101 protein-coding genes and 1 pseudogene are annotated in these 101,034 nt (G+C 25.2%); 8 read left to right on the top strand and 94 right to left on the bottom strand.

Going from position 1 to position 101,034, the window contains the following annotated elements:
* The 4 genes from mgtE to BUE91_RS06055 form a co-directional block, all read left to right on the top strand.
* The coding region (mgtE, locus tag BUE91_RS06070; RefSeq protein WP_073508284.1) for a magnesium transporter at window positions 1-1,036 on the top strand (1,036 nt) is incomplete at its 5' end.
* Window positions 1,037-1,044: 8 nt separating this feature from the next.
* Window positions 1,045-1,476: a hypothetical protein gene (locus tag BUE91_RS06065; RefSeq protein ID WP_066900146.1), complete on the top strand. Its 432-nt coding sequence runs from the start codon at window positions 1,045-1,047 to the stop codon at window positions 1,474-1,476.
* The gene (locus BUE91_RS06060; RefSeq protein WP_172793519.1) at window positions 1,469-2,140 is read left to right on the top strand and encodes a M48 family metallopeptidase; all 672 of its coding nucleotides are present in this window, start codon (window positions 1,469-1,471) and stop codon (window positions 2,138-2,140) included. The genes BUE91_RS06065 and BUE91_RS06060 overlap by 8 nt, the downstream gene beginning before the upstream one ends.
* 16 nt (window positions 2,141-2,156) lie before the next feature.
* On the top strand, window positions 2,157-2,660 hold the full coding sequence (locus tag BUE91_RS06055; RefSeq protein WP_066900144.1) for a peptidylprolyl isomerase: 504 nt from the start codon (window positions 2,157-2,159) through the stop codon (window positions 2,658-2,660).
* Window positions 2,661-2,730: 70 nt separating this feature from the next.
* Here BUE91_RS06055 and BUE91_RS06050 read toward each other — a convergent pair whose 3' ends face one another.
* The 19 genes from BUE91_RS06050 to BUE91_RS05960 form a co-directional block, all read right to left on the bottom strand.
* Window positions 2,731-3,357: a deoxynucleoside kinase gene (locus BUE91_RS06050; RefSeq protein WP_143605242.1), complete on the bottom strand. Its 627-nt coding sequence runs from the start codon at window positions 3,355-3,357 to the stop codon at window positions 2,731-2,733.
* A gap of 118 nt (window positions 3,358-3,475) precedes the next feature.
* The gene (locus BUE91_RS06045; protein ID WP_073508281.1) at window positions 3,476-4,342 is read right to left on the bottom strand and encodes a tRNA 2-thiocytidine biosynthesis TtcA family protein; all 867 of its coding nucleotides are present in this window, start codon (window positions 4,340-4,342) and stop codon (window positions 3,476-3,478) included.
* Window positions 4,343-4,390: 48 nt separating this feature from the next.
* Window positions 4,391-5,575 carry a bifunctional phosphopantothenoylcysteine decarboxylase/phosphopantothenate--cysteine ligase CoaBC gene (gene coaBC / locus BUE91_RS06040; RefSeq protein ID WP_073508280.1) on the bottom strand — a complete coding sequence of 395 codons (1,185 nt, stop codon included), beginning with the start codon at window positions 5,573-5,575 and terminating at the stop codon, window positions 4,391-4,393.
* Between the two features lie 387 nt (window positions 5,576-5,962).
* Window positions 5,963-7,417, bottom strand: coding sequence for a bifunctional ADP-dependent NAD(P)H-hydrate dehydratase/NAD(P)H-hydrate epimerase (locus BUE91_RS06035; RefSeq protein ID WP_073508279.1), 1,455 nt, complete (start codon window positions 7,415-7,417; stop codon window positions 5,963-5,965).
* Window positions 7,414-8,307 (bottom strand): UTP--glucose-1-phosphate uridylyltransferase GalU, encoded by an 894-nt coding sequence (gene galU / locus BUE91_RS06030; RefSeq protein ID WP_073508278.1) that lies wholly within the window; start codon window positions 8,305-8,307, stop codon window positions 7,414-7,416. Before galU ends, BUE91_RS06035 begins: the two co-directional genes overlap by 4 nt.
* 1 nt (window position 8,308) lies before the next feature.
* Complete coding sequence (truB, locus tag BUE91_RS06025) at window positions 8,309-9,166, bottom strand: tRNA pseudouridine(55) synthase TruB (protein WP_073508277.1); 858 nt, start codon at window positions 9,164-9,166, stop codon at window positions 8,309-8,311.
* A gap of 35 nt (window positions 9,167-9,201) precedes the next feature.
* The gene (locus BUE91_RS06020) at window positions 9,202-10,731 is read right to left on the bottom strand and encodes a sensor histidine kinase (RefSeq protein WP_073508276.1); all 1,530 of its coding nucleotides are present in this window, start codon (window positions 10,729-10,731) and stop codon (window positions 9,202-9,204) included.
* A complete protein-coding gene (locus BUE91_RS06015) occupies window positions 10,718-11,392 on the bottom strand; it encodes a response regulator transcription factor (RefSeq protein WP_066900130.1) in 675 nt (224 codons plus the stop codon). The genes BUE91_RS06020 and BUE91_RS06015 overlap by 14 nt, the downstream gene beginning before the upstream one ends.
* An 18-nt stretch (window positions 11,393-11,410) precedes the next feature.
* Window positions 11,411-12,730, bottom strand: a complete 1,320-nt coding sequence (locus BUE91_RS06010) for a peptidase U32 family protein (protein WP_073508275.1) — start codon at window positions 12,728-12,730, stop codon at window positions 11,411-11,413.
* 9 nt (window positions 12,731-12,739) lie between these two features.
* Window positions 12,740-14,131, bottom strand: a complete 1,392-nt coding sequence (dnaB, locus tag BUE91_RS06005) for a replicative DNA helicase (RefSeq protein ID WP_066900126.1) — start codon at window positions 14,129-14,131, stop codon at window positions 12,740-12,742.
* Window positions 14,132-14,141: 10 nt separating this feature from the next.
* Complete coding sequence (rplI, locus tag BUE91_RS06000; RefSeq protein ID WP_073508274.1) at window positions 14,142-14,594, bottom strand: 50S ribosomal protein L9; 453 nt, start codon at window positions 14,592-14,594, stop codon at window positions 14,142-14,144.
* A gap of 11 nt (window positions 14,595-14,605) precedes the next feature.
* Window positions 14,606-15,979 carry a DNA polymerase III subunit gamma/tau gene (gene dnaX / locus BUE91_RS05995; protein WP_073508273.1) on the bottom strand — a complete coding sequence of 458 codons (1,374 nt, stop codon included), beginning with the start codon at window positions 15,977-15,979 and terminating at the stop codon, window positions 14,606-14,608.
* 12 nt (window positions 15,980-15,991) lie between these two features.
* The gene (locus tag BUE91_RS05990; RefSeq protein WP_073508272.1) at window positions 15,992-16,708 is read right to left on the bottom strand and encodes a hypothetical protein; all 717 of its coding nucleotides are present in this window, start codon (window positions 16,706-16,708) and stop codon (window positions 15,992-15,994) included.
* Window positions 16,708-17,535 carry a hypothetical protein gene (locus BUE91_RS05985; RefSeq protein ID WP_066900119.1) on the bottom strand — a complete coding sequence of 276 codons (828 nt, stop codon included), beginning with the start codon at window positions 17,533-17,535 and terminating at the stop codon, window positions 16,708-16,710. The genes BUE91_RS05990 and BUE91_RS05985 overlap by 1 nt, the downstream gene beginning before the upstream one ends.
* On the bottom strand, window positions 17,532-18,224 hold the full coding sequence (locus tag BUE91_RS05980; RefSeq protein WP_066900117.1) for a pseudouridine synthase: 693 nt from the start codon (window positions 18,222-18,224) through the stop codon (window positions 17,532-17,534). Before BUE91_RS05980 ends, BUE91_RS05985 begins: the two co-directional genes overlap by 4 nt.
* A 47-nt stretch (window positions 18,225-18,271) precedes the next feature.
* The gene (locus BUE91_RS05975; protein ID WP_066900115.1) at window positions 18,272-18,640 is read right to left on the bottom strand and encodes a hypothetical protein; all 369 of its coding nucleotides are present in this window, start codon (window positions 18,638-18,640) and stop codon (window positions 18,272-18,274) included.
* Window positions 18,641-18,724: 84 nt separating this feature from the next.
* Window positions 18,725-21,931 (bottom strand): ABC transporter permease, encoded by a 3,207-nt coding sequence (locus BUE91_RS05970; protein ID WP_073508271.1) that lies wholly within the window; start codon window positions 21,929-21,931, stop codon window positions 18,725-18,727.
* Between the two features lie 3 nt (window positions 21,932-21,934).
* Window positions 21,935-22,456, bottom strand: a complete 522-nt coding sequence (locus BUE91_RS05965) for a hypothetical protein (protein WP_073508270.1) — start codon at window positions 22,454-22,456, stop codon at window positions 21,935-21,937.
* 13 nt (window positions 22,457-22,469) lie between these two features.
* Window positions 22,470-23,522, bottom strand: a complete 1,053-nt coding sequence (locus BUE91_RS05960) for a thymidine kinase (protein ID WP_066900111.1) — start codon at window positions 23,520-23,522, stop codon at window positions 22,470-22,472.
* Between the two features lie 146 nt (window positions 23,523-23,668).
* On the opposite strand from BUE91_RS05960, the gene BUE91_RS05955 reads away from it, so the two are divergent.
* Together BUE91_RS05955 and BUE91_RS05950 are read left to right on the top strand one after the other, a co-directional pair.
* Complete coding sequence (locus BUE91_RS05955) at window positions 23,669-24,190, top strand: C40 family peptidase (RefSeq protein ID WP_066900109.1); 522 nt, start codon at window positions 23,669-23,671, stop codon at window positions 24,188-24,190.
* A gap of 69 nt (window positions 24,191-24,259) precedes the next feature.
* Complete coding sequence (locus tag BUE91_RS05950) at window positions 24,260-26,302, top strand: glutamine synthetase III domain-containing protein (protein ID WP_073508269.1); 2,043 nt, start codon at window positions 24,260-24,262, stop codon at window positions 26,300-26,302.
* Window positions 26,303-26,323: 21 nt separating this feature from the next.
* On the opposite strand, the gene BUE91_RS05945 is transcribed toward BUE91_RS05950, so the two are convergent.
* The 3 genes from BUE91_RS05945 to lepA are packed head-to-tail and all read right to left on the bottom strand — an operon-like array spanning window position 26,324 to window position 29,384.
* A complete protein-coding gene (locus BUE91_RS05945) occupies window positions 26,324-26,956 on the bottom strand; it encodes a trimeric intracellular cation channel family protein (RefSeq protein WP_073508268.1) in 633 nt (210 codons plus the stop codon).
* A 1-nt stretch (window position 26,957) separates the two neighbouring features.
* A complete protein-coding gene (locus BUE91_RS05940; RefSeq protein WP_073508267.1) occupies window positions 26,958-27,575 on the bottom strand; it encodes a 3'-5' exonuclease in 618 nt (205 codons plus the stop codon).
* Window positions 27,576-27,584: 9 nt separating this feature from the next.
* A complete protein-coding gene (gene lepA, locus BUE91_RS05935; RefSeq protein ID WP_073508266.1) occupies window positions 27,585-29,384 on the bottom strand; it encodes a translation elongation factor 4 in 1,800 nt (599 codons plus the stop codon).
* A 126-nt stretch (window positions 29,385-29,510) separates the two neighbouring features.
* On the opposite strand from lepA, the gene mscL reads away from it, so the two are divergent.
* Window positions 29,511-29,909, top strand: a complete 399-nt coding sequence (gene mscL / locus BUE91_RS05930) for a large-conductance mechanosensitive channel protein MscL (RefSeq protein ID WP_066900099.1) — start codon at window positions 29,511-29,513, stop codon at window positions 29,907-29,909.
* Between the two features lie 135 nt (window positions 29,910-30,044).
* Here mscL and BUE91_RS05925 read toward each other — a convergent pair whose 3' ends face one another.
* The 17 genes from BUE91_RS05925 to BUE91_RS05845 all read right to left on the bottom strand — a co-directional run bounded on the left by BUE91_RS05925 (window position 30,045) and on the right by BUE91_RS05845 (window position 48,366).
* A complete protein-coding gene (locus tag BUE91_RS05925; RefSeq protein WP_083573811.1) occupies window positions 30,045-30,791 on the bottom strand; it encodes a peptidylprolyl isomerase in 747 nt (248 codons plus the stop codon).
* Between the two features lie 6 nt (window positions 30,792-30,797).
* Entirely contained in the window at window positions 30,798-31,157 is a 360-nt protein-coding gene (locus BUE91_RS05920) for a hypothetical protein (RefSeq protein WP_073508265.1), read from the bottom strand.
* Between the two features lie 95 nt (window positions 31,158-31,252).
* Window positions 31,253-31,831 (bottom strand): Maf family nucleotide pyrophosphatase, encoded by a 579-nt coding sequence (locus BUE91_RS05915; protein WP_073508264.1) that lies wholly within the window; start codon window positions 31,829-31,831, stop codon window positions 31,253-31,255.
* Between the two features lie 52 nt (window positions 31,832-31,883).
* Window positions 31,884-32,702 (bottom strand): purine-nucleoside phosphorylase, encoded by an 819-nt coding sequence (locus tag BUE91_RS05910; RefSeq protein WP_073508263.1) that lies wholly within the window; start codon window positions 32,700-32,702, stop codon window positions 31,884-31,886.
* Window positions 32,703-32,814: 112 nt separating this feature from the next.
* Window positions 32,815-34,302, bottom strand: coding sequence for a murein biosynthesis integral membrane protein MurJ (gene murJ, locus BUE91_RS05905; protein WP_066900162.1), 1,488 nt, complete (start codon window positions 34,300-34,302; stop codon window positions 32,815-32,817).
* On the bottom strand, window positions 34,295-34,999 hold the full coding sequence (locus tag BUE91_RS05900) for a segregation and condensation protein A (RefSeq protein WP_083573809.1): 705 nt from the start codon (window positions 34,997-34,999) through the stop codon (window positions 34,295-34,297). The genes murJ and BUE91_RS05900 overlap by 8 nt, the downstream gene beginning before the upstream one ends.
* Window positions 34,986-36,005, bottom strand: coding sequence for a riboflavin biosynthesis protein RibF (gene ribF, locus BUE91_RS05895; protein WP_073508262.1), 1,020 nt, complete (start codon window positions 36,003-36,005; stop codon window positions 34,986-34,988). Before ribF ends, BUE91_RS05900 begins: the two co-directional genes overlap by 14 nt.
* A gap of 14 nt (window positions 36,006-36,019) precedes the next feature.
* Window positions 36,020-38,344 (bottom strand): endopeptidase La, encoded by a 2,325-nt coding sequence (lon, locus tag BUE91_RS05890; RefSeq protein WP_083573807.1) that lies wholly within the window; start codon window positions 38,342-38,344, stop codon window positions 36,020-36,022.
* Window positions 38,344-39,576, bottom strand: coding sequence for an ATP-dependent Clp protease ATP-binding subunit ClpX (gene clpX / locus BUE91_RS05885; RefSeq protein WP_073508261.1), 1,233 nt, complete (start codon window positions 39,574-39,576; stop codon window positions 38,344-38,346). Before clpX ends, lon begins: the two co-directional genes overlap by 1 nt.
* A 2-nt stretch (window positions 39,577-39,578) precedes the next feature.
* On the bottom strand, window positions 39,579-40,157 hold the full coding sequence (gene clpP / locus BUE91_RS05880) for an ATP-dependent Clp endopeptidase proteolytic subunit ClpP (protein ID WP_073508260.1): 579 nt from the start codon (window positions 40,155-40,157) through the stop codon (window positions 39,579-39,581).
* A gap of 57 nt (window positions 40,158-40,214) precedes the next feature.
* A complete protein-coding gene (tig, locus tag BUE91_RS05875; protein WP_073508259.1) occupies window positions 40,215-41,489 on the bottom strand; it encodes a trigger factor in 1,275 nt (424 codons plus the stop codon).
* Between the two features lie 12 nt (window positions 41,490-41,501).
* Entirely contained in the window at window positions 41,502-43,175 is a 1,674-nt protein-coding gene (gene recJ / locus BUE91_RS05870; RefSeq protein WP_066900080.1) for a single-stranded-DNA-specific exonuclease RecJ, read from the bottom strand.
* Window positions 43,176-43,177: 2 nt separating this feature from the next.
* Window positions 43,178-43,552 (bottom strand): 30S ribosome-binding factor RbfA, encoded by a 375-nt coding sequence (gene rbfA, locus BUE91_RS05865; RefSeq protein WP_066900078.1) that lies wholly within the window; start codon window positions 43,550-43,552, stop codon window positions 43,178-43,180.
* 12 nt (window positions 43,553-43,564) lie between these two features.
* Complete coding sequence (gene infB / locus BUE91_RS05860; RefSeq protein ID WP_073508258.1) at window positions 43,565-46,249, bottom strand: translation initiation factor IF-2; 2,685 nt, start codon at window positions 46,247-46,249, stop codon at window positions 43,565-43,567.
* Window positions 46,250-46,825 (bottom strand): DUF448 domain-containing protein, encoded by a 576-nt coding sequence (locus BUE91_RS05855; RefSeq protein WP_180370665.1) that lies wholly within the window; start codon window positions 46,823-46,825, stop codon window positions 46,250-46,252.
* Complete coding sequence (gene nusA, locus BUE91_RS05850) at window positions 46,794-47,882, bottom strand: transcription termination factor NusA (RefSeq protein WP_073508256.1); 1,089 nt, start codon at window positions 47,880-47,882, stop codon at window positions 46,794-46,796. The genes BUE91_RS05855 and nusA overlap by 32 nt, the downstream gene beginning before the upstream one ends.
* Window positions 47,872-48,366 carry a ribosome maturation factor RimP gene (locus tag BUE91_RS05845; protein WP_073508255.1) on the bottom strand — a complete coding sequence of 165 codons (495 nt, stop codon included), beginning with the start codon at window positions 48,364-48,366 and terminating at the stop codon, window positions 47,872-47,874. Before BUE91_RS05845 ends, nusA begins: the two co-directional genes overlap by 11 nt.
* Window positions 48,367-48,558: 192 nt before the next feature.
* Here BUE91_RS05845 and BUE91_RS05840 point away from each other — a divergent pair, with 192 nt between their 5' ends.
* Window positions 48,559-49,275 (top strand): YebC/PmpR family DNA-binding transcriptional regulator, encoded by a 717-nt coding sequence (locus BUE91_RS05840; RefSeq protein ID WP_073508254.1) that lies wholly within the window; start codon window positions 48,559-48,561, stop codon window positions 49,273-49,275.
* 23 nt (window positions 49,276-49,298) lie between these two features.
* Here BUE91_RS05840 and disA read toward each other — a convergent pair whose 3' ends face one another.
* The 55 genes and pseudogenes from disA to BUE91_RS05570 all read right to left on the bottom strand — a co-directional run bounded on the left by disA (window position 49,299) and on the right by BUE91_RS05570 (window position 100,853).
* Window positions 49,299-50,348: a DNA integrity scanning diadenylate cyclase DisA gene (gene disA, locus BUE91_RS05835; protein ID WP_066900065.1), complete on the bottom strand. Its 1,050-nt coding sequence runs from the start codon at window positions 50,346-50,348 to the stop codon at window positions 49,299-49,301.
* A gap of 7 nt (window positions 50,349-50,355) precedes the next feature.
* Window positions 50,356-51,702: a DNA repair protein RadA gene (gene radA, locus BUE91_RS05830; protein ID WP_073508253.1), complete on the bottom strand. Its 1,347-nt coding sequence runs from the start codon at window positions 51,700-51,702 to the stop codon at window positions 50,356-50,358.
* Window positions 51,692-52,198, bottom strand: a complete 507-nt coding sequence (gene coaD, locus BUE91_RS05825) for a pantetheine-phosphate adenylyltransferase (RefSeq protein WP_066900062.1) — start codon at window positions 52,196-52,198, stop codon at window positions 51,692-51,694. Before coaD ends, radA begins: the two co-directional genes overlap by 11 nt.
* Window positions 52,199-52,900, bottom strand: coding sequence for a ribonuclease III (gene rnc / locus BUE91_RS05820; protein WP_073508252.1), 702 nt, complete (start codon window positions 52,898-52,900; stop codon window positions 52,199-52,201).
* Between the two features lies 1 nt (window position 52,901).
* Window positions 52,902-53,132 (bottom strand): acyl carrier protein, encoded by a 231-nt coding sequence (locus tag BUE91_RS05815; protein WP_066900058.1) that lies wholly within the window; start codon window positions 53,130-53,132, stop codon window positions 52,902-52,904.
* A gap of 46 nt (window positions 53,133-53,178) precedes the next feature.
* A pseudogene (locus BUE91_RS07490) lies at window positions 53,179-53,865 on the bottom strand (YjjG family noncanonical pyrimidine nucleotidase).
* A 51-nt stretch (window positions 53,866-53,916) separates the two neighbouring features.
* The gene (locus BUE91_RS05805) at window positions 53,917-55,308 is read right to left on the bottom strand and encodes a glycogen synthase (RefSeq protein WP_073508251.1); all 1,392 of its coding nucleotides are present in this window, start codon (window positions 55,306-55,308) and stop codon (window positions 53,917-53,919) included.
* A gap of 14 nt (window positions 55,309-55,322) precedes the next feature.
* Complete coding sequence (locus BUE91_RS05800; RefSeq protein ID WP_073508250.1) at window positions 55,323-56,576, bottom strand: glucose-1-phosphate adenylyltransferase; 1,254 nt, start codon at window positions 56,574-56,576, stop codon at window positions 55,323-55,325.
* A gap of 329 nt (window positions 56,577-56,905) precedes the next feature.
* Window positions 56,906-57,589, bottom strand: a complete 684-nt coding sequence (locus tag BUE91_RS05795; RefSeq protein ID WP_073508249.1) for an ATP-binding cassette domain-containing protein — start codon at window positions 57,587-57,589, stop codon at window positions 56,906-56,908.
* 3 nt (window positions 57,590-57,592) lie between these two features.
* Window positions 57,593-58,444, bottom strand: a complete 852-nt coding sequence (locus BUE91_RS05790; protein WP_143605244.1) for a hypothetical protein — start codon at window positions 58,442-58,444, stop codon at window positions 57,593-57,595.
* Window positions 58,445-58,998: 554 nt separating this feature from the next.
* On the bottom strand, window positions 58,999-59,169 hold the full coding sequence (locus tag BUE91_RS07175; protein ID WP_156470600.1) for a hypothetical protein: 171 nt from the start codon (window positions 59,167-59,169) through the stop codon (window positions 58,999-59,001).
* Window positions 59,170-59,425: 256 nt separating this feature from the next.
* Window positions 59,426-60,736 (bottom strand): tRNA (N6-isopentenyl adenosine(37)-C2)-methylthiotransferase MiaB, encoded by a 1,311-nt coding sequence (miaB, locus tag BUE91_RS05785; protein ID WP_073508247.1) that lies wholly within the window; start codon window positions 60,734-60,736, stop codon window positions 59,426-59,428.
* An 11-nt stretch (window positions 60,737-60,747) separates the two neighbouring features.
* Window positions 60,748-61,506, bottom strand: coding sequence for a formate/nitrite transporter family protein (locus tag BUE91_RS05780; protein WP_073508246.1), 759 nt, complete (start codon window positions 61,504-61,506; stop codon window positions 60,748-60,750).
* Window positions 61,507-61,634: 128 nt separating this feature from the next.
* On the bottom strand, window positions 61,635-62,390 hold the full coding sequence (locus BUE91_RS05775; RefSeq protein WP_073508245.1) for an exodeoxyribonuclease III: 756 nt from the start codon (window positions 62,388-62,390) through the stop codon (window positions 61,635-61,637).
* A gap of 81 nt (window positions 62,391-62,471) precedes the next feature.
* Window positions 62,472-62,807, bottom strand: coding sequence for a hypothetical protein (locus tag BUE91_RS05770; RefSeq protein ID WP_066900038.1), 336 nt, complete (start codon window positions 62,805-62,807; stop codon window positions 62,472-62,474).
* A complete protein-coding gene (rsmH, locus tag BUE91_RS05765) occupies window positions 62,807-63,736 on the bottom strand; it encodes a 16S rRNA (cytosine(1402)-N(4))-methyltransferase RsmH (RefSeq protein ID WP_073508244.1) in 930 nt (309 codons plus the stop codon). The genes BUE91_RS05770 and rsmH overlap by 1 nt, the downstream gene beginning before the upstream one ends.
* 17 nt (window positions 63,737-63,753) lie before the next feature.
* Window positions 63,754-64,179: a division/cell wall cluster transcriptional repressor MraZ gene (mraZ, locus tag BUE91_RS05760; RefSeq protein WP_066900034.1), complete on the bottom strand. Its 426-nt coding sequence runs from the start codon at window positions 64,177-64,179 to the stop codon at window positions 63,754-63,756.
* A gap of 188 nt (window positions 64,180-64,367) precedes the next feature.
* Window positions 64,368-66,827: a glycogen/starch/alpha-glucan phosphorylase gene (locus BUE91_RS05755; protein ID WP_180370666.1), complete on the bottom strand. Its 2,460-nt coding sequence runs from the start codon at window positions 66,825-66,827 to the stop codon at window positions 64,368-64,370.
* Window positions 66,828-67,012: 185 nt separating this feature from the next.
* A complete protein-coding gene (locus tag BUE91_RS05750; RefSeq protein ID WP_066900030.1) occupies window positions 67,013-67,294 on the bottom strand; it encodes an HU family DNA-binding protein in 282 nt (93 codons plus the stop codon).
* A 95-nt stretch (window positions 67,295-67,389) separates the two neighbouring features.
* Entirely contained in the window at window positions 67,390-67,590 is a 201-nt protein-coding gene (locus BUE91_RS05745) for a preprotein translocase subunit SecG (protein ID WP_172793516.1), read from the bottom strand.
* A gap of 13 nt (window positions 67,591-67,603) precedes the next feature.
* Window positions 67,604-68,362 (bottom strand): triose-phosphate isomerase, encoded by a 759-nt coding sequence (gene tpiA / locus BUE91_RS05740; protein WP_073508242.1) that lies wholly within the window; start codon window positions 68,360-68,362, stop codon window positions 67,604-67,606.
* Window positions 68,363-68,440: 78 nt separating this feature from the next.
* The gene (locus BUE91_RS05735; protein ID WP_073508241.1) at window positions 68,441-69,250 is read right to left on the bottom strand and encodes a Cof-type HAD-IIB family hydrolase; all 810 of its coding nucleotides are present in this window, start codon (window positions 69,248-69,250) and stop codon (window positions 68,441-68,443) included.
* Between the two features lie 13 nt (window positions 69,251-69,263).
* Window positions 69,264-70,484, bottom strand: a complete 1,221-nt coding sequence (locus tag BUE91_RS05730; RefSeq protein WP_066900023.1) for an acetate/propionate family kinase — start codon at window positions 70,482-70,484, stop codon at window positions 69,264-69,266.
* 11 nt (window positions 70,485-70,495) lie between these two features.
* Window positions 70,496-71,785, bottom strand: coding sequence for a hemolysin family protein (locus BUE91_RS05725; RefSeq protein WP_066900021.1), 1,290 nt, complete (start codon window positions 71,783-71,785; stop codon window positions 70,496-70,498).
* Window positions 71,786-71,798: 13 nt separating this feature from the next.
* Window positions 71,799-72,752, bottom strand: coding sequence for an ROK family protein (locus BUE91_RS05720; RefSeq protein WP_073508240.1), 954 nt, complete (start codon window positions 72,750-72,752; stop codon window positions 71,799-71,801).
* Window positions 72,753-72,763: 11 nt separating this feature from the next.
* Entirely contained in the window at window positions 72,764-74,137 is a 1,374-nt protein-coding gene (locus BUE91_RS05715; RefSeq protein ID WP_073508239.1) for an NADP-dependent glyceraldehyde-3-phosphate dehydrogenase, read from the bottom strand.
* The gene (locus tag BUE91_RS05710; RefSeq protein WP_066900016.1) at window positions 74,127-75,017 is read right to left on the bottom strand and encodes an alpha/beta fold hydrolase; all 891 of its coding nucleotides are present in this window, start codon (window positions 75,015-75,017) and stop codon (window positions 74,127-74,129) included. Before BUE91_RS05710 ends, BUE91_RS05715 begins: the two co-directional genes overlap by 11 nt.
* Window positions 75,014-77,191, bottom strand: a complete 2,178-nt coding sequence (locus BUE91_RS05705) for a heavy metal translocating P-type ATPase (protein WP_073508238.1) — start codon at window positions 77,189-77,191, stop codon at window positions 75,014-75,016. Before BUE91_RS05705 ends, BUE91_RS05710 begins: the two co-directional genes overlap by 4 nt.
* Before the next feature lie 100 nt (window positions 77,192-77,291).
* Entirely contained in the window at window positions 77,292-77,609 is a 318-nt protein-coding gene (gene trxA, locus BUE91_RS05700; protein ID WP_073508237.1) for a thioredoxin, read from the bottom strand.
* Window positions 77,610-77,630: 21 nt separating this feature from the next.
* Window positions 77,631-78,965 (bottom strand): H2O-forming NADH oxidase, encoded by a 1,335-nt coding sequence (nox, locus tag BUE91_RS05695; RefSeq protein ID WP_073508236.1) that lies wholly within the window; start codon window positions 78,963-78,965, stop codon window positions 77,631-77,633.
* 35 nt (window positions 78,966-79,000) lie between these two features.
* Window positions 79,001-79,954 (bottom strand): tRNA dihydrouridine(20/20a) synthase DusA, encoded by a 954-nt coding sequence (gene dusA / locus BUE91_RS05690; protein ID WP_073508235.1) that lies wholly within the window; start codon window positions 79,952-79,954, stop codon window positions 79,001-79,003.
* Between the two features lie 6 nt (window positions 79,955-79,960).
* On the bottom strand, window positions 79,961-80,407 hold the full coding sequence (locus BUE91_RS05685; RefSeq protein ID WP_073508234.1) for a DMT family transporter: 447 nt from the start codon (window positions 80,405-80,407) through the stop codon (window positions 79,961-79,963).
* Window positions 80,408-81,595, bottom strand: a complete 1,188-nt coding sequence (locus BUE91_RS05680; RefSeq protein WP_073508233.1) for a replication-associated recombination protein A — start codon at window positions 81,593-81,595, stop codon at window positions 80,408-80,410. It abuts the gene before it with no gap.
* A gap of 12 nt (window positions 81,596-81,607) precedes the next feature.
* Window positions 81,608-83,074: a 4-alpha-glucanotransferase gene (gene malQ / locus BUE91_RS05675; RefSeq protein WP_066900002.1), complete on the bottom strand. Its 1,467-nt coding sequence runs from the start codon at window positions 83,072-83,074 to the stop codon at window positions 81,608-81,610.
* A gap of 42 nt (window positions 83,075-83,116) precedes the next feature.
* Complete coding sequence (locus BUE91_RS05670; protein ID WP_066900000.1) at window positions 83,117-84,196, bottom strand: DNA recombination protein RmuC; 1,080 nt, start codon at window positions 84,194-84,196, stop codon at window positions 83,117-83,119.
* Window positions 84,193-85,422 (bottom strand): YihY/virulence factor BrkB family protein, encoded by a 1,230-nt coding sequence (locus BUE91_RS05665; protein WP_073508232.1) that lies wholly within the window; start codon window positions 85,420-85,422, stop codon window positions 84,193-84,195. The genes BUE91_RS05670 and BUE91_RS05665 overlap by 4 nt, the downstream gene beginning before the upstream one ends.
* The gene (gene thiI, locus BUE91_RS05660; protein WP_073508231.1) at window positions 85,419-86,603 is read right to left on the bottom strand and encodes a tRNA uracil 4-sulfurtransferase ThiI; all 1,185 of its coding nucleotides are present in this window, start codon (window positions 86,601-86,603) and stop codon (window positions 85,419-85,421) included. The genes BUE91_RS05665 and thiI overlap by 4 nt, the downstream gene beginning before the upstream one ends.
* A complete protein-coding gene (gene tgt / locus BUE91_RS05655) occupies window positions 86,603-87,766 on the bottom strand; it encodes a tRNA guanosine(34) transglycosylase Tgt (RefSeq protein WP_073508230.1) in 1,164 nt (387 codons plus the stop codon). Before tgt ends, thiI begins: the two co-directional genes overlap by 1 nt.
* Before the next feature lie 12 nt (window positions 87,767-87,778).
* Entirely contained in the window at window positions 87,779-89,971 is a 2,193-nt protein-coding gene (locus BUE91_RS05650) for a RelA/SpoT family protein (protein ID WP_073508229.1), read from the bottom strand.
* A 98-nt stretch (window positions 89,972-90,069) separates the two neighbouring features.
* Entirely contained in the window at window positions 90,070-91,374 is a 1,305-nt protein-coding gene (locus tag BUE91_RS05645; protein ID WP_073508228.1) for a glycosyltransferase, read from the bottom strand.
* A 45-nt stretch (window positions 91,375-91,419) separates the two neighbouring features.
* Entirely contained in the window at window positions 91,420-91,671 is a 252-nt protein-coding gene (locus BUE91_RS05640) for a hypothetical protein (protein WP_066899987.1), read from the bottom strand.
* A gap of 8 nt (window positions 91,672-91,679) precedes the next feature.
* Window positions 91,680-92,348 (bottom strand): 5'-methylthioadenosine/adenosylhomocysteine nucleosidase, encoded by a 669-nt coding sequence (locus BUE91_RS05635; RefSeq protein ID WP_073508227.1) that lies wholly within the window; start codon window positions 92,346-92,348, stop codon window positions 91,680-91,682.
* Window positions 92,349-92,452: 104 nt separating this feature from the next.
* On the bottom strand, window positions 92,453-92,890 hold the full coding sequence (locus tag BUE91_RS05630; RefSeq protein ID WP_073508226.1) for a Dps family protein: 438 nt from the start codon (window positions 92,888-92,890) through the stop codon (window positions 92,453-92,455).
* A 125-nt stretch (window positions 92,891-93,015) separates the two neighbouring features.
* On the bottom strand, window positions 93,016-93,321 hold the full coding sequence (gene hpf, locus BUE91_RS05625; RefSeq protein WP_073508225.1) for a ribosome hibernation-promoting factor, HPF/YfiA family: 306 nt from the start codon (window positions 93,319-93,321) through the stop codon (window positions 93,016-93,018).
* 63 nt (window positions 93,322-93,384) lie between these two features.
* Window positions 93,385-94,044: an ABC transporter ATP-binding protein gene (locus BUE91_RS05620; RefSeq protein ID WP_073508224.1), complete on the bottom strand. Its 660-nt coding sequence runs from the start codon at window positions 94,042-94,044 to the stop codon at window positions 93,385-93,387.
* Window positions 94,045-94,053: 9 nt separating this feature from the next.
* Window positions 94,054-95,205, bottom strand: a complete 1,152-nt coding sequence (locus BUE91_RS05615; protein WP_073508223.1) for an ABC transporter permease — start codon at window positions 95,203-95,205, stop codon at window positions 94,054-94,056.
* Between the two features lie 7 nt (window positions 95,206-95,212).
* The gene (locus tag BUE91_RS05610) at window positions 95,213-95,695 is read right to left on the bottom strand and encodes a hypothetical protein (protein ID WP_073508222.1); all 483 of its coding nucleotides are present in this window, start codon (window positions 95,693-95,695) and stop codon (window positions 95,213-95,215) included.
* A gap of 1 nt (window position 95,696) precedes the next feature.
* The gene (locus tag BUE91_RS05605; RefSeq protein WP_066899973.1) at window positions 95,697-96,017 is read right to left on the bottom strand and encodes a septum formation initiator family protein; all 321 of its coding nucleotides are present in this window, start codon (window positions 96,015-96,017) and stop codon (window positions 95,697-95,699) included.
* Window position 96,018: 1 nt separating this feature from the next.
* Entirely contained in the window at window positions 96,019-96,483 is a 465-nt protein-coding gene (gene nrdR / locus BUE91_RS05600) for a transcriptional regulator NrdR (protein ID WP_073508221.1), read from the bottom strand.
* A gap of 9 nt (window positions 96,484-96,492) precedes the next feature.
* Window positions 96,493-96,957, bottom strand: coding sequence for a PTS sugar transporter subunit IIA (locus tag BUE91_RS05595; protein ID WP_073508220.1), 465 nt, complete (start codon window positions 96,955-96,957; stop codon window positions 96,493-96,495).
* 16 nt (window positions 96,958-96,973) lie between these two features.
* On the bottom strand, window positions 96,974-97,621 hold the full coding sequence (recO, locus tag BUE91_RS05590; RefSeq protein ID WP_066899967.1) for a DNA repair protein RecO: 648 nt from the start codon (window positions 97,619-97,621) through the stop codon (window positions 96,974-96,976).
* On the bottom strand, window positions 97,621-98,124 hold the full coding sequence (locus BUE91_RS05585) for a hypothetical protein (RefSeq protein ID WP_066899965.1): 504 nt from the start codon (window positions 98,122-98,124) through the stop codon (window positions 97,621-97,623). The genes recO and BUE91_RS05585 overlap by 1 nt, the downstream gene beginning before the upstream one ends.
* Complete coding sequence (gene mreC / locus BUE91_RS05580; RefSeq protein ID WP_073508219.1) at window positions 98,121-98,975, bottom strand: rod shape-determining protein MreC; 855 nt, start codon at window positions 98,973-98,975, stop codon at window positions 98,121-98,123. The genes BUE91_RS05585 and mreC overlap by 4 nt, the downstream gene beginning before the upstream one ends.
* An 8-nt stretch (window positions 98,976-98,983) precedes the next feature.
* The gene (gene groL, locus BUE91_RS05575) at window positions 98,984-100,585 is read right to left on the bottom strand and encodes a chaperonin GroEL (protein ID WP_073508218.1); all 1,602 of its coding nucleotides are present in this window, start codon (window positions 100,583-100,585) and stop codon (window positions 98,984-98,986) included.
* The gene (locus tag BUE91_RS05570; RefSeq protein ID WP_073508217.1) at window positions 100,578-100,853 is read right to left on the bottom strand and encodes a co-chaperone GroES family protein; all 276 of its coding nucleotides are present in this window, start codon (window positions 100,851-100,853) and stop codon (window positions 100,578-100,580) included. Before BUE91_RS05570 ends, groL begins: the two co-directional genes overlap by 8 nt.
* Between the last annotated feature and the right edge of the window lie 181 nt (window positions 100,854-101,034).

Raw genomic sequence — 101,034 nt, 5'->3', positions numbered from 1 at the left:
AAAAAGTAAAGAAATCTTAGATAACATGAAACGTTCTGATGCAAATAAGATCAGATTACTTTTAGGTTATGCAGATGATACGGCTGGTGGGATAATGACCACACAATATATAGCTTTTAAAAAGAATTTAAAAATTAAAGATATTATGGAGAAAATAAAAATTATCGGTCCTAAAACAGAATACATAGAAACTATATTCGTATTAGACGAGGAGTCTAGATTATTTGGAGAAGCCGATTTAAGGGACATATTAATAGCATCTGATGATACAAAACTTGAAGAAATTACAGATGAAAATATTATTTATGTTGATCCATATTATGATCAGGAAAAAGTTGCACAAATAGTTTCAAGATATGGTTTAAAAGTTGTTCCTGTTGTAAATAGAAAAGGTAATATGCTTGGAATAATTACAATAGATGATGTTATTGATGTAATTAATGAAGAAAATACTGAAGATATCTTGAAAATGCACGGAGCAGGAGATGATGAAACGCTTGAAACAACTTTAAAAGATAGTGTTTTAAAAAGATTGCCATGGCTAGCTATAAACTTAATAACAGCATTTTTAGCATCATTTACAGTAGGACTATTTTCTAAAACAATTGATGCCGTAGTCGCACTTGCAGTTTCAATGCCTATAGTTTCTGGTATGGGTGGTAATGCAGGAACTCAAAGTTTAGCTGTTACAATAAGATCTATAGCTTTAGATGAAAGTGATAGCGAAGAGAGTTGGAAGATTTCAATTAAGTATATTTTACTTGGATTTATAAATGGGATTATTTTAGGAATGATATGTGCTATAGCGATATTTTTCTTTTACAAAAGTCTCTATTTAAGTTTAGTTATATTTTTAGCAATGATCGGAAATTGTGTTATAGCGTGCTTGGTCGGATACCTTATACCGGTCGGTCTAAAATTCGCTAGAATTGATCCAGCAATGGCTTCGGCTGTGGTACTAACAACAATAACAGATATATGTGGTTTCTTTTTATTCTTAGGTCTTGCAACATTATTTTTAGATAAATTAGTGTAGGTGAATAAATGTTTAATTTTATAATAATATTTTTTTTAACTAGTGTAATTTTTAATATTACTAAGAGAATTATTCAAAATTACAATGATAAATTTGAAAAAGTAGTGGGTATTAATAATGAGTTAATAATAACTAAAATAGATTTCTTTACGTTGAAAGATATATATGTTGATTTATTTAAAGTGAATGACATTTTAATTAATTCTCTTTCTTTTAATACCACTATTGAAGGATCTAAAATTAAGAAATTTAAGATAATAATAAATGTAGAAAATAAGATGATATTTGTTAATAAAAAGAACAATGTATTAAAAATAATTAAAGCTATTAAATTATTAGATGAAAATTTATATTACAAAGTTCTTGATAGAACAGTTTTTGCCTTTGATCCTGTTAGGTTTACTCTTGAAAAAGAGATGGAGGAAATTAATATTGATTGAAGAAATTTTAGGCTATGAGGTCGAAAGAAAAAAAGTAAAAAATATAAATCTTAGAATAAGAAGTGACTTATCTATATTTATTTCTGCACCAATTAATATAGATAAATATTATATAGAACAATTTATATTATCTAAAAAAAGTTGGATAGATAAAAATATAGCGAAAATTAAAGAATACAGGAAAAATATTCAAGATGAAACTTTGGAAAATGGAACAAAACTTAAGTTTTTAGGTGAGTATTTTACAATTGATATTATTAAGACTACTTTTGATAAAGTTGTTATTACAGATAATAAAATTATAATCAATACTAAGAGTGATGACTTTAGTTATAAGATGAAATTAATATCACAATTTTATTATAAAGAAGCTGAAAAATTATTTAAAAAGAGACTTTCTATGTATAAGTTAATAATGAACGAAAATATAGAAAGATTGATAATAAAAGAAATAAAAGGAAAATGGGGTTATTGTAAGCCAAGTGAGAAAACTATAGCATTAAATACTAAGTTGATAAAACGTTCTTTATTAGAAATTGATTATGTAATAATACATGAACTAGCACATTTAAAACATCCGAATCATAGTATTAATTTTTATAGACATGTTGAAAAATATATAAAAAACTATAAGGATGCTGAAAAAAAATTAAAATATAAATAATATAGGAGGAAAAAGTATGAAAATAAAAATAATTACAAATAAAGGTGATATAATATTAAATTTATTTGAAGAGTCAGCTCCAGTTACAGTTGCAAGTTTCATTAACTTAGTTAATCGTGGATTCTACAACGGATTAAAGTTTCATAGAGTAATAGAAGACTTTATGGCACAAGGTGGAGATCCTACTGGAACAGGAATGGGTGGTCCAGGATATGCATTTGGAGATGAAGTTTATAACGGATATATTTTTGATAAACCTGGATATTTAGCTATGGCAAATGCAGGACCTAATACTAATGGTTCACAGTTTTTCATTACAACAGTAGTAACAGAATGGTTAAATAATAGACATACTATATTTGGGGAAGTTAGTTCAGAAAATGATTTAAATATAGTTAAGTCTTTAGTGGCTGGAGATATAATGGAAAAAATTGAAATCATAGAAACAAATGAAGATTATCTAGGAAAAGTTGTGGATGTAATTGCAGAATTTAATAAAAAATTGGATAAATTAAAGTAGAGTAGAAGTCGTTTGACCGCTCAGTCTAACATGTATTTAATATAGAAAAAGCTATTCAAATGAATAGCTTTCATTTTACATTATTTTCCAGTTGAGATAATTTTTCGTCTATTAAATTTAATATATATTCTCTATCTTTTTCATTATTTACAAAATCAATTTCATCAACATTTATAGTAATTATTTCAGAAATATTATAATTTTTAAAATATTCTCTATAATGTCTATCTAAACTTTCCCAATAATATCTAGGTACAATTTGTTCATAATCTCTTCCTCTTTTTTTAATCTTAACAAGAGCAGAGTCTACAGAAGTTTCTAAATATATCATTAAAGCGGGTTTTTCAACATGTTCTAGCATGTTAAAAAGTAATTCTTCATACAATTCAAATTCTTCTTGAGTCATGTCACCATCCTCAACTAACATTTTAGAAAATATTACATCCCCATAAATAGATCTATCCATAACACATTTACCAAGTTTTGAAGCATTTTTAATTGCTTGAAATCTTTTATTTAAGAAAAAGATTTGCAATGGAAAAGACCATCTTTTTCTATCATAGTAATATTTATCAAGAATAGGATTATCAATAACAGGTTCTTCATATAGCACAGAATCATATTTCTCTGCTAAAATTTTCCCTAAAGATGATTTACCTACACCTACAACACCATCAACACAAATTATTCCCTTCATTATACACTCCTTAATTTTTAATTTTTTAAAATAACTATTATAATAATCTTCATGCATTATATTTACTCCTACAGATATATTTAAATAAATTATACCACAATAATGTCGTAAAACAAATTTATTTTTTATTTAAATTATATTCATCTAAATAAGAAAAATAATCTTTTTTAAATTTAAATCCAAGTATTTTTTCAATATTTACATTGAAAGTAGATGAGAGTATCTTTTTTTTGATATTTGGATTTAAAATAGATAGTTGTTTAATTAATTCTTTAGTTTCACGCCTTTTACTTGATGTTTTTTCTGCAGCAACGGTACAGCCGCAATTCATGGCTTGAATGCCATTATTTTTTACAAATTTAATAATATTTTTTTCTTCAACATAAAATAGTGGTCTAATTAATTCAATATCAAAATTATCGGACTTTAATTTTGGAAGCATAGTTTCAAATTTTCCCATATAAAACATTGACATTAGAGTAGTTTCAATAACGTCATCTAAATGATGTCCTAAAGCTAATTTATTACAACCAAGTTCTACAGCTTTTGAATATAGCGATCCACGACGCATTTTAGAACACATATAGCAGGGGTAATCTTTAGCAATTTTACCTGCTATATCAAAAATGTTATCATTATATATATGGCAGGGTATATTTAAATGATTTAAATTTGATTTTAAATTATCAAGATTAGGTTGATTAAATCCAGGGTTCATAGCAATAAAAACTATCTCAAATTTAGTTTTAGAAGCTCTTTTTAGCTCTTGAAATAGTTTGGCAAGCAATAATGAATCTTTACCCCCAGATATAGCAACAGCGATCTTATCGTTTTCTTTTACTAGATCAAAATCTTTTAAAGATTTAATAAAAGGCGACCACAATAGCTCCCTATATTTTTTCTGTATGCTTTTTTCAATGACTTCGATAGGTTGTAGTGGAACATCTGAAATTATTAAAGGGCAATTGGTTTGACCTAAAGACATGTTATCTCTCCTCTTTTTTCTAATTATACATAAGATATATTATCGGACTTAATTTATAATATTAAATAAAATTTCTTTAGCTACAAAATCTTTAGTGTTTTCATCAATTTCAATTTCATTTTTATTTCTATCATAAATAAAAACTTTATTATTATCAGAATTAAAACCTATATACTTATTAGATATATCATTTAAAATTATGTAATCTAAATCTTTGTTTACTAATTTTATTTTTGCATTTTCTTTTATATTTTCACTTTCAGCTGCAAATCCAATCAATTTAAACCTTCTTGGCTTAATTTTTGATATTTCCTTTAATATATCAACATTTAATTCTAATTCCAATCTTAAATCTTTTAATTGATTTTTTTTGATTTTGTTATTTGAATAGTTTTTGATTTTAAAATCAGATACTGCTGCAACCATGAAAATATAATCTGCTTCATCTATATTATTTAATAAAACAGTATGCATTTCATTTGCATTTTCTACATAAATTATTTTTGAAACACCGTTTGGGACTTTTAAATCTCGTTTTGTACTTATCAATATAACGTCTGCACCTTGTAATGCCGCCTGTTTAGCTAATGAATATCCCATTTTACCACTTGATTTGTTTGTAATATGTCTAACAGGATCTATATTTTCTGTAGTACCGCCTGCTGTAATAATTATTTTTTTACCCTTAAAATTTTCTGTTTTTTCTATGTTAAATACTATATGGTCAACTATAACATCAACATCAGGCAATTTCCCTATTCCAAAATCTCCACAAGCAAGTAATCCCGTTATCGGTTGGATTATATTATATCCATGTTTTAGAAGATTATTTAAATTGGTTTGTAATATAAGGTTCAAATACATTCTTGTATTCATAGCTGGAAAAATAATTACTTTTTTAGGTTCGCATACAGCTAAAAATGTAGATAAAAAATCATCAGCAATACCATTTGAAAGCTTCCCGATAATATTATATGTTGCTGGAATAATACAAACTAAATCAGCGTTTTTAGCCATTTCAATGTGTGAAACAGAAGTTTCATCTTTATCAAACATATTTATATAGACTTTATTTCCTGTCAATGTCTGAAATAATAATGGTGAAATAAGCTTTGAAGCATTTTTCGACATTATAACACTAACATTATAGTTATTTTTCTTTAATTTAGAACAAACATCTAACGCCTTATAGCACGCTATTCCTGAAGTAACTCCTATTACAATGTTTTTCATACCATCACCTCTTGATAAATTATACAATATTAATTTTTAAAATTCAATTGTAAGTTTATTTTTATGAAGTATCGTTTATCCAATTTAATTCACAAAAACCTTTTATCTTATGTGTAAAAGTGTTTACTCCTAGAAGTAAACAAGTAAATGCAATGTATTTTGAACAAATACAAAAATTATGATATTCACTTTGCTTTACGTTATTCACATTATATAGTTTTGGTTAATTTTATTGTGTTTTATTTTTGAAACTTCATTTAATTCCTGTTATACTTACGTTACAAGTATCCTGAATTGTTGATTTTTAAAGGCGTGCACTATGTTGCGTTTTTAAAACAAATATAGAGCTGTTATTTTGGCATAAAAAAAACACCTTTATTTAAGGTGTTAATCAAATATTTCTTTCATATATTTACTAATATTATTCACAATATCACTAGGATTGATTATATATTGCTCTTTTCTTAATTCATCTGCTATGTATCCATGCAAATAAGTTGCTATTATAGCTGATTTTTTTAAAGTATAGCCTTGAGCATTGATTGATGCAACCATTCCCGTTAATACATCTCCCATACCAGCATTTGCCATATACGGATTTCCTGTATCTATAATATACACATCTTTTCCATCGGAAATATATGTGTTTTTTCCCTTAAGTAATAATGTAGTTTTATTTTTCCTTGTATAATCTAATACAGCATCAACAGGATTTTTTAATATATAATCTAGATCCATGTTACTAATTCTTGAAAATTCTCCAGCATGAGGTGTTAAAAGCGTTTTTTCTACATTATTAAAAGATATACTACTATTTAGTCCTCCTGCATCTATTACCATATATTTATTATCTTTATACTCTTCAATTATATTATATACATACTCATTAAAAATCATTCCTGGACCAATAGCTATAGTAGTTGCCATATCTAATTTATTAACTTCTCTTTCAAATATTACCTCAGGAACATTTTTAATGACATCTTCTATTCCTTTATAGTCCGATAATAAATAAGTGTATCCACTTCCACATTTTACGCATGATTTAACAGCCAATTCTGATGCACCATAATAATTTTCAGAGCCTGAAACTATATATGTTTTTCCATAATTAGTTTTATTATCTTCTTCTTTTCTTTTTATTTCCATATCTTTTATGTCAGATTTCTCTATTAAATATATATTTGAAAATTTTTTTAATTCATCATTAGGCATAACAATATTTGTTATTACTTCTATTTCACCAGTATTAATTCTACTATTATAATTTAAAAATCCCTGTTTATATGTCATAATACTTAATGTTTTGTCAGCCTCTATACAAGCTCCATAAGTGTTTCCATATTTAGAATCAAGTCCAGAAGGTATATCTATGCTATAAACTTTAAATTGAGATAGTATTTTATATTTATTTACTTTATATATTATTTCTTTTATATCTCTAGGCAATTCTTTATTTAACCCTGTACCAAAAATAGCATCAATAACAACTTCTGTTTTTTGTAAATAAAAATCTAATTTATTAATATCTTCAATTATTCTTATTCCTAATAATTTACATCTTCTTATATTTTTTTCACATTCTCTGCTATAATAATTACTTTTTAATTTAAAAACTATTACTTCTTTATTATTAGCATGCAACATTCTTGCTAAAGCATAACCATCTCCACCATTATTACCAAAACCTGCTATAATTAAATATGTTTCATAATTTTTATCTAAACTTTCATATAGCTTATATACTACATTTTCCATCAATAAATCTTTATTAATTTCATATTGAGTTTCTATATAATCATCTATTTTTTGAGTGGTTAAGTAATCTCCGACTATTTTCATAATTCTACCTTTAGTTCTTTTAGATACTCTTTTATTTTATCTTTTAATTCTGGATGTCTTAATCCAAATTCTACATTAGCTTTAAACATTCCAAATTTATCTCCTGTATCGTATCTTAATCCTTCAAATTCATAAGAATAAAGTTTAGAATCACCTTTTTGAGCCATTTTTAATATAGCAGGTGTTAATTGTATCTCAAAATCAACAGGTTTTTCTTCTTTTAAATATTTAAATATTTGTGGTTCTAAAATATATCTACCTAAAGCTGCAAACTCACTTGGAGCGTCTTCAATATTTGGTTTTTCAATAAAATTTTCAATTTCATATGTGTTATTATCTACTTTTTTACCCTGTTTAATTATTCCATATTTATTTAAATCTTTTTTAGGTACCTTTTGTACTCCTATAAAACTTCCCCCAGCATTTTTTTCATATGCTTCTATTAACTGTTTTGATACTGGAATTTCTCCTTTTTTCTTATCTGTATAAATTATATCATCACCTAATAATATTAAAAAAGGTTCATTTGCAACAAAAGATTCTGCACATGATATTGCATGTCCAAGACCTAAAGGTAATTTTTGTCTAACATAATACATATTAATCATTTTAGAAATATTTTGTACCTCATTAAACAATTTTTCCTTACCTTTTTCTTTTAATATAGCTTCTAACTCATAAGAATAATCAAAATGATTTTCTATAGACTGTTTATTTCTTCCAGTAATTATTAAAATTTCTTGTATACCACTTTCTATAAGTTCTTCTACTAAATATTGTAATGCTGGTTTATCTACAATACTTAACATTTCTTTAGGTTGTGCTTTAGTAGCAGGTAAAACTCTCGTACCAAGACCTGCTGCAGGTATAATTGCTTTACGAACTTTCATATTACTTCAACTCCTTAAAATATTTACTTCTTTTTATATAGTAAGTATATCCCATTTTTTGTTTAATTTCTACTATACCTACAAAAATATCATTAAAGTATATCTTTAAATATTTATCATTTTCATCTATATTTTTAAGTTCAATAATCTTTGTCATACCGTTATATAATTGATTATATAAAGTTTCATCTACCTCAATTTTTTTATAATCAAATATTTTATCTACTGAAATTTTTTTATTTACATCATCAAAAGAAAAATTATTTATTTTTTCTCTAACTAATTTAGTCATAGTTGAATAAGTGTTTAAATCTCTACCTATATCTCTAACAAGTGATCTAATATATGTACCACTACTTACATCTGTTCTAAAAGAAATTATATTACTAGAAAAAGATATATCATAAATATTTGTTATTTCTATTTCTCTTCCTTCTAATTCAATTTCAATACCTTTTCTAGCCAAATCATATAGTTTAACGCCATTTTTTTTAATTGCAGAAAACATAGGTGGAATTTGTTTGAATTTACCTATATATTTTTTTATAACATTTTCTATATCATTTAATTTAATATCAATTTTAGAATCAATTTTATTAGTTACTTCACCTTCTAAATCAAATGTATTAGTTTCATAACCAAGTTCCATTTCTACATAATAGGTTTTAGAATGTTTCATTAAATAATTTGAAAATTTTGTAGCATCATTTGCCATAACTATCATTAATCCTTCTGCCATAGGATCAAGTGTTCCAGCATGTCCAATTTTTTTTATATTCATTTCTCTTCTAATTTTTTGTATATATGAAAAAGAAGTTATATTCTTTGGTTTATTTAATATTAATATAAAATCGTCCATTTTCCTCCTTTTAAAAAATAGGCAATATATATTGCCTATTTTTTTGAAATACCTTTTATAATTATTGTAATTTTTGTACCAACATTAACTTTTGATTCAATTCTATAAAGATGATTTTGAATTTCAAGTATTCTTTTAAAAATAGATAATCCTAATCCATAACCACCAGTTTTTTTGTTACGAGATTCATCTACTCTATAAAATCTATCAAATATTTTTTCAATTTCATCTTCTTTAATTCCATATCCTTCATCTCTAACTATAAACATTCCAGTATTATTTTTTTTATCATATATACTTGAAATATATACATTAGAATTTTCTGGAGAATATTTTAAACCATTTTCTATTATTATTCTAAGTGATTGTAATAATAGGTTCTCATCAGAAACAAACTTAAATGATTCATTCTTTTCTATAACGACTTTTTTATTTTGACTAACCAGTCTATAATCTGATTCTATTTGATTTAAAATTTTAGATGAATTAATAGAAACTTTATTTAACATCTTTATATTATTTTCATCTCCACGAGATAAAAACAATAAAGATGTAATTAATCTAGTCATATTTTCACTTTCTTTTACTATAGAATCTGTTGATTCAATTAATAATTCATTTCTAGGATTTTCTTTTTCTTCATCTGTAAATGATTTAATGTATCTTCTATTAATAAGTTCAGCATAACCCTTTATTATTGAAATAGGCGTTCTAAGTTCATGTGAAACATCAGAAATAAATCGTGATTGTTTATCAAATGTAAGATTTATTTTATCCAGCATTTCATTTATTATATTCGTAAGATCAAATAATTCATCTCTAACTTCAGGATATATAATTCTACGTGATAAATCACCGCGTGAAATTTCCTTTGAAGTATTAATAATATTTATTATAGGTTTTAAAATTCTATTACTAATTTCCCTTGAAGTTAAAAATATTAAAATTAATCCTGATAAAGAACTTAATAAAAATAATATTTTTAAAGTGTTAATAGTTTTAATATGTTGATCAATATTTTTTAATACATATACTTCAAATATAGCTCCTTTAATATTTTTAGTAAGTTTAACAACAGAAAAGTTTGAGGTTATTGTAGAATTATTTTTTAATGCTATCATTTTAGGAATAAGCATATTAGAATTAATATTACTGAAAGTCCTATTTAAATTATCATTATTAATAGTAAAATCAAAGGTATTTAATGCTATCACATCTAAATCATTTTTAGCGACTATATGGACTATATATTTAAAGTCTTCCTCTCCTGGATTAAATGGTTTAGGATACACTATACTTTGATCTTTAATAACAGGTTCAAATTTTAATTTTAACTTCTTTTCATTATACTTATTAATATAATCCTCAATTCTAGTAAAATATGAATTTATTTCATTTACTTTAGTACTATATTGTGAAATTAAAATATTGTTATGTTGCCTGTTTAATATAAAAAACAGGATTACTGTTGAAAATATTGTAATAAAAATAAATACAAAACTAAATGTAACTGTAATTCTATTTTTTATTCCAAATAGTTTTTTTAAATCATTATTTGAATACAAATCCTATACCTCTTTTTGTTTGAATGAATTTTCTTGAATAAGGTTTATCTATTTTATCTCTTAAATATTTAATATATAGATCTAAAATATTATTGTTTCCAATTTGATCAAATCCCCATACTTCTTCTAATATATTATCTCTACTTAAAACTACACCTTTATTTAAGACTAAATAGTCTAATAAGTCGAATTCTTTTTTAGAAAGTTGAATTAATTCTCCATCTCTGTATACTTCATGAGCGGTGTATGATATTTTTAAATCTTCAAATATAAAATCTTCTCTCTTTTTATTTTTAATACTTGAACGTCTTAATAGAGCCTTTATTCTAGCTATTAATTCTTCATTTGAAAAAGGTTTTGTAATATAATCATCTGCACCATAATCAAATGATATAACCTTATCTGTTATTTGATCTTTAGCAGTCAAAAATATTATCGGAACATCAGAATCTTCTCTAATTCTTTTACATATTTCAAATCCATTCATTTTTGGTAACATTACATCTAATAATATTAAATCAAAATGATTGTATTTAGCAGCTAGCAAACCTTCCTTACCATCATTTTCAATTTGTACATCAAAACCTTCAAATTTTAATTCTACTTCTATGATTCTAGAAATTTTTACATCATCTTCTATGATTAAAATCTTTTCCTTCACTTTAAAATATCCTTTCTGCTATTTATTTTTACCACAAGAACATTGTTTAGGAACAAATCCACTTTCCGATTGATCGGTATGTGATATATCCATATCTGAATCTGATACTCCCTCTGGTAATTTTACTCTAATTAAATCAAGTTCTCCCATTTCAACATCAGTTTCAATAATTGCAATTGTATTAGGATGAACTATTTCTTCAAATTCTTCTGTTTTTGTATTTAAAAAACCATTAAGTCTAAATTTTATAGGGTCTTGGTTAGGTCTTATTAATTCAAGCTCTACTTCAGATGCTATAATCCTATTTCTAATTTGTACTTTATATTTATTTGAATCAACCTTTTCTAATACATTTGCGACTAGTTGGTAAGTTTGTGAATAAGATGAACTAGTATTATAGTTTTGATCAAATTCATTTGTTGAACCAAAGAAAAATCCTGATGAATATAGTCTATGACTTATTGTTTGTAATTCATATAACCATTTTGGATTATATTTATAATTTCCTGAATAATATAAATCTATTGCTTCTCTATATTGTTTAGTAACTGTTGAATTATAGTAAATAGATTTCATTCTTCCTTCTATTTTTAAAGAATCTACTCCAGCTTCTAAAATCTTATCTATAAATTCTATAGTACATAAATCCTTTGCATTAAATATGAAAGTTCCACCTTCATCTTCTATTATATCATGTGCTCCAGTTTCTTCATGTCCTTCTGCTATTACCTTATAATTCCATCTACAATCTTGAGCACAAATACCTCTGTTTGCATCTCTTGATGTAAAATAATTACTTAGTAAACATCTTCCAGATACAGCCATACACATAGCTCCATGTATAAATACTTCAAGTTCTATATCTGGCACTTTTTCTTTTATTTGTTTGATTTCATGTAATGACATTTCTCTTGCAAGAATAACTCTTGTAGCACCCATATCTCTATAAGCCTTAACTGTCATCCAGTTTGTAGCATTAGCCTGTGTACTTACATGTATTTCTAAATTTGGTGCATGTTCTCTTACTTGTTGTATTATTCCTAAATCTCCAACTATTACTGCATCTACTTTTGCTTTTTCTAAAAATTTAATAAATTTAGGAATGTAGTTAACTTCCTGATTATGTGCAAAAATATTTAATGTTACATAAATCTTCTTGCCTAAAGAATGGGCATATTCCACGGCTTCTATTAATTGTTTATCTGTAAAATTTGCACTCATTCCCCTTAAATTAAATCCTCTTCCACCTATATATACTGTATCTGCTCCAAAATGAAAGGCAGCTTTTAATTTCTCCATGTTACCAGCAGGGGCAAGTAGCTCTACTTTTTTTATCATTATTCCTCCTTATTCTGATTCCGTTTGTTCTGTATAATATTTATGTTCAAATTCAGGAGTAGGGTTTAAAAACGTTTGTTTAGACTTTTCAAATAATAACACCATACTTCCAGTTTGTCCATTTCTGTGTTTTGCAAGCAATAACTCAATAGGAAATAAATTTTTTTGTACTTCAGCTATATTATTTTTTCTTGCTTGATGATATTCTGGATTAAAAATAAATAATACTTGGTCTGCATCTTGCTCAATAGAACCTGATTCTCTTAAATCAGATAAAATAGGTCTTTTATCCTCACGTGAATCAACTTTTCTTGATAATTGAGATAATGCAAGTATAGGTACATTTAATTCTTTAGCCAATAATTTTAATCCTCTTGAAATCTCAGATATTTCTTGTTCTCTACTACCTGTTCTTGAATTTCCTTGTATTAACTGAAGATAATCAATAATTATTAGACCAATATCGTCACCTTCTCTTTGTATATTTCTACATGTATTTTTAATATTAGAAATAGTTGGAGTTGCTCCTGCATCAATTAATATCTTCATTTTTGCTAATTTATCTAATGCTTGGCTATAATTTTGCATAATTTCAGTATTACTAATAAAATTAAGTTCCTTAATTTTTTCTAAATCTATCTTTCCTACAATAGAAATTAATTTTTTTAATAATTCATCTTCACCCATTTCCAAACTAAAAATTAAAACTTTCTTACCACTCTCAGCAACATTTAAACCAATATTTAATGATAAGGTTGTTTTACCAACAGATGGTCTTGCTGCAAGTATAATTAAATTACCCGGATGTAAACCTTTTGTTATTTCATCATACCTTCTATATTTTGTTTTAATTTTTGTTTCTTCCAATGGATTTTCTTTTAAAAATTTTATTCTATCAAATTCTTTGTATACTAATGAATCTATTCTAATAACACCATTATTAGTAGCATCATTATATAATTTACTTATTTCAAGCTGTGAATTTTCTAATATATTTTTTGAATCAATATTATTATATAGCTGTTCATTAATATTTCTAGATAAATCTAATAATTTTCTTTTTTTTGAATACTCAAGTATAGTATCTAAATAAATTAAAGCATTTGCAGAAGAATACGCTGATTCAACTAAATTAAGTAAATAGTCTAAACCACCAATTTTTTCAAGTTTATTCTGTGTTTTAAGTATTTCACTTAAAACATATATATCTAAATCTAAATTATCTTTTTCATCAACATATTTTAACATAGCTTCATAAACTAATCTATTATTTACTGAATAAAAATCACTAGGTTTTAATGATAATGTGATTTCACTTAATAAATTTGGATCAATTAAAATAGAACCTAAAATTGATTGTTCAAAATGTATATTATGTAAGGTATTGTCAAATTTTTCCATTTAATATCACCTATAGACTTATGACATTAACTTTTAAAATTGCTTTTATATCTGCATAAAGTTTAATTTCAACATTGTGAAGACCTATTGATTTTAATCTAGCATCATTACCGATTTTCTTTTTATCTATTTCAACTTTAAGTTGTTCTTTAACAGCCTCTTCTATTTCTTTAGCACCTAAAGAACCGAAAACTTTTCCATCTTTTCCAAGTTTAACCTTTAGTGTTACAGTATTTTTTTCTAAAATTTCTTTTATTTCATTTGCTTTTTTAACTTCTTTTTCTATATTCTTAGAAATTTTATTCTTTTTACTCTCAAGTTTATTTATATTTTCATGTGTTGCAGGAACAGCTTTATTTTGTGCAAATAAAAAGTTATTTGCATATCCATCTTTTACTTCAATTATTTCATCTTTTTTTCCTACACCTTTTATATTTTCTTTTAAAATTACCTTTACTTTCATTTATAATCTCCTTACTTTTCTACAGCATTAAATATAGACATTATTTTATTTTTTATTTCTTCATCAAATTCTTCTTTTTCATCAATTGAACCTTCAATCAACAAATTGTATTTAAACCCGAATTTTTTTTCAAGTTCTTTTTCAAGAAAATCTATACTATTTTCTGAATTTAAATATCTGAAATAATAATTAGAACTGTCATTTATTATTGTAATATTATTACTTTGAACAGAAATTTTTGTATCTTTTATTAAATTATAGTACCTTTGTCTACCTAGTTCATGTAAATGTTTAATAAAAATCTGCCATTTTTCTGTACTAAATTTAGGTTCTGAATTATTATTCATTTGAATTGGGGCAATATTTATAGTCCTATCATTATTTTTTAGAATTTTATTTATTATTATATATGCCAACAATCTTTTATCTTCTTCATGCTTATATTTAACTAATATTTCTAAAATATTTGAAATAATATTAATTTTAATTTCTAAATCAATATTTTGTTGTTTAATATATTTACAAAAATCTCTTAAAAATTGGTCAATTTGAATACCTTCAACCCATAATTTATCTATAAATGATATCAATTCATCTTTTTTGTTATCTAGTATAAGAGTTGTAAAATTATTATAAAATACTTTAGATACAACACCTAATGCTTTTTCAGTTTTATCTATAGTTATTTCATCTTCGTTATAATAATTTGAAGTTACTTGTTCAAATATAGAAAAGGAATCTCTTGCAGATCCCTCTGATTTAGAATAAATTAATTCTAAACTTTCAGTATCAATATTAATATTTTCATTTTCAGCAACTTTTCTTAACATACTAATTATGTCATTTTCACTAATAATTTTAAAATCATATCTTTGACAACGAGAAATAACCGTATCAGGTATCTTCTCAATTTCTGTTGTAGCTAAAATAAAAATAATATGTTTAGGTGGTTCCTCTAATATTTTAAGCAATGCATTAAATGCTTCCTTTGTTAACATATGAACTTCATCTATTATGTATACTTTTTTTCTACATTTAACTGGCAAATATCCTGTACTTTCTTTTAAATCTCTAATTTCATCTATACCTCTATTTGATGCTGCATCTATTTCAATGATATCTCCAGCTATTCCTTTAGTAATTTCTTTACAATTTTCACAAGAATCACAAGGATTAGATGTAATTGCAACATTACAATTTACACCTTTTGCAATCAATCTAGCAATAGTAGTTTTACCAACTCCACGTGGACCATTAAATAAATAGGCATGTGATAATTTATAATTATCTAAACTATTTTTTATTGCTCTTACTATATGTTCTTGTCCGTATAACTCAGAAAAATTTTGAGGTCTGTATTTTCTATATAATGTTATATTATCCATTTTTCCTCTCCTCTATAGAACAACTTTCAATACTTTTTTCTGATCATCAGTTAAATAATTAATGACAATATTTTTTCTAACAGCCTTATCAAAAAGAGTAATATAACTGCCTTTATTTTCTTCTGGTTCCATTATATAATCTCCCTTTTGTAAATATTCTTCTAAAGCTGATATACTTTCTTTAAGTCTATAAATTAGTCCTAATTGTTTTTCTAAAAATTCTAAATCTATTACAGTTAATAATTCTGAACCTATTTTTTTCATTTCATTTATAACATTATTGTCAACTAATAAATAAAAAATATTTTCAAGCCCTATAGAAAATCCAACTATTGATTTTTTTTCACTTCTTAGATTATAGTTAATTTCCGATATTAAAATATTTATCAATACATCTTCATATTCATCTTCTTTTTTTTCAAAATCATCAAAATTAACATCATTTAATTTATAAAGATAATCTCTAACTAATCTTTTCATTCCTTTAGTATAATTTTTAGATTTATAGTTGTGGAAGTATCCATTAGTTAATTCAGCAATTAAGTAATAGAAAAATGTTTCATAATTCCCTATTTCTCCTTCAGTATCCTCAAATCCAATATATTCTAAAACAGCAGCTTTTAAATCTTTATTATATGCATCTACCGCATTTTTATATACTTCATATTCAATGTTAAATAATTTAGCAAAATTATGTAATTTTTCATATTCTATATTTAAATTTTCCATTATTTAATATTTCCTTTCAATAATTTCAAAAATTCTTTAGAAGTCGTTATTTCATCCATATTATCTTTAACTCTTGGATTAATCTTTTTATAAATAAACATATGTAATTGTTTTATAAATTCAAAATAGTAAATGTCTTTTCTATCAAATAATAGTAATAACAACATTATCATTTCAATTATAGTTAAATCAATACCGTTAATTAAAGTAGAACCCTTTAATTTGAATTGTTTTAATAAAGTAGTCTCTATAGGAACTTTAACCAAATCTAAAACAAATTTAGAACTTAAATTCGTAGTCATCTTTAAAGGACTTTCATCAATAGTAAACACACTTCCAATATCAGTTAAATTTATTATTAAATCTATATTATTTAATCTTTCTATATCAAGAAAATTTTTAAAATAATCTCCTTTTTCAAGTTTGATTATATTATTTTGTTTTATAGATGCTAAATGCAACTTACCAATTTCAATTTCTTTCAATGCTTCGTATATAGCATTAAAATATTCATTAGTTTCAAGTATCAATATATTTGAATTTTCAACCTTAAAATTTGAATATTTAAGTAATTCTTTGAATGCTAATTTCTTTAAAAATATTTTTTGAGTCAAATCATCTTTTTTAAAAATAAAATCATATTTATTTTTTAAATTGTCTTCAAAAAATACAGCATCATATTCTTCCAAATATTCCTCACAATTTTTAGATTTATATTCAATATGATATAATTCAGAATTTAAATTCTTAACTTCCTTAATTCTATTATGTAGTAATTTATAAATTTCAAAATTATTTTTATTACCCAAATAAGCTATTTTTTTCATAATAACCCCTTCAATTCTTCTGTTGTAAGTTCTCTATAATCTCCTAATTTTAAATTTTCATCTAATATTAAAGAACCCATAGAAATTCTTTTAAGATATATAACTTCATTTCTTACAGCCTTAAACATACGTTTAACTTGATGAAATTTACCTTCCATTATAATTATATACAATTTATTATCATCAATTTTAATTATTTTAGAAGGCTTTGTAATTATACCTTCTCCTATATCTATTCCATTTTCAATATTTTTTATATCAACACTTGAAATAGCTAAGCTTAATTCAACATAATATTTTTTCTCAACATGTTTTTTAGGCGAGAGTAAGTTATGTGCTAATTCACCATCATTTGTTAAAAGTAATAATCCTTCTGTATCAATATCCAATCTACCGACAGGAAATAATTTATATGTTTTAAAATCTGTAATTAAATCTAAAACTGTTTTTTGTTTATTATCATCAGTTGCACTTATATAACCTTTTGGCTTATTTAACATAATATATCTAAATTTAGTGTAACTAATTATATTATTTTCATATTTAATAACATCTTTTACTTCATCAATTTTAATATCAGCTGACATTGCAATTTTATCATTAACAAATATTTTTTTAGCTTTAATAATATCTCTAACTTCTTTTCTAGTTCCTACTCCACTATTGGCTAAAAATTTATCTAATCTCATATATTTCCCTTTATGTAAAAGGGATGCAACAAATGCATCCCCTAGTTTTAAATTTCAAAATACCCTGGCTTTGATGACTTACATTTTTCAATTAAATATTCTATTAAAGTCTGAAATTCCTTGTTAGAATCCTTATCGTATATATCCGGTAAATTCTCAAAACTTTGATTTTTTACTATATATTTTTTTACTATATCTTTTTTTTCTCTAAATTCACTATTTTTAGTAGATAATTTAACTCCCTTTTCATCAACTTTATCAAAATCAACAGAAAGAATTTTAGAATTTTTCACAATAATTCTCATTGTTAATATATAGCCATCTTTTTTATAAATTGCTTCGTACTTCCCATCATTATAATTTGAAAAAGATGTAATTCCAATAATAGTTAAAACCATTAACAAAAATCTTTTCATGAATATCATCCTCCTATTCGATTACATTTTAACATATTTTTGCCATTTTTTCAAATAAAAATGCCACAAATGTGGCATTAGCAATTATTCCATTTTTAGTGCTTCTATCATATTTATATTTTTAAGTTTCCTATGTATTAATACGAAAGAAATAAAAGAAAAAATTAAAGTTAATATTATAGAAAATATATAAGGTGTATAGCCAATATTTTCAACAAAAACCGTATTTGTTTTCTCCATTGACACTAATACTATTTTATGTAACCATTTTCCAGTAAGTAAGCCTAAGATAATTCCTACAATAGTAAGAATAAATATTTCTTTATAAATATATAGTGAAACCTCTCTTGAAAAAAATCCTATAACCTTTATAGTGGCAAGTTCTCTTTGTCTTTCATTTACATTTATTTCTAATAAATTATATGTAACAACAACAGATAAAAGTGCCGATAATAAAATTATAAATACCACAATAAAATTAAGACTCTCACTAATCTTATCAAAAACCTCTTTATATTCACGATTTAATGATATTGATTGAACTTCATCATAATCTAATAGATAATCAAGAGATTTATTATTCTCTTTAACTATTAAAGTATTCACTTTATATTTTTTTTGTAGATTTTTTTCATAAAATGTTTTTGTAAGAAAAATATAGTTACCTTGGTAATTTTCTATAGTATTTGAAACATTTAAATTGTATTCATTCCCTACAAGATCATTAACTAAAATTTCATCTCCTATATTCTTTCCCATAAGTGTTAATGCTCTTTTTGAAACAAGGACTCCTTTATCATCAATCTTATTTGATAGATAAAAAAAATCATTTAAATTGGCATCATTTACAATATATATCTTGATATTATTTTCCTTACTATTAATAGAAAATTTAGCATTTATACTCTCTAAAGATAATACAGTGAAATCCTTATTAATTAAATCAGTAACCTTATTTATTTCATTTTTATTTAAATGATTTTTCAAATTAATCTCAGCATGAAAATTTCTTATTTTATTATACTGTAATTCAGAAATTTCTGAAAAAGAGTTTTTAATTGCAAATCCAAGGAATATAAGGGCAGTACAACCTGTAATTCCTAAAATATTCATAATCATTTTACCTTTATATCTAAAAATATTTCTTAAACTTATTTTATTAGAAAAAGATAAATTATTCCAAAATATTTTTATTTTTTCAAGTAAAATATTGCTTCCTTGTTTTGGTATTTTAGGTTTAAGTAAATCTGCAATTTCAATATTAAAATCATTTCTTAAAGATAAGTATACTGATAAAATTGTAGATAAAATTGAAGCAAAAATACTTATTAAAACTATTTTCATGTCAAATACAATTAATAAATCATTATACATAGAAATAGAACCTGCTTTAAATGCAGTATAAATAAATTTAGGAATAGAATGTATTCCAAAATAAATACCTAAAGTTATTCCCAAAATAGTAGGTATTAAAGCATAAATATAGTATTTTTTAGATATTTCTTTTTTAGAATATCCTAAAAACATATATGTACCTATAGAGTTTCTTTGCTCATCAACCATTCTTGTCATAGTAGTCGTAGAAACAAGTATTACTATTAAATAAAAAATTATGGGAAATAATTTCGATATAATATTTAAACTTTCTACACTTTCAATAAATGATGAATAATTTGGGTTATCAATTCTTGTATTAATAAAGTATATTAAATTTAATGATTTTAATTTACGTTCATTTATATTTATATCATTTAAAGTTTTTTCTATTGTTTTATTTGCCTTAACCTTTTCTTTTTCAAAAATTTTTTCAGCATTTTTTATTTTATTTTTACTATTTTGAATTTCTTTTTTACCCTTATTTATTTCATCTAAATTTTTATCATATTCAGCATTAAACTTATTTTTTTCTTCTATTAACCTTTTATTACCTTCTTCAAGTTTTTCTATTCCAATTTTAATATGATTTAATCCATCATTAATTTTTTTCTTATTATATTCTAATTCATTTTTTTTATTTTCAATAAAAGTTAAATTTTTAATTAATTCAGATTTTTTATCTTTTAAATTTTCAAATTCAGTTTTAAGTTTATTTTCTCCTAGTTCTATATCTTTTATAGCTTGTTCTATCTTATTTTTACTATTTTCTATTCTTTTTTTTGATACAAAAATACTAGATTTTAAAGAAGCAACATATTCTTTATTCTTAAAAATTTCTTTTTTTGAATCTTCTATTTTTTTCTGATTTTCATTTATAACAAGAAATCCTTTTTCTATTTCACCTAAACCACTATTGATTTTACCTTTATTTATTTCTAATTCTTTTAAGCCTTCTTCAACTTTTGATAAACTTTCTTTTAAATCGTGTTGTCGTTTTATTAATTCAGCCTTTTTATTATTAATTTTAATTTCATTATTATAGAATTTATCGTATGCTCCCTCAAATTCATTAATATTTGAAACAAGTTTTTTCTCTGCTAGTTTTATCTCATTTTTAGCTTTTATAATCTTGTTTTCATTTTCTATTATTTCATTTTTAGCATCTTCTATTTTCTTTTTTCCTGAATTAATATTTTCATATTTCTCGGATAAAAATTCTTCTAACTTCATTTTAGAATTTTTATATATCTTATTTTGAATATCAATTTTCTTTTCAAAAACATATTCATTATACTCTGATTTATATGTACTAAAATCTGTTTTAAGTTTAATATTTGCAAAACTGTATTCTCTATCTTTAAAATACTTTTTTAAAGTGTATCCATTAACACTTGAGACATTATATCCCTTAAATGCTTGAACTTTCGAATTAAGTAACCTATTTTCGACATTTTCATAATATCCAACAATCTTAAATTTTTCATTTATTTTTTCATTAATAGCATATTTATCTTTTAATTGATATTCTATAATTATTTCATTAATTGAATTTGGAAAACGCCCTTTAATTAATTTAAGTTTAGAAATTTTTTCAGGAATATTCTTTAAATTTAATATCTCTTTGCTATTATCTATATATATTTCTTCACTATATCCATATTCTATATCTGACACATATTTTAAATTATTCAAAATTTTTAAATCATCCTGATTTAACGCAATATTTGAGCTTACTGTAACATCAGTAACATTACTAATATTATATAAAGTGTCTATAGTTTTATACATGTCTTTGCTTAAAACATTTAAACCAATAAAAGTTGAAATACCTAATAAATTAATAATAAATATTGCCAAAAATCTTGTTTTAGATTTAAAAATTTCACGAATAATATCTTTATTATTCGTTTTCATATATTATTTCCCTAATTCATGATAATAATCATTTAATCTTTGTACAACATTAAATAATCTTTTTCTAAAATGCTCTACAGTAATTTTTTCAACATCTTTTTTTGATATCTTAGCTAAAATTAAGTATTTATTACTGTTTTTTAATTCTACAGTCTTAGCAATTTCATATTTTTGTTCATCTATTATTTTTTTTGATATTTCTTCAGCCATCATCTTCATAGTAGCATAATCAAAGTTTTTACCTGATAACTTAACTTCCTCAAATAATGATTTTAATTTAGTAAGTGAATAATCATTAATTGAATTTTTTAATCCCGATAACGCATCAGCTTTAACATTATCTAAAGTCACTAATCTATCTGATACAACAGCTAGATCATTATAGTAATCAAAAGAGCCATTCATTATTTCTTTAGTTGCTCTACTTGTAAATATTCCATTTAAATACTCATCTGATGATAGTCTTGTATATGAAAAACTATTTAACGAACTAACCACAAATAATAATGCTATAACTTTTTTCATAATCATTTCCTCCTTAAATTATTAATGCTTTGGCATTTATTATTTTTTCTATATAATCTATATTTTTTTCATTTTCTGGATTTTCAGATGGAGTAAAATATATACCATCTAAATTTAAATCTGCTTTTCTAATAGTTTCATGAGATATTAATACCTCATTTATCATTCCACGCCTATTTCTTGAAATTAAAATTACTGATGATATTTTTCTATATTCTGACATCAAATCAATAATACTATAATCTCCTTCTATTGGCATTAATGGACTTTTAATTATTCTTATAAATAATATATCGCATTCATATGATATTTTTTCAATTCTATTTCTTAAATCAATTACAGTTTCTTCATTTTTAAATATACTAATTGACTTAGTTTTAGCATTAGAATTTTTGCTTGATATGAATTTTTCAACCTCTTCTTTTCCAGCATTTATATCAGTACCAAATAGGAAATATATTTTAGCCCTGTTATCTTTTCTATCTCTTACAATATGATGCCTTCTACATCTTGCTTCATAATTTTCACTTGCTCCAACCATTACTATAGGATCATCTTTAAATGCTGGTTCTCCGTTTATAAGTCTTTGACTTGCATAAGCTTCTTTTCCACAAACCATACATATTGCTTTTAATTTAGTAATAGAATCAGCATAGGTTAACAATTCAGGCATAGGATAAAATGGTTCTGCCTTAAAATCTAAATCAAGTCCAGCAACAATAACTCTTTTACCAATATTAACGTATTTATTACAAAATTCTACAACTTCTTGTCCAAAAAATTGAACCTCATCTATTCCAATAACTTCAACGTCTGGATATTTAGAAATTATATTTTCCATTTCAAGTACATTTGAAACAGGAACTGCTCCTATACTATCTTGGTTATGAGAAAAAATACCATTTTCTCCATATCTTCTATCTATTGAATGTTTAAAAATTAAAACATTTTGTTTTGTAAATGTTTCTCTTCTCAATCTTCTAATTAATTCTTCACTCTTACCAGAAAACATACTTCCACAAATTACTTCAAGTCTTCCTACATTATCACTATTTTTTAAAAACATATATATTTTTGATTGCTAATCAATCTCCTTTCCTTTTTTATTATTATATCATAAAAGTTTACATAAACAATAACAAATTATTTTTATCTGATAATTATTTGACATCTTTATTATAATGATATATAATTTCCCGAAAGGAGGTGGATATGAAAAAATTTATTATATTTTTATCTTTACTTTCACTTCTTTCATTTACTCAAAATGAAGTGGATGAAAGATTAAATACAATATTAGATGAATTAATTACTATGTCTGATAAAAATATTGAAATATCAAATGATAATGAAATAGTTTTAAGAGATAAAATTATTGAATTTGCAAAAACAAATCTAAATAAACCATATTCTTGGGGAGCTATAGGGCCTACTAAATTTGACTGTTCTGGATTTGTAAATTATGTATTTTCAAAAAATAGCTCTATTACTTTACCTCGTGTTTCAAAAGATATGGCTAATTATTCACCAAAAATAAATACTGAAGATCTTAAAATAGGAGATCTGCTATTTTTTAATACATCAAATAAAGGTAAAAACATTAATCATGTTGGTATATATATTGGTAATAATGAATTTATTCATGCATCTTCTGCACAAAAGAAAGTTACAATTTCAACAATTGCTGAAGGATTTTATAAGAAAAAATTCAAATGGGCTATTTCGCCCTTTTAGTCAACTGCTTTGTCGCAGTTTTTTTTAATGTTTAGTGTTGGTTATAAAAAATGAAAGGTTTGATATTAAATGGAAAATATTATGAAAATTTTTGGCGAAAATGCCTTTACTGAAAGTAATTTAAAAAAACGTGTACCTAAAAAGGTTTTTGAAGAATTTAAAAAGGTTCAAAAAGGCGAAATAGAGCTTACTAAAGAAAATGCTGAATTGATTGCCAATGCCATTAAAGATTGGGCTACTAAAAGAAATGCCACTCATTTTTGTCATTGGTTCCAACCATTAACTGAATTAACTGCTGAAAAACATGATTCATTTATTGAACCAAATGGTGATAAAGATTTTATTTATAGATTCTCAGGTTCAAATTTAATTAAAGGTGAATCAGATGCTTCATCATTTCCTAATGGTGGATTAAGATCTACTTTTGAAGCAAGAGGTTATACAGTCTGGGATACAAATTCACCACCTTTTATTAAAGAAAATGAAATTGGAGCCACTTTATATATACCTACATCTTTTATTTCATATAATGGTGAAGCTTTAGATAAAAAACTTCCTCTATTAAGATCAATGAATGCTATTAATAAATCAGCTACTAGAGTGTTAAATTTACTTGGTTATACTGAAATAAAAAATGTTATACCTACTCTTGGTGTTGAACAAGAATACTTTTTGATTAAAAAAGAACATTTCGATAAAAGAAAAGATATTATGTTTACAGGACGTACATTATTTGGTGCTAAAACACCTAAAAATCAAGAAAGTTCATTCCATTATTATGGAAAAATTAAAGATAAAGTTATCAATTTTATGGCTAACCTTGATTATGAATTATGGAAAATAGGGGTTTCAGCTAAAACAAGACATAATGAAGTTGCACCTAATCAATTTGAAATAGCGTCTATATTTGATGTTGCAAACCTTGCTGCAGATCAAAATCATATTGTTATGGAAACTCTTGAAAAATTGGCATTAAAACATGACTTTGTTGCTTTATTACATGAGAAACCTTTCTCTTATGTTAATGGATCAGGTAAGCATAATAATTGGAGTTTAGCTACAGATACAGGTGTTAATCTTTTTGATCCAAAATCACCTACTTTTATGGTATTTCTTTCTGCTGTTATAGAAGCTATAGATAGATATTACCCTGTATTAAGAAGTATGATATCAAGTTGTTCTAATGATTATAGACTAGGCGGTCATGAAGCTCCTCCAAGTATAATATCAGTATTTTTAGGTTCACATTTAACTGAAAAATTCAAAAATGCTAAATTACATATTGTTGATAATAAAATTATTTATTCAAAAAAAGATGAGGAAATTAAAAAGAAAGTTACAATGATAAATATAAATCAAGATTTTGATGATAGAAATAGAACTTCTCCTTTTGCCTTTACTGGTAATAAATTCGAGTTTAGAATGCCAGGTTCTACTTCATCTCCTGCTAATACATCTATGGTTATTAATGCAGTAGTTTCTACTGTATTAAATGAATATGCAGATAAATTAGAAAAATCAAAAGATATAGAAAAAACTATAAACTATATAATTTCTGATACATTTAAAAATCATAGTAGAATAATATTTAATGGTGATGGTTATAGTAAAAAATGGCATGAAGAAGCTCAAAAAAGAGGGCTAAAAAATATTTCAAATACTTTTGAAGCTTTAAAGTATTATTTAAATGAAGAAATCATTTATATGTTTGAATCTAATAATATTTTAAATAAAATTGAATGCCAAGCAAGATACATAGCATTCTTGAATATATATGTAAGTAATAGACTTACTGAATGTAATACTTTAATATATATGATAGATAAATATATTTTAAACTTTGCATATAAATATATTCCTAAAATAATATTTGAAGATGAACAAATAGAATTAAAAACATATACTAACCATTTAATATATTACAAAAAAGAATTAATACAATTAATCAAACAAATTAATGAAATTGAATTAGAAGAAAAAGCTGAATTATTAAGTAAGAATGCTTTAAATTTAGAAAATAAAATAAGAGAAATCATTGATTATTTAGAAGTCAATATTCCTGCAGAATATTGGAATTTACCAACCTATACTGAACTATTATTTACATTATAAAAGTGGGCATCATGCCCACTTTTATTTTGGTAAATTCAAATTCTTTTTAATTACTATTAATCTTACAATTAATACCATAAAAAAGATTATTATTGTTGTTCGTATTTCATTTAATTGTAAATCTACTATCATAATTTTGTAAAAAAATCCAGCAATTACACAAAGAATTGCATATATATCTTCTTTTAAAATAAAAGGAGTCTCATTTGCTAAAATATCTCTTAATATTCCACCGCCAACTGCTGTTATTGTTGCCATAATTATAACACCTATAGTATTTAAACTATTTTGTATAGCTATATTTGCCCCTATAGAAACAAATAAAGATAAACCTACTGCATCAGATATTAATACTAATCTCCTTGCCTTTTTAACTACATTATCATCAAATTTAGGTTTAAATAATAAATAAGGCAGGTATATAACTAAAGTTGTAATTACTGCAACATATATATCTTGTGGATTTATTAATGCATTTGGTATTTTATTTAATAGTACATCTCTCATTACTCCACCACCAACAGATGTGATTATTGCAAGTAATGTAACACCAAATAAATCATGATTATGCTTTATCCCCTTAAAAATTCCTGATAATGCAAAAGAAATTATACCCAATAAATTAGCTAAATAAATAAAAGTCTTAAAATCCATATTATTTCAAATTAGTTGAAATATTATCAACTAAAAATCTCCTTACTTTTTTTATTCCATCATTATCTTTAAGCATTTTAAACATAACTCTTCCCATAATAACAACATCATACATACTATTATGTAATTCTTTTTCATCAATTGGTATATTATAATAATTTGCACATTCCATTAACTTTGGCCATTTAAATGATGAATAATAATTATTACTTGGAATTTTAACAATATCTGTATTTTCTAACATTGTATCAAATTGATATTTAAGTTTAAAAGGGATAAATTGTCTATCAAATCTAATATTATGAGCAACAAAATGTTCTGCATTATCACAAAATTCAAAAAAATTATTTATATCTTCATTAAATGTTTTAGGATATTCAATTGGTGATAAACTTCTTCTTCTTTCTATTTCATCATCAAATAAACCATTAACATTTAAAGCATCAAAATTTGGCTCTTCTCCTTCATTCCTAAAATAAAATCTGTCAAATTTATCAAGTTTTACCATTTTATTTGTAACAGTATCATATGTAACTTTCATTGCTGAAATTGATAAAACAGAATCTCTTGGATTTACGCCATTAGTTTCAACATCAAAAAATATAATTTTTTTTATCATTTTTCCCCCTTAATCATTTAATTTAAGAACTGATAAAAATGCCTCTTGCGGTATTTCAACATTTCCTATAGCCTTCATACGTTTTTTACCTTCTTTTTGTTTTTCTAATAATTTTTTCTTACGAGTAATATCTCCACCGTAACATTTAGCTAATACATTTTTTCTTAAAGCTTTTACTGTTTCTCTGGCAATTACTTTAGTACCTAATGCTGCTTGTAATGGAATTTCAAATTGTTGTCTTGGTATTACTTCTTTTAATTTTTCAACTATAGATCTTCCTCTATAATATGCGTTATCACTATGTGCTATAAATGAAAATGCATCTACCGCTTGTCCACTTACTAAAATATCTATTTTTACTAAATTAGATTCTCTAAATCCTATCATTTCATATTCAAAAGATGCATAACCCTTAGTTCTTGATTTTAATTTATCATAAAAATCTATAACTATTTCAGCTAAAGGTAAATCATATACTATCATAGATCTATTTTCATCTAAAAAGCTCATATTTACAAATGTTCCACGTTTTTCTTGACATAATTCCATAACATTACCAACATAATCTTTAGGTACAATAATAGTTCCTTTAATATATGGTTCTTCAATATGTTTTCTTCCTTCAGGAAATTCAGCTGGATTATCAATAATTAACATATTATTTGTACCTTCTACTGTAACATGGTATTCAACAGAAGGTGCTGTAGAAATTAAATCAATACCAAATTCTCTTCTAAGTCTCTCAACTATAATTTCCATATGTAATAGTCCAAGGAATCCACAACGGAAACCAAATCCTAAAGCTAAAGAAGTTTCAGGCTGATATGTTAATGAAGCATCATTTAATTGTAATTTTTCTAAGGCTTCCCTTAAATCTTCATAATCATCTGTAGAAATTGGATAAACTCCTGCAAAAACCATACTTTGTGCTGGTCTATATCCATCTAATGCAACTTCAGTAGGATCTTTAACAGTAGTTATAGTATCACCAATTTGTGTATCTTTAATAGATTTAATCCCCGTAATTATATATCCAACAGAACCAGCATCTAACAATTCTTTTTCTTTCATTTTAGGAGAAAATACTCCTACCTCTAGTACCTCAAATTCTTTATTAGTTGACATTATCTTTATTTTTTCACCTTTTTTAATAGAACCATCTAGTACTCTAATGTATGTAATTACTCCTCTAAAATCATCATAATGTGAATCAAAAATCAATGCTTTCAACGGTTTATTAATATCTCCTTGTGGTTCAGGGATATATTTAACTATACCTTCTAATAAATCATCTATACCAATTCCAGTTTTACCAGAAACAAGCACAGAATTATCAGTTGGTAAACCAATTACATCTTCAATTTCTAGCATTACTTTATCTGGATCAGCTGATGGTAAATCTATTTTATTTATAACTGGAAGTATCTCTAAATCATTTTCTAATGCCAAATAAACATTGGCAAGTGTTTGAGCTTCTATTCCTTGAGCTGCATCAACTACAAGTAAAGCACCATCACATGCCGCAAGAGATCTTGATACTTCATATATAAAGTCAACATGTCCAGGAGTATCTATTAAATTTAATTCATACTCTTTTCCATCTTTTGCTCTATAATTTAAAGTAACAGCTTGTGCCTTAATTGTAATTCCTTTCTCTCTTTCAAGATCCATACTATCTAATAATTGTTCTTTCATTTCTCTTTGACTTACAGTTCCTGTTATTTCTAATAATCTATCTGCAATTGTAGATTTTCCGTGATCTATATGTGCAATAATTGAAAAATTTCTTTTTAATCTTATATCTGACATCTTACCTCTCCATAATGGTATTTATTTTTATATTCTATCATAAATATATCTAAAAATAAAGTACGGTTGAAATGTATTTGTTTTTACTGTATAATATATTAATAATATGAAAATTAGGAGGAGATTATGTTAAAGGAATTCAAAGAATTTATTGCTAAAGGTAATATAGTAGATTTAGCGATTGGAGTTATTATCGGAGGAGCTTTTGGTAAAATAGTTACTTCATTAGTAAATGATGTAATAATGCCTGTTATTGGATTAATATTAGGACATATTAATTTTAGAACATTACAAATCATATTAAAACCTGCAGAAGGTGAAAGTCCTGCTTTATCAATCAATTATGGAATGTTCATACAAAATGTCGTTGATTTTTTAATTATTGCTTTAGTAATTTTCATTGTATTAAAAGCACTAATGAAATTAAAAAAACAAAAACCAGTTGAAGAACCAGCACCAGCTAAACCTGTATTAACTAAAGATCAAGAATTATTAGCTGAAATAAGAGATTTATTAAAAAAATAAATGACCAAAACCAGAGATCACTCTCTGGTTTTTTAATTTATATATAAACACTTCCTATTTACAAATATGTTATTGTAATTTAGAACTATAAATAAAAAACTGACCTCATTTTTGGGGTCAGTTCAAATATTACCTTTATTTTTCTTCTTTTATTTCTTTCTCATCTTTTACTTCTTTTATTTCTTTATTTTCTTTATTTTCTTTTTCCTCTTTTAATTCATATCCTGTAGCTTTTAATTTTTCAGTCCATTCTTCTACTTCTTTTTCAAAGTTTCCTAAAAATTCATTTACATCATATCCTGAAATTTTAATATCTAATATAGAATCATCTTGTCTAATTAATCTTGCAATTGATAAATCATTTCTATCTTTTAAGTTTCCAATAATAGAATATTCATTATTGTATTCTTCAGCTTTTTGTAGTGTTATAAATATTTGCGAACCATTAGTATTAGGACCTGCATTTGCCATAGCAAGCATTCCAGCTCTATCAAATTTTAAGAAACTAAATTCATCATCTAACAGGTAACCTGGATTACCAGTACCATCCCCAGCTCTATCACCAGATTGTATAATATTATTTACACTAACTCTGTGGAATTTTAAATTGTCATAATAATCATTATTAGCTAAAAATACAAAGTTTGCAACTAATTTTGGTGCAGCTTCAGGATATAGATAAACATTTATATCACCCTTAGTTGTCTTTATTACTGCTTCTAGCTTATATCCTCTCAATTTATTAGCTAATTTTTCTTCTTCTGTTAAATTAAATAATTTTTCTCCTAAAAAACTTGTCAAAAATTTTTCACCAGCACTAGTGCAGCTTATTAAAAAAAGTGAAAAACAAGAAATAAATAATAATTTTAAAATTTTTTTCATTTTTATTTACCTATAAACATTGAATCCTTCTACCATGTTTTCAATATTTACCTTTTCCTTTCTATTAAAATTAAATATATTAAAATTAAATTCATCTACTTTAAGTGAATTCAATAATTTCATCTCTTCATTTTCTGAGACTAATAAATCATAAATAACTAATAAATCCAATACTTCATCGTTTGAACTTACTACCTCTACAATTTGAATTAAACGTCTACTATTAATATTTAAACTTTCTTTTAGTATTTCATTGGCAACCTTTTTATTAGCTATTGCATTATATAAATTAGATTCTAAATTATTCAAAACTAAACCAAACAAAATTTTAGGCTTATGAAGTTTTTTTATTTTTACTATAGCCATTAAATCTCCTTCCTTTACATGTAATTTTATCATATTAAGATTTGTAATTCAATTAATATTAGCTTAGTTTATAATATTAGTAGATTTAATTAGATTTAAAGCATAATTTTACGTAATTCATTAAAAACTTCTCTTATAGGTAATCCCATAACATTATGATATGAACCTTCAATTTTTTCTATTAAAATTGATCCTGCATCTTGTATTCCATATGCTCCTGCTTTATCAAAAGGAGAAAAATTATCAATATAAAATTCAATAATTTCTTTAGAATTATTTGCAAATTTAACTTTAGTTGTACATGTAAATTTTATAATCTCATTGTTATAAATAATACACACAGCTGTAATAACTTCATGTGCATTATTATTTAATTCCTCCAACATTTTTAGAGATCTTTTTCTATCAATTCCCTTTCCATATATTTTTTTATTAAAATATACTATAGTATCAGCCGAAATAATGATTTTATCTTTAATATTATTAAGTTCATTAAAGGCTGCAATTCCTTTAGCCTCTGCGAGTTTTAAAGTCAATTTTATTGGATCATCTATATTTATTTGTTTACTAAATTTTTCTTCGTTAAATTTAGGGATATGTATTTCAAAATCATCAAATATCATTGAAAGTATTTCTTTTCTTCTAGGTGAAGCACTAGCTAAATATATTTTCATATCTTACCCCTTATATAAGAAATACCGATTAATTCATAATCGGCATCTCAATTTATACTAATTCTTTAATAAATTCTTCCATCCAAACACATAATTTTTTGCTTGCTTCTTCTGCGATAACAACAACTTCATCATGTGAATGATTTCCTACACGTAATCCTGTAGCCATATTTGTTATACATGATATTCCTAATGTTTCTATACCTACATAATTTGCAACTATAGTTTCTGGAACTGTTGACATTCCTACAGCATCACTTCCTGCACGTCCAAACATACGAATTTCTGATGCACTTTCATAGTATGGTCCTGAAAAGAAAGTATATACTCCATTTTTAGCTTCTATTCCTAATTTCTCTGCAATTAATTTTGCTTTATTTCTTAATTTTAAACTATATGGTTCAGACATATCAGGGAAACGAACTCCAAATCTTTCATCATTTGATCCCCTTAAAGGATTGTCACCAACAGCATTAATGAAATCATCTATTATCATTAAATCTCCTGGTTTGAAATTAGTGTTAATTCCTCCACATGCGTTTGTAACTATCATTTTCTTTATACCTAATAATTTCATAACATATACTGGATATGCTGTTTCTTTCATAGAATAACCTTCATAATAATGGAATCTTCCTTGTAATGCCATAACTTTTGTATTACCTATTTTACCAAAAACCAAATTTCCAGCATGTCCTACTACTGATATTTGTGGAAAATTAGGTATATCTTTATAAGGTATATATATTTTATCTTCCATAATATCAACAAGTTTACCTAGTCCACTTCCTAAAATTACTGCTACATCTACATTAGCGTCAACTTTTGATGCTATATAATCTGCACTTTCCTTTACCTTGTTATAAAACATTTCTACTCCTTTATTTTCATTATATTTAATTGATAATATTATAACTATATTTTATATTGTATGTCAATACAAATAATGGATTTTAATAAAAAATATACATATTAAATTAATTTTATATATCTAATATTTCATTTCTATCTTTAATATATTTTAAAGATAAAAAAGTAAAGTATAATATTATGAAAGTGAATAATTTTACAATTATTTCTAAACTTTGATTTGATATATTTATAATTTTTTCAATTAAAAATATACAAATTATTGAATTTATCAAAGAAATCATTATAAACTTAAAATATTTCATTAAATTTACATTTGAATATCTAGTTTTTAAAGAAATTAACAAAATGATGTAATTTACAAAGGCTGAAAATGTTGTAGCAAATGTAAGCCCTCTATGAGTAAATTTCTTATATAATAAAAAATCTAAAATAATATTTATACTAATTGAAACAAGAGATGAAATTACAGGTAATTTCCTATCCTTATTTGCATAATGAGCTCTAGTTAATAAATGTATAGTTGAAAAGAATATTAATCCTAATGCATATATTTCCAATATTTCAGAGGTTAAAACTACACTTTCTATACTAAATTTACCTCTTTTAAAAAGTAAAGTAATAATTTCTTTAGAATAATATATTAATCCTATACTAGAAGGAATAATTAAAATTACAAGTAAATTCATTCCTCTTTCTATAGTTAACTTAAATAATTCATTATTTTTCTTTAAAACTGCCTTAGATAAATTAGGAAAAATTACAACTGATAAAGATATTGCAAAAACTCCTATAGGCAATAAATATAGTCTTGAGGCATAATTTATAGCACTTATTGTTCCAAGTTTTAAATTTCCAGCAAATGCTGTATCGACTAATTCATTTATTTGATAACCAAATATTCCAATCAATGTAGGTATCATTAATAAAAAGAACTTTTTAACATATTCATCTTCATAATTAAAAGTAAATCTATATGTTTTCAATATTTTTAAAAATGAAGGCAATTGTATTAGGACCTGAAATAATCCAGATAATAAAAATGAAATACCTAATCCATATATACCTAATTTATTTTTAGTTAATATAGCACCTATTATTATAGTTAAATTAAACACTACTCCTACTAAAGTTGAAATATAGAATTTACCGTAATTATTAAGCAATGAAGAAATTAATCCAGAAACAGAAATAAAGACTAGATAAAATGACATTATTTTCAATAAACCTGAGGCTGTAGCAAGCATCTCTGGATCCTTAAATCTTAATATATATTTAAGAGTAAAGTCTGAAAATAAAGCCATAAATAAAGAAATAGTAAAAGCTAATGAAACTATTAAATTTGTTAAGTTAAATACAAAGTCTTCTGCTCTTTTAGAATTTTTTTCTTCTTTAACTTCGTTATAAATAGGTATAAAAGCTGTACCAAGTGAACCTTCACCTAACAAAGTTGTAAAAAAATTAGCAATTCTTGATGAAGCAAAATAGGCATCAGTATAACCAGTTGCACCAAAAAAAGAGGCAATAACTATCTCTCTTATTAATCCTAAAATCCTACTTAACATATTAATTATCATTACAATTAAACTTGATTTAAACATATGATTCCTTTCTAATAATAAAATCATTATCAGATAAAGTTATATCTATACTACCCTCTTTAAATAAATCTAATACTGCCAAGAAAAAACTAACAATTCTAGCTTTTGAAAAATTTCCTTTCATAAGAGAAGAAAATAATAATTCTTTATTTGTACTAAATTCTTTTTCAATTTCAAATAAAGCATCTGTTGTCGTAAATACATCAACAACATTTATTTTAATATTTTCTTTAGTTTCTACTTTATTAATCAAATTATTAAATATTTCACATAAATTATTTAATGTTAAATCTTCTAAAGAATAATATACGTTATCCTGTTCCTTAATTTTACTTCCTTTAACTATGTATGGAACATTATACTCAATTTCTCTTTTAGAAAATTCTTTAGCAATTTCTTTAATAACCTTATATTCAAGTATTCTTTTTTCTAAATCTTGTTCTTTTTCTATTTTTTTATCCTCATTTAATATAGAATAAGCTTTAATTTCTAGCAATTCTGTTGCCATAGCCAAAAATTCTATTTTAATTTTTAAATTTTGTTCAGTTTCTTTGCTAATAATATTAAGATATTCATCAATAATTTCTGATATATATATCTTTGAAATATCAATTTTTTTATTATCAATCAAGTGTAAAAATAAATCTAATGGACCTTCAAAATCTTCAGTTTTAACTACTAAATCAATATTTACCATATATTTTCTCTTTCCATACTTTTGTATCCATTAAAATTTGTTTTTTCAACTCTTCTAATGAACCCATTTTCTTTTCTAATCTAATGTTTTCAAGTAAATTTACAACTATTATTTTATCATAAATATCTTCATCAAAGTCAAAAATATGAGTTTCAATATGTAATCCCTCATTTTCTATTGTTGGATTTTTGCCAATATTCATAATACCGTAATACATTTTATCATCATCTTCTATATATATCCTAACTCCATAAACAGCGAATAAAGGATAAATCTTATTTTTTGATAATAAATTTGCAGTTGGGAACCCTAGAGTCCTCGCAAGCTTTTTACCATGAACTACTTTACCCATAACAATATATTCATGACCTAATAATTTTTGTACATAAGTCATTTTACCATTTTCAATTAATGTTTTAATAAATGTACTTGAAATTACACAATAATCTTTATCTAAATAATCTTTTAATTCTTTTATATCTACTATTTTTAGTTCATCTGTTTTCAAATTAAATAAAACAGGATTGATAACGTTAACTTTAATCTTATCTTTTAGTAATTCATTTAATTTAGCAACATCACCTTTTCTTCCATTACCAAAACTATAATTAAAACCACAAAAAATCTCTGATGCATTTAATTTATCAATTAATATTTTATTTACAAAATCTTCTGGAGATAATTCATTAACATCAAAAAATTCTTCTAAATATATATAATCTACGTTCATTTTTTCAAAAATATATAGTTTCTCAGATAATGTTGTAATTAAAGTATCCTTTTTTTTAGGATATTCTCTAAAAGTATATATCAATACTTTTTGATTTAATTTTTTCCCTAATTCTAGTGCGTCATTGATAATTTTATGGTGTCCTAAATGGACACCATCAAAATTACCTAAAACCACTATGTTTTTTTCTCTAAAAACAATATCATTAAGAATCTTACTCTTACTAAATTTTGCAAATTCCTCTGCATAACTTATATTTTTTAAGATTACTTTCATTTCTTACCTTTCGACTATTCAGAAAATACTATTTTTTCTACTTCTGAATATTTTTTTACATAATGTATTTTAATTTGTGATAATATTTCTTCTGGAAGTTCTATTGTATCACTCTTATTTTCAAAAGGAAGTATTACTTCCCTAATTCCTATTCTATGGGCACCTAATACTTTTTCTTTTATTCCACCAACTGGAAGTACTTCACCAGTAATAGTAATTTCACCTGTCATAGCAATATTTTGTCTTACTTTTCTTTCAGATAAAATAGAAACTATTGCTGTTGTAATTGTTATACCTGCTGATGGTCCATCTTTTGGTGTAGCACCTTCAGGGAAATGTAAATGTATGTCATATTCTTCATAAAATTTAGGATTAATTACAGATAATTTTTTGTAATTTGCTCTAACATGTGTATAAGATACACTTGCTGATTCTTTCATCGTTAAACCTAACTTACCTGTAAATTGTATCTGACCTTTTCCATCCATCTTAACTGCTTCAACATCTAAAGTAGTTCCACCAACAGAAGTCCAAGCAAGACCTTTAACTACTCCTAATTTTGAATTTTTTTCTGACATTTTATCTTTTTTATACTTTTCTGGTCCTAAATAATCTGATAAATTCTTTAAAGTAATTGTATACTTTTTAGAAGAATCTTCTAGTTTTAACTTAGCCATTTTTCTAAGTATTTTTACTATTTCTCTCTTTAAATTACGAACTCCAGCTTCCATAGTATATTTATTAATAATTTCAAGTAAAATACTATCTGAGAATTTAACATCTTTTATACTTGTTTCAGATTTTGCTTGATTAACTAAATAATTTTTAGCAATCATTAATTTTTCTTGAATTGTATATGAGTCTAAATTAATTACTTCCATTCTATCAAGTAACGGTCTTGGTATACCTGAATAATCATTAGCTGTACAAATAAAGAAAGCATCAGATAAATCATATTCAAAATCAACATAATTATCTTTAAATGTTTTATTTTGTGCAGGATCTAACACTTCTAATAATGCAGAAGCTGGATCTCCTTTAAAATTAGAATCTAATTTATCTATTTCATCTAGTAAAATTACAGGATTATTAACCTTAGCTCTTTTTAATGCTTCTATAATTCTACCTGGCATTGCTCCTATATATGTTCTTCTATGACCCCTAATTTCAGATTCATCATGAACACCACCTAATGAAATTCTTTCAAATTTTCTATTCATTGCATGAGCTATAGATTCACCTAATGAAGTTTTACCAACCCCTGGAGGTCCTATAAGACAAAGAATTGTTCCCATTTTTTTATTATTTTCTTTATTTAATTGATTAACAGCAAGATATTCTAAAACTGTATCTTTAACTAATCTTAAACCAAAATGTTCTTTATCTAATATTTTCTCAGCCGCTTTTATATCTATATTTTCATTTTCACTTTTTTCCCAAGGTATTTCAAGCATTGTATCTATATATGTTCTAATAACTCCAGCTTCTGCTGAAAAATTATTCATCTTCTTATATCTATTAACTTCTTTCATTAATTTTTCTGTTAATTCATATGGTAAATCTCTAGATTCTATTTGTGAAATTAATTCATTTACTTCATCTTCAGTATCTTCTTCATCTAATTCTGAATAAAGTCCTTTAATTTTCTCTCTAATATAGTATTGTCTTTGATTATCTTCTATATTCTTTTTAACTTTATTTTCAACACTTCTATCTATTTCTTCTAATTCTATTCTAATTTTTAATGCTTTTGTTAGATTTTCAAAAATTTCATCTACATTATTTGCTTTTAAAATATTTATTCTATTTTCTTCACTTAATTCCAAAGTTGATGCCAAAGTATACATTAAACTTTCAAAAGGTTTAATTTCAAAAATACTCTTTATTAAATCTTCAGGAATTGTTCTATTATTTACAATATTTAAATTTTGAATTAAAGATTGTAAATACATCTTATATTTCTTATTATTAGTATTTTTTGTTTTTTCTATAGGATAATCTTCATATTTTGCTTTAAACATTCCATCTTCATTAATAACTTCTGTTACATTTATTCTTTCTTCCCCTTCAATTATTAACCTCAAATTACCATCAGGCGTTTTCATTATTTGAATAATTTTACCAATTACACCTATTGTTTCAACATCTTCAATTCCTTGTATTTCTTCACTAAATGAATCTTTTTGAATTGCTAAGACTAACTTTCCTTCTGTATGCTCTACAGAATAATCTATAGCTTTTTTAGTAAAATCTCTTCCTACCATTATAGGCATAACTGCTTGTGGAAAAAATACTATATCTCTAATAGGGATAAAAGGCAGTATTTCCATTTTATTCATTAATTCTTCCCTTTCTCACTTTTTATAAATAATTCATTTTTTTCAATTATCATTTCTTTAGTAACAACCAATTTTTTAATATCTTCTTTTGAAGGTATTTCATACATTAAATCAAGCATACTATTCTCAATAATACTTCTTAATCCTCTAGCACCTATTTTTCTTTTTAATGCAAGTTCTGCAATTTCTTCTATAGCATCTTCTTCAAAAATTAATTCTACATCCTCTATTTCAAAATATTTTTTATACTGTTTAATAATTGCATTTTTAGGTTTTGTCAAAATAGAAACTAAAGCTTCTTTATTTAATTCTGATAAAGATGTTATTACTGGCAATCTTCCAATAAGTTCAGGAATTATACCAAATTTTCTAATATCCTCTGGTAAAACATGTTCAAAAATAGTCATGTCATCTAATTCTTCATTTTTATCTACATCTAACCCAAATCCTATTTGCTTTTTATTTAATCTTCTTTTTATCTTAGATTCAAGCCCTTCAAAAGCTCCTCCAACTATAAATAAGATATTAGTTGTATCAATTTCTATCATTTCTTGGTTAGGGTGTTTTCTTCCACCTTGAGGTGGTACAGAAGATATAGTTCCTTCAACTATTTTTAATAATGCTTGTTGAACTCCTTCACCAGATACATCACGAGTTATAGAAGTATTTTCAGATTTTCTAGCTATTTTATCAATTTCATCAATATATATTATCCCTTTTTGTGCTAACTCTATGTCATAGTCTGCAGCTTTTATTAGCTTTAATAATACATTTTCAACGTCATCTCCAACATAACCTGCTTCAGTAATTGTAGTCGCATCTGCTATTGCTAAAGGAACATTAAGTATTTTTGCTAATGTTTGAGCAAGCAAAGTCTTCCCTGAACCAGTCGGTCCAATCAATAATATATTTGACTTTTGCATTTCTATATCATTGTCATCTCTATCAAGTATTGAAAGTCTTTTAAAGTGATTATATACTGCAACAGATAATACTTTCTTAGCTTGCTCTTGTCCGATAATATATTCGTCAAGTTTCTCTTTTATTTGTTTAGGTTTCAACAAATTAAAATCTTCAAAATCAGTTCTATTTTCATATTCTAATTCAATATCTCTGTTTGAAATACATTCATTACATATAAATGCTGTTGAATCTTCGTTTGAAAATAAGGTAGTTACTTCATCTTCACTTTTGTCACAGAATGAACAAAAATATTCTTTTTCATTTTCCATTTTTATTTCTCCAATACTTTATCCACTAATCCATAAGCAACTGCTTCTTCTGCTGATAAATAATTATCTCTTTCAGTATCTTCAATAATTTTTTCAAAACTTTGTCCAGTATTTTTAGAAAGTATTTCAGCCAACTTATGTTTTGTTTTTAATATATTTTGTGCAACTATTTGTATATCTGTAGCTTGACCTCTTGCTCCACCTAAAGGTTGATGTATCATTACTTCTGAATTAGGTAATGCAAATCTTTTACCTTTAGTTCCTGAAGAAAGAAGAAATGCTCCCATACTTGCTGCCATACCTATGCACACAGTTACAACATCACAAGATATATGATTCATTGTATCATATATTCCAAATCCAGCTGTAACCATTCCTCCTGGTGAATTTATGTACATAACTATATCTTTTTCTTTATCTTGAGCATTCAAAAATAATAATTGTGCTATTATTGCATTTGCCATTTCTGTATTAATTTCACCGCTTAAAAAAATTATTCTATCTTTTAAAAGTCTTGAATAGATATCGTAAGTTCTTTCTCCATTTCCCTCATTTTCAATTACATATGGTACTAAACTCATTTGTTCTCCCCTTTCTATATATTGGAAAACTAGACCTAAGCCTAGTTTCCAAAATTATTAGTTATTTGTTAATAAATAATCATTTACTTTTGCAAAGAATAATTGAGAATTAATTTGACCAAAGAATCTATTAACTCCATCTGTTTTTTGTAATTCAGCAGTCAACTGATCAACTGTCATTCCATACATACTTGCTATTCTTTGTAATTCTGAATCAAATTCAGATTCTGTAACTTCAATTCCTTCTACTTCAGCAATTTTTGATAAAATGAAACTTGATTTAACACCTTTTTCAGCATTTCCTTTTAAATCTTCTCTCATTTTTTCAACTGTTTGCCCTGTCATTTGTAGATATGATTCTAAATTCATACCTTGCATTTGTAATGTTTGTGCAAATCTATCAATTTGTGCATTTATTTCTTGTTCTACAGTTATTGTTGGAACTTCCATAGTTGTTGCATTTGATATATTTTCAACTATTGTTTGTAATCTTTTATTTTTTGCTTGATTTTCTTTATTTGATAATAAGTTTCCTTTGATTGCATTTTTTAAATCTTCAACTGAATCTGAACCTGATGATTTAGCAAATTCATCATTTAATTCTGGAGTTATTGCTTCTTCTAAACTATTTAATTTAACTTTGAATAAAGCTTCTTTACCTTTTAAATTTTCAGCATGGTATTCTTCTGGAAATTTAACATTTACATCAAATTCTTCTCCAAGTTTTTTCCCAACTATTTGTTCTTCAAAAGTATCTATGAAACTTTTAGAACCTAATTCTAATCTATGGTTTTCAGCTTTTCCACCATCAAAAGCTACACCATCTACAAATCCTTCAAAATTAATAACTGCAATGTCACCTAATTTAGCTTCTTCTCTTTCAGTTTTTTCGAATTTTTTAGCTCTTTGAATCATTTTATTTATTTCATTTTCTACTTCTTCATCAGTAACTGATACTTCTTCTTCTTTTATATCTAATCCTTTGTATTGAGGTAATTCAAATTCTGGGAATACAGCAACTTTTAAATTCATTTTTAATTTTTCTTCATCATATTCTAATGAAAGTATTTGTAAATCTGCTACTGGTCTTAATTTTTCTTCTCTAATTAATGCTGTGTATTCTGTTTTTAATATTTCATTTATTAATTCATCTCTTATTTCACTTTTAAATGTTTTTTCAATAACATCTACTGGTACATGTCCTTTTCTAAACCCATCAACTTTAGCATTTTTAAATTTAGATAAGATAGTTTCTCTTAAAATTTTATATTCTTGTCCTTCTTTTAATATTTCAAAAGCTACCTCTGAACCTGCTAATTTTTCTAATTTCATTTTTCCTCCTAATTATTCTATATCTTTTAATTTTAATCTCAATATTTTTTTTCCTATTAATTCAGGTGTATATATTATTTTATACAATTTATTTGAATTTTTCAAGTTTAATTTATGACTCAAATTATATCCTAATATTTGTATTTCTTTACTATTTATATTTACATTAGCTTTAAAATGCTTATCATCAATACCAAATATTAAAATATTTTTAAATTTAACATTCTCATCATAAAAATTTGGTTCATTATTTGAAGGGCCAAATGGTCCTAAACTATTAATTTCAGACATCTTCTTTGTACTTATTTGACTTATTGGTAATTTAACGTCTATAACTATATTAGTTTTTGATTTTTCTGTAAGATTTAAATTATACATCTTTTGTTTAATTTTATCTCTTATTAAATTTAAATTATCATTTGTAATTAAAAATCCTGCTGCGAGATTATGTCCACCAAAGTTAATAAAATAGTTTGAAAATTCTGATATCAATTTATATATATTCTTATTTTCTATACTTCTACATGATCCCTTACAATATCCATCAACCTTAGAAACAATAATTACTGGAACTTTAAATTCTAATGCTAACTTTGATGTAATAGATCCTAAAACTCCTGAATTTACATCATTCATTTCATAATATATATAATTTAAATATTTAATTTCCCTATTTTCAATAAATTTTATTATTTTACCATATATCTTACTTTCATAGTTCTTTCTTTCATTATTATACTCATACATTTCATTTAATATTTGTGTATTAATTTTTTCAGAGTTTGATGTTAAAAATCTTATTATTTTTAATGGATCATCTAACTTACCTATAGCATTAATAAGTGGTGATATTCTATAACTTATATCATTAATTGTAATGTATTCTGGATCAATTTTAAAATTTTCCATTATCATTCTAAATGCTAAAATCTTAGTTTTAGAAAAGTTTTTTAACCCTCTTTTTATTAAAAATCTATTTTCATCAACACATTCCATAACATCTGCAATAGTAGCAAGTGATATTAATTCACAATATTCATATATATCTGAAATTGGTTTATTAGGTAATTTTGAATATATAGCTTGAACTAATTTAAATACTACTCCTGCACCAGATAATTCCTTAAATGGATAATTAACTGATTTTTTAGGGTTAATTTCTAATACAGACTTCATACTTTTATTATTAAAATGATGGTCAGTTATTATCAAATCAACTCCCATAGATTTCAACATATCCATATGTAATATTTCACCAAATGAATTATCAACAGAAATTACAAGTTTAATATTTTTTTCTTCTATATTTTTAAAATATTCTTCATTTAAACTATATTTAAACATTGTTCTTGTAGGAATATATATCTCATTTTTTATATTTAATTTATCAAAGATTTTAGAAAGATATAGTGAACCTGATATCCCATCAATATCATAATCTCCAAAAATCAATATTTTTTTATCTTCATCTATAAATTCTAAAATCTTATCAACTACTTTTTCCATATTAGTTAACAAAAATGGATCATGTAAATGTTTATAACTTAGATTTAAAAAAGAGTCCATTTCTTCCTTAGAATGTATTTTTTTGTTTAATAATAAAGTTGTTATTACTTCATCTTTATTAAAAAGTTTCATTTTATCATCTAAATACTCATTAGCATAAAATGTCCATTTCCAACTCATTATTATTCCTCGCTATCTGTATTAACAGTCGCCATTGCCTCTTTTAATATCTTAGATATTTTCACACTATATTCTACACTATCATCTAAATGTATTCTAACCTCTGGAGTATATCTAATTTCTAAATTTTCACCAATTTTTTTTCTAAAAAACCCTTTTAATTTATTTAATTCTTCTAAAAGTTTTTCCTTATTAATATTTTGTTTATAATCTAAAATAGACATAATTACATCTGAATAACGAGCATCTGGCGATAAATTAACCGATTTAACTGTAACCAAGTTTCTAATTTTGTCATTTTTTACTTCTAATAATATAGCTGTACCAATGATTCTTGAAATTTCTTTTTCTAAACCTCTTTTTCTTCTAATATTCATAAATACCCCTATCTATTGTTTTACTTGTTCTACAACAAATGCCTCTATTATATCTCCTGTTTTTATATCATTAAAGTCTTTAATTCCTATACCACAATCTTGTCCAACTATTGCTTCCTTAACATCATCTTTATATCTCTTAAGTGATGCAATTTCACCTTCATGAATAATGATACCATCACGTAATAGTCTAATCTTAGATTGACGAGTAATCTTACCTTCAATTACTAATGATCCTGCTATGTTACCTAAATTTGAAATCTTAAATACTTCTCTTACTTCCAATCTTCCATTATATATTTCCTTATATTCTGGATCTAACATACCTTTCATAGCTTTTTCAAGATCTTCTGTAACATGATATATTACGTTATAGTTTCTAATTTCTACTCCAGTTTTTTCTGCTTCTGTTCTTGCAGTATTAGTTGGTCTAACACTAAATGCAATAATAATTGCATTTGATGCAGCAGCAAGCATAACATCTCCTTCAGTAACTGCTCCAGCACTTGATTGAATTATATTAATATTTATCTTATCATTTGATAATTTATTAATTGATTCCTTAAGTGCTTCAGCTGATCCTTTAGAATCTGCTCTAATAATACATTTTAATTCTTTTAATTGTTGATCTTCTAATTCCTTAGATAAACTTTCAAGTGAAATATGTTTTTTCTTATTAAGTTCATCTTTTTTCTCATTTTTGAAATCTTCAACTATTTTTTTAGCTTGTTTATCATTGTTTACACAGTATAATAAATCTCCTGCTTCAGGTATTTCATTAAATCCTGTAATTTCAACTGGTTGTGAAACTCCTGCTTTAGTAATTTTATTCCCTCTATCATCTAACATAGATCTTACTCTACCATATGATGTTCCAGAAACAAATATATCTCCTATTTTTAATTCTCCTTCTTGAATTAAAATATCAGCAACTGGTCCCATTTGTATATCTAATCTAGATTCAACAACTATAGCCTTAGCTCTCTTTTTATGATTTGCCTTAAGTTCCATTATTTCTGCACTTAAAAGTATTGTTTCTAGTAATGAATCTAAATTTAACTTTTGTTTTGCTGAAATTTCTACCATTTCAGTATTTCCTCCCCATTCTGGAGAAATTAAACCATGTTCAAGTAATTCTTGTTTAACCTTCATTACATTTGCACCAGGTTTATCTATTTTATTAATAGCAACTATAATAGGTACATTTGCTTCTTTAGCATGTGAAATAGCTTCAATAGTTTGTGGTTTAACACCATCATCTGCTGCAACTATTAATATAGAAATATCAGTTATATTTGCTCCTCTTACTCTCATTTCAGTAAAAGCCTCATGACCTGGAGTATCTATAAATGTAATTTTTTGACCATTCCATTCAACTTGATAAGCACCTATTCTTTGTGTAATACCTCCAGCTTCACCATCTATTACATTTGTATGTCTTAAAGCATCTAATAATGAAGTTTTACCGTGGTCTACATGTCCCATAATTGTTATTACTGGAGCTCTTAATTCTTTTTCTTCTTCTTTATCTTCTATTTCAAGATTATATTTTTCACCATAAGATATTTCCATTATTTCTTCTTTTTCAACTATTACATTATATTCAATAGCTATTTCTTCTGCTTCTTCAATGCTTAATATAGCATTTGCTGTATACATTTTACCTTGCATAAATAATTTTTTAATTATGTCTGATGAATTAATTCCTAATTTTTCAGCTAATTCTTTAATTGATATTTCTTGAGGAAGTATTACTAACCCAACTCCTCCTCCTTCATCTCTTATTACTTCTGATTTTATAACCTTTTCTTTTTTCTTAACTTTTTTCTTTTTATCTTCTTTTCTAAAATCATCACGTAATTCTTTTAACTTTCTTTCTTCATCTTTTGTCTTTTTATCATTTTCATATTTCTTTTTATCAAATTTAGATTTTAACTTAGAGCTTTTAGCTTTAACATCATTTTCAATAGTTGGGATTTCAATTGAAGCATCTTTATCTTCTTTAGCATGTGTTTTAAATGGTTTTTTATTATCATCACTTTTTCTATCTTTATTAAATGATCTTTTTTCTCCAAAGTTTTGATTATTTCTTTTTTCAAAAGGTTTTCTTTCACCATTATTATTGAAGTTTCTATTATCCCTATTATCTCTATTATCCCTATTTACTCTATTCTCATTGTTATTTTTTTCTCTATTATCTTTACCTTCTCTATTATCTCTATCCTTATTAAAAGTTCCTTTATTTTCAGAATTAAATTTAAAATTAGGTTTTCTTTCATTATTATTTTTTTCAGAAAAGTCTCTATTTTCTCTATTAAAAGGTTTTCTTTCTCCGAAATTTTGATTATTTCTTTTTTCAAAAGGTTTTCTTTCACCAAAATTTTGATTATTTCTTTCTTGTCTTTCACCTTTATTTTCATTTTTATCAAATCTATCATTTCTAAATTTGTTATTATTTCTATTAAATTTATTATTGTTACTTTTGTTATTAAATATCATTTTTTCACCAATTACTTCTTCTTTTTTTGAAGTTGTTTTTTCCATTGGTTTTACTGGATTTAATTTATTTTCTATATCTTTAATTTCACTTTCACTCAAAGCTGATAAACTCGATTTATCATATCCCATTGTCTTTAATTTTGTAATAAGATCATTAGTTGATTGTCCAATTTTCTTAGCAAACTCATAAACTCTCACTTATTCCACCTCCATTTTATTTAGTATCCCTCTTACAACCTTTTTAGTTTTTACCCCTATTACCTTAACCTCACTTAAAAAGATTTTTTTTAAAGAATATTGTTTTTCAATAAATATTATATTTACATTATTTAACTTAGCTACTTTTTTTAATTTATTAACATATTTTCCATTAATATCAGATGGTATAATCAGAAGTTTTACTATAGAATTTTTCATTCCATCTAAATTTTCATCTATACCATATACCAAATATTCAGAATTTTTCAATCCTTCTAATATTCTTAAAATATGTTCATCTACATTTTCTTTGTTTTCTTTTTTTTCAAAATATTTAAGAACTTTTTCAGCACTTTTCATTTCAACTTTAAATTTATTGAAAAATTTTTGAAAAACTTCCAAATCTTTTTTTATATATTTTCCTCTATTTTGAATATTTTGATTTTCATCATAAACATATTCACCTTTTAAGTTTTCAACAAATCTAAGTAATTTTTCTTTTTTGTCATTAGCTCTTGTAATTATACAAGTTCTTATTATGACATTACTCTTGTTCTTCTCTCTCTTCTTCTCCAATTTCATCACTCGCCTCTATATTTACTCTCAATTTACATAGTTTACCAGCAAGTTTAGAGTTTACTCCTTTTTTACCTATAGCAAGTGTTAATTGACTTGGATCAACTTCAACTTTAGCAACTATTTCATCTTCATTTTTTACTATTTCTACTGAAAATATTTCAGCAGGGTATAGTGCATTTTTAACCAGAAGTCTTTGATCAGCATTCCATTCTACTAATTCAATCTTTTCTCCATTTAATTCATTAATAATATTATTTATTCTAATTCCATCTTTACCTATACAAGAACCTTTTAAATCTATGTTTATATCCTCTGAATAAAGAGCTACTTTAGATTTAACTCCTACTTCTCTAGCAATATTCTTAATAATTATATTTCCAGAAGCAATCTCAGGAACTTCTCTTTCAAATAATTTATATATTAATTTATCATCTGTTCTTGTAATATCAACCTTAGGAAATCTTCCAGTAACGTCAACATTTCTAATATATGCTACTAATCTATCTCCAACCTGTACTTTATCAAGTTCTGATAATTCTCTCTGTGGTATTATTACATCTAAACCATTCATACCAACATAAAGACCTCCATTTTCTTCAATTCTTCTTACAACAACATTTACTATCTGATGTTTAACGGCATCAAGTTGTTTACAAATCAATTCTTTTTCTTGCTCTCTTATATATTGAATAATTATTGATTTAGCTCTTTGAATTGCATTTCTATTAAACTCATCAGCATTCAATTCTATTTTTAAATAATCTCCAACTTTTATTCTTTTTCTGTAATCTTTTGCTTTACTAAAAGGAATTTCAGTTGTTTCATTATATACTTTAACTTCATCATCTATGATTAACTTTTCACAGAACATTTTAACATCTCCTGTTACTTGGTCAATTTCAATTTCTAAATTTTCTTGATCATTAAAATCTTTCTTATATGCAGCTAATAATCCTGTTTTTAGTCTTTCTAATAATTCTCCTTTTTTTATACCCTTTTCTTTTTCTAATTCTTCAATTGCATCTAAAAATGTAGCTTTATCTTTAGATTTCATTTTCAACGTCCTCCTTAAATATTTTATCAGATAAATTAAATACTAATTTTGCAACTTTAACTTTTTCTAAAGGGATTTCTACATTTTCAATAGTATCATCCTTTATTAAAATTTTACCATTTTCAAACCCTAATAATATCCCTTCGAAACTTTTTTTATTTTCAACATTATTTTTTGTTTTTACACTTATCTTTTTACCTTTAAATCTAATAAAATCTTTTTCTTTTTTTAGTTTTCTTTCAAGACCAGGAGTTGAAACTTCTAAATAGAACTTATCGTCAATTAATTCATCAACAATATTATCTATTTTTGTACTTAGCATAACACAGTCATCTAAACTTGTATTTCCACTTTTAGATTCAACATATATTCTTAGAAAATTATATCCTCCTTCTCTAACATACTCAATGTCTGCTAATTCTAAAGAATTTTCATCTAGATATGGCTGTATTTCTTTTTCAATCTTTACTAAAACTTCTTCCATTCTATATTCCTCCTTTATTTTAATATTAAAGAGTGGGTCGCCCCACTCTCCTTTCAAATATCATATTTATATGATAATGATATCATATTTTTATTTAAAAATCAAGAATTTTAGTAATATAGATAGATTTTTATTTAACTTTTAACAAAGATTGTGATATAATTAGTGATATATTATATAACGGAGGAAGAAATGGGAAGACACGGTACTATCGCAGGGCGTAAAGAAGCTCAAGATAGAAAAAGAGCATCTGCATTTACAAAATATGTAAGATTAATTACAGTTGCAGCTAGAGAAGGTGCAGATCCAGATTACAACGTTGCATTAAAACATGCTATTGAAAAGGCTAAAAGTATTAATATGCCTAACGACAATATACAAAGAGCTATAAAAAAAGGTTCAGGTGCTGATGGAGGATCTGGTTATGAAAGCCTAAATTATGAAGGTTATGGACCAGGTGGAGTTGCATTAATAGTTGAAATACTTACAGATAATAGAAATAGAACAGCTTCAAGTGTTAAGTCTTCTTTTGATAAAAATGGTGGAAATCTTGGCACACCAGGATGTGTATCATATATGTTTGAAAGAAAGGGAGAAATTATTATAGAAAAAACTCCTAATTCAAATGAAGATGAATTAATGATGATAGCACTAGATTCAGGAATGGATGATATGAAAGTTTATGATGATAGTTTCTATATTACTACTCCTACTGATACTTTTGATAATGTATTAAATAGTATTAAAGAAGCTAATTATTCTGTTGTTGAATCTGATATCTCTTACGTACCTTCTATAGAAGTTGAAAATTTATCACCTGAAGATTTAGAAAAATTAAACAAATTAATAGATGTATTAGAAGATAATGACGATGTTCAAAAAGTTCATCATAATTATACTGGAGAATAAAAAAACGACTAACGTCGTTTTTTTTATAATAAATGTCTATATCTTTCTCTAAGCCTTAAAACTCTTTCTGTTTTAAATTTACCCATACCTTTTATACTATATATTTCATCATAATCTGCATTTAATAAATTGTTTAGATTTTTAAAATGCTCTACAAGATTTTCAACATCTTTTTTAGTTAATTTATTAGCCGTATTAAGTATTCTATAACCTTTAGGAAATAGATTTCCATCAATAAGATCTTGTTTTAAATCATATCCAAGAACTTTAGCAAGTTTAGAATCATCTCTAATATCTTCTTTAGATAATTCCATTAAATCTGAAAATATTTTTTCTGCACTTTTATTTTTCTTACTATAATCTTTAATAAAATCTATTAAGCTATTTTTTTGATTTGCCATTATTTCATTATGTTGTAACTCAACTAAACGTCCTTCTGTTCCAAGCTCCATTATATATTGTCTAACTTCTTTATCCATAGTAAACATTAAACAAAAATATCTTAATCCAGAAATTACTTCTTCAAGTAATACAGTATTTTCAAATTCAGATATTGTTAAATTTACTAAGTATTTATTTACTGAAACAGCATATTTTTCAAGTGACATTATAGCCTGTGATGATTTAATTAATAAATCTCCTATCAATTCTAGCGTACGTTTAAATTGACCTTTTGAAACAGTAATTCTTTTTCTTCTTTCAGAAATAGTTATAACAATATTACCCGTAAGCTTTGCAATTCTATCAGCTGTTCTATGTCTTGTTCCACTTTCAGTAGTTTCTATATTTTTATCAGGTTGTAATTGTATATTAGCTCCATGAATTATTTTTAAATCCTCAGAAATTAATATTGCCCCATCCATTTTAGCAAGTTCATAAACTTTCTGAGGAGTGAAAGTTGTATCTAATCTAAATCCACCATCTACATATTTTTCCATATCTTCAAGTGAACCCAAAATTATTAATCCACCTAAAGATGCTTCTTGTATTTTTTCTATAGCAGTCCTTAAAGGTTGACCTGGTGCCATTATTTTAAATATTTGTTCATACACTTTCTCTTCTTTATTTATCATAGACTAATCACAACCTTTCTACTAATTCACTAATATTATTTATATAGCTTAATTTTAATTCAGTTTCAAAATTATCAAGTTCTAATTGATGTGCTTTAGGAATATATACTCCTTTAAATCCTAATTTTTCTAATTCTTTTATTCTCTTTTTTATAAAAGATACTTTTCTTATTTCACCTCTTAATCCTATTTCGCCTATAGCAGCAATTTTTTGACTAATTTGTAAATTTTTTATGGTTGATATAAAAGAAAGAACTATTGCTAAATCAGCAGCTTGATCTTTAAGTTGTATTCCTCCTGGTATATTTAAATAAATATCATTATTACCTAAATCTAAAGATAGAGTTTTCGATAATACTGCAAGTAGTATTTCTATTCTATTTCTATCATATCCTTCAATAATTCTTTTAGGCAGTCCAAATTTAAGTGGAAGTGCCAAGGTTTGTATTTCAAATAATATAACCCTTGAACCTTCTATTGATGTTGTTATGATACTTCCAACATTTTTCTCATCTCTTTCGGATATAAAAAACTCAGAAGGATTTTTTATTTCATCTATACCGTCTTCTTTCATATCAAAAATTGATATTTCATTTGTAGAACCATATCTGTTTTTTATACTTCTTATTATCCTATAATAATTATTTTCATCACCTTCAAAAGAAAGAACAGCATCAACCATGTGTTCTAACAATTTGGGTCCTGCTAATTTACCATCTTTAGTTACATGCCCAACCATATAAAAAGAAATATCATTTGTTTTAGCTATATCTATTAGTTTTAGTGAACAATCTCTTATTTGAGATACTGATCCAGGAACTGAAGATACTAATTCTGAATATATTGTTTGTACTGAATCTATTATTACAACTTTAGGTTTTGAACTATTAATTGCAACCTCAATATTTTCTAAATTTGTTTCACTTAATAAAAATATCGATTTAGAATTAACCCCTATTCTCATAGCTCTTTCTTTTATCTGCTTTGTAGATTCTTCACCTGAGATATATAACACCTTATTATCTTTAGCATACTCATTAGATAATTGTAATAAAAAAGTTGATTTACCTATACCAGGATTACCTGTAATTAATACAACTTCCCCTTGTGTTAATCCTCCTCCAAGAACTCTATCAAATTCTGAAAATTTAGTTTTTATTCTAAATTCTTTTTCAAATTTTATATTATTTATACTTGTTAAATCTATATTTCTATTTGCTTTCATTGCAGGAACTTTTATTTCTAATTCTTCCTCTATAGTACCCCAACTTTCACATGATGGACATTTTCCAATCCATTTTAAAGTTGTATTCCCACATTCTGTACAGACATATCTAACTTTTTTACTCGCCATTTTTTATCGTATTTACCTTTTCATTGATATCTGAAATAATAACATTTGGTACAAATCCTGATAATTCTCCACCATTTAATGCAACTTCTTTTACTATACTAGAACTTAAATAAAGATACTCTCTAGAAGCTGTTAGAAATATCGTTTCAAAAGGTTTAGAAGCTAATGCCTCATTTGTTAATGTAACTTGAAGTTCATATTCATAATCTGATACTGCTCTTAATCCTCTAACTAAAATATCAATGTTTTCATTTTTCATATATTGGACTAGCAAACCAGAAAACTTAACTACTTTAGCATTATTAATATTTTCCTCTTTTAAAACTTTTTCTATCAATTTAACTCTTTCATCTATACTAAACCATTGATTTTTAGACGAATTTATGAAAACTCCTATTACCAATTCATCAAATAACTTAGAGCTTCTTTTTATAATATCTAAATGACCTTTTGTAATAGGATCAAAACTTCCTGGATAAATAACCTTAATATTCATCTATTGCTCCTTATTTAATTTCTCTATAGCCTGTCTTGCCGCAATTTTTTCTGCCATTTTTTTACTTTTAGCTATACCTTTACCATATATTCTTTCCTCAATTCTTACTTCTATTTCAAAAGTTTTATCATGATCTGGTCCTAGCTCACTTAATACGCTATATATAGGTGTTACTTTGTACTTTAATTGTGTAATTTCCTGCAGTGCTGATTTATAATCTGAAACCCATTCAATTTTATCAAGGTTATTAATTTTAGATTCTAATAATCTTAAAACAACTTCTCTAGTTGTAGCATAATCTGAATCAAGATATATTGCACCTACCATTGCTTCAAATACATCACCTAATACAGAATTTCTCTCTCTACCACCTGACATATTTTCACCATTGCTTAAAAAGATATAATTACCTAAATTAAGTTCTCTTGAAATAGTTGAAAATACCATTTCACTAATAATCTGACTTTTTATTTTAGATAATTCTCCTTCACTACTTTTCAAATTATTTTTATATATGTATTCTGTTGTAATTAAATCCATTACAGAATCTCCTAAAAATTCTAATCTTTCATTATCTTTAATATTAGGAGAATTATGTTCATTTACATATGAACTATGAGTTAAAGCTTCTAAAAGCAGCTTTTTATTTTTAAAAGTATAATTTATTTTGGACATCAATTCTTCAAAATACATTTTTTTCATGTTATTTTACTCTTTTCTCCTCAATAATTTTAATTAAATCATTTACTGTTTTTATATCTTTTATTTCCTCTTTTGTAATTTCAAATCCATATTTTTCTCCTATAGTTGAAGATAATTCAATTAAATCTAATGAATCTGCTCCAAAATCTTCAACTATTTTCGATTCAAGTGTTATATCTTCACTTTCAATATCTAATTGATCTAATATTATTTCTTTTACTTCTTCAAACATACTTTTTCCTTTCAAGTTTAATGCTTTATTATATCATATTTTTACACTACTTACAATAATTTAAGATTTCTAAAATATCTTCAAAATCACTTGCATAATATGTAGGTTTTATGAAAGTATCATTACATTTTCCCAGTCTATTAAACCATATAGAATCTATACCATAGTTATTAGCTCCCAATATATCAGAACTTAAACTATCTCCTATCATCAAGACTTCATTTTTATTAAACCCCAAATCTTTTTCTATAATCTCAAAAAATTCCTTAGATGGTTTATTTTTTCCAATTTATTGAGATATATATACTTTTTTAATGTATTTTTTAATATTCAAATTATTTAATCTATTATTTTGTATTTCTGTTAATCCATTAGTCGCTGCATAAATATTATATCTTCTGTATAATTTTTCTAATAACTTACTAGCCCCATCTATTTCTATTCCTTGCTTTCCTAATATTTTAGAATATTTTTCAGATAATTCTTTTCCATCTTTTTCTATGCCAAAATGATTAAATACTATAGAAAATCTAGTTTTAATTAATTCTTTAAAATAAATTAAAATTTTTTCTAATTTTTTCCATATTTTTTTATTTTCTATTTTATATAACGATTTAAATTCTTCAATATTTTTAACTCCTTCTCCAATAAAAATTTCATTTAAAGCACTATCTTCTGCTTTATCAAAATCAAGTAATGTATTATCTAAATCAAATAATAATATTTTATACATTTTACTCCTTTACTTTAAAAACACTCTTAATAAAATTAAGAGCGTTTTACACTATGGTGTTGTTTTTGCTATTTCATATAATTTTTCATATTCTTTAGCAGATCTGTCCCATGAATTATTAATTAACATATTTCTTTTAACAAGTTTATTCCAAACTTCTTTTTTATCATAGTATATATGTTCTGCATATCTTATAGTATTTAACATATCATCTGCATTAAAATTCGTAAATGAAAATCCGTTACCTTCATCAGTGTACTCATTATATGCTTTAACTGTATCTCTTAATCCTCCAGTTTCTCTAACTAAAGGTATCGTACCATATCTCATGGCTATCATTTGTGATAGACCACATGGTTCATATCTTGAAGGCATTAAAAATAGATCCGATCCAGCGTATAATAAATCTGCTATTTCTTCTGAATATCCTATATATGCCTTAAATTTTTTAGGATATTTATATTCTAAATATTTATAATAATCCTCATAATATTTAGAACCTGAACCAAGTATTACAAATTGCACTGAATCATTTTTAAGTATTTCTTCTATTCTTGATGATACTAAATCTAAACCTTTACCTTCAACTAATCTTGAAATTAATGTGATAAATAAAGTACCGTCTTGTTTAAAATCAAATATTTCCTGAATTTTTCTTTTATTCAATAATTTTTTATCTAAATTTTCACTATCGAAATTAATAATTTTATCATTTATCACTGGATTATATATATCATAATCTATTCCATTTAAAATTCCATAAATTTGTTTATATGATGTTAACCATTCTAAACCTTCTGCAAAATATGGATACTTTATTTCTTCAGCATAACTTGGGCTTACAGTGTTTACAACATCTGCAAAAGTAATTCCTATTTCCATAAAATTTAAAAAACTACTATTTCTATAATAACCTAATCTATCAAATGAATAATTATTAAATCTTCCTTGATACATTAAATTATGTATTGAAAACACTACTCTCATATCCCAATAATAAGGATCATGTTTATATCTATTTTTTAAAAAATATGATAAAGGTCCAGTTTGCCAATCATTACAATGTATAATATCAACCCGCAATCCTATATTCTTCAGAAAAATTAATGTTGCTTCACAAAAAAGTGCATATTGATAATCTTCATCCAAATCACCATATACTCTTTCTCTTTCATAAAATGTCCTATTTTCTATGAAATAATAATTAATTTTATCATCACTATTATACTTAACTAAATTAAATATTTCTCCATTTATTTCAGTTGTGCTTACAAAATACATTTTTTCTAAAAATTTCAAAGGAATTTTATCATATTTAGGCATAATAACTGAGATATCATGTCCTAAATTTTTCATTTTTTTAGGTAATGCTTGTAATACATCTGCAAGTCCTCCTGTTTTAAAAAAAGGATAAACTTCTGATGCTACATATACAATTTTCATATAACTCCTATTCTCTACTTCTTAATTGTTGCTCCACTATGTATATAGTTAGCCTCATTTAACATGTTAACTTTAGAAAATATTCTAACATTTCTTTCAACTATTGTACTATTTCCTAATTTAGCACTTTTTCCAATTACACTGATTCCTTTAGATAATAAATCAGGTTTTTCAATATTTGGACTATAATCATCTCCATGTCCTATTAATGAATTTTTACCTATATATACATTTTTATCTAGTATAACTGTGTCTAAATGTGTATTTTCATCTATATATGTATTAGAAAATATTATACTATTTCTAACTGTAGCTCCTTTTCTAATAGTAACACCAGGTCCTAATACTGAATTTTCAACTCTACCTTCAATTTTACAACCGTTACAAATTAATGAATTTAAAACACTTCCTGTAACACCTATTCTTACAGGTGCCATATCTTCACTTCTTGTATAGATTTTCCAATTAGGATCATATAAATTTATACCTATTTCTTCAGATTTTTTTATTAAATCTAAATTAGCTTCTAAATATGAATCATATGTTCCTACATCCATCCAATAAGAATCATAGTAGTGTACAAAAACCCCTCTTTGATCTTCTATTAATTTAGGTATTATATGTTTACCAAAATCTAAATCTGGTATATCACTTTCTTCAATATATTTAATCAATGTTTCTGTATTAAATATATAAATTCCCATGGAAGCAAAATTACTCTTAGGATGTTCTGGTTTTTCTTCAAAACTTAATATCTTATTATTTTCATCTACCTCAAAAATACCAAATCTTGATGCTTCTTCATAAGGTACATTAATTGCAGCTATAGTTAATTCTGCATTATTTTTCTTATGTTCTTCTAACATCCATAAATAATTCATCTTATATATATGATCCCCAGATAAAATCAACACATATTTAGGTGACTTATTTTTAATAAATGCTAAATTTTGTCTTATAGCATCTGCAGTTCCTTCATACCACGATTGTCCTTTTAAAGTTTCATGTGGTTGTAACAATGTAATACTAGAATCTCTTCTATCAAAATCCCATGGTTTACCTGAACCTATATGTTCATTTAATGATAAAGGCAAATACTGAGTTAGTAATGCAACATCATATATACCCGAATTAGAACAATTACTAAGTGTAAAATCTATTATTCTAAATTTACCAGCAAATGGTACACTTGGCTTAACTCTTTCTTCAGAAAGAATATCCAACCTAGATCCACGACCACCAGCCAAAATCATCGCTAATACTTCCATAAATTTCACATCCTTCATTTCTATATATTAAATTATAACTTAAATTCATGAAAAGTCAAACTATATTATTTTTTATATTAATTATACACACTAAATAAAAATAACATAAGGACTTTTGATGAAAAAGTTAAAATAAAGAAAAGGCAACTATTCTCAGCAAGATTGGTTTATGTAACAAGAAAAGAAATAAAAAAATACGTTCAATGGTGTAATCATGAACGTATTAAAAAAGTTTGGATACTCATCAACTGTGCAGTATAGCTTGAAATATTTAAATAAATAATTCTTTTTTTAAATATGTACTTAACAGGTGCTAGTATCCTCCTTTATTAGTAAAAACTACTTTGCTTAGCAAATTCCTCATATACAGAAGTATAATCTCTCTTATTTTTCGTATACAAAGTCAACTTTTTATCAGACAAAAACAAAATCTCATCTGAAAAATTAACAGCAATATCCAAACTATGTGTTGAATATAAAAGCATCTTTTTTTGTTTTATAAAACTTCTAAAAAAATTTCTTATAGGATGAATAACAAGTCGATCTATTCCATTAAAAGGTTCATCGAATATAAAATTTGTTACTCCAGATACTATAGCTCCTAACATATATATTTTTTGTTTTGTTCCAAATGAACATTCTCCTATTTGCTTCCCTAAATCATTTTTCAATTTAAACACATTTACATAATATTCAAAATTTAATCCTTGTAACTCAAACTCACTATTATATATCTTTTTAATAAATGTTAAATATTCCTTAACATAGTAATTAGAAAAATAATCTTTGCGATCAGGAATGTAAAATAACTTATATCTAGATAAAAATTCATCAATAAAAACATTACCAAAATCTCTATATAATGATGACGAAATAGCATTAAGTAAAGAAGTTTTCCCCTCTCCATTCTTTCCAACTAAAGCGTAGATACTTCCATTTTTAAAATCAAATGAAATATCCTCTAAAATAGTTCTATCATCATAACATTTATTTATACTTTTAACTTCTATCATTAACTAATTCTTCCCAAATATCAATATCCAAAAATATTTAGAACTAATCTGAGATATTAAAATCAAACATATTTTTGGTAGGTTACCATATAACAACTCTGATGTTTTATCAACTTTCTTCTTCATTAAAAAATCTAATATAGTACCGAAAACTGAATATACTGGCGTTAAAAAAAATATAATAATATATCCATAGTAAACAGTTTCTTTATCTAAGTATCCAAATAAAACAAAAAAACTGTATAAAATAGTTACCACTACAGTTTGAATAATAGATGACACTATAATCTTACTTATCATCATTTTCCATTTGTAAATTGGAAAAAATTTATAAATATAATCACTCTCTGAAGACCAAGACGTTGTTGCAAAAGTATTATTAGCAACAATAAAATTTATAATTAGTATAAAAATCATCTTAGCATTAATACCTCTGCTATAATACAATCCTAACATAACTATACTAGAAATAACCAATTGGATTAATGAAGGAAAAAGGAATTTATATATTTTCATATATCGTTTTAATTCCATAGTCAAATAAATATTTCTACCAACACAATCTAAAAATTTGTACTTATTTTTTCTAATACTTTGATATTTATCTACAGTACTAATATTATTAATTAGTTTATTGTAAATAACCTTATAAAAGTATTCATCTCTTCTCAATAAAAATAATACTGTTAGTAATATTATTGGAAACATATATATATTTATATATTCTATATTTACAACCGAACAAACAAAAATAACCATAATACTTAATATCTTTTCAAAAACTATAACACCAGATTGTTTTAAATTAATATGGTATATTATTTTTAAGACTATTTGTAAAATAAATAAATTCAAAATACTCTCATTAATTAAAAATAAAAAGATATTTTTTACAGCCAATAACCAGTTCGTCCCAATTATAAGTAGTGATATTAAGTATGAAATAGAAACTGTGAGTATATAACTATATACTCTTCTAATTTCTAAAAATAAAATCGTTTCAAATTTTAACGGTAAAAAAGCCAAAATCTCAAGCTTTTCGTTTAAGAAGATATTTTTAAAAAATATTCTTATAGATACAAGAATAAGTAATGTAAAGTAGATTTTAAAAACTATTTCATCTAATCTATAAAATACAATAAATTTCATTTTTTCAAGGTACAAAATTATAGACGTTAAATAAATAATTGAAAATAAAAATAATATTTTTCTTAAAACCAAAAATTTTTTTTGATTAAAATGAAACCTCATTTAATTAATCCTATATAATATACCAGCGAAACAATAGAAATAATTCCTAATATGATTGTGTTTACTTTATTTATCCTTTTTTGCAATACAAACGTGAACTCAATACAAACCAATATAACTGGGGGTATAAATACACCAATCAACTTTGGAATATATATTTACTTACTTCCTTGATGTAAAACTGGTATAACATCTGGAAGAAAAAAATAAAGTATAGCAAATGCAAAAAATGTACATACAATAATCATAATATTGTATATAGCGTATCTCTCATTATATTCTGTCATTTTCATACCAAAAAATTTTCTCAATAATTCTCTTATAAACATACCTTTATTCCTCCTATAATACATTATAATATCAGTTTTTATATATGTCATAACTAATGAACTAAAAAAAGATGATCCTCTTAGACACTAATCCTTTACAATTTCACCATATAAAGTCCTAAATTTACTCTTTATTTTTTACAGCATAATAGTTAGCCAATAAAACACCAATAACATACAATAATGGAAGATTAAATAAAAAATGAGGGTATTTTTCACAATATTATGTGTTTTTTTACCCTCTTAAATACTAATTTTAAACTATTTCACCATACAAAGTCCACGTTTTACATTCATTTATTTTAACATTTACGAAACGACCTCTGTATAATTTATTATCTCCACTAAATAATACTACTTTATTAGTTGAAGTTCTACCTGTAAGTATTTCCCTGTTTTTCTTACTTGGTCCTTCAACTAAAACCCTAACCACTTTACCAAGATATTTAACACTTTCTTTATATGCACATCTATCCTGTAAATTATTTAATTTTTGTAATCTTTCCTTTTTTATTTCCTCTGCAACTTGTTCTTCCATAATTGCTGCCCTCGTACCTTTTCTTATTGAATACATAAAAATATAGGCATTTTCAAATCCAACTTTTTCTACTACATCTAAAGTATCTTTAAAATCTTCATCAGTTTCTCCAGGAAATCCTACTATGATATCTGTAGTTAAAGAAACTCCAGGTATTCTTTCTTTTATTTTATTTGCAAGTTCTATAAATTGCTCTTTAGTATATCCTCTTATCATTTTCTTCAATATTTTAGTTGATCCTGATTGTAAGGGCATATGTATACATCTAGCTATTTTCTCATTTTTAGCTATCACATCTATAACATCATCTGTAAAATCTTTTGGATGTGGTGATGTAAATCTTAAAATGTATTCACCTTCTATCTTACAAATTTCTTCAAGTAATTTTGCAAAATTATCTCCATTTTTAGATTTTTTACCATAAGCATTAACATTTTGCCCAAGTAATACTATTTCTTTAGCACCTTTTTTTAAATAATGTCTAACATCAAGTAAAATATCTTCCATTGGGACTGATCTTTCTTTTCCTCTTACATAAGGTACTATACAAAAACTACAACGCTTATCACAACCATAGCTTATTGATATTGAGGCAGTTTTATCACTTCCAAAATCAGCATCAAGCCTTGGTGGCAATTCATCTTCATTATCTGTATATACTTCATGTTCACTTTCATGTTTTAAAATTTTTTCTATGGCATCAGGTATACGTCCTATATTTTGATTACCCATTACTATATCTATCATAGGGAATTTTTTAATAAGCTCAAAACCTGCTTCTTGAGCAAAACATCCTGTAATCCCTATTATAGTTCCTTTATTTTTCTTTAATTCTATCAATTCACCAAGTTTACCAAATATTTGTATAGCTGCACCTTCTCTTACCGTACATGTATTTAAAAATACTGCATCACAATCATCAATTTCATCTACAACTTGATATCCCATATTTTGAAATATCCTTTTAATTTTAGCACTTTCATTTACATTCATTTGACAACCATATGTAATTACTGTTGCTTTTTTCATAAATTCAACTCCTAATCCTTATTACAATACCATAATGTTAAGCCTATAATTATTCCTCCACCTATAAAATTCCCTATAGTAACAAACACAAAATTATATATTACATTTAATATTGTAATTCCTTCTAAACCATACATTAATGCCAAAGGTAAATAAAGCATATTTGCTACAACGTGATCATAACCTAAAATTATAAATAACATTATAGGAAACCAAATACCAAATAGTTTTGATATACCATCTTTTGCTATGTATCCAAGTAAACTAGCTCCACAAACTAATACGTTACATAATATACCTTTTAATATTAAATCATACATATCTGTATGTACCTTATGTTCTGCTAAATGACCTAAAAAAGTAATACCTGCCTCACTTAAAGTATGAGTTTCATATGAAATATATGCTACTGCTATTGAACCTATTAAATTAAATATCCAAACTATTGATAATATTTTAAACATTTTTAATATACTAATCTTATTTTCCACATAACCTACAGTCATCATACAATTACTAGTGAATAATTCTAAACCAAGAAGTACTATTACTATTAATCCTACTGGAAATACAGAGGCTCCAAAAAATTTTGCAATACCTGCATTTGTTTCAATTAAATTTGCTACTGTAATAATATTTCCTACTGAACCAAATGCAATAAACATTCCTCCTAATATTGATAATAAAGCAAGTTTAATAAATGGTTTTTTCATTCTTTTTTCTGTAGCATGTATAACATATTCGATTAATTCCTTTTGTGTCTTTAACATAATATTGACAATATGATAATTATCATATCTCCTTTCTTTTTATTCAAAATAAATATATCACAAAAAAATACAAAATTCAACAAAATATATAACATTGTAAAAAAACATCAATAAAAATATTGATGCTTTTATTTGATATATAAAACAACAGGGCAATGATCTGAACCTTCAACCTTATCATGAATTTCTGCATCCACTAGTCTATCTTTTAGTGAATCAGAAACACAAAAATAATCTATTCTCCAACCTGTATTATTTTTTCTTGCATTACCTCTATAAGACCACCAAGAATATGAATGTATTTTATCTGGATAAAAATATCTAAAAGTATCTATAAATCCACTTTCTACAAGTTCTGTAAATTTATTTCTTTCTTCTATTGTAAATCCAGCACTTCTTGTATTAGCTTTAGGATTTTTTAAATCTATTTCTTTATGAGCTACATTTAAATCTCCACATACTATAACTGACTTTTTTTCTTCTAAATTTTTTAAATATGATCTAAATTCATCTTCCCATACCATACGGTAATCTAATCTTTCCAACTCATTTTTAGAATTTGGAGTATAAACTGTAACAAAATAGTAATCTTCAAATTCAGCTGTTATTACTCTTCCTTCTTTATCATGTTCTTCTATTCCTATACCATAACTAACAGAAATAGGTTCAACATCTGTAAATATAGCTGTTCCAGAATAACCTTTTCTTTCAGCATAGTTATAATATGTATAATATCCCTCTAATTCTAAATTCAATTGACCTTCACTCATTTTTATTTCTTGTAAACCAATGATATTAGGTTTTTGTTCTTTAAAATAGTCTAAAAATCCTTTTTTAATACAAGCTCTTAAACCATTAACATTCCATGAAATATATTTTTTCATTATTCACCTCTTTAAATTATATAACTAATTATACTTTATTTAGAAATATATATCAAATAAAAAAATTGCTCTTACAAGCAATTATTTTATATATCTTACATTTTCATTATATACAAATCCTAAGTTTTTACTTTCTTTTTGAATTTTTATAACATTTGATATAGCCATTAATTCTGATTTAATTGAATCTATTTCTTTTTCTACTCTTTCAGCTCCTTTTATATTAGCATAATTTTCACGAGCTATGTTAGTTAAATTAAATTCTGTAACTATACTTACCAATGCTAAAGCTATTAATGGTAACATAAATAATGTTAATTTAAAAAATGCTACTTTTTCTAAATTAGCCTTTAATTTTCTTACTTTTATTAAACTTATTATCCCTTCATTTCTTCTTAATATTCTTTCTCTTCTCATTATTTAACTCCTTTAATAAACACTCTTAATTTTGCAGAATGTGCTCTATTATTCCTTTTTAATTCTTCTTCTTTTGAAATTATTGGTTTTCTTGTAAGTACTTTACCTTTTGATTTGTTACCACATTTACATATAGGTAAATCATATGGACATATGCAAGGGTTTTCATAATTTCTAAACTTTTCTTTTAATATTCTATCTTCTAAAGAATGAAATGTAATTACCAATAATCTCCCACCTGGATTTAACAACTCTATAGATTTATCTAATGCTTTTTCAAGCACTTCTAATTCTCTATTTACATAAATTCTAATTGCCTGAAATGTTCTTTTAGCAGGGTGTTTTTTCATACTTCTACCTATTGCTTTTATAACTATATCAGCAAGTTCTGTAGTTGTTTCTATATTTTTATTTTTTCTATATTCTAATATATATTTAGCTATTTTTCTTGATTTTGGTTCCTCACCATATTTATATAATATATTTGCTATCTCTTCTTCTGTAAAATTATTAATAACCTCATATGCACTAAGTTCCTGATTTTCATCCATACGCATATCAAGCCTTGCTTCTTTTCTATAAGAAAATCCTCTTTTATCATCATCTAATTGTTTTGATGATACTCCTATATCCATCAATATTCTATCAACTTTATCATAACCTGATAAATAAGCTACTACATCAAGATTTTCAAAATTATTCTTAAATATACTAACTTTGTTTCCAAACCTTTTTAATCTCTCACTTGCATATTTTATTGCATTTTCATCTTGGTCTATAGCAATAAGTTTTGAATTATCCGTAGAATTTAATAAAATACCTTCGCTATGTCCTCCTCCACCAAGTGTGCAATCTACATATATCAAGTCTTTTTTTTCTATGATATTTTCTAAAACTTCATTGTATAGTACTGGTAAATGATATTCCATTTTATACCGTCCTTTTCTTAGAAGTCTATATCTATTTCTTCCATTATTTCATTTATATCTTCATCTTCTCTATAAATATCTAGTTTTTCACTATCCCATATTTCAATTTTATTTCCCATACCTATTACTGTGGCTTTTTTTGATAATTCGGCATATTTTTTTAAAGTTGATGTAACTGTAAGTCTTCCATGGCTATCAAGTTCTATTTCCTGTGCTGATCCTATAATAAATCTTTTAAATTTAGTCGCTTTTTCATCTGTTTGCTTAATTTTAGATAATTTTTCTACAATTTCTTTCCAGTTTTCAAGATTATATAAATCAATCTGTCCGTTAATACCTCTAGTTATATAGAAATTTTCTCCATTTAACAATTCTCTAAATTTAGCTGGTAACATTAAACGACCTTTAGTATCTACACTACAACTATATTCACCAATAAACACTCATTACACCTCCTTTTCAAAATTTACCACTTTAAACCATTTTTTACCACCTTTTACTAGTTTATACCACAAAAATCATTTAAAGTCAATATTTTTACTATTTTTTTTATTAAAAGACCGATAATATTTTAAAAATATGTGTGTAAATAAAAAGTCCTATAATTAAAATTATAGGACTAAATAATTATTTATTCTGAAATGTAATTTCTTGGCAAGCATTTTTCAATATTCCATATATTCTCAGCATAATCTAATATAGTTCTATCTGAACTAAACTTACCTCCATTAGCTATATTTATCAATGATTTTCTTAACCAAGTTTTTTGATCTTTATAATCTTTACTAATTTTTTCTTGTGCTTTTCTATAATCTGCAAAATCTTTTAATACAAAGTATACGTCTGCTCTATTTCCTTCAACACCATTTAATAATGAATTGTATAATTCTCTAAATATTCCTGTATGAGAATCATCATATGTACCATCAATTAATTGTTCAACTACCTTTTTAAGACCTTCCACTATTTCATAATCAACTCTTGGATCATATTTACCATATCCTTCAAGTCTTGCAACTTCATCAGCTTTTAGACCAAATATATATGCATTTTCTGTTCCAACTTCTTCAACTATTTCAACATTAGCTCCATCTAATGTTCCTAAAGTTAATGCACCATTTAACATAAATTTCATATTACCTGTACCTGATGCTTCCTTTCCTGCCGTTGATATTTGTTCTGAAATATCAGCTGCTGGGAATATTTTTTCTGCAAGAGAAACTCTATAATTTTCTAAGAATACAACCTTAATTTTATTATTAATACTTGTATCATTATTAATTATTTCAGCAACAGTGTTAATAAGCTTAATAATACCTTTAGCTCTTCTATAACCTGGAGCTGCCTTTGCTCCAAATATAAATGTACGAGGTGTTACATCTAATAATGGATTTTCTTTTAATTTATTATATAAATCCATAATATGTAAAATATTTAACAATTGACGTTTATATTCATGTAATCTCTTAACTTGAATATCAAAAATTGAATTAACATCTACTTCTACACCTGTAGTATCTTTAATATATTTAGCTAATTTAATTTTATTTTCTTTCTTAATGTCAGATAATCTATTTAATACATTTTCATCATCTAAATATGCTTCTAATTTTTTAAGTTCTGCTAAATCAACTATCCATTTATCTCCAATTAATTCTGTTATTAATGAAGCAAGTTTAGGGTTAGCATTTAATAACCATCTTCTTTGAGTAACTCCATTTGTCTTATTTTGGAATTTTTCTGGATATAGTTCATACCAATCTTTTAATTCTTGATTTTTTAGAATTTCTGTATGTAATTGTGCAACTCCGTTTACAGCATGTGATCCAACTATAGCAAGCCATGCCATTTTAACTTTGTCTTCTCCTATTATACTCATTCTTTCAATCTTTTCATAATCTCCATTAACTTTTTGAGAAAGTTCTATTAAAAATCTTCTGTTAATTTCTTCAATTATTTGATAAATTCTTGGTAATAATGGTCTAAATATATTTATTTCCCATTTTTCTAAAGCTTCTGATAAAATTGTATGGTTAGTATATGCAAATACTTTCTTACAAATTTCCCATGCTTCATCCCAACTTAATTTTTCTTGGTCAAGTAATATTCTCATTAATTCTGGAATTGCAACAACTGGATGAGTATCATTTAATTGTATTGCAACTTTTTCTGGTAATATTGCAAAATTATTTCCAAATGTTGACTTATGTCTTCTAATAATATCTTGTAATGAAGCAGATGTAAAGAAAAATTGTTGTTTAAGTCTTAAAATTTTACCTTCTCTTTCTGTATCATTTGGATATAGTACTCTTGAAATATCTTGAGCTCTAACTTCTTTTTCAGAAGCTAAGATATAGTTTTGAGAATTAAATAATTTTAAATCAAATCCTTCAGGTGATCTTGCTTCCCATAATCTCAAAGTATTAATTACATTATTTCCATAACCAATTACAGGAACATCATATGCAACAGCTAATACATTTTCTGTATTCACTCTCTTGAAATATTCTTTCCCTACTTCATCTCTATGTATCTCTATATCTCCACCAAATTTAATTTCAAATACTCTATCTTCTCTTTTTATACACCAAGGTGTTCCATATTGTTGCCAATTATCTGGATATTCAACTTGAAATCCATTTTCTATTTTTTGTTCAAACATCCCATATTTATATCTTAATCCATATCCATGTCCAGGTAATCCTAAAGTTGCAAGTGAATCTAAAAAGCATGCTGCAAGTCTTCCTAATCCACCATTTCCAAGTCCAGCATCCATTTCATAATCTTCTAATTTATTAATATCTATACCTAATTCTTCTAATACTTCTTTCATAACATCATTATATCTCAAATTAATTAAGTTATTACTCATGTATCTTCCCATTAAGAACTCTGCTGATAAATAATACATTTGTTTAACTTGATCTTGTTGTCTAGTTTTTTTAGTATTGTACCAATGTTCAGTTATTTCATCCATAGTTGCTCTAGCAACTGCATAATATATCTCATATTCTTTAGCTTCATCTAGAGTTTTACTATACTGTCTTCTTAAAGATAATAGAATTTTATCTTTCAACATCTTTTTATCCATGATTTCCTCCAATAATAATATGACTACATTTTATAATATTCAGCTTGATTTGTCAAGCATTAAACCGTTTGCATAAAACTTATAAATTGAATTATAAAACAAATAAAAAATGTACATTTTATTTTTTATGTAAAATAAAAAAACTACACAATAAAATGTAGTTTTATATATAAATTATTTTGTTATTATTTTGCTTTTGAAACTTTTTCAGCGAATTTTTTACCAACTTTGAATTTTAACACTTTTTTAGCAGGTATTTTGATTTCTTTTTGAGTTTTAGGATTAATTCCTTCTCTTTCTTTTCTCTCTTGAACTTTAAATGATCCCCAACCAACGAATTGAACATCTTCACCTTTAATAACTAAGTTTTCAACTGTTTCTAAAAAAGCATTAACTAACTCTTCAGATCTTTTTTTAGTTTCTCCAGTTAATTTAGCGTATTCTTCAACAAATCCTTTTTTTGACATTAACATTTCCTCCTTGTTTTATAATCAATATTATTATACACTTTTTTTTTTCTTTGTCAAGTTTAAAGTAGTATAAATCTTTGATTTTATCGCATTTATCTAATAATATTATGTAAAATTGCAACAAACAAGAATAAAAAAGCAACATATTCTGTAAACTTTTCTATACCTTCTTTTTCTTGGTCTAATACATTCGCAGTTTTAGCGATACCACGACTTCTATCTGGTTGAATTAAAATAACTCCTATTAAAATAACTGCTAATATTACTAATAAGACTACTAATAATGTTTTCATTATTCAATCCTCCTTATATTTGAGAACCAGCTTCTACAAGTTTAGCAAAACTAACAGGTTCTAATGCTGCTCCACCAATTAATCCACCATCAATATCATTTTGTGACATTAATTCTAATGCATTTTCAGGCTTCATAGATCCTCCATATTGCACAGTTATTTCATTTGCAATCTCAGATCCATACATATCTACTAATAAATTTCTAATAAAAGCGTGAACTTCTTGTGCTTGTTCAGCAGTTGCTGTTTTACCAGTTCCAATTGCCCACACTGGTTCATATGCTAATACTACTTTAAGTATACCTTTTTCACAAACGTCTTTTAATCCTTCTCTTAATTGCTCTTCAACAACTTTTTCAGTTATGTTAGATTCTCTTTGTTCTAAAGTTTCACCAAAACATAATATAGGTCTTAAGTCATTATGTATAGCTGCAAGAACTTTTTCATTAATAAATTTATTACATTCTTTATAGTATTCTCTTCTTTCAGAATGTCCCACTAATACATATTCAACACCTAAGTCTTTTAACATTAAAGGAGAAATTTCTCCAGTGTATGCTCCACTATCTTTAGGATTCATGTTTTGAGCTGCGATTTTAATATTAGAATTTTTTGTTTCTCTAACAGCAGTTTCTAAGCTTGTAAACGGTGTTGCTACAACTATTTCAACGTTTTTTCCTTCTACTAATGGTAATAATTCTTTAAAGAATTTTTCTGTTTCAGTTCTAGTTTTATTCATTTTCCAGTTTCCTGCAACGATAATTTTTCTCATTTTATTCCTCCATTTTTTTCATTCTATATGTAATAATATCATATTTCACTTAGCTTGTAAATAGTCAAAACCTCGTGTTTACTTAATTAATATAAATTTTTCAATCATATCTGCAAGTATACCTTCATCATTACTTACTCCTACATAATCAGCCATTTCTTTTATTTCTAATTTAGCATTACTAGGTGCAACTTTAAACTCACTTGCTTCAAATAATGGTATATCATTATAGCTATCCCCAACAGATATAGTGTCCTTTTTATTCATACCTAATATATCTAATAGCTTATGTAACGTTTTCCCTTTATTTATATTCTTATTTACTATTTCTAAAAATATAGGGAATGATTTAGCGAAAAATAATTTTTCTGAAAATTTACTTTTTTTAAGTATGTTTTCATGATTAAGTAAATTTTCTGGACTAGATAATAACATACATTTAACAACATTATCAAAATCTATTTCTTCTATATCATTTATTATTTTAACTTTTCCTTCTGTAATATCTATCTCAACACTTGTATATTCATTAATTTCATTTACAAATATAGTGTCTCCATTGTATGTTAAAAAAGATAAATTATTTTCCATAGCATAGTTATATATACCTATAATATCTTCCTTATCCATACCTACTTCATATATTTTTTCCCAATTTTTACAATCTATTATTTCTCCACCATTAAATGATATTATATATCCACCAAATTTATCCATTTTAAGTTGTTTAGCAAAATCAATCATGGCATAAGTTGGTCTACCGCTTGCTAGAACAAATATATTCTTTTCTTCTTGTAATTTTAATATAAATTCTATATTTCTTTCTGCAATTTTATGTTCACTATTTAATAAAGTCCCATCCATATCTGTTGCAATAAGTTTTATCATATATTCTCCTTCTCTAACCTTTCAACAAATTATATGTTTCAATAGAAATCATCAATTCTTCATTTGTCCCTATTTTAAATATACTTGTTTTTGAAGCTTCTGTACTTAAATCTACATCTCCAGATTGTCTTATCTTATTTTTTTCATAATCAAGATTTACTCCTATAAAATCTAAATTTTCACATACTTTTTGTCTTGTTTCACTTGAATTTTCTCCTATACCACCAGTGAAAATAATTGCATCAACACCTTGTAAAAGAACATAATATGAACCAATATATTTTTGTATACTATATGTCATCATATCAAAAGCCAATTTTGCTCTCTCATCACCATTTAACATAGCTTCTGTTAATTCCCTATTATCAGAACTTTTACCAAATATTCCTAAAACTCCTGATCTTTTATTTAATTTTTGACTCATTTCTTCAATAGACAAATTATATTTTTCCATAATATATAAAATTATAGATGGATCAATATCTCCACAACGAGTTCCCATTACAAGACCTGCAAGTGGTGTAAATCCCATAGATGTATCTAAAACTTTACCATCTTTAATAGCTGTAATTGAAGCACCATTACCCAAATGACAACTTATTATCTTATATCCCCCATAAGGTTTTTTAACTCCTTTTTCAAGTAATAACTTTTCAGCAACCTTAGATACATACTTATGACTAGTCCCATGGAAACCGTATTTTCTAATTTTTAATTTTTCATATTCTTCATAAGGAATTGCATACATATATGATTTAGCTGACATACTTGAATGAAAAGCAGTATCAAATACAGCTACATTAGGTGTTTTAGGTAATAATTCTCTCATTACCTTAATTCCCATAATATTAGCTGGATTATGCAAAGGTGCTAATGATGAAATATTTTCTAGTAAAATTATATTTTTATCATTTATTAATAGTGGTTCTACAAAATCTTCTCCTCCATGTACTACTCTATGACCTATAGCCTGTATTTGACTTACATCATCAAAAACTCCAAATTCATTGTCCACTAGTACATTTAAAACAAATTCTAAAGCTCTTTTATGATTAGGAAATAATTCAGGAACTTTGTCTATTTTATTATTTTTAACAAAATTTTTAATACTAAATCTTGAATTTTCTATACCTATTCTTTCACATAAACCTTTTATCATTATTTTTTCAACAGCAGTATCAATTACAGAGAATTTTAAAGATGAACTACCACTATTTAATACTAATATTTTCATAACTTCACCTCTTATATTATTTCTAAAATAACCTTTTCTATTCTTTTATTATTTACTTTAAGTATTTTTATTTTAAATTCATCAAAAATTATATCATCTATTTTATTATCCAAAGGTATAAATCCTAATTTTTCAATCAATATTCCATTTAATGAATCATAATGATTAGATTCAATATTAAAATTAAAATAATCATTGAAATCATTTAAACTTATAGATGAATTAATCATGTATTTATTCTCAGATATCTTTTGAATATCTTCATTTTCTAAGTCATATTCATCATTAATATTGCCAACTATTTCTTCAAGTAAATCCTCTAGTGTAACTATACCTGATACACCACCATATTCATCAATTAATATTGCAATATGTTTTTTTAAGGTTTTCATTTCTACAAATAATGCCTGTATTTTTTTAGTTTCAGGTACAAAATACGCTTCTTGAAGAATTTCATTAATTTTAATATTTTCAAAACCAACCTCATATGCTTTCTTTAGTAAACTTTTAGTATGTAAAATACCAACAATATTATCTAAATCTTCTCTATAAACTGGTATTCTAGAAAATCTAATTAAGTCATCAAATGAAAATATTTCTTGAACATTAGAATCAATATCTATTGCAAACATTGAAGTCCTAGGTATCATAATTTCCCTAGCCACCTTGTCTTCAAAGTCTATTATTCTTTCTATCATTGCTCTTTCTGTATCTTTAATATCACTATCATTTACTATCATTTTTATTTCTTGTTTACTTACAATTTCTAAATTATCATTTTCATTAATTTTAAATATTCTTAAAAATAAATTGGTCGAAAAAGATAATACCTTAATAAAAGGTATAAATAATTTGTACACAAACAATATTATATTTATATTAGCAAGAGCAATTCTTTCAGGATTTAAAAGTGCTAACCTTTTAGGTATTAACTCACCAAATACTAAAGATAAATATGATAACATCAATGTTACAAGTACCACAGATACTTGCTGATAATATGGAAAAGACAGCTTATTTAAAAAAAAAGCTAAAAAGTCCGATAATGAAATTGCTGCTGAAGCCGATGCTAAGAATCCAGCTAAAGTTATTCCTATTTGTATAGTAGATAACAAATTAGATGGCTCTTCCATAAGCTTTTCTAATTTTAAAGCCTTCTTATTTCCTTCATCAATTAATATTTTTAATCTATTTTTATTAATAGAAATTATTGCCATCTCACTTCCAGAGAAAAAAGCATTAATTAATATCAATATTATTATTAATAATATCTGGGGCAATATGGACGATCCTGTATTCATTTATTTCACACTCCTATTTTATTGACTGCATTGCTAGATATGCTGCTCCATAAATTCCTGCATCATTACCAAGTCTTGCGATTTTTATTTCAATATTTTTCTCAATAGACCTAATTAAGTACTCAGGTAAATATTTCTTTATTTTATCTATCAAAAATTCTCCAGCAAGTGCAACTCCACCACCTATAATTACTATATCAGAATCAAGTATAGAAAGAGATGACCCTATTCCCATAGCAAGATATTCTGCTGTTTCTTCAACTATATCTATAGATAATTTATCTCCCTGTTTTGCACATTCAAAAACATCTTTTGCTTCTGGTGTTCTATCTTTGGTTAAATTATATAACATATTATTTTTATTAACTTGCAATCTATCCTTAGCTATTCTTTCAATACCTGTCGCTGATGCATAAGCTTCAAAACAACCCCTTTTACCGCAACCACATAATCTACCTTTTTTCTCTAAAGAAATATGTCCAATTTCTCCTGAGGCACCATTTTTCCCTGAAATAATTTCACCATTTACTACTATTCCTCCACCAATTCCAGTTCCTATTGCCATACCTAAAACATTTTTATATCCCTTTGCTGCACCAACCCATAATTCTCCAAGTGTAATAATATTAACATCGTTATCTATGTATACTGGTCTTGATAATTGATTTTCAAATTCAATTGCTAAATTTAGATTTTCAGGCCAAGAAAAATTAGCCCACATTAATACTGTTGATTTATTAACAGTCGGTCCAGGAACACCTATTCCTAATGAAATAAAATCATCATAATTTATTCCATTTTTTTCTAATCCAGACTTTATGCAGTCCGATAATTTTTTGACTGTTTCTTTATATCCTAAATCAGATTCAGTTTTAACTATTACTGAATAAATAATATTACCATTTTCATCTAAAATACCTATTTTTGAATTTGTTCCCCCTAAATCAATTCCACCATAATATTTCATTTTTACCTCCATTACATATCTAACACTATTGTTTTTATTTTTGTCATTGAAAGAATACTATGTCTAATTCCTTGCACACCAGCTCCAGAATTTTTAATTCCTAAAAATGGGAAATTATCTGGTCCACGTTGTGTCTTATTATTAATATGCACTGTTCCAACTTCTAATTCATTTGCAAACTTAAATGCTTTTTCAATACTATTTGTAAAAATAGAACTTTGTAATCCATATTCTGATTTATTTGCTATCTCTAATGCTTCATTTTCACTCTTTACTCTAATAATTGGTAAAACTGGTCCAAATGGTTCTTCCCAAGCTATATCCATTTCAATATTTACATTATCAAGTAAAACTGGATACATTAAATTTTTTTCTCTTTTAATTTCCGTTAATGCTTTAGCTCCTTTTTTTATTGCATCTACAATTAAATTTTCAACAAAAATTGCACTCTTTTCATCAATTAAAGGTGTTATAACAACATCTTCAAAAGGATTTCCAACTTTTAAGTTCAATATTTTATTTTTAATTTTTTCAACTAATTCATCTGCAACATTTTCCATTACTAAAACTCTCTTTATTGCAGTACATCTTTGTCCTGAATATGAAAATGCTCCTGAAACAATATCATTTGCAGCTTTATCTAAATTAGCATCTTCAAGTACTATTGCAGCATCTTTTCCTCCAAGTTCTAGTAATATTGGTTTCATTTTTGCTTGAATACTTATTCTCTCACCAACAGCTGTACTTCCAGTAAAGTTAATAAAATCTATTTCCTTGTGAGTATTTAAATAATCTCCAATTTCTGAACCTTTACCAGTTACAACTTGTAATACTCCTTCTGGTATTCCTGCTTTTTCAAAACATTTTACTAATTCTATAGCCGATAATACTCCTTGGCTTGCAGGTTTAAATACAACTATATTTCCAGAAATTAATGCTGGAACAATTTTAGAAGCTGCTAAATTAACAGGATAATTAAATGGAGATATAGCTAACACAATACCTACAGGTTCTCTTCTAACAATAGCAACTTTATTTTTAGAAGTTTCATCGTAATTTTTACCTTCATAAACTTCTCCAAAAATTCTCATTCCTTCTTCTGCTGAATATTTAATTAATCCCACTGTTCTTTCAATTTCAGTTAAAGAATCTTTAAATGGTTTAGAAATTTCTTTACTCATCAAAGTTGCAATTGCTTCCTTATTTTCTTCTAAAATATCAGAGGCTCTATACATGATTTCCAATCTTTTAGCAGTAGATAATTCTTTCCATTCTTTAAATGATTTACGTGCATTAATATATATTCTATCAACATCTTCTTGACTCATTTTTTTTACACTACCTAATATAGTCCCATCTACTGGAGATAATACATTAATTTCCATTATTTATACCATCCATATATTTTATTATTTCTTCTACTATTTTATCTTTATTTAACTCAAATAAAATATCATGTCTTGCTTTTTTAACTTTTAAAAATTTAATATTATTTTTACCATTATTTATTTTTTGCATATATTTTTTTAGTTTTGTTTCAGATACCAATGCATCCCTAGTTCCAAATACTATAAATATATTAGCATTTTCACTAATTTTTTTGATATTTGATTTTACAAATGCAGTAAGTGATAACACATTATTATATGATCTTGCAGAAGCTTGTTTTAAATAATTTTCATCATTTAAATATGACATTACAACTTCTTTATCTCTATTTAGCCAAGATGATTTACCTTCTTTAATAAAAGATCTATTAAGTGTTTTCATCATGAATTTAGTGACAAGACTATTTTTTAATCCAAGTTTCATTTCTATTTTAGTTATTATTCTACCCATAAAAATTGAAAATCTCTTTTCTATAGGCATTGAAATTAATATAGAATTTTTTAATTGCATGTCTTCTTGTAAATATAGGGATAATAACCCTCCAAGTCCTTTACCTATTAGAAAAATATTTTCATTAGATGTATCATTAAGTTTATGTTTAATAAATAATTTAATATCATTTAAAACACCTGTAATACCTTTATCTCCAAAATCTGCAACATTTCCTTTTCTAAGCTCTCCATGTCCTCTATATTCAAAAACATATACATCATATCCTGCTTCATTAAGTTTAGTTGCAAATTCATAGTATCTATCTATATATTCATATAATCCATGTAACATTAATATTTTTTTTGTATTACCACTTTCAAATGAAGTATACGGAATTTTTAAACCATCAAAACTTTCAAAATATTCTTTATTCATTATCTTCATTCATTTTCTCCTTTAAATAATTTTAATGTCATTGCATTTAATAAAATACATATAGAGCTTAAGCTCATAGCAAATGCTGCAAACATTGGATTTAATGTTAAACCAAATTTAACAAATAATCCCATAGCTAATACAATACCTATAATATTATATATGAAAGCCCAAAAAAGACTAAATTTTATATTTTTTATAACAGAATTACTTAGATTGATCGCATTAATTATATCTATAAGTCTTTGTTTCATTAATACTATATCCGATATTTCCATAGCGATATCTGTAGATCCACCTATACTTATTCCAATATCTGCTTTAGCTAAAGCAGGTGCATCATTAATTCCATCACCAACCATTATAATCTTATTATTCTTTTGTAAATTAACTAATATATCATATTTTTCATTTGGTAATAAGCCTGCATAAACCTCTTCTATCCCAACTAATTGTGCTACATATTTAGCTGTTTCTATATTATCTCCTGTTAACATAATAGGTTTAATATTCCTATTTTTCAATTTTTCAATAGTTGCTTTTGCATCTTCTCTAATTTCATCAGCTATGGTTATTATAGTAACAAGTTCCTTATTAATAGATACTAAAATAACAGTTTTACCTTGTTTTGAAAAGTTTTCAATATCATTAATATATTTAGATAAATCAACATCTCCTTCTAGCATCATTTTTTCATTTCCTATTAATAATTCATCATTTTTAATTTTAGCATTAATTCCTCTACCCTCAATTTGAGTAAAATCATCAATATTAACCATATTAACATTTAAATTCTCGCAATAATTTACTATAGATGTTGCAAGATGATGTTCTGATTTTTTTTCAGCAGAATATATATATTCTATTACTTTATTATCATTTAAAATAGAGACAAAATCAATTACCTTAGGCTGTCCTTTAGTAAGTGTCCCTGTTTTATCCATTAATATTATACCTGCTTCTTTAATAATTTCAAGAAGTTCTGCTCTTTTAAAGAGTATTCCTATTTGAGAACCTTTTAAACTACCTATCATTATTGATATTGGAGTTGCAATCCCCAATGCACAAGGACATGAAATTACAAGTACAGAAATAGCTCTATTAATTGCAATTGAAAAATCATTTCCCACTATTAACCAAAACATAAAAGTTAAAATTGAAATAACAAATATTATCGGAACTAAAGCTCCGCTTATCTTATCTGCTAATTTTGCAATTGGAGCTTTACTTGTAGTTGCCTCTTCAACAAGATCAATAATTTTTGCTATTATTGTATCATTATTTTCTTTATTAACCTTTACTTTTAAATATCCTTTTTCAATAATACTTGATGCTATTACTTCATCATTAATATTTTTTTCTATTAATTTGCTCTCACCTGTTATAGCTGATTCATTTACATAAGCTTTTCCTTCTAAAACTATACCATCGCAACTAATTATTTCTCCTGTTTTAATTAAAACTTCATCATCTATTTCTAAATCTTCTACATCTATTATTATTTCTTTACCTTCTTTAATTATTGTTGCCTTTTTAGGAGTCAAATTAATCATTTTAGTAATGCTTTTTGTAGCATTTTTTTTAATTCTACTTTCTATATACTTCCCTATACTTACTAGAGTTAATATTACAACTATAGATTCAAAGTATAAATCATGATTTTTACCTTGAATAACATTATATATACTATATACAAAAGAGGCAATTGTACTTACTGCTATTAAACTTGACATATTAGAGTTATTATTTTTAAGTGCTATAAATCCTGAAAAATAATAAAATTTATACATAAACATTACTATTGTAGTTATAATAATCTGTATTAAATATGAATAATTTATCTTTTTAAAACCTAACATATATCCCATAGATAAATACATTATTACTATACTTAATAATATTGAAATTATTAAAATAATACTACTATATTCTTTTTTTTCTTCTACAATATTTTCTCTATTTTTATTATTATCTATTTTTTCTATTCCATAACCTATTTTATCTACTACTTCAACTATTTCTTCAATACTAATAAGTTTTTCATCATATATTACTGTCATTTTAGAAGTAATAAGATTAATATTAACTTTTTCTATTCCTTCTAATTTCTCGAGATTTTTATTAATATTTAAAGCACAATTTGTACAATGCATACCTATTATATTAAATTTTTCTCTTTTCATATATCTCCTTAATTCTAAGAATATTTTCTATATTATATCACAAAAGAAAGTATTAGTATATATTAAAAAGATGTGAACATAGTTCACATCTTAAATAAAATTACATATTATTTTTTACTAAAGTATTTAATTCTTCTTTTGTTTTAAATCCTAATTCTGTTGCAACTTTTTCTCCATCTTTAACTACAAATAATGTAGGTATACTTCTTACTCCGTATTCTCCAGCTAAATCAGGAAATTGATCAACATCTATTTTAACTATTGGAAAATCAGCTTCTTCACTTAATTCATCTAAAACTGGTCCAAGTCTTTTACATGGTCCACACCAAGTTGCAAAAAAGTCTACTAAAACAACTTTTTCTTTACTATAAATTTCTTTTAATTGCTCTGCAGCACCTAAATGTAATACTTTACTCATTGTTGTTTCCTCCTAAAATAATTATTTTGCTCCCAATGCAGTCATAGTGAAATAGTTATATGGTTTATTAAAGTGAGGTAAGAAGAATATATCAAGTAACTTAAATTTATCTATAGTTACTTTCTCTTGAATTGCAAGTGAGAACACATGTAATCCAAGTGAGATATCTAATGTAGAAGCCATTTGAGCTCCTAAAATTCTTCTATTTTTCTTATCATAAACTATTTTAACTGTTACTGCATCATTTTCAGTTTTCATAAATTCAGGTTTTTGATTATCTGTAAATGTAGTTGTTTCAACTTCAAATCCAAATCTCTTAGCATTTTCTTCAGATAATCCTGTAGAAACCATGTTTAATCCGTAAACAGAAATTCCATTTGAACCTTGAACTCCTATTCCTTCTAATTTAGTTCCACATACATTATGAGCTGCTACTATACCACTTCTTACAGCATTTGTAGCAAGGGCAATATAATTAACAGCATCTATAGCGTTATCATATATAGTCGCACAATCTCCTATAGCATAAACATCTTCTTGAGAAGTTTTTTGAGTTTTATCAACTAAGTATGCTCCATTTCTAAATAATTCAACTTTTCCTTTTAATAAGTCTGTGTTAGGTCTAAATCCTGCACATAATATTACCATATCTGTTGCATATTCAGATTTATCAGTTATTATAGATGAAACTTTACCGTCCGTTCCTTTAATTTCTTTTAACATTTCTCCAAATGATAACTCAATACCATGACTTGCTAATTGTTCATTCATTCTTGTTCTGAACTCTTTATCATAGTAAGTTGATAAACAATCACTAGAAGAATCTACTAATCTAACTTTTTTCCCTTTTCTTTCAAATGCTTCAGCTAATTCTACTCCTATGTAGCCAGCACCAATTACTGTAACATGTTTAATTTCAGGATTTTTTAATTTTTCAATAACCTCAGCTGCATTTTGGAATAACTTTACATATTGTACATTTTCTAATTCTTTTCCAGCTATTGGTAAATCAATTGGTAAAGATCCTGTAGAAACTATTACTTTATCGTATTTTTCTTCAAATTCTTTTCCACATTTACTTTTTGCATAAACTATCTTATTTTCAAAATCTATGTCATATACTTCAGTTTCCATATAAACTTTAGCACCATTAGCTTCTAATTTTTCTTTGTTTGAATAGAATAATCCATCTGAACCATCAATTTGATCTCCTATCCATAATGCCATTCCACAACCTAAGAAACTAATGTTATTGTTTTTATCAAATACAACTACTTCTGTACCTGGATAATTTCCTAAAATTGTATTAACTGTTGCTGTCCCAGCATGGTTTGCACCTATAACTACTATCTTCATCTAGTCCTCCTATAAATTCGTTTATACAATACATTTTAACTTATTTTATTCAAAAATTCAAGAATAGTCTCACTTGTTGCTTTTGTGGAAGAAATCATATTTTTCCATATTTTACTGTATTTCATATTGTAAAACAAACCTAGGGTGTGTCTAAGAAAATGATGTGGTTTTTCATTGTTTTCTTCTAATTTTTTCACATAGTGAAACATAGACTTGACTATTTCTGTATGATTTTTGGCATTTTTACCATTTAATAAATTTATTTCATTTGCTAACATTGGATTATCATAAAATGCCCTACCTATCATTACAGAATCTACATAATTATGATGTAGCTTAATATCTTCTATTGTTTTTATACCCCCATTAATTTCTATCATCAAATTAGGTCTATCTTTTTTAAGCCTATACACAGTTTGATAATCAAGTGGTGGTATACTCCTATTTTCCTTTGGACTTAACCCTTTTAAAATTGCAATTCTAGCATGAACAATATATTTATTAACATTAGTAATATCAATAAATTCTAATAATTCTTCATAACTAATTATTTTTCTATCATTTTTTAAAATACCTCTGCCATCTATTCCAATTCTATTTTTTATAGTAACAACCTTTCCCGAATACTCTTTCACTGCTTGTGCAATATCTCTTACAAGTTCTGGTTCACTCATAAGATAAGCTCCCATATTATGTCCTGAAACCCTATCTGATGGACACCCAACATTTATATTAACAGCATCATAAGATGTATGTTTAATATATTTTGCAGCTTCAATGCTTTCTTGTAAACTTGATGTGGCTATTTGTAAGACTACAGGGTTTTCAACTTTTGTAGTTTTTAATATTCTAGCTCTATCACCATTTAAAATTGCTTGAGTAGTTATCATTTCTGTATATAGTTCTATATCGTTATTTATCATTCTAATAAAATTTCTAAAATGTATATCAGTTCTATCTACCATTGGTGCTAAAGCTATTTTAAACATAAACACCTACTTTCTGTTTATTAAAAATATTCCAGCAGACATTAATATTACACCTATCATTCTTTCAAAAGAAAAACTTTTAACTGCATATCCAAAAAGTCCGTAATGATCTATTATCATAGCCATAATTAATTGTGAAAACATTAATAATATAGTTGCAAGTCCTACTCCTAAAGCTGGTATAACAGTAATTACTGATAATACATAAATGGCTCCTGTAATTGCACCTAAATATTTCCACCATGCAGTAGTTGTAAACTGAGTAATTGCAGGTGATTTTTGACCTGTTAGTATTATAAATAACAATATAAATAAAGTCCCTACAGCAAAAGATGTAAATGCCGACCAATAATCACTACCTAAAGATTTACCTAATTCAACATTTATAGGACCTTGAAGTGTAATAACAAATCCTGCAAATATCGTTAATAATATATATAATAATTTTTCCATTTATTTTTCTCCTTTTATTTTAATCCAAACCTCTTCCATATTTTTTTCAAACTTATTATTTCCTGGGATATAATATTTTTTCCTCTTATTCATATAATTCTGATCAACATAATTATTTTCATAATCATGGGGATATAGATACTTTTTTGCTCCAACCTTAGTTAAATGAATTGGAACGTTTTGAGTTCCATTTTCTTCTATATCTGCCATAGATTTATTTACAGCCATATATGCACTATTACTTTTAGGTGAAAGTGCTAGATATATAACGCATTCTGATAAAATTATTCTTGCTTCAGGCATTCCAATTTCTTTTACTGCATGCATACAAGAAACTGCAACATTAATTGCCTGTACATTTGCAAGACCTATATCTTCGCTTGCAGAAATTACTAATCTTCTAGCAATATACATAGGATCTTCTCCACCTATTAATAATTTACTCATCCAATATATCGCAGAATCTGGATCAGAACCTCTTATTGATTTAATCATTGCAGAAATAGTATCATATCTATCTGCAAATACTTTAATATTAAATAATTCTGTAACTTCTTCAATACTAGAATTTAGAAAATCTGCATTTATTAAAGTTTCTAAAAAATTAATAGAAGTTCTAGCATCACCATCTGATATCATAGAAATATATTTTAATATTTCTTCCTTATACTCAAGTTCTTCTTTTTTAGCTATATTTTCTAATATATTAAATATTTCTTTTTCTTCTAATTTTTTAAATTCAAATAAAAGAACCCTAGATAATAAAGCTCTATTAAGAGAATAATACGGATTTTCTGTTGTTGCACCTATCAAGATTATATTTCCATTTTCTAAATCTTCCAATAAAGAATCTTGTTGTAATTTATTAAATCTATGTATCTCATCAAAAAACAATAGTGTCTTATTGACACTATTTTTTGATTTTTCAGATATTTCAATTATATCATTTTTCGATGCTTTAATTGCATTTAAATAAACATAATTATAGCCAAGTTTACTAGAAATTATTTTTGCTAAAGTAGTTTTACCAGTCCCACTTGGTCCAAAAAATATTGCGCTTATGATTTTATTATTTTCAAGCATTCTAGATAATATTTTTCTTATATTTTCTTGACCATAAAACTCATCAAAATCCTTAGGTCTGTATTTATATGCTAAAGGTTTTTTATCATAATTAAACAAATTCATAATATAACCCTTTTATCTACCATATATTTCTGTTAAATGTGCAATAGTTGTTGCTAAATCATCATTTAATTCCCAACCATTTAATCTCCATTGCCAATTTCCACTAGCTAATCCTGGAGTATTAATACGTGCAAATTCTCCTAAATTTAAATAATCTTGCATAGGTATTATTGCAGTTTCAGCAACAGATCTTAAAGCAAGTCTTATCATTGAATAAACTATATATGAATCATCGCTTACATTTAAATAATCTCTTACCTCTCCTTTTTGCTCATCATTAAGTTTAAAATACCATGAATTTGTTGTATCGTTATCATGAGTTCCTGTATAAACTACTGTATTTTTTTCATAATTATGTGGTAAATATTCATTCTCAGGATCTTTATCAAATGCAAATTGTAAAATTTTCATTCCAGGGAATCCTGCATTTTCTTTTAATTTTACAACTTCATCTGTAAGTATTCCTAAATCTTCTGCAATAATATTAATTTCACCTAAAGATTTTTTAATAGCATTAAATAAATCAATACCTGGACCTTTTTCCCATTTACCATTAATAGCTGTAACTTCACCATAATTAACAGACCAATATGATTCAAATCCTCTAAAATGATCTATTCTTATTATATCATATAAAGATAAATTAGCTTTAACCCTATCTATCCACCATTTATATCCTGTTTCTTTTAATTTATTCCAGTCAAATAATGGATTCCCCCATAATTGTCCTGTTGCTGAAAAGTAATCAGGTGGAACTCCTGCAACTTTAACTGGATTTCTATCTTTATCAAATAAGAATATTTCTGAATTTGACCAAGCATCTGCTGAATCCATAGATACGAATATAGGTATATCTCCAATAATTTCAATATCATTTTGATTTGCATACGCTTTAACAGATTTCCATTGTTTAAAAAACATGTATTGTAAAAATTTTTGATAATTAATTTCATCAACTAATTTAACTTTATATTCTTCAATCGCAGCAGTTTCTCTATTTTTTAATTCATTTGGCCAATTTGACCAAGAAGATCCATTAAAATGTGTTTTAAGTGCAGCAAATAAAGAATAATTATCTAACCAGTATTCATTTTCCATATTAAATTTAATAAAATTTTCATCTTCTACATTAAATTTTGTAAAAGCACTTCTTAGTATAGGTAATTTTTTTATATAAATCATCCCATAATCAATGTTCTCTTTATTATCACCAAAATTTATATCTAAAATTGTTGAATCTAAATAACCTTCTTTAACTAAAGTTTCTAGATCTATTAAATATGGATTACCTGCGAATGCAGAAAAACATTGATATGGAGAATCTCCATAACCTGTAGGTCCTAAAGGGAATATTTGCCATAATTTTTGTTTAGATTTTTTTAAAAAATCTATAAACCTATATGCTTCAGAACCTAAAGTACCTATTCCTTCTTTACCAGAAAAAGATGTAGGATGAAGTAAAATCCCTGCTTTTCTCATATATTTATCTCCTTAATATTTTATCTTTTTAATTATATCATATTATTCATTGATATCAACTAAATTTTTTATTTTTTCAAACTCTTTAATTATCTTATCACTAGTGATATTTAACTCATTAAAATCTTTTTCTAGACGTTTAAAATCTTTGTTTAAATTCTCCCATCTATCATTATATCTTGTAAATTCTTTAGAAAATTTATCAAGTTGATCTAAAATCAATTTTGCATTTTCATTTTTTCTATATTCTATAGCAGAAAATTGCATAGTAGTAATATATATCATTAAATTCATTTGTGATGAAATCCAAACTTTTTTAGAATATGCATATTCTAATATTTCAGGAAATTCTGAATATATATCTATAAACATAGATTCGCTTGGTAAAAACATTATTGCTTGATTAATAGTTTCTCCTATTATTATATATTTACTTGAAATATCATCTATATGTTTTTTTATATCTCTAACAAATTCTTTTCTATATTCTGAGCTTTTAGTTTCCATGTATGAGATATAGTTTTCAAGTGGAAATTTTGAATCAATAGCAACTTTATTTAATCTTGTATTTAAAAATAGAACTGCATCTGCTATTTTACCATTTGAGAATTTATACTGTCTTTCATATAAATTACTACTATCTCCATATATATATCCTAAAACCTGTTCTAATCTACTCTCTCCGAAGCTTCCTCTAGATTTTTTATCAGATAAAATTTTTTGCAAAGAAACAACTTCAGTTGATAATTCTTCTATTTTTTTCTGAGCTTCATCTATTTTAATAAGTCTTTTTATAACAGTATTTACAGCTTCATTAGATGTCTTAAATCCATCTTTTAATGTATTTTCTACCCTATCACCAAAATTTAGGACATCTTTAGAGATATTTTCTTTTATATTAAGTTTAAAATCATTAATTTCACTTGTAACATTTGTTTTCCCTTCAAAAATTAATCTTGAAATATCTTCTTTTGATTTTTCATTTTTCTCCATTAATTTCTCTAATATTTCAAATTTCATATCTTTAAATTCATTATTATCTTTATTAAATTTCATAAGATAAATTAAGTATATTAACATAAATATTAAAATTACAAGTAATATTATTATAATATAAATCATTTTATCACCTGTTCTTCATTTATTATTTTATCGTTAAAATATGTCAACTCATTTGAAATATTTTCAAATTCAATTTTTCTTTCTAAAGGCATGTCTTTTAAAATATCCATATAATCTATATTTTCATTTTCAATAATATTATTAAATAATCCATAGCTTAACTTATTGGGATTTATATTTATTTGATAGTACTCTAATTCTTTATTTTCATCTAATACTTCATTAATCAATTCATAATCTTGCAATAGTGAAATTGATTTATTAAGAGCTTTTTCAGGAATTCCAGTATAAGCTGATAATTCATATATATCTAAAGGTTTTTCTAACTTATTAAATCTATCAGATAATACATACATAATATATGCACCTATTTTCTTCTTCATTGATAATGAAATGTCCAAATCTTCTTCTACCAATTCTTTTGATGTCTGTATAGTATAAGTTATCTGTGCTCCTATTAATATTATTGTCCAAGCATATTTTATCCAAATTAAAAATATTGGTATAAATGCAAGTGATCCATATATTAAATTATAGCTACTAATTGAAAACTGTAAGTAAATATATATTTTATATAATATATTTAATCCTATATCAGAAATAGCTGCCCCTATTATTGCTGGTAATATTTTTACTCTCTTATTAGGAATTAAAATAAATAATCCTGATATAAACATCATTCTCATGAACATATTAAATATTTTAAGTACATATTTAGTCAAATTAGATATATTAGTAAATGATTTGATAAATTCAACTAACATTGAACTACTTGCAAGTATTAATAGAATAAATATGGGTGTTATAAAAACAAGTGCAGTATAACTTATAATCTTAGAAGTAAAATTTCTTTTCTTTCTTACATTCCAAATATCATTAAATGTATTTTCAAGTAAATCAAACATAGTTATTACTGAAAAAATTAATATTAAGATCCCTAATCCAGTAAGTAATCCACCTTTTGCATTTTCTATTAATTTATTAGTAGTTTCTAATACATATGCTAAAATTTGTTCATTTTGAGATACTAAACTTTTAACTTGTATAACTAATTTTTCATCTAAACCAAAACCTTTTGCTATTCCAAGTATAATAGCAAAAAAAGGAAATATCGTTAATGTCATCATATATGTTAAATTTGATGCAAGTAAAGATAAATCCTTTGAAAAATACTTTTTAAAAAATATTTTTATCATAGATATTACTTTTTCTTTACTATACATCATTTAACTACAACCATTTTCTTATTATTAAAAATTTCAAGTAATAATTCATTATAGTTTTCAATTTTTTCTTCTTCAAGTAATATCTTATCAAGTTTTGGTTTAGTATTTGGATGTTTAGGAGCAAACATTGCACATGAATCATCATGTGGCTCTATAGATTTTTTATATGTCCCTATTTCATTTGCTTTTTCAATTATTTCAAGTTTATCTATACTTATTAATGGTCTAAATACAACTAAATCTGTTACAGCTGCTTCTGTACAATTCAATCCTTCAAGAGTTTGAGAAGCAACTTGTCCTAAACTTTCTCCAGTTACTAAAGCTCTTAAATTATTTTTCTTAGCAAGCATTTCAGAAAGTCTCATCATAGCGCGTCTTGTAAGAATAGTTGCATATTCTTTACTAGTTTTTTCATTAATTGCTTGTTGTATTGGTAAAATATTCATAGAATAAAATTTTGATTTCCCATTATATTCTGTTAATATTTTTACTAATTCTTCAATTTTAACTAATGCCTTTTCTGAAGTAAAAGGAAAAGAATGATAAGTAACAAAATCAAGTTTTAATCCTCTCTTAGACATTAAAAATGAAGCAACTGGAGAATCTATTCCTCCAGAAATTAAAGATAATCCATTACCTGCAGAACCTAAAGGTAATCCACCATAAGTGTTTATTTTCTGTGTATAAATATATGTTTTTTCTCTTATGTCTAAAGATATTAAAACATCAGGATTTCTCATAGAAACCTTAGTAAATTCTGTATTTATTAAAACGTGAGCTCCAAGTTCTTTAGCAAAGTCCATAGAATTTTTTTCAAATTTTTTATTAGCTCTATTAACTTCTATTTTAAAAGTTCTTGCACCATCTTGATATAGCTCAGTTGCAATATCTTGCAATTTATCTTTTATTAATTTCTCATCAGTATCTATCATAACAGAAAAATTAATATTATTTATACCAAAAATCTTTTTTAACTCTGCTATTAAATTTTCTATATTTTCTTCATTTGTATATACATAAAGTTTAGATAAATCATTTACTAATTTCGCATTAAATGATGATATTTTATTATTTATTCTTTGTTTAATATTACCTTCAAAAATACCTCTATTTTTACCTTTTAATGCAAGTTCTCCATATCCTAATCCTATTGCATTAATTTTACTTAATCTAATATTCATTACTCCCCCTTTCTGATATCTTTAGGTCTTATCCATTCAGAATTTTTCCCTTGAGTGTAATTTTTTATAAATTCTTTTTTAAATTCTTTAAATCTTCCTTCTAATATAGCTTGTCTTGCTTCTTTCATCATATTTATTAAAAACCAAATATTTTGATAAGTTGCAAGTCTTTGACCTAAAATTTCATTAGTTTTGAATAAATGTCTAATATATGCCCTAGAATAATTTCTACAAACATAGTTATCACTAACATCTAAAGGTCTATCATCATATTCATATTCTTTATTTTTAACTATAAGTCTACCATATTTTGTAAATACAGTTCCATGTCTACCAATTCTTGATGGATGAACACAATCCATCATATCTATACCATTTTCAATTGCTTCTAACATATCTAATGGTTCTCCTACACCCATAAGATATCTAGGTTTCATTTCAGGTAATAAAGGAGTTGTATGTTCAAGTATTCTATACATATCCTCACGTGGTTCCCCAACTGCAAGTCCTCCTATTGCATAACCAGAAAATCCATCATCCATAGTTAATAATTCATTAAGTGATTTTTCTCTTAAATCTTCATAAATTCCACCTTGTACTATAGCAAAAAGCCCTTGCTTTTCAGGATTTTTATTAGCATCTATACATCTTTTAGCCCATCTAGTAGTTCTTTCTATTGATGGAATTAAATATTCTCTTGTAGATAATCCATGAGGACATTCATCTAAAACCATCATAATATCTGAACCTAAATTATTTTGTATTTCTATAGATTTTTCAGGGGAAATAAAGTGTTTTGAGCCATCATGATGTGATCTAAAATAAGCTCCTTCTTCCTTTATTTTTCTTAAATCTCCTAATGAAAATATTTGAAATCCACCACTATCAGTAAGTATAGGTTTTTTCCAATTCATAAAATTATGTAGATGACCAAATTTTGCAATTAATTCATCTCCAGGTTTTAAATAAAGATGATATGTGTTACCAAGTATTATCTCAGCTCCTATTTCTTCCAATTCTTCAGGAGTCATAGTTTTAACTGTAGCTTGTGTACCAACTGGCATAAATACAGGAGTATGTATAATTCCATGAGGTGTTTCAATTATTCCAGCTCTAGACCTTCCATCCTTCTTTTCTAAACTATATTTAATCGGTTTTTCCATTATTTACCTTCCCTATTTACGTATTATATCAAGTATTTCTCTCATATTTAATAAATTCTTACATAATTTTTCATAATCTTCTCTTCTCTTAACCAAAACTCCTAAATGAATAATAGCTAGTTCTTCTCCATTTTCTTTAATAACCTTAGTATTAACACCAGTTAAATCTATCTTATATTCATTAAGAAGTCTCATAATATCAAGCATTAATCCTGTTCTTCCCACTGTTTTAATTGCAAAATACATTTGATATTTAGCATTAGATTTTTCTAATAATTTTTCATCCCAATATACTTCTATTTCTCTTTCAGGCTCATTTTCTAGTAATCTTTTCATGTTATGACAATCTGATCTATGTATTACTATTCCTCTACCTCTTGTAATAAATGCTGAAATTATATCACCTGGCAATGGTGAACAACATTTTGCAAAATTAAATAATGTGTTATCTGAACCACTTACCTTTATTCCTTGATTATTTTCTCTTATTTTTTGAGTAGTTTTTGCTGTTTCTTCTTCTATAACTTGCTCTACATTTACTTCTTCTTTTTTCTCAAATTTTGCTATAAAATGTTCTAAAGTTAATTCATTATTTGCAAATTTATAATAAAGTTGACCTAAAGAGACAATATTAAATTTTTTCATGTATAGTAAAACTTTATCATCATCTTCATAATCTTTAAATTTTAAACCTATTTTGTTAAATTCTTCATTTAAAAGAGCTTCTCCTTCTTTAGATTTTATTTCAAATTCCATATCCTTAAACCATTTTCTGATTTTAGATTTAGAATTTTGATTGTTTACTATATTTATCCAATCATTACCTGGTCCCTTAGCTGTTTTAGATGTTAAAATTTCTATCTTATCACCGTTTTCTACTACATGATCAAGCGTTACTATTCTATCATTTATTTTTGCTCCTATAGTTCTATATCCTATTTGAGTATGTACTTGAAATGCAAAATCTAATACTGTTGATCCTGCTTGAAGTTCTACAACATCACCCTTAGGAGTGAATACAAATATTGTTTTCTTTAATATATGTTCTGTTACTTCTTTGGCAAATGTTTCAACAGGTTCAATATTATTTATTCCTTCAATACTTGATTCAACAATTTTCTTTATTACACCATAATATTTTTCATTTTTATCCTTTGATTTTTTTTCTTTATACATCCAATGTGCAGCAACTCCTTCTTCTGCAATTTGATGCATTTCTTCTGTTCTTATCTGTATTTCTATAATCTGATTATCTATACCTCTAACTGTTGTATGTATAGATTGATACCCATTTGCTTTAGGTACAGCAATATAGTCTTTAAATCTACCGGAAATAGGTGTGAATATAGAATGTATTAACCCTAATACTGCATAGCAATCTACTTCTTTTTTAGTTAATACTCTTATTGCTGTTAAATCTGTTAATTCTTTAAATTGTTTATTCTTTTCATACATTTTTCTATATATACTATATAAATGCTTAGTTCTTCCATTTACATATGCATCAATAGATGAGTTTTTCAACTCTTTTTCAATTATTTCTATTATTTTTTTTATATATCTTTCTCTTTCTTCTTTTTTGGTATTAACAAGCTCTTTAATTTCTTGATAACCTTTTGGATTTAAATAATAAAAAGATATATCTTCTAATTCAGATTTAATTTTTCCCATACCAATTCTATGTGCTATAGGTGCATAAATATCCATAGTTTCTTTAGATTTTTCTATTTGTTTTTCGGGAGTTTGATATTTTAGAGTTCTCATATTATGTAATCTATCTGCAAGTTTAATAATTACAACTCTAACATCTTCAGACATAGCAACAACCATTTTACGGATATTTTCTATTTGCTTACCTTCTTTTTTAGGTAAATTCCTTAATTTTGTAACACCATCTATAAGCATAGAAACTTCTTTACCAAAACTATATTCTATATCTGATATAGTTATAAATGTATCTTCAACAACATCATGTAATATACCTGCTACTATAGTGTCTGTATCCATTCTTAATGCAAGTAATATTTCTGCAACTTCAAGAGGGTGAATTATATATTCTTCACCACTTTTCCTTTTTTGGGTTCTATGAGCTTCATCTGCTAAAATATACGCTTCTTCTATTTTTTCTATATCTAATTCTTTATAATTTTTTATAATATTTTCTTTAATTCTATGATAAACTTCTTTTCCTGTAACATTTGCCATAAAACTCTCCCCTAAACTACTATTTTAATACTAAATTTTACCATTTTTTTTTACCTATTGCAAATTTATATAAAAAAATACTGAAAAATTTCAGTATTTTACATTTTGTTTTCTCTAATTGTATTTAAAGTAGATTTATCAATCTTATTATTCACTTTTAAATCTAATTCATTAAATAATTCCTTGCTAATCTTATACGCCTTATTCCTTATATTAACCCTAAAGCTTCCATCTTTATTTAATTTAATTTTTTGTATTCTATATATCTTACCTAAATTATCTTTATAAATACCTTCTACTTTTTTAATGAATAATTTTAAATCATAGTTTTCTGATATTTCTCTAGATCTCTTCATCATTAGATTTCTCTTATCTGAATCTAAAGAATAAAATATATCTATTTTCTTATTCAATTCTTCTACACTTTCAAAAAAATATCCATTTTCATTTTCAAATAATAAATCTTTAAGAACTACTCTATCACTACAGAACAGAACTTTACCTGTAGACATAGCTTCTATAAAAGTAAGTCCTTGAGTTTCTGAAGTACTTGCAGAAATAAAAGCGTCAGATAAGCTATAGTAATCAGGAACTTCATAATATTCCTTTTTACCACAGAATATGATATTTTCAAAATTATAGTTTTCTTCAAAATATTTAAGTTCTGGTCCTTCTCCTACTACAAGTAATATAATATCTTTTCTATTTTTTATAGTTTCTAATACTATACCAATATTTTTTTCTTTAGCTACTCTACCTAAATATATCATAACTTTCTTACCATTTAGGTTAAATTGTTCTCTTAATTTTTTAATATTTTCTTGATTAGGATTTTTAAATTTTTCAAGATCAATACCAGAAGGCAATACCCTTACATCTGTATTCTTTATAGCATATTTCATTAAAACATCATATGTTTTTTTAGATGGAACTATTACCGTATTTGAAGGATAACAGTATGCTTTAGAAATAATTTCAACCACTTTTACAAAAGGTTTGTTTAATATATTAATATTCATAAAATTAATATAATGTACATAATCTTCTAACATTGTATGATAAGTATATATTAACGGTATACCAAGTGTTTTAGATAATATTCTACCGAAAATAGCTACACCAAATTCTGTATGTATATGTATTACATCTAAATTTAATTTTTTAATTTCATTAAACATCGAATAATGAAAAGGACCTGTAATAGAATAATTATAAAAATTCTTTAATAAGAATGACGGTAATTTTATTACATTATCCTCCATAGTTAATTTCATACTATCATTACATGTAATGACATAAACATCATGCCCTAATTCTTCTAATCCTTTTTTCAATGTGTATACACAAACTGCAACCCCATTTGCATGAGGTAAATATGTATCTGAAAATAAACCAATTCTCATATCTTACTCCTTTTTATATATAATTCATTTTCTCTTTCATATTGTTTAATTTTTATTTTTGTTATCAACATGTTGTCTTATTATTTTATCAACTTCTTTATCTACTTCACTTTTATCTTCTTCTTGTATATTATTTTCATAAAATCCATTTTTTCTAATATTATAATCTTGTAATATTAAATCTGTATTATTATAAGCATATTTTTTAATATATTTTATTTTAGAATATGTATAAAATACTCCTAAAAAAAATATTACCCAAAATATTATCCTTAAAATTTTTCTTAATCTTCTCATTTTTTCACCTATATTAATTTTTTAAGTATATTTTTTGAATTTTCAGAAGCTAAATTAACAAACTTTTCAAATTCCATAGTTGCTTTTCCTGTTAATGTATCTGATATAGATCTAATTATTAAAAAATCTACACCTAATAAATAAGCACAATGGGCAACTGAAGCAGATTCCATATCTACACATAAAGAAGTAAATTCCTTACCAATTTTAATTTTTTCCTCATAATCTGAAATAAATTTATCTCCTGATACTATCTTACCAAAATATATTTTTTCTCCCTCCAGTTTCATCATAGCATATTTAAGCATTTCTTTTGGTTTAAAAATAGATGTTTCCATTCTAGGGATTATACCTCTTTCATATCCAAATTCAGTAGTGTCAAATAGATATTCTTGAAGTTCAGTAGATATTACTATATCACCTATTTTTAATTTACTTGAAGTTGAACCTGCAACACCTGAAAAATATATTTTTTTTACTTTAAATTCATTAACTAACAAAGTTGTAATAATAGCTGCATTAACCATACCAATACCACATCCAACTAAAACTACTTTTTTATCATTTAAGAAACCAGTATGAAAAGTATTTCCATTTACAATTTTCATTTCTACATTTTTCATTTCCTGTAAAATTACATTTACTTCCTCATTCATGGCACCTATTATCCCTATCATATATACTCCCATTTATTTTAGTATACAATATTTTAACATTTTAAAAAAGAAAATACAAATAATTTTTAAAAATAAAAAGCTAGTAAAAACTAGCTTTTCTTCAACTATTTAACGTAAGATTTGAACATCCAAAGAAGTTTTTCATATTCAGAAATATGATTATCAAGTTCAGCGCTTGTTCCAAAATCTCCTTCTTCATCTGTTATTCGTTTTAAGTTTCTTACTTGTGAAAGTAAATTTTCTATATCAACTATTAATACTTTTAATAACTCAAATACATTAATATCTTCATCATTAGCTTCAGTTATTGTTGTAACCTCTAAGTATTTTTTCATATTTCCATATGGTCTTCCACCTATAGATAATATTCTTTCTGCTATTACATCAATTTTTTCATTAACAGCATCATATATTTCTTCTAATTTAGCATGTAAAGTAAAGAATCCTTGTCCAACAACATTCCAATGGTAATTTTGAACCTTTCTATAAAATACATTTAAATCTGCTAAATATAAGTTTAAAGCATTAATTGTTTTATTCATTTTTATCCTCCTATTTTAATTTTAAATTTGTAATCGTTACAATGTATAATTATATTATCATTAATATCAATTTATGTCAAGATATTTAATTAAAATAAATGAGAGCATTAGCTCTCAAATTACTATTAATCTCTATTTTTCATTTTTTCTTTATATTTTCTTACTTGTCTTTCTAAACCTGAAGATAGATTATCAATAGCAGCATATAAATCTGCATCACTTTCTTCTTGTCTTATAGTTTTATTAGGAGCATAAACTGTAGCTATCGCTTTATACAATTTTCCTTCTGACTTAGTTGGTTCAACCGTTAAAGTTACATCAACTTCTGGAATATTTTCTAAATATTTCGTAATTTTAGATATTTTACTTTCCACATATTTTTTAATAGGTTCTGTCATTTCCAATTGTTTTCCACTAATAATTATTTTCATAATTAGCACTTCCTTTCATTGCTTCCTTACTATATTATACCCCCAATTTATTTTTTTTCAAGTTTAAATCTGTTTTAATTTACCATTTTCTATCTTATATTTTACTTTGGCTAAATTAGCAAGTTCAACACTATGAGTTACAATTATTATACCTTGTCCCTTATTATTTATTTTAACAAATAATTCATTAATCAAATTACTTGTTTCATAATCTAAATTCCCTGTGGGCTCATCTGCAAGTATTATTTCTGGATCATTAATTAATGCTCTTGCTATTGCAACTCTTTGTTTTTCACCACCAGATAATTCTTGAGGTTTATGATTTATCCTATGTTCTAAACCTACCTCTTGTAATAAATTTTTAGCCTTATTTTCAATTTCTTTTCTTGATTTACTAGAATTTACTAAGGCAGGTATCATAACATTTTCAAGAGCTGTAAACTCATTTAACAAATAGTGAAACTGAAATACAAAACCAATTTTATTTCTCCTAATTTCTGTAATATTCTTATCACTTATATTCTCACCATCAATTAGCACTTCACCAATTGTAACATCATCAAGTAACCCAAGAATATTTAATAATGTCGTTTTACCACTACCGGATTTACCTTGTATTGAAAAAAAATCTCCATTTTCAAATTTAAAATCTACACTTTTTAATATATTTATTTTCTCAGCTTTAGTAAAATATGTTTTACATACATTTTTCAATTCTAACATCTTATCCCCCTAATTATTATATTTTATAGCTTCTGTCGTATTCATTTTTGATGCCTTTATAGAAGGCATTATTGTAGATGCTAAAATTAATAGGAAAGATATAGAATAAATCATTAACATTTCTGTTAAACTTATACTTATAGGAAGTGTTTCTAAATAATAAGTAGAAGTAATATAGTATTTAAATATTACTTTTAGAAGTATTATTATAACTGGTGAAAACAATATAGAAAGTATCATTCCTGCTATTCCAATAATTAATCCTTCAAATAAAAATATTTTTAATATATTTTTATCAGCAAATCCCATTGCTTTTAATATACCAATATCTGTTATTTTTTCTCTAACTATCATGTTTAATATTACTGATATTGCAAATGAGGCAATAAGTATTATCATACTTAAGATTGATACTAAAACAAATTTTTCAAAATTTATTGCACTTAATAAACTTTGGTTATCCATATTCCAACTTCTTGCAAAAACTTTATTTCCATAATTATCATTTATATCCTTAACTAATAAATTCAAATTTTTAATTTTAGTTGGATTGTCAACTAAAATAGAAATAGTCGATGCAACTTCTCCTCTTTCTTCCAATAATTGTAAGGTCTCAAGTGGAAAAAGTAATAAATCAGAATCATAATTATAGAAACCTGTTTTAAAAACACCTGAAACAACTGCCCTAATTTCTCTCATTTCAGATGTAATTACATTTATTTCATCTCCTATCATAATTCCTGTATTTTTTATAAATTCATTACCCACTAAAACCGAAGTCAAATTATTTTTTTCTATTTTCCCATTAACAATATTTAAATTAAGATTTTCTAAATTAGTTCCAATAATTAAAGTAGATGTAGTAATCCCATTAACTTTAACTAAACCCTGCGTATCAATTCTATAATTTATATCTTTAAAATTATATTTATCAAAATCTTTACTAATTTCCTTATATTCTTGTTGATAATCCTGGTAAATTCCAACACTAATATGTGGTGAAAGTGTAAGTATTGAATTTAACATATTATCTTTTAAACCATTAGATACTGTAAGAGACACCACAAAAACTGTAAGAGCAATTGCAATCCCTAAAATAGAAACTATGGATTGAAATTTTCTCTCTATTATATGTCTTTTTGCTATAAAAAATTCTATCATTTATCCTCTATTCCTCTATAATTACATCAAGATTTGTAAGAATAGATATTTGCTTTATAAATTTGTATTTATCATTAATATTTAATCTATATACAAATTCTTTTTTATCTTTTGTTTTTACTATCAGACAATTTTCATTTGAATTTTTGTAAATTCTCATAACTCTTAAACTTAATTTTTCTATTTGATTTATCATTACCTTATTATTTTTATCCATTATTTCATTCTCATCTACATGTATTTTAAATTTTAATACTGTATTTAGATAAAATATTATATATGCCATCAAACCTAAAATGATGAATATAGTAAAATAATTATTAGATAAATCTTTTTTAAATAAATCTATTCCTACATAAATTATAGTAAACAAGATAATTGCTATTAAAATAAGTGATCTAAAAAAGTATAAATTTGAAAGTCTATATGTAATTTTTACTTTAGGATCTGAAACTCTAATTTCATTTATCTTCATTTTAATTTCATTCATACTATTCTCCATTTTCTTTATTTTTAGATTCAGATTCTTGAATATCTTCATCTACAATTTTATATATTCTTTCACCATCTTTTTTTAAATTTAAATTATCTCTTACAAATTTTTCTTTATTAATACCTTTTCTAGATTCTTCTAATTCTTTTTGTAATTTTTCTTTCTCTTCTTTCAATCTTTCATATTTTTGATTATTTTCAATTAATTTTATATTTATTTCTCTACTTTGCTTAATATTATTATATATTCTAAAAAGTAATGCTAAAAATATTACTAAAAATAAGGCTATAGTTACTAAAGTATATAGCTTTTTCTTCATTTTATCTCTTCCTTTTTCTTTTTTTTACTTCTTTAATAGTATTTAAAAAACTATCCAAATTTTCAAATTTATTATAAACAGAAGCAAATCTAATATATGCTACTTCATCAAATAAGAATAATTTTTCAAGTATAGTATCACCTAATATTTTACTATGTATTTTACCGTCATAATTGGTTAATATATCTCTTTCTATTTCATCTATCATTTCATCTATTTTATTTTGTACATAGTTTCTTTTAACTAAAGATCTCATTATACCTTGATATATTTTATTTCTATCAAATTCTTCAATTTCTCCATTTTTTTTAATTACTACTATTGGTAAATTAAAAATCTTTTCAATTGTATTAAATCTCTTATTACATAAATCACATTGACGTCTTCTTTTTATTGAATTGCCATCACTATATGAACGACTATCAACTACTCTTGTTTCTTTATCACCACAATAAGGACATTTCATAACTACTCCTTATATTTCCATATTTTTAATTAATTTTATTAATTCCTCTTTTGTCTTAACCTCTAATACAGATTTTCTAAATTGATCATCTTGACAGAATCTTGAAATTTTTGCAAGTATAATTAAATATTCTCTACTTAATTCAATTGGAGATAAGAACATAAATAATATATTAACTTTTTCTTCATCAATAGCCTCATACTCTATTCCTTCTTTAAATATACCTACACTTATTATAATATCTTTAACAGCACTTGTTTTTGCATGAGGTATAGCAACTCCTCTACCTATACCTGTAGTACCTAACATTTCTCTTTCCATTAAATCTTCAAAAGCTTTTTCTTTATCTAATATATTTTCATTATTTTCTAAACTTTTAAACATTTCTTTTAATAAAGAATTCTTGTTTTTTGCCTGTAAATTTAAATTTATTCCATCTATATATATTTTTTCAAAGATATAGTTTGTTTTCATTCATTTTCTCCTTTATCTAAAGTATCAATATTTTTTTATAATCTAATCTAATGTTAAAATAGTTATTTATATAATCTTGAAAACAATTTAACATAGTAACCAAACTATTAGTATCTTTAGTAATACCATTTTTAGAATATTCAAGATAATCTCTATATTCATTAAATAAACCATATTGATTAATCAATTGATTTATATCATATATCCCAAGTTCTATCATTAATCTTCTTAAGAATGTAACTAAAATAAATATATTAAAATTCATATTCATTAATGTATCATCATCTAATCCATTTATATATTCTAGTATTTCTATGCTTTTATCATATAGTTCCTCTTCTAAATTATCAAATTCTAATACTTGATTTAATGAATGAAGTACATAAAGTGATAATTGAAGTTTTTCTATTTTTAATAATGATTTATCAAAACTTTTTTTTAATATAGTATTCCTTATTATTTTAGAATTAGATTTAACTTCTATTTCTACATCACTTATACTTAATGGCATTATAGATGCTAAATGTTTTTTCTTTGAATTTCTAGCATTAAAAATTATCGCAGAAATTTTACCGTGTTTTTTTGTAAACATTGTAACCAATACACTACTACCTGAAATCTCCTTTTTATTTAAAATAATAGCCTCATCATTTATTAACTTCATTAATATTTTATCAAATATTCAAAATTTGCATAATTAGAAACATATTGTATTCTTCTTGGTTTATTATCAATATATTCTCTAAATTTTATTTTATATTTATCTGCTATTATTTCTACTAAAACCTTATTTTCAAATATGTATTTCTTATTTTTTACTTCATATGTACTATTTTGGTCCATATTAGATAATTCTTCTAATATTGAATAAAGTGAAGTATCATCAAAACTTAATTTTTGTTCTATTGTCTGCTTCAATTTAGGAGAATAAAGTGTTTTTTTTCCGCTTGAATATGTAATTATTTCACCACTGTTTAATTTAGGTTCTAAAACTTCAAACTTCACTATATTTGGTTTATATTCCAAATTATATATTTTTTTCTTTTTTTTATTATTTATCTCTGAAAATTCAGTAATTTCAGCATTAAAATTTTGTTGTAAAAAATCAAAAGTCTTAGAAAAAGTTAAACTAATTAATAAAATAGTTAATATAAGAACTTTTTTCATTTCAGTGCATCGCTTTCTATTTCTTTTAATAACTTAAATTTAGTATTTTTAAATTTATACACAACAACTGTATTTATCCCTACTATCTTATCACTTATACTAAAATTTAATTCTTTACTATCCATTAATTTTTCTCTATTCTGTAATTTAAAAGTTCCTATAGGTAATCCTTTTGGATACGTCTCACTAATTCCTGATGTTACTAGACTAAATCCCATTATTTTATCAGCCTTTTCTACATTAAAATTATTAACAATAAAGTTTAATGATCCTTTTCCACGTATTATTCCTGTAAATATTCCATTTACATTAACTGACATTTTAAAGTTAGGATTTGATAATAAATAAATCTCAGAATAATTTTCTGATACCTTATTAACTTTACCTATAATATTAGAATTTAATATTACAGGTAAATTTTCTTCTATTCCATCTTTACTTCCTTTATTAATAAATATTACATCTTGCTCATGTAAATCATCTTTTAATATTACTTCTGCTACTATAAATTTCTTATTAGACGTATTTTCAAGTTTAAGATATGATCTTAATTCTGTATTTTCTTTTTCAAATTTTTCTAATTCCATTTTTTCAGTATTTAATAACTGTATTTCTGATTTTAATTTTTCTAATTCTTCAATTTTTTCTTCTACATTATTTAAATAATCTAATTTCTCATTATATCTACTATAAGCATCATATATCAATGCTTTTACTTCTACCAATTTAAAATCAATATCTGATAACGTATTTTTAGTAAATCTAAATATCTTATCTCTATTTAATAAAAATGTGATTATTAATAATGATAGAAAAATTAATCTATTAACGATTCTCTTTTTCTTTTTCATTTTTTCTCCTAATACATATTTGGCATTTGTTGATTCTTATTTTCTTCTTTTGTAACAACACTAACTTCAGTAGTCAACAAAATAGAAGCTATTGAGCTAGAGTTTTGTATAGCTGAACGTGTAACTTTAGTTGGATCTAATATTCCACGTTCAAACATATTTACATATTCTTCTTTCAAAGCATCGTATCCATAATTTAATTCTGAATTAAGTACTTTATCTACTACAACCCCAGCATCAACTCCTGAATTAATAGCTATTTGTCTTAAAGGAGCAAATAAGGATTTTTTAAATATTTCTACTCCTATACCTTCTTCTCCTTCAATATTAAATTCCTTAATATCTTTAAAAATTTGAACTAAGGCAGTACCTCCACCTGCTACTACTCCTTCTTCTACTGCTGCACGAGTTGCATTTAAGGCATCTTCTATTCTCATTTTCTTTTCTTTCATTTCTGTTTCAGTTGCAGCTCCTACTCTTATAACAGCTACACCCCCTGATAATTTAGCTAATCTCTCTTGTAATTTTTCTTTATCGTATTCTGATTTACTTTCCTCTATTTGTCCTTTTATTTGAACTATTCTTTCTTTTCTTTCTAATTCATTTCCCATTCCATCTACAATTATTGTTTTATCTTTTGTTACTTTAACCCTTCTTGCCATACCTAAATCATCTAAATCTGAATCTTCTAACTTCATTGCTTTTTCTTCTGAAATTACTATAGCTCCTGTTAATATTGCTATATCTTCAAGCATAGCAAGCCTTCTATCTCCAAATGCAGGTGCTTTAACTACAACAACATTTAAAGCTCCCCTAATCTTATTTAACACTAATGTAGATAGTGCTTCTCCTTCTATATCATCTGCAATTATTAATAATGGTTTAGAATTTTCTACTACTTTTTCAAGTAATCCTAAAATTTCTTTCATAGAATTAATTTTTCTGCTAGTTAAAAGTATATATGGATTTTCAAGTTCTACACTCATTCTTTCTGTATCAGTAACCATGTATGGAGATAAATATCCATTATCAAATTGCATACCCTCTACTACTTCCATTGAAGTTTCTAAAGACTTAGCTTCCTCAACTGTTATTACTCCATTTTCACCCACTGTTTTCATTGCACTAGCTATTAATTTACCAATATTTTCATCAGCAGCTGAAATAGATGCAACTTGCTCTATTTCATTATTATCCTTAATTGTAACTGATCTTTCTTTTAATTTTTCTACTGCTAATTTAGAAGCCTTTTCTATACCTCTTCTTATAAATACAGGATTTGCTCCTGCTTGTATCATTTTAGATCCTTCTTTAATTAAACTTTGAGCAAGAACTGTAGCCGTAGTTGTACCATCACCTGCAACATCATTAGCTTTAATAGCAACTTCCTTCATAAGTTGAGCACCTAAATTTTCAGTATAATCTTCTAGTTCAATTTCTTTTGCTATTGTTACACCATCATTAGTAATTAATGGCGATCCATAACCTCTATCGAGTACAACATTTCTACCACGAGGTCCTAATGTAATCTTAACTGCATCAGCTAAAATATCTACACCTTTTTGTAAAGCTAATCTAGCCTCCTCATTAAACTTTATTATCTTACTCATCATTTCCTCCAACTATTGCATATATATCTTTAACATCTAAAATATATTTAATATTTCCACTTACTCTAACTTCCATAGAATTAGATAAATCTACTAATACCATGTCATCTTTCTTTATTTTTCCAACAACATCTTCTGACACTTCTAAAACTTTTGCATAGTTATTTTCAGCTTCTATATTTTCCGTTAATATTAACCCTGTTCTAGTTCTTTTTTCAACTTTAACTTTTTCGATTAATATTCTATTACCTAATGGTTTAATCTTCATTTAACTTCCTTCTCTCTAGTCAAATTTTCTCCTAAATTATACCATATATTGTGATTATTTTCAATATAACGTGGTTTTATCTTCCAATTTAAAATCCCTAGTCAAAACTAGGGATCTAAAAATTGAAATCTATACCTAAATTTAATCCAACATTTAATTTACTATTTATATTTGCCTTACC

Origin of the sequence: Streptobacillus notomytis (assembly GCF_001902585.1) — a bacterium.
GTDB classification, from domain to species: Bacteria; Fusobacteriota; Fusobacteriia; order Fusobacteriales; family Leptotrichiaceae; genus Streptobacillus; species Streptobacillus notomytis.
Note: the sequence above shows the minus strand (reverse complement) of the source record. Positions and strands in the feature narration are given on the sequence as shown.

What these genes read in the sequence shown, in the direction of transcription:
- coaD (WP_066900062.1), bottom strand. Translation starts at nt 52,198, where the DNA reads ATGAATATTAAGGTTATTTATCCAGGAAGTTTTGATCCTATTACAAAA.
- murJ (WP_066900162.1), bottom strand. Translation starts at nt 34,302, where the DNA reads ATGTTTAAATCAAGTTTAATTGTAATGATAATTAATATGTTAAGTAGG.
- nrdR (WP_073508221.1), bottom strand. Translation starts at nt 96,483, where the DNA reads ATGAAATGTCCTTATTGTGGTGATAAAGAAACAAGAGTAGTTGATAGT.
- recJ (WP_066900080.1), bottom strand. Translation starts at nt 43,175, where the DNA reads ATGAGTTGGAAATGGACATTTTATGCTAATGAGTATTTAGATGATAAA.
- rnc (WP_073508252.1), bottom strand. Translation starts at nt 52,900, where the DNA reads ATGAAAAAAATGTATTTTGAAGAATTGATGTCCAAAATAAATTATACT.
- BUE91_RS05980 (WP_066900117.1), bottom strand. Translation starts at nt 18,224, where the DNA reads ATGAGATTAGATAAATTTTTAGCCAATAGTGGAGTAGGAACTAGAAAA.
- BUE91_RS05720 (WP_073508240.1), bottom strand. Translation starts at nt 72,752, where the DNA reads ATGAAATATTATGGTGGAATTGATTTAGGGGGAACAAATTCAAAAATA.
- malQ (WP_066900002.1), bottom strand. Translation starts at nt 83,074, where the DNA reads ATGAGAAAAGCAGGGATTTTACTTCATCCTACATCTTTTTCTGGTAAA.
- BUE91_RS05685 (WP_073508234.1), bottom strand. Translation starts at nt 80,407, where the DNA reads ATGGAAAAATTATTATATATATTATTAACGATATTTGCAGGATTTGTT.
- nusA (WP_073508256.1), bottom strand. Translation starts at nt 47,882, where the DNA reads ATGAAATCTAAAGATAAAGCTACATTTTTAGATGCAATTGAAGAATTA.
- trxA (WP_073508237.1), bottom strand. Translation starts at nt 77,609, where the DNA reads ATGAGTAAAGTATTACATTTAGGTGCTGCAGAGCAATTAAAAGAAATT.
- BUE91_RS05915 (WP_073508264.1), bottom strand. Translation starts at nt 31,831, where the DNA reads ATGAAAATATATTTAGCTAGTGCTTCACCTAGAAGAAAAGAAATACTT.
- coaBC (WP_073508280.1), bottom strand. Translation starts at nt 5,575, where the DNA reads ATGAAAAACATTGTAATAGGAGTTACTTCAGGAATAGCGTGCTATAAG.
- BUE91_RS05615 (WP_073508223.1), bottom strand. Translation starts at nt 95,205, where the DNA reads ATGATAGAATTTTTTATAGCAAAAAGACATATAATAGAGAGAAAATTT.
- lon (WP_083573807.1), bottom strand. Translation starts at nt 38,344, where the DNA reads ATGAATAAAATGGAAATACTGCCTTTTATCCCTATTAGAGATATAGTA.
- BUE91_RS05800 (WP_073508250.1), bottom strand. Translation starts at nt 56,576, where the DNA reads ATGGAAGTATTAGCGATGATTTTGGCTGGTGGTCGTGGATCTAGGTTG.
- thiI (WP_073508231.1), bottom strand. Translation starts at nt 86,603, where the DNA reads ATGAATATTAGATTAAGTAAAATTAATGCAATAGGATTAGGATATGGA.
- rbfA (WP_066900078.1), bottom strand. Translation starts at nt 43,552, where the DNA reads ATGAATATTAGAAGAAAAAGAGGTTTAGAAAAAGAAATTTCAAGAATC.
- BUE91_RS05635 (WP_073508227.1), bottom strand. Translation starts at nt 92,348, where the DNA reads ATGATAGGGATAATAGGTGCCATGAATGAGGAAGTAAATGTAATTTTA.
- BUE91_RS05960 (WP_066900111.1), bottom strand. Translation starts at nt 23,522, where the DNA reads ATGTTTTTAAAAAATAGTGATAATGTAGGAAGACTTGAAGTAATTTGT.
- BUE91_RS05920 (WP_073508265.1), bottom strand. Translation starts at nt 31,157, where the DNA reads ATGGCTATAGTAAAAATAAAAAAACTTCATAAGCCTAAAATTTTGTTT.
- disA (WP_066900065.1), bottom strand. Translation starts at nt 50,348, where the DNA reads ATGATAAATAAAGAAGAGAAAGTGTATGAACAAATATTTAAAATAATG.
- BUE91_RS05745 (WP_172793516.1), bottom strand. Translation starts at nt 67,590, where the DNA reads ATGAAAACATTATTAGTAGTCTTATTAGTAATATTAGCAGTTATTTTA.
- recO (WP_066899967.1), bottom strand. Translation starts at nt 97,621, where the DNA reads ATGAAGTTAATAAATGATGAGGCTATTATTTTAAATAAAAAGGAGATT.
- BUE91_RS05775 (WP_073508245.1), bottom strand. Translation starts at nt 62,390, where the DNA reads ATGAAAAAATATATTTCATGGAATGTTAATGGTTTAAGAGCTTGTATT.
- BUE91_RS05945 (WP_073508268.1), bottom strand. Translation starts at nt 26,956, where the DNA reads ATGGATTTTAAGACTTTTATTTATTTAGCTAATTTATTGGGTATAATT.
- dnaX (WP_073508273.1), bottom strand. Translation starts at nt 15,979, where the DNA reads ATGGATAATATAACATTATATAGAAAATACAGACCTCAAAATTTTTCT.
- BUE91_RS05985 (WP_066900119.1), bottom strand. Translation starts at nt 17,535, where the DNA reads ATGAAAAAAATAGCTTATTTGGGTAATAAAAATAATTTTGAAATTTAT.
- nox (WP_073508236.1), bottom strand. Translation starts at nt 78,965, where the DNA reads ATGAAGATAGTAGTTATAGGTGCAAACCATGCTGGGACAGCAACAGTT.
- tpiA (WP_073508242.1), bottom strand. Translation starts at nt 68,362, where the DNA reads ATGAGAAAAATTATCGTTGCAGGAAACTGGAAAATGAATAAAACTAGA.
- groL (WP_073508218.1), bottom strand. Translation starts at nt 100,585, where the DNA reads ATGAGTAAGATAATAAAGTTTAATGAGGAGGCTAGATTAGCTTTACAA.
- radA (WP_073508253.1), bottom strand. Translation starts at nt 51,702, where the DNA reads ATGGCGAGTAAAAAAGTTAGATATGTCTGTACAGAATGTGGGAATACA.
- tgt (WP_073508230.1), bottom strand. Translation starts at nt 87,766, where the DNA reads ATGGAAAAACCGATTAAATATAGTTTAGAAAAGAAGGATGGAAGGTCT.
- BUE91_RS05570 (WP_073508217.1), bottom strand. Translation starts at nt 100,853, where the DNA reads ATGAAGATTAAACCATTAGGTAATAGAATATTAATCGAAAAAGTTAAA.
- BUE91_RS06045 (WP_073508281.1), bottom strand. Translation starts at nt 4,342, where the DNA reads ATGTCTTTAGGTCAAACCAATTGCCCTTTAATAATTTCAGATGTTCCA.
- BUE91_RS07175 (WP_156470600.1), bottom strand. Translation starts at nt 59,169, where the DNA reads ATGTTTATAAGAGAATTATTGAGAAAATTTTTTGGTATGAAAATGACA.
- BUE91_RS05665 (WP_073508232.1), bottom strand. Translation starts at nt 85,422, where the DNA reads ATGATGTATAGTAAAGAAAAAGTAATATCTATGATAAAAATATTTTTT.
- BUE91_RS05955 (WP_066900109.1), top strand. Translation starts at nt 23,669, where the DNA reads ATGAAAAAATTTATTATATTTTTATCTTTACTTTCACTTCTTTCATTT.
- mreC (WP_073508219.1), bottom strand. Translation starts at nt 98,975, where the DNA reads ATGAAAAAGAAAAAGAGAATCGTTAATAGATTAATTTTTCTATCATTA.
- BUE91_RS05795 (WP_073508249.1), bottom strand. Translation starts at nt 57,589, where the DNA reads ATGATAGAAGTTAAAAGTATAAATAAATGTTATGATGATAGAACTATT.
- BUE91_RS05640 (WP_066899987.1), bottom strand. Translation starts at nt 91,671, where the DNA reads ATGAGAAGATTAAGAAAAATTTTAAGGATAATATTTTGGGTAATATTT.
- BUE91_RS06010 (WP_073508275.1), bottom strand. Translation starts at nt 12,730, where the DNA reads ATGATAAAAAAAGTAGAGCTACTTGCCCCTGCTGGTAACATGGAGAAA.
- BUE91_RS05900 (WP_083573809.1), bottom strand. Translation starts at nt 34,999, where the DNA reads ATGGTAAATATTGATTTAGTAGTTAAAACTGAAGATTTTGAAGGTCCA.
- BUE91_RS05770 (WP_066900038.1), bottom strand. Translation starts at nt 62,807, where the DNA reads ATGAGAAGAGAAAGAATATTAAGAAGAAATGAAGGGATAATAAGTTTA.
- BUE91_RS05645 (WP_073508228.1), bottom strand. Translation starts at nt 91,374, where the DNA reads ATGAGAATTGGTTTATTTTCAGATACATATTTACCTCATGCAAATGGG.
- BUE91_RS05630 (WP_073508226.1), bottom strand. Translation starts at nt 92,890, where the DNA reads ATGAATAAAACAATTAATGCTTTAAACTTATATTTAGCAGATTTAAAT.
- BUE91_RS05710 (WP_066900016.1), bottom strand. Translation starts at nt 75,017, where the DNA reads ATGAAGATAATGAATAAAGAATATTTTGAAAGTTTTGATGGTTTAAAA.
- clpX (WP_073508261.1), bottom strand. Translation starts at nt 39,576, where the DNA reads ATGGAAAATGAAAAAGAATATTTTTGTTCATTCTGTGACAAAAGTGAA.
- truB (WP_073508277.1), bottom strand. Translation starts at nt 9,166, where the DNA reads ATGGACGATTTTATATTAATATTAAATAAACCAAAGAATATAACTTCT.
- lepA (WP_073508266.1), bottom strand. Translation starts at nt 29,384, where the DNA reads ATGTCAGATATAAGATTAAAAAGAAATTTTTCAATTATTGCACATATA.
- BUE91_RS05780 (WP_073508246.1), bottom strand. Translation starts at nt 61,506, where the DNA reads ATGTTAAAGACACAAAAGGAATTAATCGAATATGTTATACATGCTACA.
- dusA (WP_073508235.1), bottom strand. Translation starts at nt 79,954, where the DNA reads ATGTTTAAAATAGCTTTAGCACCAATGGTAGATAGAACTGATATACAT.
- BUE91_RS05845 (WP_073508255.1), bottom strand. Translation starts at nt 48,366, where the DNA reads ATGGAAGAAGTTTTAGTAAAGATTGAAAAAGAAATACAGCCATATCTA.
- BUE91_RS05730 (WP_066900023.1), bottom strand. Translation starts at nt 70,484, where the DNA reads ATGAAAATATTAGTATTAAATAGTGGTAGTTCATCTTTAAAATTCTCT.
- BUE91_RS05950 (WP_073508269.1), top strand. Translation starts at nt 24,260, where the DNA reads ATGGAAAATATTATGAAAATTTTTGGCGAAAATGCCTTTACTGAAAGT.
- BUE91_RS05585 (WP_066899965.1), bottom strand. Translation starts at nt 98,124, where the DNA reads ATGAAAAAAGTTCTTATATTAACTATTTTATTAATTAGTTTAACTTTT.
- miaB (WP_073508247.1), bottom strand. Translation starts at nt 60,736, where the DNA reads ATGAAAAAAGCAACAGTAATTACATATGGTTGTCAAATGAATGTAAAT.
- rsmH (WP_073508244.1), bottom strand. Translation starts at nt 63,736, where the DNA reads ATGGAATATCATTTACCAGTACTATACAATGAAGTTTTAGAAAATATC.
- BUE91_RS05990 (WP_073508272.1), bottom strand. Translation starts at nt 16,708, where the DNA reads ATGGAAAATTTAAATATAGAATATGAAAAATTACATAATTTTGCTAAA.
- BUE91_RS05910 (WP_073508263.1), bottom strand. Translation starts at nt 32,702, where the DNA reads ATGTTTTATAACAAGGTAAAGGAAAGTGCAGATTATATAGCATCAAAA.
- galU (WP_073508278.1), bottom strand. Translation starts at nt 8,307, where the DNA reads ATGAAAGTTCGTAAAGCAATTATACCTGCAGCAGGTCTTGGTACGAGA.
- BUE91_RS05805 (WP_073508251.1), bottom strand. Translation starts at nt 55,308, where the DNA reads ATGAAAATTGTATATGTAGCATCAGAAGTTTATCCTTTTTTTAAAACA.
- BUE91_RS06065 (WP_066900146.1), top strand. Translation starts at nt 1,045, where the DNA reads ATGTTTAATTTTATAATAATATTTTTTTTAACTAGTGTAATTTTTAAT.
- rplI (WP_073508274.1), bottom strand. Translation starts at nt 14,594, where the DNA reads ATGAAAGTAAAGGTAATTTTAAAAGAAAATATAAAAGGTGTAGGAAAA.
- BUE91_RS06050 (WP_143605242.1), bottom strand. Translation starts at nt 3,357, where the DNA reads ATGAAGGGAATAATTTGTGTTGATGGTGTTGTAGGTGTAGGTAAATCA.
- BUE91_RS05715 (WP_073508239.1), bottom strand. Translation starts at nt 74,137, where the DNA reads ATGGAAATTAATGTATTATCTCCAGTAGATGGGACTATATTAGGTAGT.
- BUE91_RS05965 (WP_073508270.1), bottom strand. Translation starts at nt 22,456, where the DNA reads ATGAAAAAAGTTATAGCATTATTATTTGTGGTTAGTTCGTTAAATAGT.
- BUE91_RS05595 (WP_073508220.1), bottom strand. Translation starts at nt 96,957, where the DNA reads ATGAAAACAAACTATATCTTTGAAAAAATATATATAGATGGAATAAAT.
- BUE91_RS06055 (WP_066900144.1), top strand. Translation starts at nt 2,157, where the DNA reads ATGAAAATAAAAATAATTACAAATAAAGGTGATATAATATTAAATTTA.
- BUE91_RS05705 (WP_073508238.1), bottom strand. Translation starts at nt 77,191, where the DNA reads ATGAAAAGAGAAAAATTTAATATAATAGGTATGCATTGTACAAATTGT.
- BUE91_RS05975 (WP_066900115.1), bottom strand. Translation starts at nt 18,640, where the DNA reads ATGAAAAGATTTTTGTTAATGGTTTTAACTATTATTGGAATTACATCT.
- BUE91_RS05925 (WP_083573811.1), bottom strand. Translation starts at nt 30,791, where the DNA reads ATGAAAAAAATTTTAAAATTATTATTTATTTCTTGTTTTTCACTTTTT.
- BUE91_RS05620 (WP_073508224.1), bottom strand. Translation starts at nt 94,044, where the DNA reads ATGTTAGAATTGAAAAATGTATGTAAAACATATTTTACTAAAGCTGAG.
- tig (WP_073508259.1), bottom strand. Translation starts at nt 41,489, where the DNA reads ATGAAATTAGAAAAATTAGCAGGTTCAGAGGTAGCTTTTGAAATATTA.
- BUE91_RS05940 (WP_073508267.1), bottom strand. Translation starts at nt 27,575, where the DNA reads ATGATAAAAAAAATTATATTTTTTGATGTTGAAACTAATGGCGTAAAT.
- BUE91_RS05750 (WP_066900030.1), bottom strand. Translation starts at nt 67,294, where the DNA reads ATGTCAAAAAAAGGATTTGTTGAAGAATACGCTAAATTAACTGGAGAA.
- BUE91_RS05650 (WP_073508229.1), bottom strand. Translation starts at nt 89,971, where the DNA reads ATGGCAAATGTTACAGGAAAAGAAGTTTATCATAGAATTAAAGAAAAT.
- BUE91_RS05815 (WP_066900058.1), bottom strand. Translation starts at nt 53,132, where the DNA reads ATGTTTGAAGAAGTAAAAGAAATAATATTAGATCAATTAGATATTGAA.
- hpf (WP_073508225.1), bottom strand. Translation starts at nt 93,321, where the DNA reads ATGAAAATAATTATTAGTGGAAAACAATTGGAAATGACAGAACCTATT.
- BUE91_RS05840 (WP_073508254.1), top strand. Translation starts at nt 48,559, where the DNA reads ATGGGAAGACACGGTACTATCGCAGGGCGTAAAGAAGCTCAAGATAGA.
- BUE91_RS06035 (WP_073508279.1), bottom strand. Translation starts at nt 7,417, where the DNA reads ATGAAAATAGTCGGAGATTACTTAACCACTCAAAAAATAGATGATTAT.
- BUE91_RS05680 (WP_073508233.1), bottom strand. Translation starts at nt 81,595, where the DNA reads ATGAATTTGTTTAATTATGATAAAAAACCTTTAGCATATAAATACAGA.
- clpP (WP_073508260.1), bottom strand. Translation starts at nt 40,157, where the DNA reads ATGAGTTTAGTACCATATGTAATTGAAAATGAGGGAAATGGAGAAAGA.
- BUE91_RS05605 (WP_066899973.1), bottom strand. Translation starts at nt 96,017, where the DNA reads ATGAAGAAAAAGCTATATACTTTAGTAACTATAGCCTTATTTTTAGTA.
- BUE91_RS05670 (WP_066900000.1), bottom strand. Translation starts at nt 84,196, where the DNA reads ATGATTTATATTATAATAATATTACTTGTAATTTTAATATTTATGTTA.
- BUE91_RS05725 (WP_066900021.1), bottom strand. Translation starts at nt 71,785, where the DNA reads ATGAATACAGGATCGTCCATATTGCCCCAGATATTATTAATAATAATA.
- BUE91_RS05970 (WP_073508271.1), bottom strand. Translation starts at nt 21,931, where the DNA reads ATGAAAACGAATAATAAAGATATTATTCGTGAAATTTTTAAATCTAAA.
- BUE91_RS05755 (WP_180370666.1), bottom strand. Translation starts at nt 66,827, where the DNA reads ATGGATAAAAAGATGTTGAAAGATAAAATTCTATTATCTTTAAGAAGA.
- dnaB (WP_066900126.1), bottom strand. Translation starts at nt 14,131, where the DNA reads ATGGAAAAATTTGACAATACCTTACATAATATACATTTTGAACAATCA.
- BUE91_RS05610 (WP_073508222.1), bottom strand. Translation starts at nt 95,695, where the DNA reads ATGAATGAAATTAAAATGAAGATAAATGAAATTAGAGTTTCAGATCCT.
- mscL (WP_066900099.1), top strand. Translation starts at nt 29,511, where the DNA reads ATGTTAAAGGAATTCAAAGAATTTATTGCTAAAGGTAATATAGTAGAT.
- ribF (WP_073508262.1), bottom strand. Translation starts at nt 36,005, where the DNA reads ATGAAAGTAATCTTAAAAAATATAAGTTATGCAGAGGAATTTGCAAAA.
- BUE91_RS05735 (WP_073508241.1), bottom strand. Translation starts at nt 69,250, where the DNA reads ATGATAAAACTTATTGCAACAGATATGGATGGGACTTTATTAAATAGT.